112 protein-coding genes, 14 tRNA genes, 1 pseudogene, 1 riboswitch and 1 other annotated feature are annotated in these 115,343 nt (G+C 41.9%); of the genes and pseudogenes, 47 read left to right on the top strand and 80 right to left on the bottom strand.

The window, feature by feature from the left end; translation table 11 throughout:
• Positions 1–24 precede the first annotated feature (24 nt).
• From ACYP5M_RS23180 to ACYP5M_RS23170, 3 genes are read right to left on the bottom strand one after another with little or no spacing between them, the layout of a single operon-like run.
• Positions 25–819: a DUF4097 family beta strand repeat-containing protein gene (locus ACYP5M_RS23180; RefSeq protein ID WP_459735572.1), complete on the bottom strand. Its 795-nt coding sequence runs from the start codon at positions 817–819 to the stop codon at positions 25–27.
• Complete coding sequence (locus tag ACYP5M_RS23175) at positions 812–1,366, bottom strand: HAAS signaling domain-containing protein (protein WP_101225494.1); 555 nt, start codon at positions 1,364–1,366, stop codon at positions 812–814. The genes ACYP5M_RS23180 and ACYP5M_RS23175 overlap by 8 nt, the downstream gene beginning before the upstream one ends.
• Complete coding sequence (locus tag ACYP5M_RS23170) at positions 1,363–1,683, bottom strand: PadR family transcriptional regulator (RefSeq protein WP_101225495.1); 321 nt, start codon at positions 1,681–1,683, stop codon at positions 1,363–1,365. Before ACYP5M_RS23170 ends, ACYP5M_RS23175 begins: the two co-directional genes overlap by 4 nt.
• Positions 1,684–1,916: 233 nt before the next feature.
• Between ACYP5M_RS23170 and ACYP5M_RS23165 the strand changes: the two genes are divergently transcribed.
• Positions 1,917–2,975: a DUF2157 domain-containing protein gene (locus ACYP5M_RS23165; protein WP_459735571.1), complete on the top strand. Its 1,059-nt coding sequence runs from the start codon at positions 1,917–1,919 to the stop codon at positions 2,973–2,975.
• Entirely contained in the window at positions 2,968–3,504 is a 537-nt protein-coding gene (locus ACYP5M_RS23160; protein ID WP_459735570.1) for a GDYXXLXY domain-containing protein, read from the top strand. The genes ACYP5M_RS23165 and ACYP5M_RS23160 overlap by 8 nt, the downstream gene beginning before the upstream one ends.
• An 86-nt stretch (positions 3,505–3,590) precedes the next feature.
• Here ACYP5M_RS23160 and ACYP5M_RS23155 read toward each other — a convergent pair whose 3' ends face one another.
• The 4 genes from ACYP5M_RS23155 to ACYP5M_RS23140 all read right to left on the bottom strand — a co-directional run bounded on the left by ACYP5M_RS23155 (position 3,591) and on the right by ACYP5M_RS23140 (position 7,100).
• Entirely contained in the window at positions 3,591–4,070 is a 480-nt protein-coding gene (locus ACYP5M_RS23155) for a C40 family peptidase (protein ID WP_101225498.1), read from the bottom strand.
• 196 nt (positions 4,071–4,266) lie between these two features.
• On the bottom strand, positions 4,267–4,539 hold the full coding sequence (locus ACYP5M_RS23150) for a phage holin (protein ID WP_101225499.1): 273 nt from the start codon (positions 4,537–4,539) through the stop codon (positions 4,267–4,269).
• Between the two features lie 430 nt (positions 4,540–4,969).
• On the bottom strand, positions 4,970–6,148 hold the full coding sequence (locus ACYP5M_RS23145; protein WP_459735569.1) for an LL-diaminopimelate aminotransferase: 1,179 nt from the start codon (positions 6,146–6,148) through the stop codon (positions 4,970–4,972).
• 61 nt (positions 6,149–6,209) lie between these two features.
• Positions 6,210–7,100, bottom strand: coding sequence for a TIGR01777 family oxidoreductase (locus ACYP5M_RS23140; RefSeq protein ID WP_434167917.1), 891 nt, complete (start codon positions 7,098–7,100; stop codon positions 6,210–6,212).
• Between the two features lie 219 nt (positions 7,101–7,319).
• Between ACYP5M_RS23140 and ACYP5M_RS23135 the strand changes: the two genes are divergently transcribed.
• From ACYP5M_RS23135 to ACYP5M_RS23100, 8 genes are all read left to right on the top strand, one after another.
• The gene (locus tag ACYP5M_RS23135) at positions 7,320–7,520 is read left to right on the top strand and encodes a hypothetical protein (RefSeq protein ID WP_434167918.1); all 201 of its coding nucleotides are present in this window, start codon (positions 7,320–7,322) and stop codon (positions 7,518–7,520) included.
• 120 nt (positions 7,521–7,640) lie between these two features.
• Positions 7,641–8,051 carry an N-acetyltransferase family protein gene (locus ACYP5M_RS23130; protein WP_459735568.1) on the top strand — a complete coding sequence of 137 codons (411 nt, stop codon included), beginning with the start codon at positions 7,641–7,643 and terminating at the stop codon, positions 8,049–8,051.
• A gap of 280 nt (positions 8,052–8,331) precedes the next feature.
• On the top strand, positions 8,332–8,802 hold the full coding sequence (locus ACYP5M_RS23125) for a DinB family protein (protein ID WP_434167921.1): 471 nt from the start codon (positions 8,332–8,334) through the stop codon (positions 8,800–8,802).
• A 396-nt stretch (positions 8,803–9,198) separates the two neighbouring features.
• The gene (locus ACYP5M_RS23120) at positions 9,199–9,783 is read left to right on the top strand and encodes a YjgB family protein (protein ID WP_459735567.1); all 585 of its coding nucleotides are present in this window, start codon (positions 9,199–9,201) and stop codon (positions 9,781–9,783) included.
• A 231-nt stretch (positions 9,784–10,014) separates the two neighbouring features.
• Positions 10,015–11,604 carry an S-layer protein gene (locus tag ACYP5M_RS23115; protein WP_434167923.1) on the top strand — a complete coding sequence of 530 codons (1,590 nt, stop codon included), beginning with the start codon at positions 10,015–10,017 and terminating at the stop codon, positions 11,602–11,604.
• Between the two features lie 299 nt (positions 11,605–11,903).
• Positions 11,904–12,728, top strand: a complete 825-nt coding sequence (locus tag ACYP5M_RS23110) for an amino acid ABC transporter substrate-binding protein (RefSeq protein ID WP_101225506.1) — start codon at positions 11,904–11,906, stop codon at positions 12,726–12,728.
• A complete protein-coding gene (locus ACYP5M_RS23105) occupies positions 12,712–13,416 on the top strand; it encodes an amino acid ABC transporter permease (RefSeq protein ID WP_101225507.1) in 705 nt (234 codons plus the stop codon). The genes ACYP5M_RS23110 and ACYP5M_RS23105 overlap by 17 nt, the downstream gene beginning before the upstream one ends.
• Positions 13,417–13,445: 29 nt before the next feature.
• Positions 13,446–14,183, top strand: coding sequence for an amino acid ABC transporter ATP-binding protein (locus ACYP5M_RS23100; RefSeq protein ID WP_434167924.1), 738 nt, complete (start codon positions 13,446–13,448; stop codon positions 14,181–14,183).
• A 74-nt stretch (positions 14,184–14,257) separates the two neighbouring features.
• On the opposite strand, the gene ACYP5M_RS23095 is transcribed toward ACYP5M_RS23100, so the two are convergent.
• The gene (locus tag ACYP5M_RS23095; RefSeq protein WP_434167925.1) at positions 14,258–15,433 is read right to left on the bottom strand and encodes an MFS transporter; all 1,176 of its coding nucleotides are present in this window, start codon (positions 15,431–15,433) and stop codon (positions 14,258–14,260) included.
• 329 nt (positions 15,434–15,762) lie between these two features.
• Here ACYP5M_RS23095 and ACYP5M_RS23090 point away from each other — a divergent pair, with 329 nt between their 5' ends.
• Positions 15,763–16,473, top strand: coding sequence for a response regulator transcription factor (locus ACYP5M_RS23090; RefSeq protein ID WP_434167926.1), 711 nt, complete (start codon positions 15,763–15,765; stop codon positions 16,471–16,473).
• The gene (locus ACYP5M_RS23085) at positions 16,470–17,858 is read left to right on the top strand and encodes a sensor histidine kinase (RefSeq protein WP_459735566.1); all 1,389 of its coding nucleotides are present in this window, start codon (positions 16,470–16,472) and stop codon (positions 17,856–17,858) included. The genes ACYP5M_RS23090 and ACYP5M_RS23085 overlap by 4 nt, the downstream gene beginning before the upstream one ends.
• A 45-nt stretch (positions 17,859–17,903) precedes the next feature.
• Here the strand turns inward: ACYP5M_RS23085 and ACYP5M_RS23080 are convergent, their stop codons facing one another.
• From ACYP5M_RS23080 to ACYP5M_RS23060, 5 genes are all read right to left on the bottom strand, one after another.
• Entirely contained in the window at positions 17,904–18,257 is a 354-nt protein-coding gene (locus ACYP5M_RS23080; protein ID WP_101225513.1) for a YxeA family protein, read from the bottom strand.
• Positions 18,258–18,262: 5 nt separating this feature from the next.
• Complete coding sequence (locus ACYP5M_RS23075) at positions 18,263–20,182, bottom strand: FtsX-like permease family protein (RefSeq protein WP_434167928.1); 1,920 nt, start codon at positions 20,180–20,182, stop codon at positions 18,263–18,265.
• Positions 20,169–20,936: an ABC transporter ATP-binding protein gene (locus ACYP5M_RS23070; RefSeq protein ID WP_260359104.1), complete on the bottom strand. Its 768-nt coding sequence runs from the start codon at positions 20,934–20,936 to the stop codon at positions 20,169–20,171. The genes ACYP5M_RS23075 and ACYP5M_RS23070 overlap by 14 nt, the downstream gene beginning before the upstream one ends.
• A 158-nt stretch (positions 20,937–21,094) precedes the next feature.
• Positions 21,095–21,385, bottom strand: coding sequence for a DUF3817 domain-containing protein (locus ACYP5M_RS23065; protein ID WP_034305497.1), 291 nt, complete (start codon positions 21,383–21,385; stop codon positions 21,095–21,097).
• Positions 21,386–21,590: 205 nt separating this feature from the next.
• Complete coding sequence (locus tag ACYP5M_RS23060) at positions 21,591–22,655, bottom strand: C45 family autoproteolytic acyltransferase/hydolase (RefSeq protein WP_434167929.1); 1,065 nt, start codon at positions 22,653–22,655, stop codon at positions 21,591–21,593.
• 157 nt (positions 22,656–22,812) lie between these two features.
• On the opposite strand from ACYP5M_RS23060, the gene ACYP5M_RS23055 reads away from it, so the two are divergent.
• Positions 22,813–24,204 (top strand): hypothetical protein, encoded by a 1,392-nt coding sequence (locus ACYP5M_RS23055; protein WP_101225517.1) that lies wholly within the window; start codon positions 22,813–22,815, stop codon positions 24,202–24,204.
• A gap of 167 nt (positions 24,205–24,371) precedes the next feature.
• Here the strand turns inward: ACYP5M_RS23055 and ACYP5M_RS23050 are convergent, their stop codons facing one another.
• Genes ACYP5M_RS23050 through ACYP5M_RS23040 form a run of 3 tightly spaced genes read right to left on the bottom strand, consistent with a single transcriptional unit; the run spans position 24,372 to position 26,298 of the window.
• Positions 24,372–25,160, bottom strand: a complete 789-nt coding sequence (locus tag ACYP5M_RS23050) for an ABC transporter permease (protein ID WP_434167931.1) — start codon at positions 25,158–25,160, stop codon at positions 24,372–24,374.
• Positions 25,157–26,062, bottom strand: coding sequence for an ABC transporter ATP-binding protein (locus ACYP5M_RS23045; RefSeq protein WP_434167932.1), 906 nt, complete (start codon positions 26,060–26,062; stop codon positions 25,157–25,159). The genes ACYP5M_RS23050 and ACYP5M_RS23045 overlap by 4 nt, the downstream gene beginning before the upstream one ends.
• A complete protein-coding gene (locus tag ACYP5M_RS23040; protein WP_434167933.1) occupies positions 26,059–26,298 on the bottom strand; it encodes a PLDc N-terminal domain-containing protein in 240 nt (79 codons plus the stop codon). Before ACYP5M_RS23040 ends, ACYP5M_RS23045 begins: the two co-directional genes overlap by 4 nt.
• Before the next feature lie 222 nt (positions 26,299–26,520).
• Between ACYP5M_RS23040 and ACYP5M_RS23035 the strand changes: the two genes are divergently transcribed.
• Positions 26,521–27,066, top strand: coding sequence for a helix-turn-helix domain-containing protein (locus ACYP5M_RS23035; RefSeq protein ID WP_459735565.1), 546 nt, complete (start codon positions 26,521–26,523; stop codon positions 27,064–27,066).
• A gap of 144 nt (positions 27,067–27,210) precedes the next feature.
• Here the strand turns inward: ACYP5M_RS23035 and ACYP5M_RS23030 are convergent, their stop codons facing one another.
• The gene (locus ACYP5M_RS23030) at positions 27,211–27,771 is read right to left on the bottom strand and encodes a thioredoxin family protein (protein WP_434167935.1); all 561 of its coding nucleotides are present in this window, start codon (positions 27,769–27,771) and stop codon (positions 27,211–27,213) included.
• A gap of 212 nt (positions 27,772–27,983) precedes the next feature.
• Here ACYP5M_RS23030 and ACYP5M_RS23025 point away from each other — a divergent pair, with 212 nt between their 5' ends.
• Positions 27,984–28,835: a GRP family sugar transporter gene (locus ACYP5M_RS23025; protein WP_459735564.1), complete on the top strand. Its 852-nt coding sequence runs from the start codon at positions 27,984–27,986 to the stop codon at positions 28,833–28,835.
• Positions 28,836–28,853: 18 nt separating this feature from the next.
• Positions 28,854–29,639, top strand: a complete 786-nt coding sequence (locus ACYP5M_RS23020) for a glucose-1-dehydrogenase (RefSeq protein ID WP_459735563.1) — start codon at positions 28,854–28,856, stop codon at positions 29,637–29,639.
• Positions 29,640–30,034: 395 nt separating this feature from the next.
• On the opposite strand, the gene ACYP5M_RS23015 is transcribed toward ACYP5M_RS23020, so the two are convergent.
• Positions 30,035–31,528, bottom strand: coding sequence for a peptide MFS transporter (locus ACYP5M_RS23015; protein WP_434167937.1), 1,494 nt, complete (start codon positions 31,526–31,528; stop codon positions 30,035–30,037).
• 324 nt (positions 31,529–31,852) lie between these two features.
• Between ACYP5M_RS23015 and ACYP5M_RS23010 the strand changes: the two genes are divergently transcribed.
• Positions 31,853–32,077: a hypothetical protein gene (locus tag ACYP5M_RS23010; RefSeq protein WP_101225526.1), complete on the top strand. Its 225-nt coding sequence runs from the start codon at positions 31,853–31,855 to the stop codon at positions 32,075–32,077.
• Between the two features lie 87 nt (positions 32,078–32,164).
• Here the strand turns inward: ACYP5M_RS23010 and rsiV are convergent, their stop codons facing one another.
• Positions 32,165–33,034, bottom strand: coding sequence for an anti-sigma-V factor RsiV (gene rsiV / locus ACYP5M_RS23005; RefSeq protein WP_459735562.1), 870 nt, complete (start codon positions 33,032–33,034; stop codon positions 32,165–32,167).
• Positions 33,019–33,534, bottom strand: coding sequence for an RNA polymerase sigma factor (locus ACYP5M_RS23000; protein WP_101225528.1), 516 nt, complete (start codon positions 33,532–33,534; stop codon positions 33,019–33,021). Before ACYP5M_RS23000 ends, rsiV begins: the two co-directional genes overlap by 16 nt.
• 185 nt (positions 33,535–33,719) lie before the next feature.
• Here ACYP5M_RS23000 and ACYP5M_RS22995 point away from each other — a divergent pair, with 185 nt between their 5' ends.
• Entirely contained in the window at positions 33,720–35,126 is a 1,407-nt protein-coding gene (locus tag ACYP5M_RS22995; RefSeq protein ID WP_101225529.1) for a polysaccharide deacetylase family protein, read from the top strand.
• Between the two features lie 100 nt (positions 35,127–35,226).
• On the opposite strand, the gene ACYP5M_RS22990 is transcribed toward ACYP5M_RS22995, so the two are convergent.
• Entirely contained in the window at positions 35,227–35,946 is a 720-nt protein-coding gene (locus tag ACYP5M_RS22990) for a YebC/PmpR family DNA-binding transcriptional regulator (RefSeq protein ID WP_434167940.1), read from the bottom strand.
• A 262-nt stretch (positions 35,947–36,208) separates the two neighbouring features.
• Here ACYP5M_RS22990 and ACYP5M_RS22985 point away from each other — a divergent pair, with 262 nt between their 5' ends.
• Positions 36,209–36,934: a DUF4261 domain-containing protein gene (locus ACYP5M_RS22985; protein WP_101225531.1), complete on the top strand. Its 726-nt coding sequence runs from the start codon at positions 36,209–36,211 to the stop codon at positions 36,932–36,934.
• Positions 36,935–36,997: 63 nt separating this feature from the next.
• Here ACYP5M_RS22985 and ACYP5M_RS22980 read toward each other — a convergent pair whose 3' ends face one another.
• From ACYP5M_RS22980 to ACYP5M_RS22950, 7 genes and pseudogenes are all read right to left on the bottom strand, one after another.
• Positions 36,998–37,135, bottom strand: coding sequence for a hypothetical protein (locus tag ACYP5M_RS22980; RefSeq protein ID WP_434167941.1), 138 nt, complete (start codon positions 37,133–37,135; stop codon positions 36,998–37,000).
• Positions 37,136–37,437: 302 nt separating this feature from the next.
• Positions 37,438–38,163, bottom strand: a pseudogene (gene eutC / locus ACYP5M_RS22975) (ethanolamine ammonia-lyase subunit EutC); the annotation flags it as partial.
• 32 nt (positions 38,164–38,195) lie between these two features.
• Complete coding sequence (locus ACYP5M_RS22970; RefSeq protein WP_101225534.1) at positions 38,196–39,560, bottom strand: ethanolamine ammonia-lyase subunit EutB; 1,365 nt, start codon at positions 39,558–39,560, stop codon at positions 38,196–38,198.
• A gap of 18 nt (positions 39,561–39,578) precedes the next feature.
• Positions 39,579–40,985: an ethanolamine ammonia-lyase reactivating factor EutA gene (locus ACYP5M_RS22965; RefSeq protein ID WP_434167943.1), complete on the bottom strand. Its 1,407-nt coding sequence runs from the start codon at positions 40,983–40,985 to the stop codon at positions 39,579–39,581.
• An 18-nt stretch (positions 40,986–41,003) separates the two neighbouring features.
• Entirely contained in the window at positions 41,004–42,275 is a 1,272-nt protein-coding gene (eutH, locus tag ACYP5M_RS22960; protein WP_427575111.1) for an ethanolamine utilization protein EutH, read from the bottom strand.
• Between the two features lie 146 nt (positions 42,276–42,421).
• Positions 42,422–43,006: an ANTAR domain-containing response regulator gene (locus ACYP5M_RS22955; protein ID WP_230178460.1), complete on the bottom strand. Its 585-nt coding sequence runs from the start codon at positions 43,004–43,006 to the stop codon at positions 42,422–42,424.
• A gap of 9 nt (positions 43,007–43,015) precedes the next feature.
• On the bottom strand, positions 43,016–44,389 hold the full coding sequence (locus tag ACYP5M_RS22950; RefSeq protein WP_459735561.1) for a sensor histidine kinase: 1,374 nt from the start codon (positions 44,387–44,389) through the stop codon (positions 43,016–43,018).
• A 286-nt stretch (positions 44,390–44,675) separates the two neighbouring features.
• On the opposite strand from ACYP5M_RS22950, the gene ACYP5M_RS22945 reads away from it, so the two are divergent.
• The gene (locus ACYP5M_RS22945; protein ID WP_048686276.1) at positions 44,676–44,795 is read left to right on the top strand and encodes a DUF4023 family protein; all 120 of its coding nucleotides are present in this window, start codon (positions 44,676–44,678) and stop codon (positions 44,793–44,795) included.
• A 52-nt stretch (positions 44,796–44,847) separates the two neighbouring features.
• On the opposite strand, the gene ACYP5M_RS22940 is transcribed toward ACYP5M_RS22945, so the two are convergent.
• From ACYP5M_RS22940 to brnQ, 4 genes are all read right to left on the bottom strand, one after another.
• Complete coding sequence (locus ACYP5M_RS22940; protein WP_232783026.1) at positions 44,848–45,549, bottom strand: hypothetical protein; 702 nt, start codon at positions 45,547–45,549, stop codon at positions 44,848–44,850.
• Positions 45,550–45,763: 214 nt separating this feature from the next.
• Entirely contained in the window at positions 45,764–47,680 is a 1,917-nt protein-coding gene (locus ACYP5M_RS22935; RefSeq protein ID WP_434167945.1) for a vWA domain-containing protein, read from the bottom strand.
• Between the two features lie 15 nt (positions 47,681–47,695).
• On the bottom strand, positions 47,696–48,562 hold the full coding sequence (locus ACYP5M_RS22930; RefSeq protein WP_230178466.1) for an ATP-binding protein: 867 nt from the start codon (positions 48,560–48,562) through the stop codon (positions 47,696–47,698).
• 427 nt (positions 48,563–48,989) lie between these two features.
• A complete protein-coding gene (gene brnQ / locus ACYP5M_RS22925) occupies positions 48,990–50,321 on the bottom strand; it encodes a branched-chain amino acid transport system II carrier protein (protein ID WP_434167946.1) in 1,332 nt (443 codons plus the stop codon).
• Between the two features lie 348 nt (positions 50,322–50,669).
• On the opposite strand from brnQ, the gene ACYP5M_RS22920 reads away from it, so the two are divergent.
• Positions 50,670–51,236 (top strand): sugar O-acetyltransferase, encoded by a 567-nt coding sequence (locus ACYP5M_RS22920; RefSeq protein WP_434167947.1) that lies wholly within the window; start codon positions 50,670–50,672, stop codon positions 51,234–51,236.
• Between the two features lie 43 nt (positions 51,237–51,279).
• On the opposite strand, the gene ACYP5M_RS22915 is transcribed toward ACYP5M_RS22920, so the two are convergent.
• On the bottom strand, positions 51,280–51,924 hold the full coding sequence (locus ACYP5M_RS22915) for an SDR family oxidoreductase (protein WP_101225542.1): 645 nt from the start codon (positions 51,922–51,924) through the stop codon (positions 51,280–51,282).
• Positions 51,925–52,283: 359 nt separating this feature from the next.
• On the opposite strand from ACYP5M_RS22915, the gene ACYP5M_RS22910 reads away from it, so the two are divergent.
• The 3 genes from ACYP5M_RS22910 to ACYP5M_RS22900 all read left to right on the top strand — a co-directional run bounded on the left by ACYP5M_RS22910 (position 52,284) and on the right by ACYP5M_RS22900 (position 54,021).
• Complete coding sequence (locus ACYP5M_RS22910) at positions 52,284–52,547, top strand: CD3324 family protein (protein WP_101225543.1); 264 nt, start codon at positions 52,284–52,286, stop codon at positions 52,545–52,547.
• Between the two features lie 145 nt (positions 52,548–52,692).
• The gene (locus ACYP5M_RS22905; protein WP_230178470.1) at positions 52,693–53,328 is read left to right on the top strand and encodes a FusB/FusC family EF-G-binding protein; all 636 of its coding nucleotides are present in this window, start codon (positions 52,693–52,695) and stop codon (positions 53,326–53,328) included.
• Positions 53,329–53,451: 123 nt separating this feature from the next.
• Positions 53,452–54,021: an MEDS domain-containing protein gene (locus tag ACYP5M_RS22900; RefSeq protein WP_434167950.1), complete on the top strand. Its 570-nt coding sequence runs from the start codon at positions 53,452–53,454 to the stop codon at positions 54,019–54,021.
• Between the two features lie 181 nt (positions 54,022–54,202).
• Here the strand turns inward: ACYP5M_RS22900 and gltD are convergent, their stop codons facing one another.
• A complete protein-coding gene (gene gltD, locus ACYP5M_RS22895) occupies positions 54,203–55,684 on the bottom strand; it encodes a glutamate synthase small subunit (RefSeq protein WP_459735560.1) in 1,482 nt (493 codons plus the stop codon).
• Positions 55,685–55,700: 16 nt separating this feature from the next.
• A complete protein-coding gene (gltB, locus tag ACYP5M_RS22890; protein ID WP_434167952.1) occupies positions 55,701–60,251 on the bottom strand; it encodes a glutamate synthase large subunit in 4,551 nt (1,516 codons plus the stop codon).
• A gap of 133 nt (positions 60,252–60,384) precedes the next feature.
• On the opposite strand from gltB, the gene ACYP5M_RS22885 reads away from it, so the two are divergent.
• The 3 genes from ACYP5M_RS22885 to ACYP5M_RS22875 all read left to right on the top strand — a co-directional run bounded on the left by ACYP5M_RS22885 (position 60,385) and on the right by ACYP5M_RS22875 (position 62,641).
• On the top strand, positions 60,385–61,287 hold the full coding sequence (locus tag ACYP5M_RS22885) for a LysR family transcriptional regulator (RefSeq protein ID WP_076370054.1): 903 nt from the start codon (positions 60,385–60,387) through the stop codon (positions 61,285–61,287).
• A gap of 131 nt (positions 61,288–61,418) precedes the next feature.
• A complete protein-coding gene (locus ACYP5M_RS22880) occupies positions 61,419–61,913 on the top strand; it encodes a spore coat protein (protein ID WP_434167953.1) in 495 nt (164 codons plus the stop codon).
• 128 nt (positions 61,914–62,041) lie between these two features.
• A complete protein-coding gene (locus tag ACYP5M_RS22875; protein ID WP_434167954.1) occupies positions 62,042–62,641 on the top strand; it encodes a hypothetical protein in 600 nt (199 codons plus the stop codon).
• A 652-nt stretch (positions 62,642–63,293) separates the two neighbouring features.
• On the opposite strand, the gene ACYP5M_RS22870 is transcribed toward ACYP5M_RS22875, so the two are convergent.
• The 10 genes from ACYP5M_RS22870 to ACYP5M_RS22825 form a co-directional block, all read right to left on the bottom strand.
• Positions 63,294–63,941, bottom strand: a complete 648-nt coding sequence (locus ACYP5M_RS22870; protein ID WP_434167955.1) for a hypothetical protein — start codon at positions 63,939–63,941, stop codon at positions 63,294–63,296.
• Entirely contained in the window at positions 63,928–64,566 is a 639-nt protein-coding gene (locus ACYP5M_RS22865) for an ATP-binding cassette domain-containing protein (protein WP_459735559.1), read from the bottom strand. The genes ACYP5M_RS22870 and ACYP5M_RS22865 overlap by 14 nt, the downstream gene beginning before the upstream one ends.
• An 11-nt stretch (positions 64,567–64,577) precedes the next feature.
• Positions 64,578–65,300, bottom strand: coding sequence for a DUF2705 family protein (locus ACYP5M_RS22860; RefSeq protein WP_434167957.1), 723 nt, complete (start codon positions 65,298–65,300; stop codon positions 64,578–64,580).
• Positions 65,293–66,024, bottom strand: coding sequence for a WxPxxD family membrane protein (locus tag ACYP5M_RS22855; RefSeq protein WP_452445105.1), 732 nt, complete (start codon positions 66,022–66,024; stop codon positions 65,293–65,295). Before ACYP5M_RS22855 ends, ACYP5M_RS22860 begins: the two co-directional genes overlap by 8 nt.
• Positions 66,014–66,778 carry a DUF2705 family protein gene (locus tag ACYP5M_RS22850; RefSeq protein ID WP_459735558.1) on the bottom strand — a complete coding sequence of 255 codons (765 nt, stop codon included), beginning with the start codon at positions 66,776–66,778 and terminating at the stop codon, positions 66,014–66,016. Before ACYP5M_RS22850 ends, ACYP5M_RS22855 begins: the two co-directional genes overlap by 11 nt.
• Positions 66,779–66,848: 70 nt before the next feature.
• On the bottom strand, positions 66,849–67,340 hold the full coding sequence (locus ACYP5M_RS22845) for a DUF2712 domain-containing protein (protein WP_434167960.1): 492 nt from the start codon (positions 67,338–67,340) through the stop codon (positions 66,849–66,851).
• A 256-nt stretch (positions 67,341–67,596) separates the two neighbouring features.
• Positions 67,597–70,515: a S8 family serine peptidase gene (locus ACYP5M_RS22840; protein ID WP_459735557.1), complete on the bottom strand. Its 2,919-nt coding sequence runs from the start codon at positions 70,513–70,515 to the stop codon at positions 67,597–67,599.
• Between the two features lie 334 nt (positions 70,516–70,849).
• Positions 70,850–73,264, bottom strand: coding sequence for a leucine--tRNA ligase (leuS, locus tag ACYP5M_RS22835; RefSeq protein WP_101225555.1), 2,415 nt, complete (start codon positions 73,262–73,264; stop codon positions 70,850–70,852).
• Positions 73,265–73,317: 53 nt separating this feature from the next.
• Positions 73,318–73,548 (bottom strand) — a binding site (T-box leader).
• 153 nt (positions 73,549–73,701) lie between these two features.
• The gene (locus ACYP5M_RS22830) at positions 73,702–73,965 is read right to left on the bottom strand and encodes a DUF2524 family protein (protein WP_101225556.1); all 264 of its coding nucleotides are present in this window, start codon (positions 73,963–73,965) and stop codon (positions 73,702–73,704) included.
• A 95-nt stretch (positions 73,966–74,060) separates the two neighbouring features.
• A complete protein-coding gene (locus tag ACYP5M_RS22825) occupies positions 74,061–74,567 on the bottom strand; it encodes an SMI1/KNR4 family protein (protein WP_063234889.1) in 507 nt (168 codons plus the stop codon).
• Between the two features lie 168 nt (positions 74,568–74,735).
• On the opposite strand from ACYP5M_RS22825, the gene ACYP5M_RS22820 reads away from it, so the two are divergent.
• The 3 genes from ACYP5M_RS22820 (at position 74,736) to ACYP5M_RS22810 (ending at position 76,795) form a co-directional block, all read left to right on the top strand.
• The gene (locus ACYP5M_RS22820; RefSeq protein WP_459735556.1) at positions 74,736–75,692 is read left to right on the top strand and encodes a TIGR01212 family radical SAM protein; all 957 of its coding nucleotides are present in this window, start codon (positions 74,736–74,738) and stop codon (positions 75,690–75,692) included.
• Positions 75,692–76,264, top strand: a complete 573-nt coding sequence (locus ACYP5M_RS22815) for a tRNA 5-(aminomethyl)-2-thiouridylate-methyltransferase MnmM (protein WP_260359137.1) — start codon at positions 75,692–75,694, stop codon at positions 76,262–76,264. The genes ACYP5M_RS22820 and ACYP5M_RS22815 overlap by 1 nt, the downstream gene beginning before the upstream one ends.
• 135 nt (positions 76,265–76,399) lie before the next feature.
• Complete coding sequence (locus ACYP5M_RS22810) at positions 76,400–76,795, top strand: hypothetical protein (RefSeq protein WP_434167966.1); 396 nt, start codon at positions 76,400–76,402, stop codon at positions 76,793–76,795.
• A 68-nt stretch (positions 76,796–76,863) separates the two neighbouring features.
• Here the strand turns inward: ACYP5M_RS22810 and ACYP5M_RS22805 are convergent, their stop codons facing one another.
• Entirely contained in the window at positions 76,864–77,667 is an 804-nt protein-coding gene (locus ACYP5M_RS22805) for an alpha/beta hydrolase (protein ID WP_101225561.1), read from the bottom strand.
• A 210-nt stretch (positions 77,668–77,877) separates the two neighbouring features.
• Between ACYP5M_RS22805 and ACYP5M_RS22800 the strand changes: the two genes are divergently transcribed.
• Positions 77,878–78,396, top strand: coding sequence for a gamma carbonic anhydrase (locus ACYP5M_RS22800; RefSeq protein ID WP_063234974.1), 519 nt, complete (start codon positions 77,878–77,880; stop codon positions 78,394–78,396).
• Between the two features lie 405 nt (positions 78,397–78,801).
• Here the strand turns inward: ACYP5M_RS22800 and metK are convergent, their stop codons facing one another.
• A complete protein-coding gene (gene metK / locus ACYP5M_RS22795) occupies positions 78,802–79,995 on the bottom strand; it encodes a methionine adenosyltransferase (RefSeq protein WP_241594195.1) in 1,194 nt (397 codons plus the stop codon).
• Between the two features lie 163 nt (positions 79,996–80,158).
• A riboswitch (SAM riboswitch) is annotated at positions 80,159–80,320 on the bottom strand.
• Between the two features lie 417 nt (positions 80,321–80,737).
• Between metK and pckA the strand changes: the two genes are divergently transcribed.
• The gene (pckA, locus tag ACYP5M_RS22790) at positions 80,738–82,324 is read left to right on the top strand and encodes a phosphoenolpyruvate carboxykinase (ATP) (protein ID WP_101225563.1); all 1,587 of its coding nucleotides are present in this window, start codon (positions 80,738–80,740) and stop codon (positions 82,322–82,324) included.
• A gap of 1,121 nt (positions 82,325–83,445) precedes the next feature.
• Here pckA and ACYP5M_RS22785 read toward each other — a convergent pair.
• Genes ACYP5M_RS22785 through ACYP5M_RS22775 form a run of 3 tightly spaced genes read right to left on the bottom strand, consistent with a single transcriptional unit; the run spans position 83,446 to position 87,334 of the window.
• A complete protein-coding gene (locus ACYP5M_RS22785; protein WP_101225564.1) occupies positions 83,446–84,747 on the bottom strand; it encodes a nucleotide sugar dehydrogenase in 1,302 nt (433 codons plus the stop codon).
• Between the two features lie 41 nt (positions 84,748–84,788).
• On the bottom strand, positions 84,789–86,105 hold the full coding sequence (locus ACYP5M_RS22780; RefSeq protein WP_101225565.1) for a glycosyltransferase: 1,317 nt from the start codon (positions 86,103–86,105) through the stop codon (positions 84,789–84,791).
• 23 nt (positions 86,106–86,128) lie between these two features.
• Entirely contained in the window at positions 86,129–87,334 is a 1,206-nt protein-coding gene (locus tag ACYP5M_RS22775; protein ID WP_363320614.1) for a glycosyltransferase family 4 protein, read from the bottom strand.
• Between the two features lie 195 nt (positions 87,335–87,529).
• Here ACYP5M_RS22775 and wecB point away from each other — a divergent pair, with 195 nt between their 5' ends.
• A complete protein-coding gene (gene wecB / locus ACYP5M_RS22770; RefSeq protein ID WP_459735555.1) occupies positions 87,530–88,666 on the top strand; it encodes a non-hydrolyzing UDP-N-acetylglucosamine 2-epimerase in 1,137 nt (378 codons plus the stop codon).
• 273 nt (positions 88,667–88,939) lie between these two features.
• Positions 88,940–89,347 (top strand): VOC family protein, encoded by a 408-nt coding sequence (locus tag ACYP5M_RS22765; protein ID WP_101225568.1) that lies wholly within the window; start codon positions 88,940–88,942, stop codon positions 89,345–89,347.
• Between the two features lie 73 nt (positions 89,348–89,420).
• On the opposite strand, the gene ACYP5M_RS22760 is transcribed toward ACYP5M_RS22765, so the two are convergent.
• Together ACYP5M_RS22760 and ACYP5M_RS22755 are read right to left on the bottom strand one after the other, a co-directional pair.
• The gene (locus tag ACYP5M_RS22760; RefSeq protein WP_459735554.1) at positions 89,421–90,191 is read right to left on the bottom strand and encodes a sulfite exporter TauE/SafE family protein; all 771 of its coding nucleotides are present in this window, start codon (positions 90,189–90,191) and stop codon (positions 89,421–89,423) included.
• Between the two features lie 38 nt (positions 90,192–90,229).
• The gene (locus ACYP5M_RS22755) at positions 90,230–90,685 is read right to left on the bottom strand and encodes a 2-thiouracil desulfurase family protein (protein WP_434169736.1); all 456 of its coding nucleotides are present in this window, start codon (positions 90,683–90,685) and stop codon (positions 90,230–90,232) included.
• 279 nt (positions 90,686–90,964) lie between these two features.
• Between ACYP5M_RS22755 and ACYP5M_RS22750 the strand changes: the two genes are divergently transcribed.
• Positions 90,965–91,135 (top strand): hypothetical protein, encoded by a 171-nt coding sequence (locus ACYP5M_RS22750; RefSeq protein ID WP_459735553.1) that lies wholly within the window; start codon positions 90,965–90,967, stop codon positions 91,133–91,135.
• Positions 91,136–91,255: 120 nt separating this feature from the next.
• Here ACYP5M_RS22750 and ACYP5M_RS22745 read toward each other — a convergent pair whose 3' ends face one another.
• Together ACYP5M_RS22745 and ACYP5M_RS22740 are read right to left on the bottom strand one after the other, a co-directional pair.
• Positions 91,256–91,498, bottom strand: coding sequence for a DUF2584 domain-containing protein (locus tag ACYP5M_RS22745; protein WP_101225571.1), 243 nt, complete (start codon positions 91,496–91,498; stop codon positions 91,256–91,258).
• 50 nt (positions 91,499–91,548) lie between these two features.
• A complete protein-coding gene (locus tag ACYP5M_RS22740) occupies positions 91,549–92,337 on the bottom strand; it encodes an alpha/beta hydrolase family protein (RefSeq protein ID WP_434167970.1) in 789 nt (262 codons plus the stop codon).
• Between the two features lie 135 nt (positions 92,338–92,472).
• Between ACYP5M_RS22740 and ACYP5M_RS22735 the strand changes: the two genes are divergently transcribed.
• Genes ACYP5M_RS22735 through ACYP5M_RS22725 form a run of 3 tightly spaced genes read left to right on the top strand, consistent with a single transcriptional unit; the run spans position 92,473 to position 95,053 of the window.
• Positions 92,473–93,474: an ABC transporter substrate-binding protein gene (locus ACYP5M_RS22735; protein ID WP_459735552.1), complete on the top strand. Its 1,002-nt coding sequence runs from the start codon at positions 92,473–92,475 to the stop codon at positions 93,472–93,474.
• 27 nt (positions 93,475–93,501) lie between these two features.
• Positions 93,502–94,272: an ABC transporter ATP-binding protein gene (locus ACYP5M_RS22730; RefSeq protein WP_459735551.1), complete on the top strand. Its 771-nt coding sequence runs from the start codon at positions 93,502–93,504 to the stop codon at positions 94,270–94,272.
• Positions 94,262–95,053, top strand: coding sequence for an ABC transporter permease (locus tag ACYP5M_RS22725; protein WP_230178500.1), 792 nt, complete (start codon positions 94,262–94,264; stop codon positions 95,051–95,053). The genes ACYP5M_RS22730 and ACYP5M_RS22725 overlap by 11 nt, the downstream gene beginning before the upstream one ends.
• Positions 95,054–95,250: 197 nt before the next feature.
• Here ACYP5M_RS22725 and ytkD read toward each other — a convergent pair whose 3' ends face one another.
• Positions 95,251–95,721, bottom strand: coding sequence for an RNA deprotection pyrophosphohydrolase (gene ytkD, locus ACYP5M_RS22720; RefSeq protein WP_434167973.1), 471 nt, complete (start codon positions 95,719–95,721; stop codon positions 95,251–95,253).
• Positions 95,722–95,826: 105 nt separating this feature from the next.
• Entirely contained in the window at positions 95,827–96,177 is a 351-nt protein-coding gene (locus ACYP5M_RS22715; RefSeq protein ID WP_397315920.1) for a hydrolase, read from the bottom strand.
• 229 nt (positions 96,178–96,406) lie between these two features.
• On the opposite strand from ACYP5M_RS22715, the gene ACYP5M_RS22710 reads away from it, so the two are divergent.
• Positions 96,407–96,673 carry a DUF6154 family protein gene (locus tag ACYP5M_RS22710; protein WP_370020242.1) on the top strand — a complete coding sequence of 89 codons (267 nt, stop codon included), beginning with the start codon at positions 96,407–96,409 and terminating at the stop codon, positions 96,671–96,673.
• Positions 96,674–96,769: 96 nt separating this feature from the next.
• On the opposite strand, the gene ACYP5M_RS22705 is transcribed toward ACYP5M_RS22710, so the two are convergent.
• The gene (locus tag ACYP5M_RS22705; protein WP_137023247.1) at positions 96,770–97,210 is read right to left on the bottom strand and encodes a Dps family protein; all 441 of its coding nucleotides are present in this window, start codon (positions 97,208–97,210) and stop codon (positions 96,770–96,772) included.
• A gap of 124 nt (positions 97,211–97,334) precedes the next feature.
• On the opposite strand from ACYP5M_RS22705, the gene ytzI reads away from it, so the two are divergent.
• Positions 97,335–97,490, top strand: coding sequence for a YtzI protein (ytzI, locus tag ACYP5M_RS22700; protein ID WP_101225577.1), 156 nt, complete (start codon positions 97,335–97,337; stop codon positions 97,488–97,490).
• A 36-nt stretch (positions 97,491–97,526) separates the two neighbouring features.
• Here the strand turns inward: ytzI and ACYP5M_RS22695 are convergent, their stop codons facing one another.
• Positions 97,527–98,000 (bottom strand): S-ribosylhomocysteine lyase, encoded by a 474-nt coding sequence (locus ACYP5M_RS22695; RefSeq protein WP_034310515.1) that lies wholly within the window; start codon positions 97,998–98,000, stop codon positions 97,527–97,529.
• Positions 98,001–98,191: 191 nt separating this feature from the next.
• Between ACYP5M_RS22695 and yidD the strand changes: the two genes are divergently transcribed.
• From yidD to ACYP5M_RS22680, 3 genes are all read left to right on the top strand, one after another.
• A complete protein-coding gene (yidD, locus tag ACYP5M_RS22690; RefSeq protein WP_101225578.1) occupies positions 98,192–98,431 on the top strand; it encodes a membrane protein insertion efficiency factor YidD in 240 nt (79 codons plus the stop codon).
• A 121-nt stretch (positions 98,432–98,552) separates the two neighbouring features.
• A complete protein-coding gene (locus ACYP5M_RS22685; protein WP_434167974.1) occupies positions 98,553–99,503 on the top strand; it encodes a metal ABC transporter solute-binding protein, Zn/Mn family in 951 nt (316 codons plus the stop codon).
• Between the two features lie 206 nt (positions 99,504–99,709).
• On the top strand, positions 99,710–100,066 hold the full coding sequence (locus ACYP5M_RS22680; RefSeq protein ID WP_434167975.1) for a hypothetical protein: 357 nt from the start codon (positions 99,710–99,712) through the stop codon (positions 100,064–100,066).
• 58 nt (positions 100,067–100,124) lie between these two features.
• On the opposite strand, the gene ACYP5M_RS22675 is transcribed toward ACYP5M_RS22680, so the two are convergent.
• Positions 100,125–101,189, bottom strand: a complete 1,065-nt coding sequence (locus ACYP5M_RS22675) for a DctP family TRAP transporter solute-binding subunit (RefSeq protein ID WP_434167976.1) — start codon at positions 101,187–101,189, stop codon at positions 100,125–100,127.
• A 140-nt stretch (positions 101,190–101,329) separates the two neighbouring features.
• On the opposite strand from ACYP5M_RS22675, the gene ACYP5M_RS22670 reads away from it, so the two are divergent.
• Complete coding sequence (locus ACYP5M_RS22670) at positions 101,330–102,940, top strand: ATP-binding protein (protein WP_434167977.1); 1,611 nt, start codon at positions 101,330–101,332, stop codon at positions 102,938–102,940.
• Positions 102,933–103,628, top strand: a complete 696-nt coding sequence (locus ACYP5M_RS22665) for a response regulator (protein ID WP_459735550.1) — start codon at positions 102,933–102,935, stop codon at positions 103,626–103,628. Before ACYP5M_RS22670 ends, ACYP5M_RS22665 begins: the two co-directional genes overlap by 8 nt.
• Positions 103,629–103,676: 48 nt before the next feature.
• On the opposite strand, the gene ACYP5M_RS22660 is transcribed toward ACYP5M_RS22665, so the two are convergent.
• The 7 genes from ACYP5M_RS22660 to ACYP5M_RS22630 form a co-directional block, all read right to left on the bottom strand.
• The gene (locus ACYP5M_RS22660) at positions 103,677–103,826 is read right to left on the bottom strand and encodes a hypothetical protein (RefSeq protein WP_230178513.1); all 150 of its coding nucleotides are present in this window, start codon (positions 103,824–103,826) and stop codon (positions 103,677–103,679) included.
• A 476-nt stretch (positions 103,827–104,302) separates the two neighbouring features.
• The gene (menC, locus tag ACYP5M_RS22655) at positions 104,303–105,406 is read right to left on the bottom strand and encodes an o-succinylbenzoate synthase (protein ID WP_434167978.1); all 1,104 of its coding nucleotides are present in this window, start codon (positions 105,404–105,406) and stop codon (positions 104,303–104,305) included.
• On the bottom strand, positions 105,403–106,884 hold the full coding sequence (locus ACYP5M_RS22650; protein ID WP_452445109.1) for an o-succinylbenzoate--CoA ligase: 1,482 nt from the start codon (positions 106,882–106,884) through the stop codon (positions 105,403–105,405). Before ACYP5M_RS22650 ends, menC begins: the two co-directional genes overlap by 4 nt.
• A gap of 86 nt (positions 106,885–106,970) precedes the next feature.
• Complete coding sequence (menB, locus tag ACYP5M_RS22645) at positions 106,971–107,789, bottom strand: 1,4-dihydroxy-2-naphthoyl-CoA synthase (protein ID WP_053347924.1); 819 nt, start codon at positions 107,787–107,789, stop codon at positions 106,971–106,973.
• A 1-nt stretch (position 107,790) separates the two neighbouring features.
• Positions 107,791–108,612 carry a 2-succinyl-6-hydroxy-2,4-cyclohexadiene-1-carboxylate synthase gene (gene menH, locus ACYP5M_RS22640; protein ID WP_459735549.1) on the bottom strand — a complete coding sequence of 274 codons (822 nt, stop codon included), beginning with the start codon at positions 108,610–108,612 and terminating at the stop codon, positions 107,791–107,793.
• Positions 108,609–110,360, bottom strand: a complete 1,752-nt coding sequence (menD, locus tag ACYP5M_RS22635; RefSeq protein ID WP_101225585.1) for a 2-succinyl-5-enolpyruvyl-6-hydroxy-3-cyclohexene-1-carboxylic-acid synthase — start codon at positions 110,358–110,360, stop codon at positions 108,609–108,611. Before menD ends, menH begins: the two co-directional genes overlap by 4 nt.
• On the bottom strand, positions 110,353–111,762 hold the full coding sequence (locus ACYP5M_RS22630) for an isochorismate synthase (RefSeq protein ID WP_459735548.1): 1,410 nt from the start codon (positions 111,760–111,762) through the stop codon (positions 110,353–110,355). Before ACYP5M_RS22630 ends, menD begins: the two co-directional genes overlap by 8 nt.
• Positions 111,763–112,061: 299 nt before the next feature.
• On the opposite strand from ACYP5M_RS22630, the gene ACYP5M_RS22625 reads away from it, so the two are divergent.
• The gene (locus tag ACYP5M_RS22625) at positions 112,062–112,982 is read left to right on the top strand and encodes a 1,4-dihydroxy-2-naphthoate polyprenyltransferase (RefSeq protein WP_230178518.1); all 921 of its coding nucleotides are present in this window, start codon (positions 112,062–112,064) and stop codon (positions 112,980–112,982) included.
• Positions 112,983–113,128: 146 nt separating this feature from the next.
• Complete coding sequence (locus ACYP5M_RS22620) at positions 113,129–113,878, top strand: TraR/DksA C4-type zinc finger protein (RefSeq protein WP_459735547.1); 750 nt, start codon at positions 113,129–113,131, stop codon at positions 113,876–113,878.
• A 41-nt stretch (positions 113,879–113,919) separates the two neighbouring features.
• Here the strand turns inward: ACYP5M_RS22620 and ACYP5M_RS22615 are convergent.
• From ACYP5M_RS22615 to ACYP5M_RS22550, 14 genes are all read right to left on the bottom strand, one after another.
• Positions 113,920–113,991: transfer RNA gene (locus ACYP5M_RS22615), tRNA-Glu, on the bottom strand.
• A gap of 3 nt (positions 113,992–113,994) precedes the next feature.
• Positions 113,995–114,085, bottom strand: a tRNA-Ser gene (locus ACYP5M_RS22610).
• A gap of 1 nt (position 114,086) precedes the next feature.
• Positions 114,087–114,161: transfer RNA gene (locus ACYP5M_RS22605), tRNA-Asn, on the bottom strand.
• Positions 114,162–114,173: 12 nt separating this feature from the next.
• Positions 114,174–114,250: transfer RNA gene (locus ACYP5M_RS22600), tRNA-Ile, on the bottom strand.
• A 5-nt stretch (positions 114,251–114,255) separates the two neighbouring features.
• Positions 114,256–114,329 (bottom strand) — tRNA-Gly (locus tag ACYP5M_RS22595).
• A 4-nt stretch (positions 114,330–114,333) separates the two neighbouring features.
• Positions 114,334–114,409 (bottom strand) — tRNA-His (locus ACYP5M_RS22590).
• 16 nt (positions 114,410–114,425) lie between these two features.
• A tRNA-Phe gene (locus ACYP5M_RS22585) sits at positions 114,426–114,501 on the bottom strand.
• A 23-nt stretch (positions 114,502–114,524) separates the two neighbouring features.
• A tRNA-Asp gene (locus ACYP5M_RS22580) sits at positions 114,525–114,600 on the bottom strand.
• 6 nt (positions 114,601–114,606) lie between these two features.
• A tRNA-Met gene (locus ACYP5M_RS22575) sits at positions 114,607–114,680 on the bottom strand.
• Between the two features lie 103 nt (positions 114,681–114,783).
• Positions 114,784–114,876 (bottom strand) — tRNA-Ser (locus ACYP5M_RS22570).
• A 20-nt stretch (positions 114,877–114,896) separates the two neighbouring features.
• Positions 114,897–114,973: transfer RNA gene (locus ACYP5M_RS22565), tRNA-Ile, on the bottom strand.
• Between the two features lie 10 nt (positions 114,974–114,983).
• Positions 114,984–115,060: transfer RNA gene (locus ACYP5M_RS22560), tRNA-Met, on the bottom strand.
• 28 nt (positions 115,061–115,088) lie between these two features.
• Positions 115,089–115,164, bottom strand: a tRNA-Ala gene (locus ACYP5M_RS22555).
• A gap of 17 nt (positions 115,165–115,181) precedes the next feature.
• A tRNA-Pro gene (locus tag ACYP5M_RS22550) sits at positions 115,182–115,258 on the bottom strand.
• Positions 115,259–115,343 lie beyond the last annotated feature (85 nt).

Genomic DNA, 115,343 nt, shown 5'->3' with positions numbered 1-115,343 from the left:
GATCGGCTTTTTCATGCTTCATGACTATTTCGTTATCTCGATTTTCCCATTATTCGTTTCCAATTTCACTAAGTTTTCACCTTTGCCAATGACAGTATCTCCCTCATACTTACCAAGGATATCCACTCTCCCATTGTCAACATGAACATCGAAAGTTGTATTTGTCGGTTCATTCTCCGTTTGGATCATGATTTTACCATTATTACTTTCGAAATCGATCTCCCTATCCAAGTCTTTCGTGACCAATGTGATTTTACCGTTATTCGATGACCCAACCAGTTTTCCCTCCACATTATTAAGCTCTACTTTTCCATTAGCAGATTTCACTTCAACTTTTTCGGTTATTATATCATTTAATTCTACCCGGCCATTTTGAGACCTCACATTTAGATCTTCACTTTTCAATCCTGATATTTGCAATTTTCCATTATCGGATTCGACGACAAAGGATTTATAAGATTCATCAGGCACATACACCTTTAAATGTAAGGATTGAATATGAAAACCAAAGCTAAAGGTACGTCGATCTTTTAATTGTACCGAAAGCTTCTTCCCTTCCACATCTGCGGTGAAATCCAACTTGGAAACATCCATCCCTTTTGAAACCAACTCTATCCTTGTCTCCTTATCCTTGGTTGGAACGACCTCTACAGCTGCATTGTCAGTGTCGATCTGAATGTCCGTTACGATTTCCGAAATCGTTTTTTCCTCTGTAGTCGTTTCCTTATCCGTCACTTGGGAAAACGTAAACAGACTTCCTATTACTCCGATCAATAACAATACAAGTGCAATGATCGATAATTTTTTTACATTAATCATTTTTCAAACCGCCTTTCACAAGAGAAGCGTTAAATTTTAAATAGCGAATGAATCCTTTAGTTAAAGCACTCGTAGCGACAAACATTCCCATGGCAATGAAAATTCCAATCCCGCATAATCCCAATGCGAAGAAAAGATCGAATAATTGAAAATTACCTATCGCAAGGTTAAAAAGAACGCCAAACGGAGCTAGAATGAACGCTATCGCCGAAGCCCATCCTGCAATGACAACTCCGATCAATGCTATAAATGGTCCCAAAACGATCACTAAATTAAAGAATCCCAAACCAATGACTGCCCAAACTGCCCGCATTACATTACCTGCTGAAGTAGTTTGCTCGACCTGACCAAGACGATAGGATGCCATCAGTTCCTTGGAAATCTGTTTAGGATTCCCAAGAGATTTGGAGATTTCCTGCTCTGACTTCCCTTCTTCCATTCCAATTTCGAAATACTCTTCGTAATCTTGAAGGATATCTTCCCGTTCCTCTAAGGAAAGTCTGGTTAAAGAGGCATTCAATTGTTTTAAAAATTGTTCTTTATTCATTGGTTCACACCTTCCTTGATTAATTGATTGACCCCATTGGAAAATTCATTCCATTCCGTCAACAGCTCTTGAAGGTATCTCCGGCCTTTGTCGGTTAAAGTATAATACTTGCGCGGAGGCCCTTCTGTTGATTCTTGTAAATATGTCGTAAAATACTCTTCCTTCGTCAATCGTCGTAAAAGTGGATATACCGACCCTTCCGATATTTCAATTTGATCTGAAATCTTCTGTACAAGTTCATACCCATAGCGATCCTGCTTATCCAATAAGACCAGGACACACAGCTCCAGGACACCTTTCTTAAATTGCACATTCATAGCACCATCACTCCTTCCAAGAGTTCTTCAGTATAGTTCAATAAACAGTACTGAACACCGAACAATACATCTTATGTAAATAATTTACCACACGGTACTGTTCATTGCAAGGTACTATAAATATTTTTTTGGTACTACATGCGTTCCATTAAGGGTAGAAGAAAATTAGCATTATATTCAAAGCGGCAAGAGAATACGATGTATAATAGTAAAATGTGGAAGGAGGAGTTACTTTGGCCAACAAAGAAATAACGAAAAAGCAATTCGAGTTTCTTGAACATGAATTTAATTACCTTGAAAAGGAAGGAGTCATCTCCCAGCAAGAGAAAGTGAGGATGTTAGATTCCTATGACGTAAAAGGTAATTTGAGCTTCATCACTATTCTATTATCCATTGGGGCACTTCTTTTAGGTTTAGGCGTATTGACCTTCGTAGCCAGCAACTGGATTTATTTAAGTAAAGCGGTTAAATTCCTGCTTATCATTGCATGCCTAATCGGAGTGAACTTTGCTGGCGTGAAGGTGCAGGTACGCTTTCCCAAAACGTCACGAAGTCTGCATTATGCAGGTATTCTGATCTTTGGTTCAGGGATTTTTCTAATTGAGCAGATGTTTAATATCAGCATCAACTTCAACAGTTCCTTTTTATTATGGGCGATCGGTACGGTATTCATTGGATACTATTTGAAGGATGTCTTCGTTCTCCTTTTTACATCTTTCCTGCTTTTCGTTTATATTAACGGAAGTATATTCGTTGATGAAACAGCTTATCCGCTTGCCATTCTTGTATTTCTGCCGGCTTTATACATTCTGTTAAAGAAATTCGATTACCCTAAATATCTGACCTTTTTCATTAACGCTTTAGCCATCAATACAATTGCCTTATTTCTTATGGAATTCGTGCCTAAGCTGGAGTTTGAAAATTCGAATACGATTGTCCTTTCCATTCTGTTTGTTCTGGGAATCGTGCTTGCCTATATTCCGGTAAGAGCCAAATTACAAAACACCACCCACATACAAGGGCATATCTTACATGGTATTACTGCACTCTTCCTTACCTTTGATTTTTCAATCTGGTTCCCTTTAGCTTATTTCGTTTTTCTGCTTTATCTCATTCTAAAAGGCAGTTTGACCAGCATCGTGATAATATGTGTACTGATCTTCAGATATTACATCTATTCTTTTGACTTCCTGCCAAAATCACTTACATTCATCATCGGCGGAATCATGCTTATCGGTTTTGGCTTCTTCTTCGAAAATCAACGAAAAAAAGGAGGGGAGCTCAATGAATAATCCATTATTCCGGCCACTTATCGTATTTTCCATTCCAGTCTTGATTCTGTTAGTCTTGGCGTTTCCTCCGGTCTGGACAACAATGACAGGAGATGTAATCAAGATCAAAACAGCCCCGGTCGACCCGACTGACTTGTTTAGGGGAAGCTATGTGGCTTTGAAATACGAAATTGAATCCGTTAAGCCATCACAGGTCGATGACTCGATTAAAACCGAGTTCCATACAAGAAATATGGGGGATTTTAAAAAGGTATATGTACGTTTAAAACAAAATAAGGATGGACTTTACGTTGTCGATTACGTAACGAAAGAAAAACCCGGCAAAGGCGTTTACCTTAAAGGGAAATTGGAAATCCCATATGACCTGCACAATGCTGAAACCATTCAGATCAGATACGGCCTGGACAATTATTTCGCATCCGAGGAAAAGGCAAAGGAATTGGAGAAGGAAGCATTGGCCAATCCTTCAGTCGCCGTCGTAAAGGTTCGTAATGGGAATGTTGTTTTAACGGATATCATCATTGAATGAATGAACCCGGAAATGACTAGCAAAAAGAGCATCGGTTTTACGATGCTCTTTTTATTGCTGGACTTTTTTCATATGAACATCAGATGTTACTTAATGACTCGCTTTGCCCCTATATATTTTTCTTTCCAATACTTATCACTCATTTTGACGACCTTGACCCCTTTGGTGGTGGTCCCGATAAATGTACCATTTCCATAATAGATTCCTACAAAAGAAACCTGCCCTTTCTTACCTGTCGCATAGAAGACCAAATCTCCCGCTTTTAAATCTTTTTGCTTAACGGCCTTTCCGATTTTATACTGTTCCGCACTCGTTCTTGGAATCTTCATTTCTGTCGCGGCATTTTTATATACATACTGGGTTAGACCGCTAGCATCAAACCCTTTTGGGGTCGTCCCCCCATATTTATAATTGCTTCCCACCTGCTTCTTTGCCAAAGCGGCAACTTCATCGCCATAATTGATAGAGGCTGAAGCATTAGCCGGATTGAATATGAATGCCATCAATAATGCTCCGATCAAAACTATGGCTGCAAGCCATTTTGAAACTGGTAAACTATAACTCATCCTTTTTCCTCCCCAAACTGAAAATGAACCACAATTTTAAATGTATGCTGCATTTCGGTTTTCAGACCAAAATCATTTTAATTGGTGCCATCATCATTTCTGCAAAAAAACAAATAACCAGATAACGCCGTTGTGTAGCAAGTTACGGTGTTATCTGGTATATTCTACTCTTCAATAGATGAAAGAATAGTGCCCATTACTTAGGCTCATCGTATTGTCGTGCATTCTCACTATCGCTTAGACCTTTAGTAGTATGATCGACCACACCGCCGACCCCAAAGAATGTAAGCGCTATGAAGTTAATGATGCCTAAAGCCCCGTTCAATGCATCATCAGTAATGGTAAAGCCTATAGGGGTAATGAAATTGTTTATGAACGCGGCAACCATCTGCGCCAATAATAAAAGCCCAGGAAGGAGTACCGTGAATATAAACGTCGGATTCTTAAAACGCACTTTCCAGTTGATCATTGCTTTTCCCCCTCTCTATCATATTAAGTCCGAAATAGTTGCAGACTTACTATATATTATGCGGCTTGTCCTTTTTACGTTCGGAAATTCCATAAATAATCTATCTCTCTAGTTTCCCATTAACATGAAAAAGCCCATCAGTGGATGGACCTTCTCTTAAACTATCAAATAGTTTTAAAAAACGATAGAGCGCCTCACTTTAACAAGTAAGTAACAACTTTCTCAAGCTCTATATACTCCTTTGCGTGCCAGTTGATTCCTTCCTTTACTTAAATAAGCTTCTGCCTCTATAGGTAATTTGGAAATCACCGTCCGCTTACCTTTTCTCTCAATCTCCCCCGGAAATGATACTGGCGGCAAGTCCTCTGCCAGCCAAAACGGTTTATACTGCTGAGGCAATTTATAACCTGATTATATTGAACGCTTGATCTCAAACTCCATTTTTTTCCTCCCAAAACAATCCGATCCGTTCGGCAGCTTCTGTCAATCTTTCGGCCGGCTGGACCAAGGCCATCCGAACATACCCTTCACCCTGCTTCCCAAAAGCATCGCCTGGAACGACCGTGACCCCTGCTTTTTCAATCAATGCATAGGAAAAATCACGTGATTTCCAGCCAGCAGGAATTCTGGCCCAAATAAACATGGTAGCTGAGGTTTTCGGCACATGCCACCCCCCTCTAGCAAGACCTGATATCAATGCATTACGTCGGGACTCATATTCCTTAACCTGTTCGGACAGCAGCGAAAGATTGGAAGTCAGTGCCATCTCGGCAGCTTTTTGGATAGGATAAAAAACTCCATAATCGATGTGTGATTTCAACGTTCCCAGGATGTTCAGCACCTCTTGATTACCCACCGCATACCCAATGCGGCAGCCGGCCATGTTAAAAGTTTTGGAAAGTGAGTTAAACTCGATCCCCACTTCCTTGGCACCAGGAATGGACATAAAACTAATTTGCGGATGATCATCAAAAATCAATTCGGAATAAGCAAAATCGTGAACCACCATGATCTCGTTCTTTTTCGCAAACGATATGACTTCCGCAAAGAAAGCTTCATCAGCAAGGGCGGTGACAGGATTTCCTGGATAACTGATGATCATCATTTTGGTCTTTTTCAATATTTCTTCCGGAACTCCGTTGAGCTGCGGAAGGAATCCATTTTCGGCAGTAAGCGGCATCGGATAAATGATTCCGCCGGCAAGCTCTACACTCGCTTCATAAATTGGATATCCCGGATCTGGCACCAACACATAATCTCCAGGGTTTATCATCGCCGTTGCCAAGTGTGCAAGGCCATCCTGCGATCCCATCAGTTGTAGGACTTCCCTTTCTGCATCCAGCTCCACTCCATAACGCTTCCGATAAAAATAACCGACTGCCTCATGGAATTCAGGCGTACCTTTTAACGTATACCCATAGGAACTCGGATCCTGCGCATACTTCACAAGCGTATCCACTACGAAATCAGGCGGTGGTAAATCCGGACTTCCTACACTCAAATCGATAACATCCAGTCCACGTTTCATTGCATCCTGCTTGCGTTCCGCCAACTCTGAAAATATCCCTGTTGTGAATCTTCCGACTTTTTTAGATGGAGTCATATTCATTCTACAATTCCCCTCCATTAATGATTTATATCTATCATTATAGCAATCAATCTCGAGTACTTTAAGAATTCATCAGTATCTGTTCCAGAGCCTCATCAAGATGAGGGAATTTAAATGCATACCCCGCCTTTTCCAATCTCTCAGGTATGACCCACCGGCTTTTTAATATCAATTCTGTTTCGGTACCCATAAAGAAAGCCCCCATTTCAAGCATGGGTGTTGGACAGGGCAGTCCAATCCTAATATTCATGAGCTTTCTCAAATGAGCCATCAATTCACGATTTGTAACTGGATTCGGAGATGAACAATTAAACACCCCGCTCAAATCCTGATTCTTTCTCAGAAAAAGGACAATGTTAAATAAATCTTCTAAATGTATCCAACTGAATTTCTGTTTTCCTGATCCTTGATGGCCTCCCAGACCAAATTTAACCAAATTCCTATATGGGGTCATCACTCCCCCATCTCCCAATACAATGGCGATCCGTAAAGCAATTTGTCTCGTCTTGGGTAATCGGAAATCGAAAAATGAGCGCTCCCACGCTTTCGCCACATCTACGGAAAAGCCTGAACCGATTACACCATCCCCCTCTGTCATTGGTTTATCCTCAGCATGCCTGTATATCGTTGCAGTACTTGAGTTTATCCATAATGAAGGCGGATTTTCACATTGTTCAATCGCCTTACCTAGCACTTCAGTCGTATCGGTTCGTGAATCCAATATTTCTTTCTTATTCTTGGCATTGTAGCGGCAATTGACCGTTTTTCCTGCTAGGTTTATTAACATATCCGAATTATCGATCGTTTCCCTTATTCCTTCTATATCTTCCCAGCCAGTATGCGGGGTTTGCCTGGAGATGATCCTTACCTCATATCCCAAATTCCTGAAATGCTTTTCAAAGTATTGACCGACAAAACCAGTCCCGCCAGCTAAAACCACTTTCTTTAGCATATATCCAACCCGCTTTCTTTTATGAGTGAATAGGTCCAATGATAACCAGTTCAGCCCTTATTGTGAATTACTTCACAATTATACCATATTATTACATCGACTGGTATCACCACTACATAACGTAAACGTGTTCAACAAATGGTGAACTTGTCCAAGCACAAAGGAATAATACACATAAATTAGTAATGTGAAAATTTATAAAACAAAGGGATGATTGCAGTGTCAAACAAAAAACTAAGAAGAACTGGTGAATCCGATAATGCTGGTTCCACAACTGGCGGTTCAGGTATTGGCAATTCAGAAAATGGAAATAGCAGTGTTAGGACTGCCTTGAGAAGAATCTTAAAAGATTTATTAAACAATAATGGAGGTACTTCAATCAAGGAACCTATTTCAATCAAGAAATTCAGAAGAGATTAAGAGATTTCTTTTTTGAGATTAACATGGAAACCCTTTGGAATAATCTAAAGGGTTTCTATATTAATAAACAATAATATGATCTCCGCTTTTTGGTTTAATAGAGAAAAAGGAGAAGTAATGATGTATTTTCGAGACTGGAAGCCTAAAAAAGATATCAAGACTTTAACGGATATTACAATAAGTAATTTTCGGGTTTCGTCTGATACAGTGCATGAAATTTTGCAAAAGTCACATAAGGTACTTGTAATTTGTAATGATAAAGGTAAAGTAGTGGGATTTCTTTGTTATAATCTTTATTTATATAAATTCGCTCATGTTAATTATGTAGTCCTTGACAAGAAATATAGAGGAAAGGGAATTCTGCAATCCCTTTTACCGAAATTAGTGGCTCATGCGAGAGAAAAAGGAATCCTTGCAGTGTCCGGTTTGGTAAACAGAAATAACCCTGAAGCATTGCAGAAATTTAAAGACTTTGGCTTTAAACCAATTTTAACTTATCAAGATGACATTCTAATTCAATCCTTTATATAACAAGGGCCTCCTGCCCCCAACTTTGCGTAATTAAGAAGATAGATTGTGAAAACATGGATTAAATATGAAGCATGTGTTCCTCCATACAAAACTAGGGATTGAAACCGCCTGTAAATTCTGCACGAATTCATGGGCATTTTCCCTGTACTCTCATAAATAATAGTAAAAAATTCACTACCTCAAGTAGTTCATTGAATTTTCTATTTTTTCAAATGAATCCCATTATTTTCACCATCCATTCGTGTATAGTGAATGTATACCTGCAAAAAGGGGGATCTTTATGAAATCGATAGAACTTATCATCTTGAATCTGGAAGAGGTTAGAAGAAGAAACATTAAACTATGGACTTCAATACCTAAAGGCACACTACATTGGAAGCCAGACGACAAGGCAATGAGCTGTTTAGAAATGGTTAGACATGTCCTTGATAGTGAGCATTACTACCATTTATCCATTAAAAATCAAGGCAGCTTACCCGTTTATGAATCACCATTTGAAAAACAGCCGCTTATCTCTGTCGAAGCCGAATTAAACTATGCGGAACCTTACAGGCGTGACTTTTTGGAAACAATCCTATCCTTCAGCGAGGACGACTTATCCACTATTAAAATTGACCGCTCCGATATTGGGTATATCAGGGATTTAGGAGATATGTTGCTAAGGATCGCTTATCATGAGTCTGTACATACTGGTCAATTATTGGACTACTTAAGAACTGCTGGAGTTCCTAGAATTAGCGTTTGGGATTAACTGCATTTTCATAGGGTAATTCATCACGGTGAAGCACCCAGACTTTAGGCAAACTCGATGAAAATCGTGTTTGCCTAAAGTTTTTTTATTGCTTGTACAATTTGGACGTTGATTTCCACTCCAGGCACTTGCTCCAATTAACTTAGTTTAAAATTCCCTGTAGTCTTTATTGTTTTAAAATAGACTGGATAGTTTGATTATCATGGAGCATCAGGGAACATATAAGTTGCATCTGCGGCAAAGGATTCGGTTTTCCAACTTTCTCAATCAATTGTTCAACAAGTGGCTCTAAGTTTGACTGTCATGTGTATTTCCAGGTGTTACAATCATTGATCATCAAGAAAATGTTTCATGTAAGAAAATTGTGGAAAAGTAATGGTATAGGAGGGATAAGAAATGTTATCTAAAAAACCAGCGGCTAGAATGGTTAGCGCCGTTATTCTAACCGGTTCCCTTTTAGGGGCAGGTACATCGTTTCCAACAGAACCGGTTGGGGCTGCATCCACAATGGATTCCGCTTCTGGGATAGCTAAGGAACACGCTCTTACCACCTTACACGAAATCTACAACAAAGCTTTTTCAGGGGAAATGCCTTATACTGCCTCGGGTTTGAAAATTGATGAAAACACCCAAAAAGAAGTATATGACACATTTGGTCCTCCCCCTGAGCCAGGTAACACAGATGAAACTTTTGACTATTACCATGCAGAAATGGGGCATCCAGGATTTGCATTTGCCTATAACGATGACAAAACCATCTCACAAATCCGATATTTTGGGACAAATGTAGAACGGGACCATAATTTAGGAAGCATCACTCCTAAAGTTTTAGGAAAACAACTCGGCAGTGCTGACGAAATACGCCATATTTCCAGTACGAATGAAGACAACTACATTTACAAGACAGGGAATTATGAACTGCAATTCATTGTCGGTGAAAATCAAACTGTAGATCATATCAATCTACTCAAAGCTAAATAATATAGTTGTCGCAGGCTGTAGAGAAAGAAAATTTTCTCTACAGCTTTTTTTTCATGCCCTCCCCTTCTTTCTTCTTCTTCCAAACCGCTGTCACCTTCCCGTAACATATTATGGAAGCAAACCGGCCATTTAATTTACAAAATCCATACTCCCCCCAAACGGGCTCTTAATATTTTCACAATAAAATTAGCTTGTTCAACATAATTTCAATATATGGAGGGTGTCCGTAAGATGATTAATAAGTTCAGGGCTTTCACAGGAACGGTTCTAAGCATAGCCATCCTATTTCAGGGTCTTCCGGTCGCGGTTGCTGCAAATGATTCAGCAGACACTCAGACAAATCCGGGAGGCAGATGGATGAAGGGGGAATATCATGCCCATACCACTCAGTCCGATGATGCCGAGGGCTCACAGAGCCTTGAGAGCTTGCTAAATAACGCATTTGATAAGTATGGTATGGATTGGATGGGAATTTCCGACCACTTGAGGATGTCTTCAAGGGATGCTGAGGGAAATTTGATTACAGGCGGGCCGATACCGCTATCTCAGGGAATCATACAATATCAAACCCCGAAAATGGAGCAATTGCAAAAAGAGGGCAAATTTAAAAGTAAAGTCATCTTTTCAGGCTTCGAATGGGATATGCCCACATACGAGCATGTCGGCATAGGAATTTTGGGAGGCAAGCCGGGCTCACCGAAAAGTCTGAAAGCTGGCAATCAGTTCGAATATCTGTTCACCAACCAGGATGAAAAGATGTTTGATCCTGATGATGTAGCCGTCTGGAAAGCACAGGATCAAAGAGCCAATAAGACATCCAAGGATGCCCGAACAGCATTGGCATGGCTCGAGAAAAATTATAAGAATACAAGTTATGCCATATTGAACCACCCATCAAGAAAAAGGGTGTACAACATATCTGATTTTCGCGACTTCAACAATATAGCCCCGGATGTCATTTTCGGGTTCGAAGGTATGCCAGGTAACCAGATGGAGCCGGATAGAGGCGGTTTAAATCTGACAACACCGGAAAACAGGACCTACGGCGGTTCCGATCACATGCTCGCTAAGGTAGGAGGTGCTTGGGATGCCCTTCTTGGGGAAGGTCGTAAGTTCTGGAACTTTTCCAATTCAGACTCCCATTTTGAAATCAGTGAAAACCGCCTTTACTCAAGCGGCTACTGGCCAGGTCAATATTCCAAGAATTATACATGGGTAAATGGTTCATCAATGCAATCCGTCCTTGATGGCATGCGATCAGGGAAATCCTTCTCCGTTTTTGGTGACTTGATCGACGCCCTTGATTTCCAAGCTAAAAACGGAAACAACAAGGCAGATATGGGCGGGGATCTTAAAGTTAAGGAAGGACAGATGTTCAAGATCACCATCCGATTTAAAAGCCCCCAAAAGAACAATAACGGGGACCAGGTCAAGGTAGATCACGTGGATCTAATTTCCGGGGAAGTAACCGGGAAAGCAGTACCTGGAACACCTGCTTATAATAAAGCCACCAATGATACGACAAAAGTGGTTAAACGCTTTACAAGTAAAGACTGGAAAACCGATCGCGATGGTTTTCATACCATCACTTACAAGGTCAGAGCAAATAAGGATCAATATTTCCGTTTGCGCGGCACGAATCTCGGGGAAAATGTCTCTGGAGAAACGATGAACGGTGAACCGCTGATCGATGCAAAGACTGAAATCGAGGATAACGAAAAACGCTTTTCAGAAATAAACAAACGTAACTATAAAGACCTTTGGTTCTATTCGAACCCTATCTTCGTTAGTGTAGAGGATAAAAATCATAAAAAACGTTAAGTTAAAAAGAATCCTGAAATAGTTCTGGACAGTCCAAAAAGCCCCTCTCCGCTTAGCTAATAGTTGACGTGGATAAGGGGCTTTTTGTCTCCTTAGAATGGATATCGGTTCAGCTCCTTCCCTGGTTGACGATACACCTTTCTTTTACTTTTATTTTCACTTCAATGCGTGAAAAACCGTATAATTCACCAAGTTTCATTAACACTAATGATATAAGTTATTTTCATTGACTTTTTTCCTTTTCTTGTATAGTATCACAGAGTATCAATCCCTATCAGATTACTAGGAGGTTTACCCAAATGAAAAAAATGGTTGCACTTTTATCGCTATTGTTAGCTTTCACGGTTGTACTTACCGCTTGTGGTACCGATACAAAAAATGAGGCAAACGATACCGACAATAAATCTTCTTCACAAGAAAGTCTATATGATAAAGTCAAAAAAGATGGCGTATTAACTGTTGGAACAGAAGGTACATATCCTCCTTTCACATTCCACGATGATTCAGATAAACTAACGGGGTTTGATGTTGAAATTGCTAAAGAAGTGGCAAAACGCCTTGGAGTGAAAGCTGAATTCAAGGAAACACAATGGGACGGCATGTTTGCAGGCTTGGATGCAAAACGTTTTGATATGATCGCAAACCAAGTGGGCATCGATGAAGACCGTCAAAAGAAATATGATTTCTCTGACCCATATATTCAATCAGGGGCCGTATTACTGGTACACAAAGATAATACGGATATTAAATCCTTCGATGATTTAAAAGGCAAGACCTCTGCACAATCTTTAACGAGTAACTACAATGACTTAGCCAAATCTCATGGTGCTGAAGTTACAGGTATTGAAGGATTTTCTCAATCCGTACAGCTTATTGGTTCTAAACGTGTAGATGCCACGATCAATGACAAATTATCGTACCTTGATTATAAAAAGCAACACCCGGATGCACCTATCAAAGTGGCTGATGAGGAAGAAAGCGGAGTTGCAAGTGGTTTAATGTTCAGAAAAGACAGTGGCAAATTAGTGGAAGAAGTAAACAAAGCACTTAAAGCAATGAAAGACGACGGCACGTACGCGAAAATCTCGGATAAATGGTTTGGTGAAGATGTTTCTCCTAAGTAATATTTTCACCGACCCCGAGCGTATGAACCAGCTTGTGTCCATCGCTCAAACCTCCCTCTATCCTATGATAGAGGGAGCTATTCAATATACGATTCCACTAACATTGATCACATTCGTTCTCGGCCTTATTCTTGCTGTACTCACAGCATTGGCAAGATTATCTTCCATAAGGATTCTTCAAATAATTGCGCGTGTATATGTGTCAATCATCCGCGGGACACCTTTACTTGTGCAATTATTTATCATTTTCTATGGACTTCCAAATTTAGGTGTAACAATCAATCCTTTCATATCGGCCATTATAGGATTCTCTTTAAATGTGGGAGCATACGCTTCAGAAATTATCCGAGCAGCCATTTTATCCATACCAAAAGGGCAATGGGAAGCAGGCTATTCAATCGGGATGACATATACCCAAGCTTTAAAGCGCATCATTTTGCCTCAAGCTGCGCGGGTATCCATTCCCCCATTATCCAATACGTTCATTAGCCTTTTAAAAGATACATCGCTTGCCTCACTCATTCTGGTAACGGAATTATTTCGTAAAGCTCAAGAAATCGCTGCAAAAAACTATGAATTTCTACTACTTTACATAGAAGCAGCTGCTTTATATTGGATTTTGTGTACCATACTATCTTTCATTCAAGGAAGTTTAGAGGACAGACTTAATCGTTATGTGGCAAAATAAGAACCGCAGTAGTTAAAGGGGATTTTAAAATGATCAACATTAAGAATCTTCATAAATCGTTTGGTGACCTTGAAGTATTAAAGGGCATCGATTTGGAAGTGGAGCAAGGTAAAGTCATTGTATTGATCGGTCCTTCGGGTTCAGGTAAAACAACCTTTCTTCGGTGTTTGAATCTCCTTGAGGTACCCACGGACGGGACGATTGAAATTGATGAAACCATAATGGACTTCAAAAAACCCGTTAGAAAAAATTCAATTACATCTTTTCGCAGTTTAACAGGGATGGTTTTCCAAAGCTATAACCTCTTCCCCCACAAAACAGCATTGGAAAATGTAATGGAAGGACCCATCATTGTAAAAAACATAGCCAAACATCAAGCAAAGGAAACGGCTGCTGCCCTGCTTACAAAAGTCGGCTTAGGTGAGAAAATCGATTTTTATCCGTTTCAATTGTCCGGCGGACAGCAGCAACGAGTCGGAATTGCAAGGGCCCTGGCCATGGAGCCAAAGGTCATGCTATTCGATGAACCCACTTCCGCTTTAGATCCCGAACTAGTTGGAGACGTGTTACAGGTCATGAAAGACCTGGCGAAAGAAGAAGGCATGACAATGATCGTGGTAACCCATGAAATGCGTTTCGCCCGTGAAGTCGCCGACGAAGTCATTTTCATGGATGAAGGAAAAATAATGGAGCGGGGAACACCCGAGCAGATCTTCACAAACCCTAAAGAAGCGCGCACACGTAAATTCCTCAATCTGATTCAATAAAAAAACGGTGCTATTAAAGCACCGTTCGCAGCCCCCCCATTTTTTGAAATGGGGGTTTTTTGCCCACCATCAAATTAATGAGATGCTGGGACCTGTCTAGTCTGTGTCCGTGCATGGTATAACTGAAAAAGAAGCAAAGCAAAAACGGAAAGGATCGCTCCCGATATAAATGGTAAATCAATCGAAATTGAAAATAACCAACCGCCGATCGGAGGACCTGCAATCCTGCCGAACGAGTCGAAGGAAGATAACAGTCCAGTGACACTGCCATGGCCCGTCATGGAACTTTTGGTCAGTAACGCCGAAATTGCCGGACGGATGAACCCATTTCCCACTCCGAAAATCGTCAGGAAGATCGCCGATGTCCAAAAACCGGAAGAAAACAGGATGAGTATGAACCCAGCTGCCGAGACGATGATTCCCATTCGGATGACCGCTCCTTCTCCATATTTCTTTGTCATCCTCCCCACTAATCCACCTTGAACGATTGCACTGCCAACCCCCATTATCATAAAGATATAGCCTAATTGGACAAGACTTATATCAGCCTTTTTGGCTGCAAAATAAGCAAAAGTCGTTTCTAGTCCTGCCATAGAAAGAGTGACGATCAATTGCAGAAAGAACATGGTTTTAAGTGGCCCTCTAAAGGCTTTCCACATAGATTCTTTATTTTTTGACTGCTGGGCCCTCTTTTCAACTGTATGTGATTCCTTCAGTATCGCAATCACTAAGAATAAAGTAATCAAAGAGGTAATTCCAGCAATGTAAAAAGGTAAATTCAAACTTGATTTGGAGAATACCCCGCCAATCGCCGGACCAAAGATGAAACCAAGCCCTGTAGCGGCCCCGATGATCCCCATCCCTTTTCCGCGATCTTCCGGCGTCGTGATGTCAGCCACATACGCCATTGCGGTTGGCATGTTTGCCGATGACAATATCCCGCCAATAATCCTTGCTACAAATAATACCCATAAGGAATCTGCCGAGGCCGTGATAAAAAACGAAAGAGCCAAGCCAGCAATCCCGATTATCATGACAGGCTTACGTCCTATCCGGTCAGATATACGTCCCCACACCGGGGCAAAAAATAATTGCATTAATGAATAAACAGCCATTAAAAGTCCAAGCTCAGTAGGACTGCCACCAACCTTTTCTGCAAGAAACGGAATGACGGGAATAATGATCCCAAATCCGACCATGACTAAAAACATCACTAAAAAAAGAACGGGTAACACTTTTTTTGTTTCCATTATTTTTTTCTCCTTTTACTCTTCCACATTCGCTGCATAAGCAATGAATTCCTGAATCACATTACTTAGCATAATCTTCCTGACAATACTTTAAACAGTTTATCATACAACCTTTACCAAATCAGTATGAAGCACGATCTTCTTACCCAAACCACCTTAACTAAATACAGAACAGATAACAGGATTCCTGATCTGAACATAAATTTTTCATGTAATCGCACTTTCGTGAAAATAATGGATGGGTTCGTTGAAAAACTTTCCCTCCCCTTATTTTTTGTTAAAGGGTACTCTATACTGTAGGGTATGATTGATGTGTAGGAGGTAAAAGAATGTCTAATGATCAGTGGATTTTAATTATTGACGATGAAGAAGATTTGGCACGTCTCATGGAGACGGTTTTACATAAAGAAGGTATCCCGAATATTGTTACGGCGGGGACGATTGCGGATGGGTGGGCAAAGTTTCAGAAGTTCAATCCATCACTAGTCTTGCTAGATATTATGCTGCCAGATGGTGAAGGCTATGATTTATGCAAGCAAATTCGGGAAGTGTCGAATGTGCCCATTCTATTTTTGTCGGCAAAGGATGAGGAAATTGATAAGCTTTTAGGTTTGGCGATTGGCGGGGATGATTATATTACCAAGCCATTCAGTCCGAAGGAAGTGGCATATCGGGTAAAGGCGCAGCTGAGGCGTGCAGGCTTTTCAGAGGAAAAAGCTGCTCCGAAAAAATTTCAAGTTGGTCCTTTTGAGCTTAGTGCAAATGAAAATGAAGTGAAAAAGGATGGCAAAACGCTAGAGCTCACAGCTAAAGAAATCGGACTGATGAGCTGTTTTATGCATCATCCAAATCAGATTTTGAGCAAAGAAACTTTATTTGAACATGTGTGGGGCGATGATTACTTTGGCTCTGATAATACAGTTATGGTTCATATTCGCCGTTTACGCGAAAAAATCGAGGCAGATCCTTCAAACCCTTCTTTTTTAATAACCGTTAAAGGACTTGGTTATAAATTACAAACCAAGGGTGAAACAAGATGAAGTGGAAATTGACACGGCGCTTTTTAGGATCCGTTGTGACAATTGTTGTAATCGTAGGGATCGTAAATACAATTTTACTTTTATGCTTACTCTTTGTTCATTTCGACACGGAAGAGGAATCTGCGGAAAACTTTAGCCGATCTTTTTCACAATATGTAGAACTGATAGATGACAAACCAATGGTTAATGAAGATGGGCTGGAAAAACTGCGGAACAATAACGCCTGGATACAATTTTTGAATGATAAGGGTGAACAAGTTTCTGCCTATTACACACCTCAAAAATTGCAAACCGTATATTCTCCTGTTGAAATCGTCCAAATGTATAAGTATAAAGAAATTGATGCAGAGACGACTGTTTTCGTCAGCGAAGCTCAAGATTTCAGCTATTTTGTAGGGGTTAAAGATCGAGGAATAGGCCGATATGTAATGTCCTATAATTATGTTCACATTTTAAAGTACATCAACATCATACTTTTACTGTTTTTAACCGTGGATATTATTATCGCCCTAGTCATTGGACTATTATTTGGTAAAAGATTAACGACACCACTTAACACTTTAATAGAAGGAATACAGCAGCTTCGCGAAAGACGTTTCAAAAAGATGAGTATACCAAAAGGCGTTTATGAAGATGTATTTCACAATATGAATGAACTATCTATAAAGTTGGATCAGTATGAAAAGGAACGTGATCAACTCGACCAAATGCGTGAGGAATGGATTAGCAATGTTTCTCATGACATGAAGACGCCACTTGCTTCCATCCATGGATATACAGAATTGATGAAAGATAATGCCACTGAATTAACACCACAGGAATTGTATGAGTTTACATCCATTATTAATAGACAGTCCGTATATATGAAAGATTTATTGGATGACCTCAATTTAACGATGCGTTTGCGCAACCAACGACTTCCTTTGCAATTTGAAGTTGTTGATATCGTTGGGTTTATAAGAGAAATGACGATCGAGCTTTTAAATGATTCACAATTTGGTGATAAACAGGTTGAGTTTGTGGCAAATGTGGATAAAACAACACGTAAAGTGGATAAAAAATTACTGAAACGGGCGATTTTTAACTTTATCTACAATGCGCTCGTACATAATGATGAAAATGTCGTCGTGAAAATACAAATTGATGATATTGGTCCACAATCGGAACTTCATACCAAAATTACCATTGCCGATAATGGCCGCGGTATTCCCGACAAAGACTTGGAACAGGTTTTTGAACGCTACTATCGAGGCACGAATACTGCCAGTACACATGGGACCGGTTTAGGAATGGCCATTGCAAGAGACATTATTCTGGCTCATAAAGGTAAACTTGATTTGACTAGCGTTGAAAATAAGGGAACCACAATTACGATACTTTTATAATTATTTAAAGGGCTGTCCATAATTTACAGACAGCCCTTCTTTCATTTATTTTGTTCGTGCTTTTTTTGGAATATCCTCAAATTTCACTTCATCATATGACGAAACCTCATCACCATTTTTCACGTACATCTTTAAGTAAGCGTCTTTTCGAAGATTTTTTTGTGCCGTGAATTCAAGTGGTATCGTTTCACCATCTGCATTTTTGGCGTCCAGTTTATAAGAATAGTAAGTCATCACTGAACCATCATCCAGTTTGGTTTCATGTTGTACCCCATCCTCTGTAATTTGCAAATAATAATTATCGGCATTCATGCGGTTAAAGTCCATTTTAGTAAGTGCGAAGACACCTGCCGCTCCCAATATAAACAAAATGCCAACTACCATAATAAATTTCTTCATCTCGATCATCCTTCTGTTTTATTATTTTGTGTGATAATACGATTATAGGAAGCTACCGTTAAGATATAATACAGACCGTAAATGACCGTATAGGCGATCATCCAGATCAACACAGGTTTTTCCAGGTCCATCATCAATAAGCCCGAGAAGGCTTTTAAAGCAACCGCACTGTGTAATAACCCCACTGCCAGTGGAACGAAAAAGATTACAAGCACTTGTGATGCAATGGATTTCCGCATTTCTTTTGCGTTAACGCCCATCTTATGGAGCATATTGTATTGTGATTTATCTTCCTCAGCTTCCGTTAGAACTTTAAAGTAAATGATACTGCCTGTTGCCGCTAAAAAAACAAGACCAAGGAAACTTCCGATAAAGAGCAATGAGCCTACACCTTCAATGCTTGTTTGAAAATCTTGAGGGGCACTGGAAAATAGCGCTTCTTCAGGCAATTGTTTTGCAATTTCCCCCGATAAATCAGTGGAAGCTTGATCAACTCCGATAACACGATAGTTTAGGGCTTCCCCTTCTTTTTGCAATGATTTAAATTGATCATTCGATACAACCACTGCAATGCCTGCTGTTTTGGCATTTAAAACTGTTTGTGTTTTAAAGCTTTGGAATGTGATTGCCGTGTTGTTTTCTGTCCTGATAGTCTTGTCCCTGTATTCAGGTGAAAATCTTTTGTCATATCCAATATCTAAAATGACTGCTTTGCCATTATTCACAAGCAATGCATCCTTACCTTGTACTTCTGCTAATTTGTTATATGTTCTTTCATCGATTATCGTGTAAATCCTTTTATCAGAGCTATCGAATGCTGATCCCTCGCTAAGTTCTTTTGTATTAAATGTGACAGATAGTGCTACGACATTTTCATCATACTTTGTATCTGGCAATATAGCGCTGACTTGCTGATCGCTTTTTGCATCCGTTTGCTGATACATGAAGGTGTTCGGATCAACGGTCATAACTTGGTCATTCGCGTTATAATAAAGGCCATAAACCGCACCGCCAGCCGTTACAGTTGTAGCACTTAACACTGCAATTACGGTCAATGTCCGTGCATTACCCCGAATACGATATAGCAGCTGTGAGATCGTCATCAGATGCAGGCCTTTCCATAGCCATTTTTCATTTTTCTTAATCACCGCTAACACATAGCCTGTCACGCTATGAAACAATAAAAACGTACCGGCAATAACAGTTGTCAAAATGATGAGTGCCGTCATCAAAAAGCCGACTTTTTCCCATACTTTAGAAGTAAATAAATCTTGCATCGCCAACCAATAACCCATGACAATCAGAAAAATTCCCAGAATGGCTACAATCATCGATGGCTTCGGAGCCGCTTCCCCTTTTTTCGTTGCATGGAAGAGATCGATTAGTTTAAATTGATAAATCAACCGATAGCCCTGAAATGATGTCACCAAGAAAATAATCAGAAATACGATTGAGGTGTTCAAAGCAGCAGATTCCGAAAATGTAAATGGTGCTATGACATCATAGCCCATTAAATAAATCAAAATCGTCATGAACCCTTTTGAACAAAGAAATCCAAGTAAAATCCCCACAACCAATGAAACCAAGCCTAGCAATAGGTTTTCAAAGAAGAGCATAAAACCGATCTGACGATTACGTACGCCAAGCAATGCATATAATGCCACTTCTTTTTTACGTTTTTTCATGAAGAATGAATTGGAATAGGCAATAAAAATGGCAACGAAGAAAATCAGGATGACAGCCGCACCACTCATTAATGAATCCAATTTCTGTGATGAAGCCGTTTGTTCTGCAACTGTGTCACTATATTTTAATGTTACAAATGTAAAATAGATGATAATGCTAAATACCATGGATGCGATATATAAAAAATATTGGGAGAGATTTCGAGCAATATTCTTTCTCGCCAGACTAAATAACGTCATCTACCTCACCTCCAATTGTTGCAAGGACATCCATAATTTCTTGGAAGAAAGCTTTACGTGATTGGCCACGACGATATATTTCTGTTGAAAGCGTACCATCCTTGATGAAAATGATCCGCCGGCAGAAGCTTGCGGCATATGCATCATGTGTCACCAACATGATGGTGGAATTATTATTTTCATTTAGTTCACTTAAGCTTTCCAGCAGACCTGTTGCTGATTTTGAATCAAGTGCACCTGTGGGCTCATCTGCCAGGATCAATGCAGGCTCTGTCACAAGCGCCCTGGCTGCAGCTGTCCTTTGCTTTTGCCCGCCGGAGATTTGGTATGGATATTTAGCTAATAAGCCTTCAATCCCAAATACTTTAGCAATACGATTCACCAAGTTAGTAATTTCTTTCGCTGGAATTTTTGCAATCGCCAGTGGTAATAATATATTTTCCTTAACAGTCAATGAGTCAAGCAAATTGTAATCCTGGAAGATGAAACCAAGATTATCACGTCTGAAATCCGTTAAGTCTGCCCCTTTCATATCGTGAATGCTCGTATCATTCATGAAAATTTTCCCTTCAGTCGGCGAATCAATGGTTGCCAACATATTGAGCAACGTCGATTTCCCCGCTCCAGAAGGTCCCATGATTCCTACAAACTCCCCTTCATGAATCTCAAAAGATATATTTTCCAACGCTGTGAAGGCAGCGCTTGATTTACCATATGTTTTTTTTATATTTTCCACTTTTAATAATGGTTCCATTTGTTTCACCTCTTCAGTATTGTTGATACTTATACTTTACATGCCCATTCTTACAGCATCTTTGTGCCAACCTTACAGCAAGCTTAAATCCATAAAAAAAACGCCTGCCATTTAAATAGGAAGACGTTTTTTTATGGATTTTTTGAAAGTAAAAGTATTTAACTTTGCTTCAGAAGCCTGCGATCGATTACAAAATTACCAAATGGAATGAATGAAACGATGAAAATCATCGCCATTTTTAAAAAGGACCATTTTGATATGATGCTCACATAAAGTAATAAAAGTCCAAATACAACAAATAAGAAACCATGGATGCTGCCTAAAATGAGTGTTGCTTCCCCAATATCCAATATGTACTTAATGGGCATACCAATGGCAAGCAATAAAACATATGAGATTCCCTCAATTATTGTAATAAACCGAAACCAACCAATAGCTGTCGAAAACATTCGCTCATCCCCTTATTCATTGTACAAGTACGGCACACAAATCCAGCTTCTTGTCCCCAATCCAAAATCTGTTACTTCATCATATTATATTACTGTGACATCCACTAATAAATAGTACCAGGTTTGCCTAAAAATAGAACAACAAAAGCCCAATCCAAGGATTGGGCCTGTTAACAACGCAAGGTTCAAATTTACTTAAAGACGTTCAATTTCGAAACCAATTCGCTCCCTCATCCATATGCACGAAGGGAATATCCGTATCAATTACACCGTTGATTCGTTTTAACTCAACATCTTCCCCTTCGAGCCATTTTGCAAAATCTATTGAAGTCGGCTCCTGGTTCCCTCCCAAGGCAATCCAAGCTTTCATCTCCTTAGGTAAATAAGCGGATGTATGAATCGTTCCTGCCCAGCTGCTATATAAATCCGAGAAGACACCTTGATTGGTATCATTAAACAACCTATAAGCATCGTAGGCAGATGAAAGTCTTCCCTCCTGATCTTGGATGATCTCCAATCGGCGTTTTGAATCGATAAGATGGTTACGGTTTTCATTTTTCATGATTTCAAAGTGATTTGTACAGGCATTTGACGTGCGCACCTCTACATTTCTCGGGGAGGTTTCAACGATATAGGTACTTCCGCTTTTATCATAGACGACGTAAGTGAAAGAATGACGATGCGGGATTTCCTTCAACATCGCGACCGCTTCCTGAACGTTCGCACAAGATTCAACAATCAGTCTGCCAATCATGCAACAGATGAAACCATCTCCAGGGTTCTTGCGATTCATGAAGTTATAGCCTATCACCAAACCTTTTTCATTCATTCCATCCATTCGACCAGTCCCTCGCTGACTCGGGCCGATGCTTGAATACCCTTGATCGGTTGGCTGGAATAAGACATAGCGTCCTTCATAGGTCTTTGGGTGGTAATCATAATTGCGAATGAGATAATCATCGCCTGTCATGATGGAACAGCCCGACCGAACATAATCCAAACGGTATCCACCAAACTCTTGCAGCACGCGGTCAATTGGCCATTTCAGCGCTTCTTGCAACCCCAGTAATTCTTCCCAAACTCCAGGGGCGAATTGTGTAATGGCTTTCTTGACCTCTTCTTCTTCAACCGTAAACCGAGGCTGCCTGATCTTCCACTGATCTTCACGATTTTTTACCGTTAGTGAATCTTTTAATTCCTCCCCTTGCATGTATCCAAACTTATAATGTGTACCCCGAAATTGTATGACATCACTATATATTTGCTTCACGGCTTATCCCTCATTTACAGTAGTTGCTATTCAAGTTAAGAATACTTGAAGTATTGTTGAAAATAAAGAAGATAAGCCTTTAAATTTATGAAACAACTCACCACCCAGTACCTCCCTCATAATCTGTAACTAGGCACATTTATGAGGGGGACGGATCATGGAGATGGAATTAACGGCACTCCATTGGATTTATGTTGTATTCATTGCATTGATAATCGGGTTTATGGTAAAACGTCGTGATACTACCCTCATCTGCATAATTGGTATTTTCCTTTTGGCTTTAGTGGCTACAGGCAGTTTAGCCTCTTCCATAAGCGGGATATTCAACAGCTTCATTTTCGCAATCACGGAATTAATGTCCACGATATTAATCATTTCAATCATAGTTGCCATGAGCACGGTTTTAACGAAGTCGGGCATTAATGATGTCATGATTGCACCGTTTGCGAAATTCATTAAAAATCCTACACTTGCCTTTTGGGTAATCGGAATCGTCATGATGATGATATCCTGGTTTTTCTGGCCATCACCTGCCGTTGCCTTACTTGGGGCTGTTCTGCTCCCTGTTGCTTTACGGGCTGGTTTACCTGCTCTTGGTGTGGCGATGGCGATGAACCTATTTGGTCACGGAATAGCATTATCAGGGGATTTCATCATTCAGGCTGCCCCTAAACTAACGGGCGATGCGGCTTCCATACCAGTCGGTGATGTCATCGCTGCGAGCATCCCACTTGTCATTACAATGGGGGTCGTCACCACCCTCTCCGCCTTTATCCTTTTAAAGCGGGATATGAAGCTGGGAAAAATCAATGCGGCGGATAATGAGGGGATCGTCCAAGATCAGACAATGAATGAAGATTTGCTTACATTGAGACAAAAGAGGTTTTTTGCCATTTTCATTCCGATTGCCTTTCTGTTGGATGTTGTGGCATTGTCGATTTTGAAGTTGCAAGGCGGAGATGCAACGGCATTGGTTGGGGGTACTGCCGTTTTCATTTTGCTGATTTTATCCCTTGTCGCACATAAACAACAAGGTCTTGAAAAATCAACGGCCTATTTGATTCAGGGTTTTCAATTTGGCTTTAAAGTATTCGGACCCGTCATTCCGATCGCCGCATTCTTCTATCTAGGTGATTCTGGATTCAATCAGATCATCGGTGACTACTTACCAAAAACATCCCTCGGCATCGTCAATGACCTTGGTGCCGCCTTGGCAGCCTCCGTTCCTTTAACGAAAGAAATAGCCGCCGTCACATTAACGGGCATCGGTGCCATCACTGGCTTGGATGGATCGGGCTTCTCAGGCATTTCTTTAGCGGGATCTGTCGCCAAACTTTTTGGCACGGCAATCGGTGGAGGAACCGCCACCTTGACTGCACTCGGGCAAATAACCGCGATTTGGGTTGGCGGAGGTACCCTGATTCCATGGGCACTGATACCAGCAGCTGCCATATGTAACGTCAGTCCCTTTGAACTTGCCCGCCGGAATCTGCTTCCGGTAACCATTGGTTTAGCAGTGACTACAATTGTCGCGATGTTTCTCATTTAATCGATTTGCGCCGATTTGTGTGGACTTTACATTGAAAAAGGACTGAGTAAAAAATCAGTCCTTTTTCATTTCAATCATCGATATAACTGTGGAAGTCCGTCGATATATTCCTATTTTCGGAGGTATAACTGTAGATTTCGTCGATATATTTTTCCTTCATACCCAACTTATTCGTTATTGAATTTCTTTTTTGAAATCCATATGTTCGTTACCAATATCGCTACTGCCGTCAACTCAAGTGCCGCTAATGCACCCCAAATCGCTTGTGAATTGACTGTGCCTAAAATCAGTACTTCCATGGCATGTTTACTCATGCTTGCCGGATTCACATTGTCTATTACCGGACTTAATCCAACTATGATTCTACAGCCAAGGAGAAATACTATCGAAATTAATGCAATAACACCCTGACTATTAAAAATGGTACTGATCATCGTCGTGAATGAAACGATAAATAGGATCCACAGCAGATAGAACAGCAAGGCCACTATTAAATCCGCAAAGTCAACGCTCGTAAACAAGAAAACTGCATACAGATATGAAACCAAATATCCCAATGCTACACTGAAGGCAACAAACAGATAATTGGAAATGATCTTCCCGCTTATGTAAGATCCAACCGTCACGGGCCTTGTAAGAATGAAAGCCAGCATACCATTTGCTTTATCGGATTGTACGACTCCCATCATGGAAACGATGATGATCATGACCCCTAGCTGATCAAATTGAGACCCTAAGGTACTGGCAAGAACTTCGCCGCCTTTTTGGGCTGCCATGCTTGGATCAATGGTGATCCCTTGGGCCCCGCCCAGTGCCTCTAATATTGAAGGTAAATAATAACTTACGACTGGTTGAGTTATTCCTAAAAATATAAATACAAGCGGCAGCCATATCACTTTATATTCACGTACCATCTGAACAAATTCCTTTTTAGCCAAAACGGTAAAATCACTCATTTTCCCACCACCAATTTTAAGAAAATCTCTTCCAATGTATCGTTATCTATTTCGAACCTTATAAGATCAACATTATGCTCCAGAGCATTCGCCAGTAACATATTCTTGTTTAATTCAATATCTTCCACTTCTATCTTCAATTTATTTCCCATTACCTCTACACCTTTGACAAAGTTCAAGCTTTTAACGTTTTCAATCCATTTTTGACTTTTAGAGGTTATGTGGACATTGATTTTATTTCCACTATCCCTGTTTAATAATTCTGATATTGTTGTGTCCTCAATTTTTTTACCGCTTTTTATAATGACAAACCTCTCACATATTTCTTCTGCATCGCTTAATATATGCGTCGATAATAAAATTGTCGTATCTTTCTTTATCTCTTTTATGATATTCAACACTTCTCTCCGGCCGATTGGATCTAATGCCGAAACCGGTTCATCCATGACAATCAAAGCTGGTTTATGTAACAATGCCTGTGCAATTCCAAGCCTTTGTTTCATTCCGCCTGAAAAAGTCCGCACCTTTGAATTCTCTTCCCCGCTCAACCCCACTTTCGACAATATCTCTGGAATGCCGCTTAATAATTCTTCCCTCTTGATACCCGAGAGCTGCCCCATGAATGTAAGGGTTTCTTTGGCAGTCATCCATTGAAAGAAGTTAGGATATTGTGGTAAGTAGCCTATTTCCTTTTTCATTTTTGAAATTCCCTTACCATCAAGCAATACTTCTCCCCTAGTTGGATCAATAATATCTGCAATGACTTTTATTAGTGTCGACTTACCAGCCCCATTGGGCCCAATCAATCCAACACATTCCCCAGATTGCAGTTTCATTGAAAAATTATTGACCGCTGTTTTTTCTTTGAATTTTTTTGTAACATTTTTAATCTCTAATTTCATATTCTGTCACTGTCCTTTCTACCAATAACGAAGTACAGAATTGGACCGATAGTATTTGCAAAAATAATGATGAGTGTCCACAATAATACATTTTTCCGCGTCTTTCGATTTCTGTATAAATCAATTAATGCAATAAGGATTAAAATCATCCCAATAGCAATTACCGGTAAAATAATCGGCAAAATAGACATGAAATCAATATCTTTCAATTCGTTCCATCCGTAATGCAATTCCATATATACCACTCCTTAATAGCAAAATATTATTATCATTATCAGTAATGATAACATTTGAATTGGGATTTTTCACCTGTTTTTTCTTGATAAAATATTGTATGAGGTTTTATTGTTATTTATAATGATAATATTATCATTATAAATAACATTTAAGCTTTGTTGCATGAAGACATTAATTATTTACAATTGAAATTATTTAATTTCCAATGTGAGGAGAATAAGATGATTAATAAAGGCGAAATTTTAATGCATCCTGTAAGAATGAAGATTACCCAAGCTTTAATGAGAAACAGGGAAAATGGTTTAACACCATTAGAAATGTTAAAAATCATTAAAGATGTACCCCAAGCAACATTATATAGACATATACAGGTTCTATTTGATTCAGGTGTCATTCGCATTGTAAAAGAGAAAAAAGTGAGATCCGTTTCCGAAAAATACTACGTTTTAAATGAAGAAGAAGCACGACTTAGCGGGGAAGAATGGAAAAAATCCTCTAATGAAAAAAAGGTGAACTATTTTTCTTATTATCAATTATCCCTTATGACCCAATATCAAAACTATCTTACTAAATTGGAAGAAAGAGACGGCGCAGAAGATGGTTCAACCTTTTCACTTTTAGAACTAAAGCTTGATGATGAAAGCTTTATTAACTTTCAAAATGAATTGAACGATTTAATGGTAAAATACTACAACTCTACAAATCAGAGTGCTAAACAAGATTCTCCTATTCGAACAATCGGCGTTACAATCATTCCGGAATCATAAGTAAATGGGAAGGCTGTTCTCAAACCAGGACTAAAAGAACCATGAATACTATAGATTCACCAACCAAAATGGTTGTAGTCTCCGTTTTGAAACAGCCCTTCATTATGGAAGTAACTCCAAGGTTAAAAAGGGATATACCCGCTGTCAGCAGCTTCCCAATGCTTCCTTGATACTGCTGTATACTTCATCCCACAGGTGTTTTTCTTCAGCAAAAGCCGCAGTTATCTTTTTGATGACTGCTTTTTGCGCTGCCTCGAAACGTTCATCATCCTTGGCCGGCAGGTCTGACCTTAACTCCATTACATACTCTTGTACCTTTGGTGCACGTGGTCCCCAAATAGCTTTTTCTTCACCATTCTTATCAATGAATATAAAAATGGGAATTGAACGCGCTGTTCCATTCGTTAAGTATTGATCCATCAGTTCAAGATTTTGATCTCGTAAAACCATCCGAGTTTCAATATTTGCCGCTTCAGCTATATTCAGCAGTATTGGAATGTTCATCATTGCATCTCCGCACCAGTCTTCGGTAATGACAATGGCCCGAAGTTCCTTCGTCATTAATTCATCGAAAAAGCCTTGGTCCTCTGCAGAAACGGAAAAACCCTCCTGAATCGATTGTAAGTTTTCTTTATGAACCTTCATCGAAGATACAAATTCTTTAGCGGGAATCCCCTTTTCAAACCATTCATTCAGTGTCGTCATTCTTTTTCTCCTATCTATTTTTAAGTTAAAAATACCATAAACCCCTTATTTTTTCATTGTTTCCACCCTGAAAAATAAAATTCCAATTTGGTAAATTAAAACCATGTTTTCTTTCCCGTGTAAAGGGAAAACTCTAAATACATTCAATAGCTTACTAACTAACTATTTTATAGTCATTAGAACATTGTTTTCTAGTTTAGGAGATGAAATTTGTGGAAGGTTTTCTCTTTGCGCTACTCCCTGCATTGACATGGGGCAGCTTAGTGCTTGTTTCCGAAAAGCTCGGAGGCAACTCTTATAATCAAACACTAGGCATTACAATCGGTTCATTACTGTTCGCCATCATGATGTCTTTCATCAATCCGCCGGAATGGAGCAGTACAGTGTGGATTGTCGGTATCATTTCCGGAATAGGCTGGGCATTCGGGCAGTTATTTCAATTCAACAGCGTCAAGGAAATCGGGGTATCGAAAACCGTTCCAATCTCAACAGGACTGCAAATTCTCGGAAATACGTTTTTTGCAGTGATCATTTTCAGGGAATGGAATGACAAGTTGACAATCATCATCGGCATTGTTGCAATAATCTGTTTGATTACAGGTGTCTTGCTGACGAGCTACGGCGATGGTGATAACAAAAAAGCAGGAAGCATGAAAAAAGGGGTTTTTTATCTTGCCATATCAACGGTGGGTTATGTTACATATGTCATTGTCGTCAGATGGAATGAAGTTGACGGATGGTCGGCGATCCTGCCGCAAGCAATTGGCATGTTCCTGGCTGCCCTGCTCCTATCCATCAAACATAAACCGTTTAATAAATATGCTAGGCGCAATATTCTAACCGGAATGATGTGGGCAGTCGGTAATATCGGCCTCCTGCTCGCCAATCCAAAAGTGGGCGTTGCCATCGCATTCTCATTTTCCCAAATGGGGATCGTCATTTCCACTTTAGGCGGCATCTTTCTTTTAGGCGAGAAAAAATCCAAAAAGCAAATGGTCTTCGTCATCACCGGGTGTGTACTCGTAATTGCTGGCGGAATCATGATCGGCTTTACAAAAGAATAGTCAAAGGAGCGATAAATGATGTATGACGATTTAGAGAAAAAAGTGGTAGTGATCACTGGGGCGGCAAAAGGGTTAGGAAAAGCCATGGCCGAAAGGTTCGGTAAAGAAAAAGCGCATGTCGTATTAAATTATCACACTGAAAATGGCGACCATAAGGAAATCATCAAAACGATTGAAGCGGCAGGCGGGAAAGCCGCAGCCATTCAAGGCGACGTTTCAAAGGAGGCGGATGTGAAGAAATTGCTTTCATTCGCCGTGGAAACCTTTGGCACAATCGACATCATGATCAACAATGCTGGCATTGAAAATGAAGTGCCCAGCGAAAAATTGACTCTAGAAGATTGGCAGAAAGTCATCGATGTAAATCTAACCGGGATGTTCCTGGCAAGCAGGGAAGCAATCAGTTATATGCTCGATCATGGCATTAGGGGGAATATCATTAACATGTCTTCCGTTCATGACCGTATCCCTTGGCCTCATTTTGTCCACTATGCAGCAAGTAAGGGCGGAGTCAAGATGATGACAGAAACCCTTGCACTTGAATATGCTCCTAAAGGGATTCGTATTAATAATATTTCACCCGGTGCGATCGACACACCCATCAATGCCGAAAAATTCAATGACCCAAAAGCTAAGCAAGAAGTCATCGACCTGATACCGATGGGGTATATCGGAAAACCGGAACAAATTGCGGCTTGTGCCGCTTGGCTAGCTTCCTCCGAATCTAGCTACGTAACGGGAATGACCTTATATGCTGATGGCGGAATGACCAAATACCCAGGATTCCAAGCTGGAAAAGGCTGAACTTAGCTAAAGAAAAGAACCCTTGCAATGACTAAAAAGAATAAAACCAATAAGAAAACCAATGGTGAAATGACGCGTTTGACCCAATAAAGGAAAAGGTTCTTACAACCGGAAAAAAGAGCAATCCTATAAAGGATGCTCTTTTTTTCATATTCGCTTATTTTTACCTGGCAACAGTATCATATTTCGTTTTATTTCATTTTAGGATATTGTATTTTCTTTATCACGGATATCGGGCCCTTCCCAAGCTTAGTTGTTCACTATGAATCATATTAAAAAGAATTTAAAGGATTGAATCATAACCGTGAAAAAAATCGATCATATTTCAAGGACGAAATAAAAAAAGATGATCCCATTTAATCTGAGATCATCTTTCCTTTACTGCTGGCTAAGTGTTAGCGAATGCCTTTCATGTAGCCTTGAATCTTTGGTGATAAGGCCATCAGGACAAGTCCAAGGACCATTGAGGCAACACCGATCACTCCAAAATAAGCCATTTCGGTTTGAGGTGTGTAGAATCTGACGATTTGTGCGTTCAGTGCTTGTGCTGCTGCACTTGCCAGGAACCACAGGCTCATCGTTTGTGCCGAGAATGCGGCCGGAGCCAATTTTGTAGTAGCTGAGAGTCCTACAGGAGATAAACAAAGTTCTCCAAGTACTACAAGGAAATAACTAAGTACAAGCCATAGCGGATTGACTAATGCGTCCGATCCACCGAAATAAACAGGAAGCAGGATCACCAGGAATGATAAACCGGCGAACAGTAAACCGATTGAGAACTTTTGAGGAATGGTCGGCTGACGCTTTCCTAGTTTAATCCATAACCATGCGAATACTGGTGCAAGGGTAATGATGAACAAAGGGTTCAAAGATTGGAACCATGCCGGGTTTATTTCTATTCCAGCAAAATTCAACTGTGTCCGTTTGTCTGCATAGCTTGCTAATATAGTTGCACCTTGCTCTTGAATCGCCCAGAACATGACGGCTGCTATAAACAAAGGAATATAGGCAATCAAGCGTGAACGTTCAACAGAAGTCGTTTTCGGGCTGCGATACATGAAAATGAAATAAAGTGTCGGAATAACGATCCCTAGGATACCTACAAGATTAATGAAGGTTTCAATCGTTAAGATGCCTGCAGAAGCCGTGACGCCGATAATGGCAGCTATGATTAGTGCAGCTATCCCCAATTTAGTGAATACTTTTTTCTTTTCATTCTGTGATAATGGGTTAGCAGGAAGAGTTCCAGCCAGGCCCAGGTTCTTTTTCTTTGTTGTAACAAAGACGATGAGTCCAATTAACATACCAATTGCCGCAAGTCCAAAACCAAGATGGAAGCTATAGTCCATTCCGACTGTACCGACAACAAACGGTGAAAGGAAGGCACCCATGTTGATACCCATATAGAATATACTGAAACCGGAATCCCTGCGTTCGTCATTTTCTGCGTAAATTTCACCGACAATGCTGGAAACATTCGGTTTTAATAAACCAGTACCCAGAACGATAAGTACCATGGAAACAAAGAACATGGAGAGACTGCCTGGTACAGCAAGGACAATATGCCCGAGCATGATCAAGATACCACCGTAAAATACGGATTTTGAAGTCCCGAAAATCCTATCGGCGAGCCATCCGCCAATTATACCTGACATATATACTAAAGATCCGTATATGGATACAAGGGCAAGGGCTGTGGGTTCATCAAGACCTAGTCCCCCTTTAGAAACTTCGTAATACATATAGTAAACAAGAATGGCCTTCATGCCATAATAGGAGAAACGCTCCCAGAACTCAGTAAAGAAAAGGGTGAATAGTCCTTTAGGGTTTCCAAAAAAACCTTTTTGAGGTACACTATCCACAATTTTCTGTTTATTTATCGTTGCCATACCTAGTCCTCCTTTTATTATTGTATAATAACATTTTATTTTCTCTATTGTAAACAAATATTTAGTATATTTAAATAATTAATTTCAAAGTAAATAGAAGTGTCCTTCCACCATACAAGCCAAAGTCCGAATTTTGTACTAAAAAACAGTCCATATAATCTAATAGAAAGCGGCCATCAATGATATATTACCCTAACTTCACTAATGGTATTACTTTGGTAGCCATGCACATATTAACGAGAATCAAAATGGCAAATTTTGAATAATCAAACCATTACCGTTATATACACCGTATAATAGATATAAAAACGAGGAGGCACCTTAATGTTCGGGATCATAACCGTCGTGATGATTTTTTCCATCCCTATACTTGGAATACTGACAACCCATTTTGAAAAACAGTCAAAAACCAAGCACAAGATGCTGCAAGTTGAATTGGAACTTGAAAAACTTAAACATGAAAACTTTCTTATGGAGACGGAAAAAATGAGGTTGGAACTGGATCAGATGAAATTCGAACAAAAAAGAGACGAGCCAAGGTTACTGTAATCAAGTAACGTTGGTTCGTCTTTTTTAATGAGTTTTGTACCGTTTTAAAAACCCACCGCCCGTCATAAAAATTACAATAGAGCCATTTTAATGGATATATTGATCGCCAACAAGAAGGTCTGACAGCACCTTTGTCGGGATGATGAACTCGACTGCCCCCATATATCCCGGCGCAGCTTCGTAGCTGTTAAAGGCAATGACTAGCTTGCCATCTTCGTTAATATAAAAGTTTTGGTTTTCATCGATTCCTTTAAATGCAGTAAGATCATCATCTTCGACCCAATATATCTTTTCCGGATCTTCAGCCATCTGCCGCTTCATCTGTTCCTTGATGTTTTCACTGATCACCCGAAGATAACGATCATCTTTAAATAAGCTATTTAACGTTAAAAGCACTTCGTTCTTCTTGTCGACTGTATCGAATTGACTTTCCGTGGAACTAGAGGCCTGAATCGTATCCGTATAACGCTGTACCGATAATATCGTTTCATTATCCGTCAATATCACATATTCGCTTTCCACCGAGATATTGCCCTTTTCCCCATCCTTCAGTTTTGACATGGAGTCCGTGAATTCCTTATATAGCTGTTTGCTTTCCGATAAGTATTTATCATTCAAGCTATCTTCGAGCTGTTTATTCTCCAGACCGGATATAGCAGGTGTTTTGATTACTGCCGAGGAATTATTCGCTTCTTCTTTCCATTCGACGAAGGTAATCACTTTGATGACCTTCTCGACTATTGGAATATCACTCATGGCTTTCGCCGCTGCCGGGCTGATGTTTACGGAAGCTGTCACGATCAGAAGGACTGCAGCCGCTGACACGAGGATATTCCTGCCAACCCTCGGCTTCTTCCTTGGCTTTTCATTCAAGGCTGCTTGAACGACATCATTCAATTCCTTTGGTATCGGTATTTTAAGATATTCTTCCCGCAGATCTTTTAATTTTTTTTCCATCTTTTCGTTTCCTCCCGTTCAGTCATGTTGATCCGCAATAGTTGCAGCGCCTTATATAATCTCGTTTTAACCGTGCTTACGTTCTCTTCCAGCACTTCCGCTATCTCGTCCAACTTCAGGTCCTCAAAGAAACGGAGGACGACTACCGTTTTGTACTTGACTGAAAGTCCTTCCAGGGCCTTTTGCAAATCCAGGTCAGGATAGTGATCTTCCTCACCGCTGCGTAAGTATTCTATTGTTTCGTCATCGGCGACGGTCAGTTTCTTTTCCTTCCGCAATACATCCAGTGCCGTTCGGACGATGATCTTATATAACCAACTATCTATAGAAGCAGCGTCTTTGATTTTGCTGCTGGAGGCTAGCGCTTTCCTGATCGATTCCTGCACGATATCAAGGGCATCATCTTGGTTTTTGACATAGTAAAAAGCAAGTCTGTACAAATTATCTTGCCGTTCGGTTATCCGGGCCGCGAGTAATTGATTCATATCTGGATTTTTCATTGCATGATAGAGCTCCTTACATTTAAATTCCGTATCCTAGGTACATAGAATAGACGTTGGTGGAGCCATAAAAGTTTGAAAATGAGCAAGGAAATATATAAATATAAAAAAATGAAATTTTTTACAAACTTTTAAGACTTTTGACGCGTCTATATAGTAGAATGATTATCGAGGTGGAGTGCATCATGAGAAAATTAAATTATAAAAAAGTCTTTATTTTTCTATTTTGTCTAACAGCTGCTGTGGGAACATTGGGGTTAGCCATCAAAAGCCTTGCTTTTGATAAGAAAAGAACCGTTTCGGCCTATACAACCGATAAGAATTACCCAGAAGCCGATATTCAAACGTATGTGAAAGATAATACGAAAGGCGGATATTCAGCCAGCAGGCCCGTTCTGAATTTAGAAAATATCGACAAGCAGCTAGAAGCCTACATAAAGAAAGAAATTAAGGATTATGAAAAGAAATGGAAAGCATCCGACGGAAAAGCTTCCGAGCTTAACCTCACCTATACGATCCTCCATTTCAGCAAACAGACCATTACGATTTCCTTCGATAAATATGAGCAAGTGGAAGGAAAGAAGCAGTCTGGAACCCAGATCTTCACTTATGATATTCCATCTCAGCAAAAGCTCTCCATAGAAGACATCTTTGCCACGGATACTGATTATTTATCCGTTTTATCCGATATTGTTTTTGAAGAGTTAACGGAGAAGGAAGAAGAAGGCATTTCAAACAGTCTCATTAAAAAGGAAAACAAACTGAAGGCAGCCAACTTCAATTCTTTTTCAGTCTTGAAAAATACGCTTGTATTCTACGTTAAGACTGATGATTCAACCAAGACCCATACAATAGCCATCAAGAAGGAACTTTTTAAAGATAGTTTGCTAGATTCATATCAAAGTCAAGATTTGAATGAGGATCGTGTAAAGGAATGGCAGCCGAAACATATCGTTGCCAAACTGCCCGTGCAAAATGAATGGATCGACCCTTCAAAAAAGGTCATTGCCTTGACGTTCGATGACGGGCCGCATCCAAGTCATACCATGTCCATTCTTGAGAACCTGAAAAAGTATGATGGTCACGCGACGTTTTTCGTGCTTGGAAGCCGCGTTCAGCACTATCCGGAAGTTCTTCAAAAAATGCTGCAGCAAGGAAATGAGATCGGCAACCATTCATGGGATCATCCGCAGCTGACGCGCTTAAGCAAGAACAAAATCGAAGATCAAATCGAAAAGACCCAAGACGCTGTAGAAAAAGCTACAGGTGCTGAGCCAAATCTCGTCCGTCCCCCATATGGAGCGATTAACAATAATGTGCGTGAATACATGGAGGATATGAAAGTCACACTTTGGGATGTCGATCCCGAAGATTGGAAAGAACGCAATGAAAAGAAAATCGTAAACAAAGTGATGAGTAAAGCCAAAGATGGCAGAATCATATTAATGCATGATATCTACCAAACTAGCGCCCAGGCTGCAGGAAAAATCATCAAACAACTGCATGACCAAGGCTATCAACTGGTAACAATCTCGGAATTGGAAAAGGTAAAGAAGGATCGTGAACTTTCCGGAATCACCATAAGTGAATAATCAAAAGAAAAGAGCCTGTTCCGTGATTCGGAACAGGCTCTTTTCTTTCAAATAAAATAAAGCAGGCCTTTGATCATATAGCAAAGGTCTGCTTATTATTTCATTCACCAAGATCTACATTATGATAAACTTGTTGAACATCTTCCAAATCTTCCAATGCATCAATCATTTTTTCGAATTGTGTTTGTGCATCTTCTGGAAGGGTTAGGTCATTTTGTGCAAGCATCGTCAGCTCTGCCACTGTAAAATCGCTGATTCCTGCATCCTTGAATGCTTGTTGTACAGCATGGAATTGTTCAGGCTCGGCATAAACGATGACACTTTCTTCTTCTTCCATGATGTCACGTACATCAACATCCGCTTCCATTAACAGTTCAAGAACATCATCAGCCGTTTTACCTTCAATCCCGATGACAGCCGTTGCATCGAACATATAAGCAACAGATCCGCTGACACCCATATTCCCGCCATTTTTCCCAAATGCGGCACGTACATCAGATGCCGTCCGGTTCACGTTGTTTGTCAATGCATCCACGATGACCATTGAACCATTTGGACCGAATCCTTCATAACGGAGTTCGTCATAGTTTTCTTCCGAACCGCCTTTTGCTTTTTCAATCGCACGGTCAATGATCGCTCTTGGGACATTGTACGTTTTCGCACGCTCAAGTACGACCCTTAATGCCTGATTGGATTCTGGATCTGGTTCACCTTGTTTTGCCACTACATATATTTCCCGTCCGAATTTAGCATAAATCCGACTAGTATTAGCATCTTTTGACGCTTTTTTTTCTTTAATGTTATTCCACTTACGACCCATTATATTCCACTCTCTTTCATCATTGATATATATGAATAGATTATTAAGATACGGCCCTAGGAGAAAACCCACAAAGGGGGAATTCCTTTGAAGATAGGCTATACGTTTACTAGATTATATTATACATCAATTGTATAATTTTGAAAAAGTCCTGCACATCCCTCACTGGCATTTATCGGTACTTTGCGCTATTTTTTATGAAATACTATGGAAAACATCAGCAGTGGTATAGTATGAAGTGATCGGAAAGGAGAGATGATCCATGAAGGACAACCAAATCATCATCGGGATACCCGGTAAATGGAAGGACCGGACAGAATTGATTCAAACGGTCGCTTCCCAAAGCGAAGGGTATCTGTTAGCCGGGAATGTTTTTCATAACAGTGATAAGAACATTACGTTTCAGGCGGAGGTCCATGATTATGAACCCACTTTAAAAGAAAGCTTTTCTTACGCCAGTAAAGACGCCTTTTCAGAGAATGCATTAGAGGAAATCAATGACCATACCTTTACCGTTTATATAATAGCCGATGTATCCGATACCGGAACTGTTATCGATTTGATCGATGCCGGGGCAGCGATCCTAAAGGCAGGCGGAATGGCAGTGAAAATAGAAACAGCTGGAATTGCCCATTCAAAGGAAGATTGGCAGCATCTTCATCATAGCCCGGATATTCTTTCGGTATATGCCCATTTTGTCACGATCATCGGAGAGGAAGACTATTATTGTTCATTCGGAATGAAAGCCTTTGGTCTTCCGGATGCCGTGACACTTAACACAATGAGTCCGAAAGAGGCGGCTGCTCTGCTTAACACATTTAATTATTACCATGTAGGTGAACGGCCTCTCTTTAAGAATGGCGAAACGTTTAGCATTCAGCAAGATGCACCAGACTTTATATTGACGGGCCTTCAGGACTTTAGATATGAAGAAGACCATCCCTTCTACAACCCGTTTGGATTATGGAATTTAGGGACAAGTAAATAGAGGAGCGATTCGCTCCCCCCAGACTGCAGGCAAATTCGAATAGATCGGGTATGCCTGCAGTTTTTATTTAAAAGACGTTCCAGTCGTTTTCAGAATCTGCTCCCTGTCTGCCAAGTCTCCTCGACGCATCTCTGCTAGCCAGTTATTCGGCAGGAGTGTCGCAAATTTCTTCAATCCAATAAGGATTACAGTAAAAAACATCAAGAATACCAGCTTGGTTCGGAATAGACCATCCTGCAGTTTTCATTTTAAAAAACGTCTCATTTGATTGGAACGGAAGGTACGAGACTCCTGCGGGAAAAGCGCGTCTAAGGGAGACCCCACAGGCGCAAAGAGCGCCGAGGAGGCTCCCGGAACGCCCGCGGAAAGCGAGTGCCTGTAGTGGAAATCAACGTTGAAAACAATAAAGTATATCCTTGTTTTAATCAAGGTTCGGGATGAAAACATTCCGAACCCTCCTTTGCCTATTAAGAGAATTGATTCGCTTCTCCATTTTTATTTTTTCAACCGAGTTTTTCACGCTTTTCTTCTTCATGTTCCTTTTTCACGAGGGACATGCCGCTCGCTTGGTATTTGAGGATCTTTTGAATGACCGTGCCAAGATGTGCCCCAGCTTCAACAGGAGGAATCCCTCCTTTATGGATGTTGGAAATGACCATCCTCTCCGCTTCAATGGTGCCCAAACGTGGTTTATAGCATATATAAGCGCTCAATGATTCAGCACTGACCAGACCAGGCCGTTCACCGATCAACAGGACAATGACTTCAGGTCCTAGGATTTCACCGATATCATCCATCACGGCAACCCGGCCCTTTTCAATATAAAAAGGTGTACCCGTATCCAGACCTGCCACTGCCAAAGATTGTTTGAAAGATAAATAGACGTCCTCCACATTTTCTTCGATCGCCTTGGCACTTAAGCCATCGGAAATGATGATTTGAACCGTTGGGGCCTTTATGCATTTGGCTTCTATCACCCGCTTTGCTTCATCCGAAAGCTTTCTGCCATAATCCGGACGCCGTAAATAGACTTCCTTATCATCGGCCTTCGTTTTCACCTTGAATAAATCCAAGCGCTTCAAAAGAATATCACTGACTTCACCATATACAGCATCAACGGCCGCCGCATGGTCAAAACGAAATTTCAGCCAAGAATCCGTTTTCGGCCGGGTGCCTGACCTGCCTACACCTATGCGTGCAGGGGTTTTCGCTATCAAGGCATCCAAATCTTCCTTATTATTCATTCCCATATCATCCACTCCTAATGGTTAAATATAGTTGGATCACCGGCACGCTTCGTTAATTTTCCATTCTCCATAATCTCCATCTTCTCCAGCCAAGCTTCATATAATGGGGCAGGCCGTTTATCCATCGTTTGCCTCAAAGTCGCTATATCGTGGTAACTCAAAGACTGATAGTTTAACATGCAGTCATCCCCCATCGGAGTTGCGATGATGAAATTCACACCAGCAGCCGTTAAAAGTACACCCAAGTCCTCGATATCATTTTGATCAGCCTTCATATGATTCGTATAGCAAATATCCACACCCATCGGCAGTCCATGCATTTTTCCCATGAAATGGTCTTCTAACCCGGCTCGGATGACCTGCTTGCTGTTATATAGATATTCAGGTCCGATGAATCCGACGACCGTATTGACAATGTACGGATCAAAATAGCGGGCAAATCCATAGTTCCTGGCTTCAAGCGTCACCTGATCGATTCCGAAATGCGCTTCAGCCGATAACTCGGAGCCTTGCCCCGTTTCAAAATAAAGATGCTGCGGGCCTGTGCCGGTCCCATAGGCCTTCGCGATCTCATTAGCTTCTTCGAGCAATTGTACGTTAATTCCAAAAGAGCGATTGGCCGTTTCCGTTCCGGCTATGCTTTGAAAGATCATATCAGCAGGCGCACCTTGCTGTACGGCCTTCATTTGCGTGGTCACATGCGCAAGTACACAATTTTGGGTCGGAATGTTCCATTTCTGGATGACATCCTGTGTCGCATGAAGCAGCCGCTTTACGCTTTCGACCGAATCATCGACAGGGTTGATTCCAATGAGTGCATCCCCGATTCCATAGGAGAGGCCTTCTTTTAAAGAAGCCAGCATGCCATCCACATTGTCAGTCGGGTGGTTAGGCTGAAGGCGCGAAGCAAGCGTTCCTTTGTATCCGATCGTGCTATTATTCTTGGTGAGCACTTCGATTTTATTGGCTGCATGGATAAGGTCGAGGTTCGACATCAATTTGGCTGCCGCAGCAATCATTTCACTATTCAATCCCCTGCTTAATCGCTTTAAATCCTCGCCGGTTGTGTCGTCACTCAAAATATATTCTCGCAGCTCGGCAACGCTCCAATTCTTCACAGATTGATAGATGGTTCCATTGATGAGACCATCTATGATCCGCGACACCTCATCCTCTTCCGGGGAGAGCAGGGGATAGTTCCTAATGTCCGCCAAAGTCAATTCGCTAAGCACCGCTTTCGCAGCAATCCGTTCTTGGACCGAATCTGCTGCAATTCCCGCAAGTCTATCTCCTGATTTCTCTTCATTCGCTTTGGCCAGGACTTCTTTCAACGATTTGAATTGATGGATTTCCCCAAAGTATTGAGTGGATAATTTCATCGTATGATCCTCCTTTTCCTAACTGTGAAAGGTTAGCGTTTTTACTACAACCGGAACGACTCCTGTCCGAAGCAGCCTTCCTATATCCAAATAATCACCATGTTCCACTTCTGTCTGATCAATGCAGATGACCGGCAGATCCGGTTGGTTCGCTAGAATGGTTTGACCAAGTGCCTTCCCATAATCACTATCCATGACAACGATCAGAGGCTGCTGCCGATTCGGTTTTTGCTTCAGTGCCTCGGTGAAAGCGACTGCGAGCCGGTGAATGTCCCGAAATGATTGATAAGGTAAATTCGTTAAATAAAAGGCAAAATTCAGCCCCTCCTGCAAGGCGTCGTATATTGTGATCGCATCCTGAACAGCTTGTGCCATTTTCGCGGTTACATCATCAAGCCCGCCATGAAAATCGACCCGATAGACTGGAATATTACGAACTGGCAGATGAGAATCATTCACCTCGATGGTTGCTCCGCTGATTTCAGTTGTATGTGCGCCTGCTCCAAGTACAGTCGCCCGAACCGTTTCAACGGGCTGTTCCCACTCCCATGCGGCCAATTCTTCACTTTCCTTGATAGAGGCCGCAAGCATCATGCCGATATCCCGGAAGCTTTTGTCCTCCCGTTCTTCATGATAAATGCAATCACTGACACCGCCCGAGAACATCAACACTTCTATTCGTTCTGTCCAAGATGGCACCTTCCCAACTAATAGAAGTTCATCTTCTTTTGTGAAGGAGCCAGCCAAAAACCTCGAAAGCACCTTCGCCATTTCATTTGCGATGATTGACCCTTCACCATTCAAAGGAGAGTGCCCTTTTGATTTCAGCCATTTTCCTATTGAAGGAGCAACCTTCACCTTCGCTCCGTCCCACTCCACCAAACGGCCTCCTATATGCAGTGTGCAAGTTCCGCAAAGCATGCCTGAATGGTATACGGCAATATTCGCGGTCCCCCCGCCAATGTCTATGTTCGCTACAGTCTTTCTTGTCTTGATGGAATGTTGATAGGCACCGGATCCCTTGGCGGCAATGATTCCCTCCAAATCCGGACCGGCTGCCGCTACAAGGAATTCCCCCGCCGCTTTAGATAACCGGTGCACCATTTCTTCTGCATTTTGTTTGGTTGCCGTTTCCCCAGTGATGATGACAGCCCCTGTTTGTATGTTTTCAATCGTGATTCCTGCTTTTTGGTATTCACTTTCCACCATTCTTTGAACAGCAGGTATGTCAATTACCGTCTCGGATAAAAGCGGGGTCCTGAAAATGGGACTTCGATACAGAATTTCCTTATCGGTAATTTCGATTTTTGGCACCTGTCCGCCACCCGCCACATTCCTAAGCGAGAGCTCGCTGATAATAAGTTTCGTCGTACTGGTGCCAATGTCAATTCCTGCACTGATGATTCGTTCCACCTGTTCATTCATTAAAATCACACCCCAGTTTTACACCACTTGGATTTCATTACTGTTTTCTTCTTCGTTTTTCGTTTTATATTCATTAATGCCGATAACTCCTGCTGCACGATCCTTTTCTTCTAATTCCAAAGCTTTCGGAACGGACAGCCAGTAAGCAAGACCGATTCCAATCGCTCCGGCAGATAGCTTACCGACAATGATCGGTAATATTAAGGAGGGCTGAAAGTTGGCTGTGAATGATAAATGATCGCCCAATAGGAAGGCCGCACACACGGCGAAGGAGATGTTTATGACCTTATCCTTCGGCGGCATATCTTTAACAAGCTTGAACATTGCTAATATATTGGCTACCGTGGCTAATATCCCTGCACTCCCAGCTTTACTCAACCCAATTTTCCCTCCCATCGCTTCCAAAGGCTTGCCTGCATATTTTTGAATCAGGTAAATCATTGGAAATGCACCTGCCAGCATTATCCCGATATACCCCGCCGTTTCCAGGGCACGGAACTGGTCTGCCTTATCGGCCATGATCGGATGGAAACCCCAAGCACCAAATACTTTGGAAAACAATCCCGTGAAAATTTCAACGATCGAAAACACGAGTACTAGTTTAATCGCGGCGTCCAATATTTTTCCAAACCACATGAAACCTTTGATCATCAAATCCGGTAGGAAATAAAGGCCTAACGCGAGCAAGACCACAAAAATAAGAAGAGGGGAAAGATTCAGGGCAATTTTCAAATAGCTCAACGCGAATTCGTATGTAGAATCCGCATTCGTGGAAATCACTTCGCGGATTTTCGAATTCGTTGCCACCACCAGCACGCTTGAGATAAAAGCGCCAATGGGAATCGTCAGGATTCCTGACATGACACCAAGTGCCATGTATTTATGATCACGCTTCTCCAGCATCGCAAGCCCCATTGGAATTGAGAATACAATCGTTGCCCCAGACATGAAGCCGACAATCATCGCCATAATCCAGCCTTCATACGATTCCTTCAGCTCGGCCGCTAATTGGTAGCCCCCCATATCCGTCGCCAAAATCGTTGTTGCGGCGAGGGCGGGATCTGCACCGATCGCAGCGAAAACCGGGCCGCATACTGTATTGATGAACCATGATAAATAAGGGATCGAGGCCATGATTCCAGCTGCCGGGATAAATATATGGCCAACGGTATGCAAACCTTCCATGAAATGTTTCCCCAAGCCTTGCTCACTGTCTTTAATCGATGCAATAGCACCGACAACGGCACACACCATAATGATATAAATAACGAATTTACCTACCATCTCCATACAGATTCCCCCTGAATTCCGATTTGATTTGGCCTATCGACTTTTAAAAAAAGGGTATAAAAAAGACGCCTCTTATAGCCCAAACTTAGGTTACCCGGCAGAAATGCCTGCCTACAACCAATTTGGTCCATCAAAGCGCCATTGCTTCATCTATTTACTTGTTTTTGATCATTTGCAATGATTCGTCGTGCCACCGTCTCCATGGAAAGCTGCTTATCCATGCTTAGCCTTCTCAGCTTATTGTAAGCGACTTCTTCCGTTACATTCTTCCTTTTCATGATGATACCTTTTGCCTTTTCAATGACTTTACGATTTGTGAGAGTTTCATCCAATTGAGCATTTCGTTCCTGATACTTCTTTGTATTGGCTGCTTGCAGCAAAGCTATCTCCACTGCCGGAATCAGATTCGCCTCCGTAATTGGCTTTACAAGATAACCTACGATATTCGCCCGCTTCGCCTCATCGATATATTCACGCTGACTGAATGCGGTTAAAAGCAGGACTGGAATCTGAAAGGTATTGGATATCACATCGCTAGCCTTGAGCCCATTCATTTTAGGCATTTTGATATCCATCAAAACCAGATCCGGCTGTAGTGCATGTGCCAATTCAATTGCCTTCTCGCCATTACGTGCATGTCCAACCACATCGAAGCCTGCATCCTTGAGCATGATCGTTATATCAAGCAGAAGTATCGATTCATCCTCCACGACCAAAATCCTCTTGACCACTTCTCCCACCTACCTCTTGTATGGAAATCTTACAGAAGCCAGGGTACCTTCTTTAATCCGATGAATCGAAAACTCCCCATCCAAATCGTTTTCCACCGTCATTCGGATGATATCCAGCCCCAAAGAAGGTTTCATAGCAGGTGTATACCCGATGCCATCATCTCTTACTTGAATTTCCAATACAGGTTCATCCTTTTGCAAGCATACGGTAATCTTCCCTTCCGACCCTTCCTTGAAAGCATGCTTCACACAATTATGGATGAGCTCATTCACTACCAGCGCGACAGATATGCCAATGTCGGAATCAATGGAATGAAGCTCACCATTATATTCAATGCTTAGGCATTGACGGGCATGACCCTCCGTATGAACAATCATATCGCCTATTTTCCTAATAAGCTCCAGCAGATCCACATGTTCGACCTCACTGCTTGCCAAAATGATTTCATAAACCGACGAGATGCTTAACACCCGGTTCAGACTGACCAATAAATGGGGCTTGATTTCTTCAGGGGCCCCTATCCTCATTTGCAGCCGAAGTAAACTGGCCACTGTCTGCAAATTATTCTTCACCCTATGATGAATTTCACGAATGGCTACTGATTTGCTAATCAGCTCTCTCTCTTTATCCCGCAGTTCAGTCAGGTCCCGGATGATGATGAACATTTCATTGGAATTCTTATTGCCCAAATGGAATTTCTTTATTTGGAAAATCTTTTTACCAATGTTCATTTCCTTCATTAAAATGTCCTCTTTTGAAGCAAGAACATCGGCAAAGCCAGGAAAATATTCGAAAATGGATTCACCTAAGACACATTCCGTCATGCATATTTCCGATACTAGATTAATGGCAGAAGGATTCGTATAGACAAGTCGATTTTGATTATTAATCAGGAAAATGGACTCCTCGATAAATTCAGGAACTAAGGAATTCTGCTGATCTTGCCTATCAAACTGATTTGAAGTTTCAGGTTCTTCATCCATCACCTTTTCCATGATCAAAACGGCGATGACCCGATTGCATTCCCCCTTGATTGGAACGACACTTTGCTGGACCATTGCTCCCTCTTGAGTCAATGCCCGATTCACGAACATGTCCTTTCCGGTACGCAATACATAAAATACGGCCGGTTCAAAAGCCTCATAGGCAAATTTTCCGACAACCGGATGATCGTAAACCGAATTCACGGAATGCCCGCATGCCTCTGCCACGACAATGGCATGCTTCCCTTCACGCACCGGACAATCAATAAACACATTCGCTTTATTCAAATTGGCTATCAACGATAAATTCGTTGATAGGTTTTCAAGAATTTGAATATCACTGTCCAGTAAAAGAGTATGCAACTCACATAAATCTCGGACAGTCATTGTCCGTTCCATAGGCAAAACTCCAATAAACGTTTATTCATGGATATTATTATTGATTATTATAGATATCGACCCTATTTTTGTCAATATTCAAAATATTCTAATGTAATGTATTCTAACATAGATAACGATATTTAAGAAGATTGATCCACATTCTTATCAACTCACTTGTGGAACATAGTTACCATCTTAAGTCCATATATTACTACATTTGCTTTTTGCAAGGTATTCAGATCCCTCATGAATTCTACCTCTTCTGGTTATAGTAAAAAAGAAAATAACGAAGGAGGTACATTCCATGAAAAGTTCAAAGGAGTTTGTTGAAAGCATTCAAGAGCAGCAAAAAAAGGAAGAAGGCAATATGCGCCGTCAAGGTAATGGGAATCCCGCTCAGAAATTACCGAATAAAAAACATTAATCAAGTCCTTCTTCAAAAGATCCCAGCCTTAAATTTCAGGCTGGGATTCCTTTCACTCCGATGCACTTTTTTTCTTCTTCATCTCTTCGATTTCTTTAGAAAATGTTTCTTCTATCTCATTTTTATTTCCATATAAAAAGAGGTTATCCCCTAATTTGATTTTATACTCATATAGCTCTTTTCTGATTTTCACTTCTCCGCTTTCAATAAATAAAATATTGATGTCGGCTCCATGTGATATGACATCATAGGCTTTGACGTCGATGAACTCCGAGTCCTCATAAATATCGATCTCCATGACCACGTCTTCATCTTCTAAAAATAGGACCTCTTCTATCGGGTGTTCCCATAATTCATAATGATTGTACATTTCACTTTTCATCTTATTCGATAATCTATTATTCAGGAATGGAACTTTCACTAAAACGGTTAAAACCAGCAGTATTCCAATAATGATGCTTAACTCCATCAAGCGTAAATCATCTGTAAGCAATGTACTGATCGATGAAATGATGACAGCAAGCGAGAATGCACCAAATAAAATTAAGAACATGCTTATTTTCCTTCGAACGGGGTGATCGATAATGGATTTTGACTCGTCAGTTGTAAAACCAGTGCCCGTCAGCATGGAAATAACCTGAAATCTTGCCACTGTGCTTTTTAATCCAGTCAATTTCATCAAGGTGACCGATATTTCAATAACAAGAACAATGATTATAAAATAAAGCAGCATAAAAAGTAAATTCATCAACATGATCACTTCCTCATCTATGGTTTACCCCAATCCCGTCAAAAGAAAGCATTCGTTGTCTCTTCAAGTCTCCACCAATATATTCACTTAATGCAAATAACTGACACGAAAAAAAAACACAGTAAGATCCCATTGAATCTTACTGTGTTTTATTCCTTTATTCTAATCGGATTCCTATTTCTGTTCTAATCTTGCTTTTCAGGGGAAACCCGATTTCTCAAATGGTCTTCAGCAGCAATTTTTTTAACAGCGGTGTAAATTGCTCTGGCAATTCAGCTACACTCGGAATCATTAGGCGTTCTTTGCCATAGATGTTTTTCATCGTCATCTCTTCACTTTCATCGATGCCTCCATCGGCTAAAAACAGGCCGATGACTTCGATGCCTTTTTTTCTGGCTTCCGAAACAGCAAGATGTGTATCGACAATGCCATTTTGATCATAATCGGCAGCTGCCGGCTCACCATCGGAAAACACGAGCAAGAAACGGTTTTTTTCGCGTCTTTTTTCCAATTCCATTGCGGCAACCCTGATACTGTATCCGTCCCGGTTATCTTCCTCAGGTTCAAGCTGCATGATTTTAGCTCCTGAGTTTAGATAAAGAGAATCAGAATGGGATTGAATCACATGGAAGTAGTTTGGCTGATATCCTTCTCTCACTTCATTTGCATCTTCCCAAAAGCCTACTATCGAGTGGGGGATCCTTAATTTCTTCAGTACTTCATGAAACAGGACCACCCCTCGTTTCGTTTCATCCATCTTGTTATGCATGGATGCCGAGCAATCGATAAGCAATGTGAATACGGCATCCATTTCATTTGAATCCTGGTTCTTTTTATAAAAAACCCGAGGATTCTCTTCAAATACAAGCGGCAGTAATTTCTTTGATAAACGGCCAAAAACCAAATCTTTTCTAGGTGCGTTCTTTTTATTTTCCAGTGTTTTTTCAATTGTACTGGAGAGTTTTCTCTTAAACGGTTCGATATCCGCAACAAACTCACGGTAGCGCTTCTCTTCCGTAAGTGTTGGTACTTTTGCTTCCTTGATTACCTGAACCACGTCTTTATTTTCTTCACCAAATGGATGTTCACCGCTTTTACCCATATTGGTTTGTTTCTTCTCCAGCGTTTCTTGCTGATTGTATTCCTTTTGTTGACTTTCACCCGATGAACCCTGGATCGAAGCCAGTGCTTGGTCGGCATCTTCCGCTTCCCGGGCACCTCCGCCCATCAGGCTTGTTTTCGTTCCCTGCTCCAATTCAAATTGGAGAAACGTCGAATTACTCTCGCCGTTCTTGTTCTCCCGATGCCAAGTCGAAAATTTTTCATCAATGAACTCACTTTTTTCTTCGTCTGCATCATCTGTATCATCGTTCAACAGTTCATCATTTCTAGTCAGTTCATCAAATAAGGTATTTGCTTTATACTTTTCCACACTTGCAATGGGGAAAATGAAATATTCATTCATCGTATCCTCGTATCCATCATTGATACGGAAAACGATTTGCTCGCAAATCCTTGTGATATCACTGGTTTTAGTAGCTTCAAAGACCGAATGGATGAACGGTTTGAGCTTCTCCAGTTCTTCCAGCTGCCTTTCATTGGCTCTTGGAAAAATCGGATCCGGCCTGTCAGATTGAAGCAGTAAATATATGAGGCAGTATAATTCATCCAGTGCAAAACTTCTTGTGACATTCGTCGCCAATTGGCTTTCGAAATATTGTTTAAGGTAAGCCCCCCTTACCGAAAACCATTTTTTCGTGCCTGGCCTTTCTTTCTTCACCAATTCTTCCAATCGCAAATCTTCCAGCAAAGCGAATAATTGGGCTGCAAACTTCGGAAGTGAACTTTCCCCGATGCTGTCCTGGTACTCCTTCATGCTCTGGATTGTCGTATGATGCAGCGTGCCTATCGTTCTAAGGAGCACGTCCGTTTTCAATCCCGCTTCCTTCACTTCCTTATTGCCATTTTCCCAAAAATGGCTAGCTGTGACCTTATTCTCGATCAGATCAATGAAGGAGCCATAATTGTATTCGAATTCCAGCTCAGGAATGCCGGATAAAACAGTCGAGAGATCCTGAAGCTGTAAAAAAAGAGCCGTATCTATTATTGAATCATTGAACCGGATATACTTCATGAGGCATTCTCCTAGTTAGAATAATGTGTCAGCCAAGTTCTTCACGAACTCACGCTCCCGTTCCTCGTCCAACTTATCCACAATGGAACGAAGAATCGCCCGTTTCGCCGGGATCAACACACTCAGATCGCAAGCATCAAGCAAAGCCCTGATCGATGCCGCATCTTCAGCCACCTTCCCTTGATTCACGGCATTTATCAAATCACTCGACAGTTTAACGAACAAATCAATACTTTTTGGGTCCTCCAGCTTTGTATTGGTTTCTATCAATTGCTTTAACTGCTCCCCTTCGATATAAGGAACTTCAATGACGACAAACCTATTTTTTAGCGCTTCATTCAGCGGCACTGTTCCGACATACCCTTCGTTGATTGCAGCAATCACATTAAAGCCTTCTTTTGCCGTTATGACTTCATTCGTGAACGGATTCGTTATCGTCCTTCTGTAATCAAGCACGCCATTGATAAGCGGCAGAGTTTCCGGTTTTGCCATGTTGATTTCATCTATATATAGGAAGTGACCGTGATTCATCGAATTGGTCACTGGTCCAGGTACGAATTCTATCACTTGTTTTTCCTCTTTGTAAGCCAGCGTCTTGAAGCCCAATAAGCTTTCTGCATCCAAGTCGACTGAGCAGTTGACGCTGAACATCGGCTGGTTGAATAAGTTCGATAATGTCTCGGCAAACTTTGTCTTTCCAGCCCCTGTCGGACCCTTCAAAAGGATATTCTTTCCCATGCTCAAGGCCGTGATGGCATCCACCATCAACTCCATCTCGGGAGGCAGATATCCGCCGCTCCTGATCAATTCCTCAAATTGAGAAGGATTCTTTTTGCTTGCTTGTAATATATTTGCTATTTCTATTGGTAGTCGATTGATCATTATGTTCCTACACCCCTTTCTGAACATTTTAAAGCTCTTTCCCATTAAAAACAAACACTAAGAAAAGGAGCTGTCATCAAGACAGCTCCCAAACTGTGGATAAACTCGGAATAAAACGAGTTTCCCCTGCAGTTTTTCATTCTGAAATCCGCTCCCTTACTCCGATACCAAGACTCATCAAAGCAAATTGCGTGTCACAGATTTCTTCAATCCAATAAGAGTTTCATAAAACAATAAAAAACCATAGAACTAGTTCGCTGCAGTTTTTTATGTAAAATACGTTCCTGCCTGATTTCTGAAATCCACTCCCTTTCCGCGGATGCCCAGCCTCATCAAAATAGGGGCGGGGTATCACTTTTGTAGACAAACTAAGGAGCTGTCAGCAAGACAGCTCCTTTCAAGAATCGATGTTAGTGAATGATATCCCTTAATAGGCTTCCTTAGGGTCACCTTTCAATAGGTATACCATGTAGCCCAATACACCGCCGATGATGGCAGGAATTATCCATCCCACCCCTACACTATATAGTGGAAGGTATTGAGTGAAAAGGTCCGAAACGGCATCCATTTTAATGCCTGATGCCACTATTCCATCCATTATGCTGATGATGGCCGTTAATAATAAGCTTCCTAAATATACCTCCGATTTCCCTTTGAATAAGGAATGGAAGAACGTTAGGACAATCAAAACGATCGCCACGGGATAAAGCGCCGTTAACACAGGCACTGTAATGGAAATGAGCTTTGTCAAACCTACATTGGCAACAGCCGCACTGAAAACGGAGAAGATGACGACATATGATTTATACGATACAGCAGGCAGTATTTTATTGAAATACGTAGCACAAGCCGTTATCAAACCGATGCTTGTCGTCAGGCAAGCAGCGATCACAATCAACCCTAACAACACGGCACCAGCCGGTCCGAAAAAATGATTCGAGGCTTGAGCCAAAACGTCTCCGCCATTACCCAGTTGACCGAGTTTTTCCACACTTGTTGCCCCGACATAAGTTATGGACGCATAAACGATCACCAACAAGGTGGCAGCAATTAAGCCGGCTTTCAAACAGAAGCCTAACACTTCTTTTCTTGATGTTATCCCTCTATCTTTGATCGCGTTGATGACGATGATCCCAAATGCAAATCCGGCCAGCGTATCCATGGTCAAATATCCTTCTTTAAACCCCTTGAAGAAAGAATTATCTGAATATTCTGCCGCTGGTGACTGGATTTCACCCATTGGGTTAATAATGGCGACCACAATGAGAATCCCGATGAAAATCAATAATAAAGGTGTTAATATTTTTCCGACGATATCGAGCATTTTTGATGGATTGATGGATAACAAACAGGCAATTCCAAAGTATATGATCGTGAATATCAGCAATGGTAAAAAACCGACATCATTAGATAGGAAAGGTTTAATCCCTATTTCGTAGGACACACTCCCCGTTCTTGGAAGCGCGAAAAGCGGTCCCAAAGATAAATAAAGAACGACTGTGAAAATGATACCGAATAACGGGTGTGCCCTGCTTGCAAGCGATTGAACATCATTTTTCCCCGAAAAACCAAATGCCAATATTGTAATGAATGGCAATCCAACACCAGTAATGATGAACCCTAAACTGGCCGACCACAAATTGGTCCCCGCGGATTGACCGAGCATGGCAGGGAAAATTAAGTTTCCTGCACCAAAAAATAAAGCAAAAAGCATTAATCCTGTTACAATGACAAAAGATAGCGGTGCTTTCTGTGACATATAGAGCCCTCCATTGATTTGATTATCTTAACGAAGAAAAGTTGTCCATCAATTTCCGGTAAAAAGTGACATGAACTTCGAACCATTCTACTTATCTGTTAAAATGGACCTTCATGAAACTATGAATCATCCATAACTCTTCTTACTATAAAATTCGGCGGAACGTTTGTCAAAGCTATTTCATTCATTATTCGGAAAAATCTTTCTTTTCTTACTTCTTTCCAAGAAAACGAGAGAGGCATTTAGATTCAACAGGAAATTTGAGTAAAAAGTACCGCAATTTATTTTGCAGGAAAAATGTTTTAATATTTAACCAAACTATAAAAAACAAGAATATAGGAGGTAAACATGAATACTGAAAAAGAAAAGATGGTGAGCGGGAAACCTTACATGGCCGCTGATCCGGAATTAATCACAGATAGGGAAAATGCCAGAAAGTTGACCCGGTTATACAATCAGACAACGGAAAGCGAAGGGGACGAACGAACTGCACTGCTGAAACAGCTTTTAGGTTCCACTGGGCTAAATGTATATATTGAACCCACTTTCCGTTGTGACTATGGATACAACATTTCTGTCGGGGAAAACTTTTATGCTAACTTTGATTGTGTCATTTTGGATGTTTGTGAAGTGAAAATTGGCAGGGACTGCATGTTGGCTCCCGGAGTGCATATCTATACAGCCACACATCCGCTGGATCCCTTTGTACGCAGTTCTGGAGTGGAATACGGAAAGCCGGTTACGATAGGGGATCATGTATGGATTGGCGGAAGGGCCATCATCAATCCCGGCGTTACAATAGGGAGTCATTCCGTCGTCGCTTCAGGGGCCGTCGTAACAAAGGATGTTCCTGAAGGCGTTGTTGTCGGTGGAAACCCAGCGAAGGTCATCAAGCATATTGAAGGAATTAAATAAGCAGAGCCCACTCCCCCTGAGTGGCTCTGCCTCCTTTTTTTCGTTAAATTTTCTTCAATGCTTCCGCGATTGCAATATCGCCAGAGATTAAATCAAAAGAACGCTTGTAGGTATTTTCTTCAGTCAATGACGCAAGAATCGTTCGAGCCACATCTTCACGGGCAATCGAACCTCTTTCCAATTCCTCGGCGGCTGTCACTTTTCCCGTTCCCGGTTCATTGACCAGACCGCCAGGCCGAATGATCGTATAATTTAAATCGCTTTGTAACAATGCCCTATCCGCATAGTGCTTTGCCACATAATACGGTTTGATCGCTTCATTCCAGTTTTCGCGATTATTGGCCTGAAAAGCACTCACCATAATGAATCGGTCGATTCCCAAGCTTTCTGCCGCTTCAATCGTTTTAACTGCACCATCCAGATCAATCAACAGCGTTTGATCAGCACCGGTGCTTCCTCCGGACCCTGCTGTAAACACGACGGCATCACAGCCTTTTGCCGCATTCGCAATCTCATCCACTGATCCAGTTAAACTGACGACCGCAGATTCAATTCCACTTCTCTCTAAGTGCTTACTTTGCTCTTCTTTGCGAACCATCGCCCGTACACTATGATCCCGGCTATCTTTTAATAAATCTACAAGCTGTTTACCGATCTGCCCGTTTGCCCCAACTACGAATACTTTCATAAAGGTCAGCTCCCATAATGGTTAGTTTGGTTTCCATTAAAATTATTTCATGGACTCAGAGCATTATCAAACAATCAGCCCGCCGATTCTGCTTTAACATTGGAAAAAGTTTGGCAACCACCCTTATATATTTTATAATAAGAACAATACGTGTTCTTCGGAAACACAAAGGGGAGGTGTAAAGATGGCAATAAGAATGTTAATGCCACCTTCTGCAGCGTCTCATGCAAAGCCTAGTATTGGAGGCGATACTTTGCATGGGGTTGAATTAAGCTAAACTTAATCGCCCGCCTTATCATTTCTAATATTCGGCTTTGCACCTTATTTCATTCTTAATAAAGAATAAGGGGCTGGCAGAAATGAAATATGTAAAAGCGACGGCCGTTTTACCTGAAAAGCTGATCGTTGAAATTCAAAAGTATGTGCAAGGTGAAACCATATATATCCCTAAACCCGAAAAGGCCCATCACAAATGGGGAACCCGTTCGGGATCAAGGGAATTGATCGATGACCGGAATGCCTCTATAAAATATGCATTCAAGGACGGGCATACCATCCATCAATTAGCAGAGGAACATTTTCTCTCCGCGGAAACCATCAAGAAAATCGTATATTCTAAATAAGGATTACACGGGTAGCACTGATAATGATATCAGTGCTATTTGTATGCAGAGTATGTTTCTTAGCCGTTTTCCCCCTTTTAAAGCAGATGCAATTTATGTAAAGTAAAGAGAAACGGTAACACTTGCAGAAACAGGAGTGAAGAAAATGGAACCTTTTATCAGGAGCGAGCAGTATAACTTCATAAAATCCCAAACACAAATTCTCATAAATGGACACGCGACTGCCAACGATAAGGATGTGATCAACACCCTGAAAACAGTCGCCAAAGAAAGAGTATTAAGCTTATTCAGTGACTTGAACGAAGAGCAAAAACAACTGCTGGACCCAGTGGATACCATCAAAGATCCCGCACAAGCCGAAGCCTTTCTCTTACAGGTGAAGCCATTTGTGATCCCATTTAAAGAAGTAACCGAAAAAACGATAAAAAAACTATTTCCTAAAGCAAAGAAATTAAAAACCCCTTTGTTGGAAAACATCGATTTGAGAGAGATCTCATACCTAGGATGGGATGATGTCGGATCCGGAAAGAAATTCATCATTGCCCCCCATCATCATAAACTCACCGGATTGCATGGAACCATTAAACCTGCCAACAAAAAAGGGATCTGTGCCATATGCAGCCGCTTTGAAGAAGTAGGGATGTTCATGTCTGAAACAAAAGGAACCGTCCAAGGTACATTCATTAAAAAAGGGAATTACATTTGCCTGGACAGTATGAAATGCAACCAGAACATAAGCAATTTGGATAAAATGACCGACCTCATCGAGCGGCTGAAATAATACTGAAAAGCAATCCTTCAATGGCGAAGGATTGCTTTTTGTCCTTGTTAAAAAATTCTCATTTTGTCCTGCCTATGGAACTCTAGTATAATGGAAGCGATACATGAAAGAAGGAATGATATATTGAAAAGCAAAATGAATCAGTTGTTCGAAGATCAAAAAAACATTCATGTGCTGTATTCCTATAATGAAATGGAAAATTACATTAAACAAGTTTTAAGTTATATCCAAGATGGCATCATGGCGGGAGATTACGTCATTCTTGTTGAAAATGACCGTATTTACCCCATTATTCAAAAAGAGCTGAGCACTCGGTTAACGGAAGATCAAATGGAGTTCCTTCATTTTGTGAACAACTTCGATTTCTATTGTTCAAGCGGCAGTTATCATCCTCCTGCAATCGAAGAATACTTTAATAAAATGGTACAGCCCTATGTGGAAAATAAAATCTCTTTCCGATCATGGGCACATGTGGAATGGGCAACCCTGGAAGAGCCGCTGCACATCATAGAGGAATTTGAGAGAACAGTAGATGAAGCTGTAAATCTACTGTCGTTTCCATTAATTTGTGCGTACAAAGGTGAAAGGATGCCAGACTACCTTAAAACCATATTGTTGGAAACACATCCTTATGTCCTAAAAGACGATGATATCATTATCTGTGAACAATACTTGCCACCTAGTTTGAAATAATAATACACAACACGCTTAGGAATCTCCTAAGCGTGTTGTTTCCGTACATTATTGAAAATTTTTGGGTTAGTTACTCTTTGGGTTTTGTGCTTTACTCGTGAATTCGGCGCTTTTACTCGTAAGCACATTTTTCCCACCACACAAAAAAAGAAGCGCCATAATGGCACTTCTTTTTTTGAAATTAAGGCAATACCGATGCGCCCATCAAGTAGCGGTCCACTTCTCGAGCTACTTCACGGCCTTCATTGATGGCCCAAACGATGAGGCTTTGCCCTCTTCTTGCATCTCCGGCAGCGAAAACCCCTTCGACATTGGTTCTGTATTCGCCATAGACGGCATCAATTTTTTGATTGACTGTTTCTACGCCAAATTGAGTTAATAGCGGCATTTCCGTTCCTTCAAATCCGATTGCGATGAAAACGAATTGTGCAGGCCATACTTTTTCAGTTCCAGGAACTTCCCTGAAAATGTACATTCCGTCATCGGCTTTGATTTTTTCCATGGAGATTGTGTGCAGTTCTTTTACGTTGCCATTTTCATCGGCGACGATTTTTTTTGTTTGGATTGAATATTGACGCGGATCTGCACCAAATTTCGCTTCCGCTTCTTCATACGCATAATCAAGGGAAAAGACATTCGGGTAGGCTGGCCACATATTATCAGATGTACGGGCCGTCGGAAGGATTGGATGCTTCCCGAATTGTACGACGCTCTTACATTCCTGGCGAAGGGCAGTCGCGACACAGTCAGCTCCTGTATCCCCGCCGCCGATGACGATGACGTCCTTCCCCTTAGTGTCTAAAAACTTGCCGTCTTCAAAATTGGAGTCCAGCAGGCTTTTAGTCGAAGTCGTCAAGTAATCCATTGCAAGGTGAATGCCTGTTGCTTCACGTCCTTCAATTTTCAGGTCACGCTGCTTTTGGGCACCTGTGCAAAGGATGACTGCATCATACTGATCTTGCAGTTCTTCGGCTGTTATATCTTTGCCTACTTCTGTATTGGTAATGAAATCGATGCCTTCCTGGGTCAATAATTTGATCCGGCGTGCAACGACATCTTTTTCAAGCTTCATGTTCGGGATGCCGTATGTCAACAGCCCGCCTGCACGGTCTGAACGCTCATAAACCGTGACCGAATGACCTGCTTGATTCAACTGGTCGGCACTCGCCAATCCTGCCGGCCCTGAACCGATGATGGCAATTTTCTTGCCGGTCCTGCTTTCAGGGATGCGAGGCGTGATCCAGCCATTTTCAAATCCTTTATCGATGATGGTCCGTTCAATGTTCTTGATGGTAACGGCAGGATCGCTTATCGCTACCGTACATGACCCTTCACAAGGGGCCGGGCAGACGCGCCCTGTGAATTCAGGGAAATTATTCGTTTTCGATAAACGGTCCAATGCTTCTTTCCATCTGCCGCGATACACCAAATCATTCCACTCCGGAATCAGATTATGAATCGGACAGCCCGTTGTGACTCGGTTCAATTCCATGCCCATATGGCAGAAAGGGGTGGCGCAGTCCATACACCGAGCTCCCTGTGTACTTAACTTTTCATCAGAGAAAGGAGCTGTATACTCTCTCCAGTCGTTTAAACGAGTGAGAGGATTCCGGTCTTTTGGTTTTTCTCGCGGATAATCCATAAATCCTGTTGCTTTTCCCATCTTTCTCTCCCCTTCCTTACTGCATCACAGCTTGTTTAGTGATTTTTTTATCTTGAACGGCATTTGCTTGAAATGCACTCATGATCGCTTCTTCATCCGTCAGCCCTGCACGCTTCTGCTCATTGATGCTTTTGATCATCCGTTTGTAATCTTTCGGAATGACTTTTACGAATTTCTTAGCGAAATCCTCCCAGTTCTCCAGTACATACGATGCTTTGGCACTTTCTGTATAATGAAGGTGGCTGTAAAGCATTTCTTTTACCTCGTTGGCATCATCCATATTATCAAGCGTCTCGAATTCTATCATTTCACCATTGCATAATGCCTTGAATTCTTCTGCATCATCAGCAAGTACATAAGCGATGCCGCCTGACATGCCTGCCGCAAAGTTTTTGCCGACGTCGCCCAGGATGACCACGCGTCCGCCTGTCATATACTCACAGCCATGGTCTCCAATTCCTTCAACGACGACATTGACTCCACTGTTCCGTACGGCAAATCGTTCCCCTGCACGGCCATTAATGTAGGCCTCCCCGCTTGTTGCACCATATAAGGCGATATTTCCGGCAATTACATTGTCCCCGGCCTCGATCTGATTGCCAGAAGGTGCCGTGACAATGATCTTTCCGCCAGATAAGCCTTTCCCAACATAGTCATTGACATCACCTGTCAAATACATCGACATCCCTTTTGGAATGAACGCACCGAAGCTCTGGCCCGCCGATCCCGTAAAACGAAGTGTGATCGTATCTTCAGGCAACCCTTCTTCACCATAGCGTTTGGATACTTCACTGCCGACAATCGTTCCGACCACACGGTTCACGTTTGTAATCGGGAAGCTGACATCCACCTGGGTTTGGTCATTTAAAGCAGGCTCCACAACAGGTAAAATCTCACGGATATCCAAGGATTCTTCTATTTTATGGTTTTGAGGAAGTTGATACGTACGAATCCCCTCCGGTTGGAAAAGAAGTGTCGTCAAGTCCAGATGCTTCGCTTTCCAATGGTTTTGCGCCCGCTCGCTCACTTGTAAAACATCAGTGCGGCCGACCATTTCTTCCAATGTTCTAAAACCAAGCTCAGCCATCGTTTCCCGGACTTCCTCAGCGATGAAGCGCATGAAATTCACGACATGATCGGGATCTCCAGTGAATTTGCTGCGAAGCTCAGGGTTTTGAGTAGCTACCCCGACAGGACATGTATCCAAATGGCAAGCACGCATCATGACACAGCCAAGGACCACAAGCGGTGCTGTAGCGAAGCCGAATTCTTCCGCTCCAAGGATAGCTGCCATGACCACATCGCGTCCCGTCATTAATTTTCCATCCGTTTCAAGGACTACACGGCTGCGCAGGCCATTCAGCATCAATGTTTGGTGTGCCTCGGCAAGGCCCAGCTCCCAAGGAAGACCAGTATGTTTGATACTCGTTTTTGGTGATGCGCCCGTACCGCCATCATACCCGCTGATAACGATGACATCTGCGGCTCCTTTGGCCACACCGGCTGCAATCGTGCCTACTCCTGCTTTTGACACAAGCTTGACGCTGATTCTGGCATCACGGTTCGCATTTTTCAAATCATGGATCAGCTGTGCCAGATCTTCAATCGAATAGATATCATGATGCGGAGGCGGTGAAATAAGGCCGACACCCGGTGTGGAACCACGGACCTCTGCGACCCAAGGGTATACTTTGTTTCCAGGCAGCTGGCCGCCTTCACCCGGCTTTGCACCTTGCGCCATTTTGATTTGAAGTTCATCGGCATTAACAAGGTAATGGCTTTTCACTCCAAAACGACCGGACGCAATTTGTTTAATTCCGCTGCGGCGGTCATCGCCGTTTTCATCCAGTTGGTAACGGCTAGGGTGCTCCCCGCCTTCACCGCTATTGCTTTTTCCGCCTAAACGGTTCATAGCAATCGCTAATGTTTCATGTGCTTCCTGACTCAATGAACCGAATGACATCGCGCCCGTTTTGAATCGGCTGACGATGGATTCCACGGATTCAACTTCATCTATAGAAATGCTTTGGCGTTTTTGGTCGAACGAGAATAAATTCCGTAAAAAACCTAGTCTCTCTTCATTTGCCAAGTTTGAATATTGCTTAAATAAATTATAATCGCCTTTCCGGCAGGCCCATTGCAGTGTATGGATCGTTTTCGGATTGAAAGCATGATGTTCCCCTGTTTTTCTCCATTGAAAATCACTTCCGCTTTCAAGTGTTTGGTCAAGGGAATCAGCTGCAGCTTTTCTATGACGAATCAACGCTTCATCTGCGATCGTTTCCAAATCGATCCCACTAAGCTGCGATGCCGTACCGCTGAAATAGCGTTCAATCACATCAGCACCGATTCCGACCGCTTCGAAAATTTGCGCTCCGCGATAACTTTGAATCGTTGAAATCCCCATTTTCGACATTACTTTTACGATGCCTTCCGTCAACGAGCGTACATATTTCCTCACCGTTTCTTCGTAGCTGATGGCCAAACTGCCTTCCAATACGGCCTGCTTATATGTTTCATAAGCAAGGTACGGGTAAATCGCATCCACTCCATACCCGATCAGGGACGCATAATGATGGACTTCCCTCGCTTCCCCGGATTCAACGATAATGCTCACTTTTGTACGGTTCCCATGACGGATCAGCTCCTGATGAAGGGCGCTCGCAGCCAGCAGGGAAGGTATCGCAGCCTTTTCCTTGCTCATATCCTTGTCAGATAAAATCAAAAGGCTTACTCCATCAGCGATTGCTTGTTCCGCTTCACGACAGATGCGATCAAGTTCACTCTCTAAATCTTCTGAAAATAAAGTGTGAATGACTTTGCTCCTGAATTCAGGATAGGCGTTTCCTTTCAACTGCTGCATTTGACCTGGCGTCAAAACAGGTGAATCCAATTGAATGCGGCGGCTGTTCGTTTCATCCGGTTTCAGCAAATCTCCTTCCGCACCGAGGAATGTCATCGTTGACGTGACGATCTGTTCACGAAGCGAATCGATTGGCGGGTTGGTTACCTGTGCAAAGGATTGCTTGAAATAGTTGAATAGCGATTGCGGGCGATCTGATAAGACCGCTAACGGAATGTCATTCCCCATGCTGCCCAGTGGATCTTTGCCTTCGTTAATGACCGGCAGTAAATATTTTTGGACATCTTCATACGTGTATCCAAACGCTTTTTGCCTGAATAACAAATCACTCAATGGCTCCCCTTCGAGCACAGGTTCTTCGTCACTTAATTGTACAAGCTGTTCGTCCAACCATTGCTGGTATGGGTTTTCCTGAGCCATTTCCGACTTGATCTCTTCATCGGAAACAATACGGCCTTCCTCTAAATCTATTAAAAGCATTCTGCCTGGGCTTAAACGATCTTTATATAATACATTCTCCGGCTCCACATCGATCACGCCGACTTCAGAGGAGAAAATGATGTAATCATCTTTTGTCACATAATACCTTGCAGGCCTTAAACCATTTCGATCCAGGATGGCACCGATTTGCTTGCCATTCGTAAAGGATATGGCCGTCGGCCCATCCCATGGCTCCATGAGCATGCTATGATATTCGTAAAATGCCTTCTTTTCCTTCGTCATATGCGGATTTTCCGTCCACGGTTCAGGGATCAGCATCATCGCCGCATGTGCCGGTTTACGCCCGGCAAGCACGAAGAATTCAAGTGCATTATCAAGAATCGAGGAATCACTGCCGTCTATATCAAGAATAGGCAGCACCTTTTGCAGGTCATCCCCGAATGCTTCCGAAACAAACTGCTGCTCACGAGCTTTCATCCAATTCACATTACCTCTAAGCGTATTGATTTCGCCATTATGGATCAGGTAACGGTTTGGATGTGCCCGTTCCCAACTAGGAAATGTATTCGTGCTGAAGCGGGAATGCACTAAAGCGAAAGCCGAAACGAAGGACTCCTGTTGAAGGTCAAGATAAAAAGCATCCACCTGCTCAGGCGTCAACAATCCTTTGTATACGATCGTAGCACTTGAAAGGCTGGCAAAATAAAAACGATTGCCGCGTTCACGAGCCCAGTTTTCAGCTTGTTTTCTGATAATGAACAATTTACGCTCAAAAGCTAAATCATCAGTCATCCCTTCGCTTGCCCCGATGAATACTTGGCGAATCGTCGGACATGTCTCCTTGCCGACCTCTCCGATTTTCGTTGCATCAACAGGAACCGTTCTCCAGCCTAATAACGTTTGGCCTTCTTGTTCGATAAATGCATTCAAACGAGCTTCGATTTCATTCCGTTCATCATCATTGTTAGAGAAAAAGAGCATGCCTACACCATAGCGTCCTTTTGCCGGCAAATTCATTTCCGGGCATGCCAGCCTGAAATATTCATCAGGAATCTGTACCATTAATCCTGCGCCATCTCCTGTAAGCGGATCGCTGCCTTGTCCGCCGCGATGATCTAATTGGCACAGCATATTCAGTCCTTGTTTGACGATGTCATGTGTAGCAAGCCCTTTTAAATGAGCATATAAACCGATCCCACATGCATCATGTTCAAATTCAGGATGGTAGAGCCCTTGTGCTTTTGGTATTTGATTGTATGTCATATTAATCGCCCCCATCGTATTCTTACACCGTTATGTCACTTACATTTATTCTAGGTTTTCAAATCGATATAAACAATATATAATTCTAGTAGAATCCATCTCAATTTGAGATGAATGGCAGGAGGATGAATAAATGGAACTACGACAATTACGTTATTTTGTTGAAGTCGCCGAGAGAGAACACGTCTCAGAAGCCGCAGAGCACCTGCATATCGCACAATCTGCAATCAGCCGGCAAATATCCAGATTGGAAGATGAACTTGGCGTTCTGTTATTCGAGAAAATCGGCCGGAATATCCAATTAACTCCAATTGGTAAAATTTTCTTAATCCATGCCAAAACGGCGATACAGGCGATTGAATATGCTAAATATCAAATTGAGGAGTTTTTGGACCCTGAACACGGAAGCATTAAAATCGGGTTCCCGACCAGCCTTTCCACCCATTTACTTCCTACCGTCATTTCCGCTTTTAAAGATGAGCAGCCAAATATCGGCTTCCACTTAAGACAGGGATCTTATTCCTCTTTAAAGGAAGCTGTCAAAAATCGCGAAATCGGATTAGCCTTTCTTGGGCCGATTCCGACAAACGATCCAGATATTGAAGGTCATATCCTGTTCACGGAAAACATATCGGCTTTACTTCCCATCACTCACCCTTTGGCTGAAAGAAAGAGTCTGCGCCTAAGTGATTTAAGAAATGATCCCTTCGTCTTGTTTCCCAAAGGATACATCTTTCACACTATTGCACTCGAGGCGTGCAAAGCAGCCGGTTTCGCACCGAATATCGCCTCGGAAGGTGAAGACATGGATTCCATAAAAGGGCTCGTTTCTGCCGGAATCGGAGTCAGTCTGCTCCCTGACAGTACTTTTTATGAAGTCATTCCAAGACTGACTGTCAAGATCCCGATCGATACACCCGAAGTCAAACGGACTGTCGGCATCATCACTCCTAAAAACAGGGACTTGGCTCCATCAGAAAAACTTTTTTACCAATTTGCCAAAAAGTTCTTCTCTGTTCTCGAGCAATATCAATAAAATATGGCCTTCTAAACGGTTAATGGTAATCGTAGATGGGACCAGTTCTTCCCATAAATATTTCTAGACAACTTGCCTATAGCCCACTGAACGAATAATGTATCAAGATTATTCGTTCAGGAGGAATTTAAATGCAACCCACCTATCCACATCTTGCTTGGCATGAAACACTCGAGCTTCATGAGTTGGTTGCCGCTCAGTCCAATGCCCTTATGAAATTTAAAAAAGCTTACCCAAAAATAAAAGACCCAATTCTAAAAACGATTTATAAGCAAACGATCGATACCCTTACCCAAAACATCATGGAACTGCTGCAATTTTACCCATTGACGCCTAAGACGGGCCAGGATGACGATGTATTAAGGGATGACGCATCGGCAGCTGCTGCCGGGGAATTGCTGGGCTTTGCCAAATCATCCATCAAAAATTACGCAATGGCGATTACGGAAACAGCCACCCCTTCCCTTCGAAAGGTATTTAAGAAACATTTAAATGGAGCCATCGATACCCATGCCAAGATATTCAACTACCTTTATGAAAGAAACCTCTATCCTGCTTACGACTTGAACCAATTGCTTCAAAGTGACGTCGATGTTGCTAATAAGGCTCTTTCCCAACCGTTCTAAATGCAAAAAAAAGGCAAGCATACGATTGCTTGCCTTTTTGCCGTGTTTCGATTCCAGTTTTCATTATAATGTTATAATATATAAGAATTGGTTTTAATTAGGTTGAAATTATTCAAGAGGTGAAAATCATGAAAAAGATCATTTTATCCATCATCATATCCCTGCTCTCACTTTCTTTAGTCGCCTGTAAGGATAATGATCCAAAATCCGAGAATAACCTTTCAGTTCCTGAGCTGACAGCAAGGGAAAAAGCCATCCTGGAGAATACAGCTGAACATTCCTTTCTTATCGATTTCAACGTTGACGATACATACAAGGAGATGTCCGTCTGGGTCGAAAAATATGAATTTGGTAAACTTGTTGAAGATGAAAAAGGCCGCATGACAACTGGGGTTGAAAAGAATGGGACAATCCTCTTCACCACCTCCAAAACGGATGAGGAACAAGATCAATCGATGTTCAATATCAGCATTCAAAACGATGGTGGAATGACTACAGCTACTTATCCTGAAACCATTGATGAAAAGGATTCGATGGTTTCGGGCAGTGCTGGCCAACTCAATATAAACAGTACAAAGAAGCTTGCATTGGCAAGTATATGCTACTCAAGCGGAAATGAAGGCATACGTTCACTTTCCACTGATTTTTATGGTGATATGGATGGCCATATGGAAGAGTTGAAGGAATACGATGTTGTCTACCTCCTGAGAAGTGAATTCACTAAATGAACTGACAAATGCAGGTGCAAGTTGAATCGAACTTGCACCTGCATTGTTTTTTTCATTCCGCCCTATTTACCGCATCAAGACCTCCCCTTTCAGTCATCTCCCTAGCCTTACAGTAATCCCAATTAGCCGCCCGACGAATTACATATATCCTGTATCAAGCTAGAGAAAAACTCATGCTTTAAGAGCAATTCAAGATCGAAGTGGTGGATTTGGCGATCCAAAAGCAAATGAGAGTCCGCTAAGAGTTGACCCCCATAAATTGACAATCTCTTATTATTCTCATCTCTATTAGTGAATTATTTAAAGTCTTTCACTTCTAAATTAATACCAGCTACTTTATCTTTGATACATTAGTTAAAAAAGGTCATTTAATGTTTGTCACAATTAATTCGACATCCATAAAAAGGGGGTTGAAAGAAGAGGCATTTGGGTGTAATCTTTAAAAATAAAAAAACGGAAAGAAGATATTTAATTGAAGAAAATCATCCTCCTCTTCGCAGCAGTAGTCATTGCGAGCTCTCTCGGACATCAAATAAACGGCGGATATATGGACCCTCGAAAATCCCGCCCTAGGTATTTACATTTAAAATAAGGAATCCGCCATTTTTGAGCTGGATTCCTAATATTTTCGGAAGTATTTAATCCCATTAAATTACTCACTATCCTCATTATTTCTCTCCAATAACAGGTCACTCTCATTTGATATATAACCATCTTTTCCCGTTTTATCGATATATACGTTATAGCCCTTTTTCAGTTCGATCACGATTGGCTTTTTCACTTTTTCGTCGATATCCCATTGAATCGTTTGCAAGCTTTCGGTTTCCGTTTCATCTTTTATATCGACAAACACTCCAATTTTATCGCTTGTTCTTGATAGTACATAATTCCCCGCTGGGATCTCTGTACCGACCACATAATGACCAGGATCTTTCATGATGATTTTTTGATTTTTTTTCACGACTTTTTCAAATTCAGAAGGCTTGAATTCAATCTTCCCTTTAATCGAGAAATTTTCATTCATATATGAAGGCTCTGCATGCAGTACAGCATTTTTGTGCATTTTATTGCCAGCAACTACAGCTTCACTATCGAGAGCTTTAATATCATAATAACCCTGATCGATATCTCTCCCGACAATGATGTTTTGTGATTCCAACACCTTATAGGAAGCAGCATTATTTTCCGTATTTCTATTAGCGGCACTCATCGCTGATGGAACAATGTACACTTTATAGATAAGGAATCCGCTTATCAATACGAGTAAAGTTAACGCGGCTATGCTTTTATTTAGAGTCAAGAACGATTCCTCCATTATCCATCTTTACATACTCATCCGCTAATTCCTCCAGGTCCTGTTTATGATGACTTGTCAAAATGATGAGTGCCCCGCGTTCTTTCTCCTCTTTCAAGATTTGATAAACTTGAGTGACTCCTTCTTCATCGATTGCATTTGTTGGTTCATCCAATAATAAAATATCCGGTTTTTCAAATATAGCTTGGGCGACACTTAAACGTTGTTTCATCCCTAACGAAAACTTTCCGACCTTCATTTTTGAATCAGGATCAAGACCGACTCTTTTTATTGCCAATTCAATATCCTCATCAGTGGCGATATTCCTGATTTTTGATAATATCTTCAGATTTGTATAAGCGTCATATTGGTGCAGTAGCGAAGTGTTTTCAATAATGACACTAATATTAGCAGGAAAGGAAATATCTTTATGAAGGATTTTTTCGTCTATGGCAATTTCTCCTGAGCTTGGCATGATTAATCCTGCAATCGCTCTAAGCAGCATCGTTTTACCGGAGCCATTCCTTCCATACAAACCATAAATTTTCCCGCTGTTAAACTCATAATTGATATCATGCAAAAGTGTCTTCTTCATCTTTTTATGTAAAGAGCTAATTCGTATTTTTGTCATTGTGCACCTCGTTAAATTAAATCGATTTTCTTTAATCGTCTATAGGTTAAAACAGTTAAAATGATCGTCATTACGGTTAAAACGATATAAGCATTTACTGTTGATATTCCGCCAGTTTCAAGTACAACACTTCTTACATACATGCCGAAATTGGGAAGCAAAAAATATAAAATCCACGTCAGCTTTTGTGTAGATAATAGAACTCCGCCTAATGTAACCGAAAAAAGCACATAAACATTTATCAGCAATAAAGATACTTCCTCCGTAAAATGAAGTTCGAGTGCCATTTGAATGAAAATCAGGACAATATTGGACATCATATAAAGACCTGCTATACAAATCAATGATTGAAAATCATCATAAAAAAAAACCTGATCCTCATTATTTATAAAAGCGAAAACGATCGAGAAAAGAAGTTGAATTAACGATAATCCAGATATAAGGATTATTAAGTTCCCGATTCTTCTAAACCCAAGTTTCACCCTGCTTTTTTCCCTGATCATGAGGTAGACCCCATAACCGGAAATATATTGCCGCAAATAACCTAACGATAAAAAACTCAATCCAGAAAAGAACATATACCATGTTCCCAATACAACAAACTTATTACTGATCGGAACTCCGCTAACGATCATATATCCCGTTAAATCGGCTTTAGAGCCATCGAAATAATCAAATAGTAAAATTTGCAACAAAATGACGATCAACATCGTTAAGAAGATTCGTTTAGTCATCAGAAACACCAAATATGAAATCTTTTTTCTCGATCGCAAATAGCCCAAGTAAAACCATCACGAGAGATAGAAATAATTCTTTTCCAATCATGATTAGCGAATAATATCCTGTAATTCCGCTGCTTAATAAAGGATCGATAACATTTGCGGAGCTGGCAGGACCCCAATCAATATTCAGCTGACTCTTCATCACATATAAAAGAAAACAGATACAAAAGGTTGCTGCCGTCGCTATGATTGAATTGGAATAATCAAAAATGAAATAATAAAGCAGGCCAATCGAGAAATATATACACGTCAATAGGGCTAAATTAAGAAGAGATAAGTTCCAATAATTTGATGATATAAAGTGAAATCTATCGAATATGAAAACAGCTGCGAAATTAATCAATAAAATGATGAACGCAAAGATAAACGAACTTATAAAAACTTGGATGGTCCGTCTCCGATACATGTCGATTCTTGATGTTAAGCGAACGATAATGTGTGGATGCTCATCTTCAATAAAAAAACGATAAAATAGTAACAAAGGAACCATATATGTGATCAGTAAATTTTTAACCGAGAGATAGCCTTCTACACTCGCACTTACATCACCGATCAATGGATACGCTGGGTCTAGCTGCTTTATTTTTAAATAATGAATATTATAGGTCATCCATAAACATCCAAATAACAGAACAAGCAGCAGTGATACATATACTTTTTTTGGATTAGACTTCATCAGTTTTCACCTTATAAATGAACCCGACCGTGATGATCGCTAAAAATAGGATGGTCGATCTAAAGAAGATAAAAACGAAAGCTTCCAAGGTCACTTCGTTAAACGGTTGGATAATCATTGCTAATGAATAATTCAGTCCTAAAATTTGTGAAAACCAAATAACAAAGCTTAACGGATACGTATACTTTATATCCGGGAAACACCAACTAAGGACAGTCGCCATCCCTGCGCATAAACTAGTGTAAAACCCAAAAATGATGATATAAACCACATTGGTGACAGCAGGCATTTTGTTGGCGAGTGTATATAAAGGATTTTCCGGGGATAAATCTGGTGTCAACCCTGTATCAAATTCACCATTCATGAATACAAAATATGCAATAATCATGTTTAATAGCAAGCAACCAACCATCACTAAAAAGGAAAATGACATATTTCCCAATAACATCGTTTTATAATAAGAGTATCGCCCTTTTTTGGTCGCTACGATATATCGATAGCCTGTTTTATAGTCTTGGATATAGCTGTCAGCACACAAGATTAATAGAAAAATAGGCAAAAACCAAATAAGTAGTATTTGCATCATATGACCTAATGAACTTCCCGCTAAAAAAGTGGCTAGATGGGGCATGATCCATGACTCTAAAACATTGCCAATCAAGATAAATATGTCAATAATAACAATCGCCACAATACATAACACGATGAACTTTGTTTTTTTATTATTTGTTAATCGATAATAATAACTATTCATTTTGTCTCCCTTTAGGACGCCACCTTGTATCAACAATCATCCAAGGTGGTTTCACTATATTCATCATTTTTTATTTATTATATTCAGTGGTGTAATAAGTCTTATATTGTCCAGGTAGTATTCTCCCTGTCTCTTCATCCCAATATCCGTCTACAGTATAGGTACTAGAGCTATAATTATTATTTTCTGCCGTTAATCTTACCTTAGCGGCATTCGCACCTGCATTGCCTTTAACATAATGGTTGCGCCCACTTTTTTCACCGCCGCTACCTGCTGTAACTTTCACTGAAGGAGATACGTTCGTGCCATCGCTTCTTTCCAACCAATAAGTCGTATAAGTATTCGTACCTTCTTGTGAATGATACATTCTCACCTTCCATGTATTCCGTTCCGTAGTCGTTTGGCGATACTTTGTACGTGTATATTCGTTGCCTTGCTCTTTCTTAATCTTAAAGGAATATTCCGAATTCTCATTCCCAGCTTCAACTGAAAGCGTTCCTAACCCGATTGAGCAAGCTAAAATAGTACCTAATGCTATTACTCTTCCCTTTCTTTTTTTCATCATATTTTCTCCTGGAATTTATTTTTGAACAGATTAATGATATATGAACGGCAAGTATGTGAAGTTTCAGAATTAAAATGGGACATCCCAAATCTGACATCATGAAGAAAATGCACATGATAAATCATTTTCTAGCATCACAGCTCGGAAAAGGCACGCTCATAGCAAAAACACCGCCGATGAGGAGCAGTGTTTTGATTCGTTTTCACACAAAAAAAGGCCGTTTAACATGTAGTTAAACGGCCTTCCCCTGTTGCTATTTAGCTTTCTTTACGGTTACTTTTGCTGCTTTTCCTGTATTGCCCGCTTTGTCTTTTGCTGAGACGTATAATGCGGAGCCTGCTTTTTTCTTGCTGATCTTGATGGAGAAGTTCCCCTTACTATCAGCTTTTGCCGTTCCGATGTTTTTATTGCTGTGCTTCACGGTAACGGTTGAACCGATTTCCGCTTTACCAGTTACTGAAGTAGCTTTATCGCTTACTTCATTCACTTTCGGTGCATCCGGGGCGGTTTTATCGAGAACCGTCACGGTTGCCGCCTTGCTTTCACGTTTCGCTAAGTCTGTAGCCGTGACTGAAAGTTTAGTGCCGGCCTTTTGCTTGCTGATTTTCACTTTGAAATTCCCTTTGCTGTCCGTGTTACCTGAACCAATCACTTTTTTGGCACTATTTTTGATCGAGATTTTCATGTCCGCTTGCGATTGACCCGTTACATACGTATCTTTGTCACTTAAAGCTTTAACAGTTGGCTTGTTAGGGGTTGCACCCTTATTCACGAATACTTTGATTGATGATACTGCTAGTTTTGAAGAGTCAGAGATATTCACAGTAAGTTGCTGCGCAGCTTTTTGAACCGGAATCGTAACGCTGAACGTTCCGTTGGATGACGCCGTTCCTTTACCGAGCGTTTTGCTTCCGCTTTTCACTTCGATTATTGAACCTTTTTTAGCTGAACCAGTCAGTTTTGTTTGCGTATCCATCACAAGATTGACTTTAGCTTGTAAATCCACTGCACTAAGAGCACTGTAAGCATTCAGCCTTCCATATCCGGAGACTAAATCTTTCCCGACAGGAAGTTCTTCTTCCGGTATGATGATTTCTCCATCTTCTGGTTCATAGCCCTCATAAGGGTCTACATTATCTTCTTCTTCAAAAGCGACATATTCCGATGTCTCATGAAGGATTTCCCTTACTTCATTCACTTTCAACCCAGGGTTTCCGGATAATAATAAGGCCGTGGCTGCCGCAACATGGGGAGCTGCCATTGATGTACCATCCATGTAAGTAACATTCCCGTTAGGCACAAGACTCGGAATGGCTGTTCCCGGAGCGACCATGTCCAACTTCGATCCATAATTGGAATAGTCGGATACTAAATCAAGGGCATTGGTTGCACCGACTGATATGGCATATTTTGATGATGCAGGATAAGAAAGACCTTCCATACCATCATTACCGCTTGCTACGACAACCATTACATTCTTGGCAGCGGCATGTTTCAAGGCATATTCAATCGTCCTGCTATATTCTCCGCCCAAGCTAAGGTTTATGACCTTTGCACCATGATCCACGGCATATTTAATGCCTAGAGCAATTTTCTCATTGTCTCCATAACCTGAAGAATCCAATACCTTCACAGGCATGATTTTAGCTACTGGATTGATTCCTTGCATAGAATAACCGTTATCTGCTTTGGCAGCGATGATTCCGGATACATGTGTACCATGACCATTGTCATCGATTGCTTTTTCTTTCTTATCGATGAAATTCTTACCGGACTCCATTTCAACGACACTCTGTAGATCCGCCAGTGAATCATCGACACCTGTGTCGATAACCGCTACCAACGTATCTTTTAAATTACGTTTCTTAATAAGGTTCTGCAGTTTTTCGTTATCAATGTCCGCTCCCTTAATGCCTTCTTCCCCGCCGGCGTTATCTAAAGACCATTGATACGGAGATTGAATGTCGGCAGAAAGTGCTTTGTACGTTTTTACCGCTTCGATATATTCCACTTCTGGAAGTTTTTCGATACCGGATAGAGCTGCTGTGCTCATTTTAGCTTGGTTCTTTAACTCTACAACATACATATCATCATACAGAACCTCTTGTTGCTTAGGCGCCGATAATGTTCCATATCCTTTTCCGCTTATCTTGGATTGGACAGCGCTTAATGACTTCCCTGGTTTAAGTTTGACGATATATTTATTCTTTACATTTTTCGAAGCAGGAAGTTCGATTCCCGCTTTGCTTGCGATATCGACGATTCTCTCACCCGCAAGTTTATCAAGATTGATTTTCTTTGCAATGGCGTCCATATCCTTTTTCAATCCGGCCGGAGCAACGTCTGCCGATTTATTGAATAAGGCCTTAATCGCCTCTTGCTGCTTGTTGCTAATGACTGCCGTACTGCTTGCTCCATTTTCATTAAGATCCTCGATAAGGGGCTTAATCTCGACTAAGTGATTATAAACGGCTTCCCTTGCCGTTTTATTACCAGCCAGATGAAGGGCCAGGAATGGCGAAGCTTTATAATATAAAGAGGAAAGGGTACGTCCCTCAGACGACTTCGTGAGAACTTCATCTCTAAACACGCGGAGTGTTTTCAACATGGATTCTCCCGTTTTCTTATCATTTACACTCACTTCAACCGGGCAAGATTCTAGCTCCTCCCCTTCGTCCCCGGCAGATGGCGGCAATGTCACTGAATGCGCATTGATGGAGTATTCAGCTACATTTTCCGCATCCGGGATGGGATTTCCCTCATCATCCGTATCGCCGAAATATTCAACTTTAACATAATATGTGCCTTCCCAAGCATATGGGAAATCGACTACGGCTTTTTCATCAGGATAAGAAGAGACAATATAATTGCTCTCATCTTTTTCTGCTTTTTCTTTATCTTGATAAACGGAGATATTCAAGATTTTGTCCGAATTGACTTCGAACTCAATATGGGAGAACTTTTGTACTTCTTCTGTTGTGGGACTGATTTGGTACCATTGAACATCCGGTTTTTCAAACTTTCCGTCCAGAGTGTCCCCATTTTTAATCGCTTTTACATTTTCAATGGGTGTTGCAGCTGCAGCTTGAGAATTCAGTGGAACCATCAAGCTGAATATCAGTGCAAAAATAAGTGCACACGCCGTAATTCGACTCACATTCTTAAATTTCACGGTTTTCCCTCCAATAATTGGTTAAAAAATAACAGTACTATACCAAACTATCACACTGTAAAATTTTATCAACCAATTTTTTCCCTTTTTTATGTCAAATGCTTAATTTATTTGGCCATAGAGCTGAAAAATGATTCGCATGAACCAATTAAGCAAGATATTTGCGTTCCGATGTTCCTCTCATGACGATAGTATGCCTAATTGGTAGATTGATCGCTATTAGATTTAAATCGGTGAGAATCCTAACATGACCTAATTCCTATGGTCAGCCAATGCCACGAAAAAAAGCTGTCCCAGCAGAAAAATATGCGGGACAGCTTCCAATCATTTTTATTTAGTTTGCGACGATATTGACTAATTTGCCTGGTACGGCAATCACTTTACGAATGGTTTTCCCATCGATTTGTTCTTTGATGGAATCATCACCCATCGCGATTTCTTCCAGTTTTTCTCTCGTAGTGTCAGTCGGCACCATTAATTTCGCTTTGACTTTTCCGTTGATTTGGATGACGATTTCGACTTCGTTATCCACTAACTTAGCTTCGTCGAACGCCGGCCATGTACCGTACGTGATGCTCTCGGAATGGCCCAGTTTAGACCAAAGCTCCTCGGCAATGTGAGGTGCAACTGGTGCAAGCAGCTTTACGAAGCCTTCGATATATACTTTAGGAAGCGAATCCGCTTTATAAGCATCATTAATGAATACCATCAATTGTGATATCGCCGTATTGAATTTCAATTCCTCATAGTTCTCGGTCACTTTTTTAACCGTTTGATGATAGACTTTTTCAAGCTTGCCCGTGTCATCCGTTTCGGTCATCTTATCTGTGATCGTACCATCATCGTTGACTAATAAACGCCAGATACGGTCAAGGAATCGGCGGGAACCGTCCAATCCGTTTGTGGACCAGGCAATCGAAGCATCCAATGGCCCCATGAACATTTCGTACATGCGAAGTGTATCGGCACCATGGCTTTCAACGATATCATCCGGGTTCACGACATTCCCTTTTGATTTACTCATTTTTTCATTATTCTCGCCAAGGATCATTCCTTGGTTAAATAGGTTTTGGAATGGCTCCTTCGTTGGCACGACACCGATATCGTACAGGAATTTATGCCAGAAACGAGCGTAAAGCAAGTGAAGCACCGCATGCTCAGCGCCGCCAATATAAATGTCGACCGGCATCCATTCTTTTAATTTTTCAGGATCTGCAAGTGCTTCCTTGTTGTCCGGATCGATATAACGAAGGAAGTACCAGCTGCTGCCTGCCCACTGTGGCATCGTGTTTGTCTCACGGCGCCCTTTTCGTCCATTTTCATCCGTTACATTCACCCATTCCGATATGTTTGCAAGTGGTGATTCGCCTGTACCTGAAGGCTTGATGTCCGTAGCTTTCGGTAAAATCAATGGAAGATCTTCTTCCTTCACTGCAGACATCGTGCCGTCTTCCCAATGGATGATCGGAATCGGTTCACCCCAGTAACGCTGACGGCTGAATAACCAGTCGCGAAGACGGTATGTTATTTTCTTCGTACCGATTTCTTTTTCTTCCAGCCATTTGATCATCGTCGAAATGCCTTCTTCTTTATTCAATCCATCAAGGAATTCCGAATTCACATGAAGTCCATCGCCTGTATATGCTTCACTTGTCACATCTCCGCCAGCTACGACTTCCTTGATCGGCAAGTCGAACTTGACTGCAAATTCATAATCACGCTCATCATGGGCAGGAACCGCCATGATCGCACCCGTTCCATAGCTGATCAACACGTAATCGGCTATCCAGATCGGCATTTTTTCGCCGTTTACCGGGTTAATGGCATAAGCCCCCGTGAACACGCCTGATTTATCCTTGGCCAAGTCTGTTCTTTCTAAGTCGCTTTTATGTTTCACTTCATCTAAGTAGGCTTCAACTGCCGCCCTTTGATCAGCCGTGGTAATTTTATCGACAAACGGATGTTCAGGTGCCAATACGGCATATGTTGCACCAAATAACGTATCCGGACGAGTCGTGAACACCGTGAATGTATCATCAAAGCCATCAATATTGAAAGTAACCTCCGCTCCCTCGGAACGGCCAATCCAGTTACGCTGCATATCCTTGATGTTTTCCGGCCAATCCACATCGTTCAGATCGTCGATCAAGCGGTCTGCATACGCAGTGATACGAAGCATCCACTGTTTCATCGGGCGACGCTCAACCGGATGGCCCCCACGCTCACTTTTCCCATCGATGACTTCTTCATTAGCCAATACCGTGCCAAGTGCCGGACACCAGTTAACTGCAACTTCATCAATATATGCAAGGCCCTTTTCATATAATTTCAAGAAAATCCATTGCGTCCATTTGTAATAGTCGGGATCTGTCGTGTTTATTTCGCGATCCCAGTCATAAGAAAAACCTAGGGCTTTGATTTGGCGGCGGAACGTGTTGATGTTGTGCTCCGTGAATTCGGCTGGATCATTTCCCGTATCGATCGCATATTGCTCTGCCGGAAGTCCAAAAGCGTCCCAGCCGATCGGATGCAATACATTATACCCCTGCGCCCGTTTCATCCGTGCCAGGATATCGCTTGCCGTATAACCTTCCGGGTGCCCCACATGAAGACCTGCCCCTGAAGGATATGGGAACATATCCAGCGCGTAGAATTTGCGTTTGCCGCTTTCTTCACCCGTTTTGAATGTCTTATTGCCTTCCCAATACTTTTGCCATTTCGTTTCTATGCTTCTATGGTCAAAACTCATATGATTTCCTCCTAATTTCCGTATAAAAAACAATAAAAAACCCCTCATCCCAAAATAGGGACGAGAGGATTATGTATATCTTCCCGCGGTACCACCCACATTGGCGATAGCTAAAATCCGCCCAGCTTAAAACATCCGTAACATGGATTAAAACGCCAGGCATTACTTATTAATTCACACCCGGGACTCCAAGGCGAGTTCGCGACCGTCCCAGGTTGACTTGCACCACCCGTCAACTCTCTTTACTGGTTTAAACCGCTACTATTCCTCATCATAGTCTTTATGAGAATATTGATTTTATTTCATTCTAGTCAATTTCACCGATAATTGCAATAGCCGTACATAAACATTATCGACAGGTTTTTCATTATATATGCGAATTCAGGAAAATTCGTGCAAAAAAGGGAGCTATTCATTCATAGCTCCCTTGCTTCCATTTAATGTCGCAGTAATGTCATTTCATTCCTCAATTGATTCAACTGCTGCTTCATCCGCGAAAGCATTTCTCGTTGCTGGTCATTCGAACTGGCATACAATCGTTCCATGTCCGTCAAAGCCTCTTCGATATACCTTTGCGAATTTTGAAATTGTTCATCATCGTAATGCTCCTGCCGTGAAGCCTCGTTAAATTCAAACTCTGCAAAATGGAGAGCACCTTCACATTGCTCTAAAAAATGATCGACGGATTGTCTGGTTGCCATTTCAAACCCTCTCCTTCGCGTCTCATTTGGATGATTCGGAATCATCTTGTCTAGTTTGAGCAAATAACGGGTGGATTATCATTTTTTTTGAGCAATCAACCTTTATCCCAAAACTTCTCACCTTGATGGGAAATGAATTGCTCAATCCATTCGGCAAAACCCATGTGGAGTTTCTCGCCTTCTTCAAAATCATCGATATGGCCTTTTACCATTAAATACTCTTTATCGCCTTTAGCAACGGCTTCCCCATCAATGACGATATTATCTTGATAAATGCAGGCCACTTTATAGCATCCCTCATAGGAATTTTCATATGTGTAATTAATAATATCATCCAGGCTGTATAAATCATTTTCCCCGCCCGATTCCACATTATCGAACAGACGGCATCCATTGGTTATTTTTAAAAACTCCTTATAATCCTCGGGCAGAAGCAGTCCGGTTTTCTTTTCAAAGGAATGAATTTGTTCATCCGAAGCAGGTGAATTGAAGGTGCAAGTGGCTTTGTATATGAATCCATCTTCATTTACTTCGATCACCTGATTATTTTCGGCTAATTTCTTTTTCATTTGATTAATCGCTTCTTCAACTTGACCGGTCATGTCCATCAGCTCCCGATTGGATATAGTCATTCAAAGATATACTGGAAATAGCAGCAAAATGTTTAGCCCTCAAGTATACAGTATACGCTTATTTTTCAAAAAAAGACCTAGCTGCGAGAATGTTGTATAATATATGTTGCGATTTAATTTATTTAGGAGGTTGCTGATTTGAATCAGGCAAACCCGTTTATATATGCAACGGATAACAAACGATATCATACATGGAATTACCACCTGAGGGAACATTTTGGACATAAGGTTTTTAAAGTTGCCCTGGATGGCGGTTTTGACTGCCCGAACCGTGATGGCACCGTCGCGCATGGCGGCTGTACCTTCTGCAGTGCCTCAGGCTCTGGTGACTTTGCGGGCAGCAGGGTTGAACCCCTCGACGTTCAGTTTCAGAAGATCAGCGAACGGATGCATCATAAATGGAAAGATGGAAAATATATGGCCTATTTCCAAGCGTTCACGAATACGCATGCCCCAGTGAAAGAACTTCGCGAAAAATATGAAAGTGTATTGACCCAGGAGGGTGTCGTCGGGCTCTCCATTGCGACACGTCCGGATTGCCTTCCAGATGATGTAGTCGAGTATTTAGCCGAATTGAACGAACGGACCTACCTTTGGGTGGAGTTGGGTCTCCAGACGGTCCATGAAAAGACCGCGACGATGATTAACCGTGCCCATGATTTCGATTGCTACAAAGAAGGCGTCGATAAACTGCGGAAACACGGCATCCGCATATGCTCCCATATCATCAATGGCCTTCCTCAGGAAGATTACGGCATGATGCTGGAAACAGCCCGGGAAGTTGCCAAACTCGATGTGCAGGGGATAAAGATCCATTTACTTCATTTATTAAAAGGGACACCGATGGTCAAACAATACGAAAAAGGCCTGCTCGAGTTTCTTGACCGTGACGATTATGTCAGCCTGGTATGCGACCAGCTGGAAATAATCCCTCCAGAAATGATCGTTCACCGCATTACGGGTGACGGTCCGATCGATTTGATGATCGGTCCAATGTGGAGCGTCAATAAATGGGATGTCTTGAATGCCATTGATGCCGAATTGAAACGCCGTAACAGCTGGCAGGGAAAAAATCATCATACGGAGGTACAATAATGAAGCTTGACCGAATTTTGCCATTCGCCAGGATTCTGCTGGAAAAAGCGGTCCATCCCGGGGATATAACCATTGATTGCACGATGGGCAACGGTTTTGATACGGTCTTTCTTGCAGGACTTACAGGTGAAAACGGGCATGTCTATAGTTTTGATATTCAAAAAGAAGCAATTCAAACCACAGCGGCGAAACTAAAGGCCGAGAATTTACAAGAGTGCTGCACCCTCATTCACGATGGGCATCAACATTTGAGCAAATACATCAGGAAAGAGCATTCCGGAAAGGTCACGGGTGCCATATTCAACCTGGGCTACCTTCCTGGCGGTGACAAATCAATCATCACCCAAGCCGATACGACGATATCAGCCATTGAACAGCTATTCGAATTGCTGGCACCTGAAGGCATCATCATCCTCGTCATTTACCATGGTCATCCAGGGGGATCGGCAGAACGGGATGCATTGATGGATTATGTACAGAACTTCCCTCAACAGAAAGCCCATATCCTGAAATACGGGTTCATCAACCAATCAAACAATCCGCCATTCATTGTCGCGATTGAAAAAAGATGATGACTTTTGACACCGTTCGAACGAACGGTGTTTTTTCAATCCCAACTCGCAGAAGCAGAATTACCAATCACAACATTTTGAATTTTGCGTCTATAATGATTATAATGATAGAAAATAGATAAGAGGGTGCAGAAAATGGAACATTTGCCTACTTCATTACTGACGGATATATTAACTGAAAAAATCAAAAGGGATTCAAGTGAACAATACGGGGAGTTTGTCAGCTCGCTTAACTCGTTGACAGAAAACCAAAAAACCATGGAGGACCTCAAACAATTCGATCACCATTTTGATAGGTTCCTGCCACAGCTCGATTTAATGATTTCCACTCAAAACCATGAAGCGATCATGAATATGAAAGCGACGCTTTTGGACCTATTCGCCAATGACTTAACCTTCAAATCCATCTATCTTCTATCCACCGCATTATCGAATAAAAAAGAACTTACACACTTGAACCAATTTATGTACCCGGTTACTTACTGGGCCCCGGTGATCAAGTCAAACGAATTGCTTAAAAGCGCAGGCTGATTCAAATAAAAAAAACTGCCAAAGGTCTAACCTCGGCAGTTTTTTATTTATCCTGAAGTATGTACTGATCAAACGACATACCCTAATATTTTTAAACGGTTCTCAACAAAACTCAGCGCATATTGAAATACATCATCACGTTCTGGTTCATTGAAGATTTCATGATATAGCTTAGGCCATTCCTTATATTGCTTTTCACTGGCCAAGTTATAATTAAACCACTCACGAACCGCCTTCTTGTTCACGACTCGGTCATCTCCGCCCTGCATGACCAAAAGCGGCACATCCTGGAAATCAGGAATTTCTTCAAAAGCATCCTTCATAGCCTGTGCAAGCTCGCGATACCAGCGAACCGAAACCTTTGTGATATATAATGTATCATTTCTATCGGATTCACGAATTTCCGCACTTCTCGTCGCCATTTCAGGTGTCAATCCGGATTCAACCCTGAACTTAGGCATCACGATATTCAAACCATGCGAGATAGTTGTCAGGAACTTCGGCGGCTTCGTCACGAGGCCCAAGCATGGAGAAGAAAGAATCACCCCTGCAATGTCCCATTCCTCTTCCTGAAGAAGGCGTATCGAAATCAAACCGCCCATGCTGTGTCCAAGTAAAAAGACCGGCAACGAATATTCGTAAGCCTCTTCTATCCAGCTTTTCACTTCGTCCAAATACTCATCAAAGGAATCGATATGTCCCCGGTAGGCGCGAGTTGTCATACCCTGCCCAGGAAGGTCGCCCATGACGACATGGTATCCAGCCGAAAGCCACATTTGTGTTACCCACTTATAACGTCCGTGATGTTCCATTGCCCCATGAATGATGACAATGACGCCCTTTGCGTCTCCTTCTGTCTCCCATTTCCACATTCGAAATCCCCCTTTCACTTTTAACTTGTTGTGTACGATCCATGATAGTTAAAATAATATATATAAATTATAACCATATTCGTGATTTTCGACAAAAAAGAAATCTAACAAGTTGTACATTGCTATTATAAATAGCCAAGTGTATTTGCATACGGTATATTAAAATAATACATAAAAACATTCACTTCGGAAAGGAAATGATTAAAAATGATTATTTATCCGTATAAAGGCAAAGAACCTGAAATCGCCGAAAGCGCTTATATTGCTGAGAATGCTGTCGTGACAGGTGATGTCAAAATTGGCGACGAAACATCAATTTGGTTCAATTCCGTCATTCGCGGTGATGTATCCCCAACCATCATCGGGAAAAAAGTCAGTATACAGGATAACAGCGTCCTGCACCAAAGCCCAAATAATCCATTAATCATCGAGGATGAAGTAACCATTGGCCATCAGGTCATTTTACATAGCTGTAAAATCCGTAAAGGAGCTCTGATCGGCATGGGATCGATTGTACTTGATGAAGCTGAAATCGGCGAAGGAGCCTTCATCGGTGCCGGCAGCCTCGTTCCACAAGGTAAAGTCATTCCACCGAACATGCTGGCATTCGGACGCCCAGCTAAAGTCATTCGCGAAATCAACGAAGAAGATCGCCAGGATATGGAACGCATCGTTCGCGAATATGCCGAAAAAGGACAATACTATAAAACCGCGGAACGCATAAAGTGAATTGACTGAAAGTTACGAGTATTGTACTCAAACTCACGAGTATTTGCTACAAACTCACGAGTATTTGCTACAAATTCACGAGTATTTACTCCAAACTCACGAGTATACGCTCTAAATTCATGAGTATATGCTCTAAACTCATGAGTATACGCTCTAAACTCACGAGTATACGCTCTAAAATCTCGAGTATACGCTCTAAAATCTCGAGTACTTGCTACAAACTCTCGAGTAACGCTTCAACCTCACGATTTGATGACCCAAACAAACTTGTAAACGACTTTAACTCACGAGTTTTGCACGTATTTTATATTTCTTTGGGATTTCTTGAATTATTCCCGCTGACGGCAAAATTAATCCACAAAAAAAAGGTGTCCCGCAAATTGCGGGACACCTTTTTTATATGATTTACGCTTGTGCTTTTAATGTTTCTGCTTTGTCCGTGCGTTCCCATGGAAGATCGACATCTGTACGGCCAAAGTGTCCGTAAGCAGCTGTTTGTTTGTAGATCGGGCGACGAAGGTCAAGCATTTTGATGATGCCAGCTGGACGAAGGTCGAAGTTAGCACGAACTAGGTCAACAAGGACTTCTTCGCTAACTGTACCAGTTCCGAACGTATCAATTGAAATCGATACAGGCTCTGCCACACCGATTGCGTATGCCAATTGAACTTCCGCTTTGTCGGCAAGGCCGGCTGCCACGATGTTTTTCGCAACATAACGAGCAGCGTATGCAGCAGAACGGTCAACTTTAGTAGCATCCTTACCAGAGAATGCACCGCCGCCGTGACGAGCGTATCCACCGTAAGTATCAACGATGATTTTACGTCCAGTAAGACCAGCATCCCCTTGAGGTCCGCCAATTACGAAACGGCCAGTCGGGTTGATGAAGTATTTAGTTTGAGCATCGATCAATTCAGCTGGAACGACCGCTTTGATCACATGTTCTTTTAGATCGGCTTGAATTTGTTCAAGCGTAATTTCAGCATCATGCTGTGTAGAGATAACGATTGTATCTACACGTACAGGACGGTTATTCTCATCATATTCCACAGTTACCTGTGTTTTACCATCAGGGCGTAAGTAAGCAAGAGTTTCATCTTTACGAACTTGAGCCAGGCGGAATGAAAGTTTATGCGCCAATGAAATCGGAAGCGGCATAAGCTCTTCTGTTTCATTACAAGCAAATCCGAACATAAGACCTTGGTCCCCTGCACCGATTGCATCGATTTCTTCCTCTGACATGTTTCCTTCACGAGCTTCCAATGCTTTATCGACTCCAGCTGCGATATCGGCAGACTGCTCATCAATGGAACTCAACACTGCACAAGTTTCAGCATCGAAACCGTATTTCGCACGTGTGTAGCCAATTCCTTTAATCGTATCACGAACGATACGCGGAATATCCACGTAAGCGGACGTTGTAATTTCACCAGCAACAAGTACAAGGCCTGTTGTTACACTAGTTTCACACGCAACACGTGCATTTGCATCCTTAGCTAGGATAGCATCTAAAATGGAATCTGAAATCTGATCACAAATTTTGTCCGGATGGCCCTCTGTAACAGATTCAGAAGTAAATAGACGTTTCTTTGACATCATATTTCCTCCTTGGAAGTTAGTATGTTGTAGGCATAAGCCTGATTTTTACGGAACTCGTTTCCCTCATTAGTTTCAACTATAGACACAGAATTACTTATGAAAAACACAAAAACCTTCCCTGGCAAATGAGGAAAGGTTTAAAATTCTGTCTTCTATCCTTTCACTCTTATCGTTCAAGGGTTTTTACCTTGCTCAGGTTAGCACCATCACCACTATTCCTTGAAGATCTTCGCTTTATTTTCGGCGATCGATCTTGGAGTCAAGTTCAATATGGCAGGTTGCTGGGTTTCAAAGGGCCTGTCCCTCCACCAACTCGGGATAAGAGAATCCGTACAATTTAAGATATTATCGTATCTGGTTGGAATTTGTCAATGCTTTTCTAAAAAGAACATTTCCGCCCAGTATGGCTTTCTTTTGAAAAAAGTGTTGATACAGCGTTTTTGAAGGGTTTACAATGCAAAATACGAATAGAAATGTTGGAAATTGCCATTAATAATAAGTATTAAGCATACGAAAAACGACTTCACCATTGGAAATATATTGCTTACTTACTTCCTATTAAAATAAAATTGACTTCATTAAAGTATATGTGATAATCCTGACTCGGTTCCTGCCGGAATAAAATGATTAACGTGTCCAGCTGAAAATAATCACAAATTAGAAGAAATAGTATAGACTATTTAAATGAATGTGTTATACTAATTGTAATCTAAAAACTTAAACAAAGGAAGGTACCTCATATATGAATTCTGTAGATGTTTCTAATGAGTTACACCAGTTATTAACAGGAAACAATGTGCAAACTCAACTTTCAGTTCCTCAATTGGTCGAAAAAGTATTAAGCAGAAATGAAGGCGTTTTAACATCAACCGGCGCAGTAAAAGCTGAAACCGGCAAATATACTGGTCGTTCACCTAAAGATAAATTTATCGTGGAAGAAGCATCCGTTAAAGATAAAATCGATTGGGGTTCAGTGAACCAGCCAATTTCCGAAGATGTGTTCAATAAACTATATAATAAAGTAGTTGACTACCTAAAAGCAAAAGAAGAGATTTTTGTTTTTAAAGGTTTCGCTGGTGCAGACGAATCATCTCGTCTTCCAATCCGTGTTGTTAATGAATATGCTTGGCATAACCTTTTCGCCCATACTTTGTTCATCCGTCCAAATGAAGAGGAACTAAGAGGTCACGAAGCTGAATTCACAATCCTTTCTGCACCTAACTTCAAAGCAGACCCAGAAGTGGACGGAACCACTTCCGAAACTTTCATCATCGTTTCATTTGAACGACGTACCATCCTGATCGGCGGAACGGAATATGCAGGAGAAATGAAAAAATCGATCTTCTCGATCATGAACTACTTACTTCCAGAGGCTGGAATCCTTCCAATGCATTGCTCTGCTAACGTAGGACGTGAAGGGGACGTCGCTTTATTCTTCGGTCTGTCCGGTACAGGCAAAACAACTTTATCAGCAGACACTAGCCGTAAACTGATTGGCGATGACGAGCACGGCTGGTCTTCTAATGGCGTATTCAACATCGAAGGCGGCTGCTATGCGAAAACGATCAATCTTTCACGTGAAAAAGAACCACAAATTTTCGATGCAATCCGTTTCGGTGCCGTATTGGAAAATGTTGTTGTTGATCCGGATACACGTGAAGCGAACTATGATGACAGTTCATTGACTGAAAACACTCGTGCTGCTTACCAAATGCAAGCGATCGATAACATCGTGAACCCAAGTATTGCAGGACATCCAAATACAATCATTTTCTTAACAGCTGATGCTTCAGGCGTTCTGCCTCCAATCAGCAAGCTTTCCAAAGAACAGGCAATGTTCCACTTCCTAAGCGGATACACTAGTAAATTGGCTGGTACTGAAAGAGGCGTAACTTCACCGGAGGCTACATTCTCCACTTGCTTCGGATCTCCATTCTTACCTCTTCCAGCTCAACGCTATGCTGAGATGCTTGGTGATAAAATTGACGAGCACAATGCAAAGGTATACCTTGTCAACACTGGATGGACTGGCGGAGCATACGGAACTGGAAGCCGTATGAAACTTGCTTACACTCGTGCAATGGTACAAGCGGCACTTGAAGGTGAATTAGCGAACATCGAAACGATCAAAGATGATATCTTCGGCTTGGATATCCCGCTTCATGTTCCTGGTGTTCCTGATGAAGTGCTTCAGCCAATCAAGACTTGGGCAGATCCTGCCGCTTATAAAGAAGCAGCAACGGACCTTGCCGCACAATTCCGTGCTAACTTCAAGAAATTCGGCAGCGTTCCAAGTGAAATCGAAGAACTTGGCGGACCGACAGCTTAATAAATTGTACACAAAAGGACCAAGCTCTTGCTTGGTCCTTTCAGTTTGTCGACAAGAAATGTCTCATCCCGAACCATGATTTCAAAACATTTCTTCGTTATCCTTCATTCATTGTTTACTTTTTGAATGGAATCCTCAGAAATTTGCTACACTCCTGCCACTCGCTCTCCAAAACCCCGCTAGATACATCTGCGAGGAGTCTTGGCAGACAGTCGGCGGAAATGAAGCGGATATAATTCGTGGACCTTAAAAAATAAATGCTTCGGAGTCTGAATAGTTAGGTGTAGATCGAATAAATTCGTGGACGGTCGAATTTAGTGCCGTGTACGTCGATTTACTGCGACAACGGTCGAATTTAGTGCCCTGTAGGTCGATTTACTGCGGTGAACGGTCGAATTTAGTGCCCTGTAGGTCGATTTTCTGCGACAACGGTCGAATTTAGTGCCGTGTACGTCGATTTTCTGCGACAACGGTCGAATATAGTACCGTGTAGGTCGATTTTCTGCGACAACGGTCGAATTTAGTACCCTGTAGGTCGATTTTCTGCGACAACGGTCGAATTTAGTGCCCTGTAGGTCGATTTTCTGCGACAACGGTCGAATTTAGTGCCCTGTAGGTCGATTTTCTGCGACAACGGTTGAATTTAGTGCCGTGTAGGTCGATTTTCTGCGGTGAACGGTCGAATTTAGTGCCGTGTAGGTCGATTTTCTGCGACAACGGTCGAATTTAGTACCGTGTAGGTCGATTTTCTGCGACAACGGTCGATTTTAGTGCCCTGTAGGTCGATTTTATGCGGTGAACGGCCGCATAATGTGCCCTGTACGTCCAATAACGGCGTCTTAGGTCAATAAGTACGGTTTAGGCCGAATAATGGCGGCAACGGCCTAATATATGGCTAGCCAAGCCCCCTCCAGATTGTTTGGCGGGGGCTTGGCGGAAATGGAGCGGATTTAAACTGAAACGTTTCCACAGTTTCTGAAAGGACCAAGCTCTCGCTTGGTCCTTTTCTTCATTGATTTTCTGCCTTCCGTTCTTCCTGCCAGATGATGCTATTCAAAAAGGGCACTGTCATAGTCAGCGCCCCTTAATCCTTATTACAATATCGATATTTGTCCAAGTTTTTAGATGATCGCTTTATTCCTGGCTTTTTTCATGGACATCGTTTTGTATTGATATATATTGCCCAGATTGGCCACCGGGACATCTGTTTTAGTTGCATCAATACAATTGCGTGTATCCAAAATCAATTTATTTCTCATGAGATTTGATAGATTATCATAATCCATTTGTTTAAATTCATCATGGTCGGTCAGGACAAGTATCAAGTCGGCATCGTTTACAGCGTCTTCCACTGATACGACTGGCATCTTTCCAGATTGGACATGAGGGTCATGCAAGGATACATCCATGTTTTCCATCCCCATCAAGATATTGACGACATCAATGGCGGGACTTTCACGAATATCATCTACATTTCCTTTGTATGCAAGACCGAAAACAGCTACTTTTGGCTTCCGGATCCCCTCTAGCATCATCCTTACGGAATTAACGATATAATAAGGCATCGATACGTTGGTATCGCGGGCCAATTTAATGATTCTCGCTTGCTCTGGTGCCTTTGCAACGACGAAATACGGATCGACCGCTAAACAATGGCCGCCAACTCCTGGTCCTGGTTGGTGAATATTTACACGAGGGTGTTTGTTTGCCATCGATATGACATCCAAAACATTGATATCCAGCTCGAAACAGATTTTCGTCAGCTCATTCGCAAGGGCGATATTGACATCCCTGAAGGTGTTTTCCATCAGTTTGGACATTTCAGCCGTTTTCGCATCCGTCTGAATGATTTCTCCTTGAACGAAGGTTTTATAAACAAGACTTCCTTTATACGAGCATGTTTCCGTGATGCCCCCGACGATACGGTTATTATGAACCAACTCTTCAAGGATCCTTCCAGGTAAAACACGCTCCGGACAATGAACTAGGAAAATGTCTTTTCCGATTGTAAGGCCCGACCTCTCGATCATCGGTCTAATATGATCATCCATGCTTCTTGGCGCAATCGTCGATTCAATAATGATGACATTCCCTTTTTTGATAAAAGGAAGAATGTTTGAGGTTGCATCCATGACATGAGTTAAATCACATGATTGATGCATGTCCTTTTTATTTGGAGTAGGAACTGCGATAATGAAAACATCCGCTTGTTCCGGGCTTAACGCAGCTCGGAACTTATTGGAATTAAGCACTTCTTGCAATACCTCCTCCAATCCAGGTTCTTCGATATGGAGCCTGCCGCTATTCAAATTGGAAATAATCTCAGGATGGATATCCACGCCGACAACATCGACACCGTGTTTCGCAAACATTAAAGAAGTCGGAAGTCCTATATAACCAAGTCCTATTGTACAAAGTTTCATATAAACCACTCCTATCTATTTTTCTGCTACACTCAAATTTGTTAGGCTGTTTGATAGATTTCGATAAAGATTTCCTTCTCTTGTTTCCAATTGTATTTCTGCCGCGCCTTCAGGCAGTTATTGCTCATTTCCGCCCTTTTTTCAGGATGTTTCAATAAGTAATTGACGCCTTCGGCAATTGATTTTGGATCATGTGAATCGACACATACACCGATTTTTTCCGTATCGACAACCTTTTGAATTTCAGGAAAGCTGCAGGCAACCACAGGCACACCGCTCATCATGTATTCAAACAATTTATTTGAAGAAGCGGAGTAGTGATTAAAGCAGACATTATTCAATATCTGAAAACCTAAATACGCATTTTTTGTATAATGGAGCAGCTCGTCGACCGGAACCTTCGGTAAGAACTTCACACGATGCTCCAGATTCATGTCGCTTACTTTTTTCATTAAATCATCCTTGATTCTTCCATCTCCGATAAAAACTACCGTCCCGCCCTCAATCATCGGTACAGCATCAACCAATTGCTCTAACCCTCTTCCCATTTGAACGCCGCCTTGGTATAACAAAATCGGTTCATTCTCTGGCAAATCGAGCAGCTCATGCAAATTCACGGCCGTACTTTCCTCCGGATTGGTTGGAATCGGGTAGTTATGGACCACCTTGGGATACAGACCATATAAGTCTTCGTTATACTTAGCTCTCGTATGGTTTTCGGCAATCATTTCATCCACGAACATTAATAGGAATTTCTCCATCATCCCGTAAATTCGGCTATTATATCCCGTTCTGCTCGTTTGTACTTCATGCGAGTCATAAATCAGCTTTTTCCTTCTCAACCATTTACTGCTGATCGCTCCCTGCATGAGCGTATTCAAGTCATTTGAATGATAAAAATCATATTTCCTTTTCCGGCCATGATAGATCATTTGACCAAAAATGTAGCTCCTCGTTAATAGTGTCGGCAGCTTCGTTTTAGTGATCATCAGGGTGCCCATCGCAAGGAGTGCAAATGAGCCGAACAGTATTGCCGATCCCAACCAGCCGTTGATCAAGTTCAAGTTCCACAACGTATTCCAGACCAATAAGGCCAATAGAACGATTTCAAACTTCTTTTTCTTCAATTTGCCTACGATCCTGAGAATCCTATGAAGCGCATCCCAGCGATTATTCACCCTAGTGACAGTGAAACCATTTTCGTGTTTCTCCTTTTTGGGCAAACCCTCGATTTTCCAGTTATGAATGGCAATTAAATCGACTTCATAACCCGCTTCAGTAAGTGCTGTGCATTCTCTTAGAACCCTTGCATCGTTTGTAAAGTGATTCCACACGAACATACATACATTCTTCGCCATGTTGTCCTCCACTTCCGAATTTTTCAGCCTGACGCTTCCATCACATTGATGAGACCTTTAATATTTTTAGACCATTGAAAATGTTGTTTAGCATACCGATGACCGTTTTCCCCCAGTTCTTCACGAAGGGCTGGATCTGAGGCCATGGTCAAGATATGCTGACAGATTTCATCAACATTTCTGCTCTCTGCCACCAACCCGCATTTCGCCTCTGATAGCATCTTCTTGGCTCTGCCGTCCACATCACCGACAATGGGTATTCCGACACACATATAATCGATGATTTTACCAGGCAGCACCTTATTGAAGACTTCTTTTTCAACCAAGCTCACATAGGCAATATGGGACGTTGAAACTTCATGAAGAGTCACTCTTCGATTCATCGCATTAATCATCTTAATATTTGTCAGCCCTCTAGAGCTTATCTCCTTCTCCACTTCGGATATCCGATATCCATATCCAATCATCGAGAACTCGATTTGTTTATGTTCCCTTAGCTTTTCAGCTACGGCTATCAGCTTTTTCAAGTCCTGGGCCAGTCCGATATTCCCCGCATAAACGACCTTGATTACCTTTTCCGATACAGGTGTAAGCAAGTTCTTTAACGTCAGCTCATCCGCAGTAAGCGAATTGGGGATGTATTGGATGGCCTCTTCCTTGACTCCCTTTGCAACGATATAATCCCTGAAACCAGGACTATTGATGATAATGAAATCTGAAAGCCGATATAGCTTCCTTTCCAGGAAGAAAGCGATTTTCAAAACCCACTTATTATTAAATACTCCTACTCCTATCAACGATTCCGGCCATAAATCCCTGACATCGGTAATGAGTTTCGCCTTCATCTTTTTCTTGGCGATCAACGCCGCCAGTGTCGGGAAGATTGGCGGAGTCGTGGCAAACACGTAATCATATTTTTTTTCGAGACGGATGATTGTATAAATGAAAAGCCACATCGCTTCAAGATAATGAAGCAACCGCTTCCCCATATTGCTTGTATACCTCTTCACTTTGTCCGGTTTAATCCTGATGACATCTTCTTCAATGCTTTCTTCATCCCAAAACTTTGTATCTTGATATAAACTTTGATTAGGATAACTCGGCTTCAATGTGATGACCGTTACCTCAAATCCGTTTCTTTTCAAATGGAGATATATATTTTTCATTCTATTTCCCGCACTTCCGATTTCCGGATAAAAGTTTTGCACGATCATCAGGACGCTTTTCATATTCGCCTATCACCTCTATTCTGCTTTGCTTACTTCCTGCTTTATATTGTAAATGCCAGATATTAACTGGAGGTTAAAGAAATATAAAGTCCCTATTAATATTGTAAAAATTCTGTTAATTATTGTTTCATTTTTATATTTCCCATGAACTTCCCGTTATAATGGGGGAGACATTCAGAAGGGGAGGAAATGAGCATGCCTAAACAACGTATTAAGGTCATGACCGTATTTGGTACAAGACCAGAGGCTATCAAAATGGCACCAGTCGTTTTGGAACTGAAAAAGCATCCAGAAGAAATAGAAACCATCGTGGTGGTCACCGCCCAGCATAGGGAAATGCTCGACCAAGTCTTGCAATGTTTTAAAATAAAGCCAGATCACGATTTGGATATGATGAAGGATAGACAAACATTAGAAGAGATTACAACTCGAGGGCTTGAAAAATTGAGTTCTCTCATGAAAGATATAAAACCGGATATCGTCCTCGTACATGGGGATACAACAACAACTTTCATTGCAAGCTTGGCCGCTTTCTATAATAAGATACAGATTGGTCACGTTGAAGCTGGTCTCCGGACTGGTAATAAGTATTCTCCATATCCTGAAGAAATGAATAGGCAGCTGACAGGTGTCCTGGCTGATTTGCACTTTGCGCCAACAAATCAGGCGGCAGAGAATCTAATTTTGGAAAATAAAAAGAGTGATTGTATTCATATTACTGGAAATACGGCAATCGATGCGTTGAAAACAACAGTACGGAAAGATTATGAACATCCGATTCTATCTGGTTTGAATGGGGATCGCATGTTATTGATGACAGCGCACAGACGAGAAAATATCGGAAAACCAATGGAAGAAATATTCCGTTCCGTCAAACGGCTGCTTGAAGATCACAAGGATATCCAAGTTGTTTTCCCGCTTCATAAAAACCCAGTAGTCCGTGAAATTGCTTACCGGATTTTTGGTGAAACACAAAGACTTCACTTAATAGAGCCGCTTGAGGTGCTTGATTTTCATAATTTTGCGGCGCATGCCCATCTAATATTGACAGATTCCGGAGGTGTGCAAGAAGAAGCTCCCTCACTTGGTGTTCCTGTCCTTGTGTTACGCGATACAACAGAACGTCCGGAAGGAATCGATGCTGGTACCCTTTTATTGGCTGGAATTGAGGAAGAACGAATTTATGAATTAGCCACAAACTTACTTACAAATGAAGAAACCTATAAAAAAATGGCGACAGCCTCCAACCCATATGGAGATGGATTCGCTTCACGACGCATAGTTGAAATCCTATTGAAACATTGCGGAATGAAGTCCCCCCTTCCATTATGAAAGAAAAATATAGTAATGAAAAAATCCTGTCACGTAAGCGGCAGGATTTTTTCATTACAAGGTGGATTCGCTCCAGATTAAAAAGCATATTAAAAAAATGAAGGAAGTTACATCTGCGAAGCTTGTTTTGACAAGAAAATTTGATTTTAATTTTTTGGATGAGGAAATGAACATGACTCACAATCGAAAATGCAGCTAAGCCCCCGTGAATATAAAGGAGGATAATATCTCCCTGTCGAATTGATAGTCATGACATGAAACAGGAGGATTAGTATGAAAAATCAAGTTACCCCCTATTTAATCTTCGATGGACAAGCAAAAGACGCATTAGCCTTTTATGCAGAAGTATTTCAAGCAGAGATTACCGATATGCAAACCTACGGTGAAGCTGATTTCCCAACACCTGAAGAAGCGAATGAACTTGTTCTGCATGCAAAAATCAAAAAAGGCGATATGTTGATCATGGTATCCGATACTTTTCCAGGCAATCCCTTTGATGCCGGGAATAATGTAGCATTGGTCCTCGAATGTGAAAGCGACTCGGAAATCCAGCATTTATATGAGGTTATGTGTGAACAAGGATTATCCTTAATGGAACTGCAAGATACCTTTTGGGGAGCTAAGTATGGTAAGGTCAAGGATAAATTCGGCATTCACTGGGACTTGAATTTCACAAAATGAATGTAAAAATGGTCGAAAATACGCCTTGTATCCCCGGCCATTTTTAATAGGAATTCATTCGCTGAACACTCCATCAAAAGATATGAAAATAATTAAGGACATTTTTTCCAATCAATAAAATCGTGACGCAAATAAATAATATACGGACATAGGAAGCACCTTTCTTAATTGCGAAGTTCGTTCCTACCAATGCTCCCGCGACCATTGCAAGACCCATCGGGATTCCATAGGCAAAATTGACGGTCCCCATAGATAAAAAAATGATAAGTGCGGCAATATTGCTGCCAAAATTCAATATTCTTGCATTCCCGGCAGCCTGGACAAAATCAAACCCAATGATCAGAAATGAAAATAATAAAAAGGAACCTGTGCCTGGTCCAAGAAAACCATCATAAAAACCAATTGCAAATATTATGACTATCAAAAGAATCATTTTCTTCCTTGTCAGCCCTTTATACTTTGCATCTTTACCCCAATCCTTTTTTACCAACGTATAAATCGCGACAATGACCAGCAAGATCAAAATGAGGGGCTTCAATATCTCTGCGGAAACGAAGTGTACAATGTATGCTCCTAACGCCGCTCCAATCACGGTGATCGGAAACAACTTGATGACGAATTTGAAATCCACTTTTCCAGCCCGAATGAATGAAATCGTACTCGTTAAAGAACCCATGGTACCCGCCAGCTTGTTAGTGGCAAGTGCCGCTGAAGGCGAAATCCCCGTGAACAATAAAGCAGGAATGGAAATTAGCCCGCCCCCGCCCACTACGGAATCGATGAATGCGGCAATAAAACCCGCAAGTACTAAAAATAGCAAAGTATAGAGATTGATATCCTCCATGTATTCCCCTTCTTTCAAAAGCACTATCTAAAATGTCATTACTCTTTTTCATTTAACCCTTCCTCTGAAATGACAGTGAATCCATGCCGTCTAAGCAAAGCCGCGGTCACTCCATTCCCGACCTTCTTCTCCCCCTTGAATTCCCCATTATAAATCGTGGCACTCCCACAGGATGGACTATTTTCTTTTAAAATGACTAACGTTGCCCCTACCTCCTGGGCTTTCAATAACGTAAGATTCGCTCCCTTTATGTACAATTCCGTTACATCCCGGCCCGACTTTTCGATGATCTTCGCTTTTCCATCAAGGACATCGCCACCTTCACCGCCGACTATCTCAGCAGGCTCCCTCGGTGTCGAAAAACCGCCAAGCAACTCAGGACAAACCGCTATAGCCTTTTTCTCCCTCATTAATTCCATAATTCCATCATCCAGGCTATGTGTACCATTGTATCTTACCTCAAGCCCCGCCAAACAAGCACTCACCAAAATCATCAAATCACCCCACCTCATGCGCTTTCCACCATTTTACCACGTAGGTTGGATTATTGGTGCAGAGGTCGAATGATGAGCGGTTACGGTCAATTTGTTGATGCGTGGGTCGATTTATGGGCGGTTACGGGCGAATCTATTGGTGCGTGGGGTGAATTTTAAGCGATTACGGTCGATTTTGTTGATGCGTGAATCGATTTATAGGCGTGTATGGTCGAATTGTTGGTGCGTGGGTCGATTTATGGGCGTGTACGGTCGAATTGTTGGTGCGTGGGTCGATTTATGAGTGTGTACGTCGAATCTATTGGTGTGTGGGTCGAATTATATGCGGTTACAGTCGAATCTATTGGTGCGTGGGTCGATTTATATGCGGTTACGGTCGAATCTATTGGTGCGTGGGTCGATTTATATGCGGTTACGGTCGATTTTGTTGGTGCGTGGGTCGATTTATGAGTGTATATGGTCGAATTGTTGGTTTACAGCCTGAATTTTTCGCACATCTGGTCGAATTCTGCCACACAATCAAAAAAAAGCGCTTGCAGCGAAGGCGATTCCCGGCAAGCGCTTGTCTATTTAGTTAGTTGAGTTCAGTGATAGTAGTTGGTACGTAATGATGGTCTTTTCACTGGTCCATTCAATTTTTTGGATAACGGCTGTTCCGCTTGAATCAGATTGAATCGTTTTGCGGACATCGATTGGAATATCGATAGGGTATAACCTGTAACCAGCTTTCGACAGCCGAAAAATGTTTTCTTCTTCACGGGTTTCGTTCCCTTTTGTAACGATCATGGTATTTAGCTCCATAGGCATGCCCATGTGTATCTCCTCCTCTTGCCAATATACTTAGTATATCCTTCATTCTATCATTATTCGGTTTTACTTTTCATCCAAGATGTTAAATCTTCGACTACTTTTCTGTTCACGGCAGGCGGGAAGTAATGCGTGAATTGAGGGAAATACCAGCTTTCGACCTCTTTGTCATGCATTTTCAACCTTTTTTCCAGCCGGTACGCGTGGTCTATGGCGACATTGTCATCTTTTTCACCATGAATGATCAGTACGGGTACATTCAAATCTTCAATCACAAACAATGGCGTACGGTATTCATATTGATCGGGGCATTTTTTAGGTGTTCCGCCGATGACACGCTTCATCATCCGACGCATATCGACCCGTTCGACATATGTTAAAAACATATCCGACACACCTCCCCATGTGACGATCGACGCAGCATTCCTGCAGTATATCCCAGTCCAAAGGGCCATGATGCCTCCACGGGAAAATCCGAGGATATGAATGTGATCCTTGTTCACTCGGGGGTGCTGTTCAAGAAGATTGAATCCTGATATCGCATCGAATCGATCTTCGCCACCAAAATCCTCATCTCCCTCCCCGCCTTGATTTCCACGGTAAAAAGGAGCAAAAACGATGAAACCTTCTACAGCATACTGCACGATCCTTGCAGGCCTCACCTTGCCGACATTTTTAATCCCGCCGCGTAAATATAAGAAGGCGTCATGTATTTCGCCATCAACCGGTTCAGCCAGCAACCCTTTTACCTTCAGGCCTTGTGATATGTACGTAACTGAATAAAGATGGATTCGTGGATGCGGTGATGGAAACCGCTGCTTTGAAATAATCGTTCCGTTCTCCAATTTCCACTCTCCTTTCTCTTTATTCTTATTGTAAAACATCCGCTTGTTTTTATCCCCTGAGAGGCATTCACATTTTTTTCTTCCGTTCATACGATAATGTAGGCAAAATACCTATATATCAAGGAGGAAGGAATTTTGAAAAAATGGTGTAAAGCAGGTGTCGTATTTTTACTTCTGTGCGTGCTGGTGATCCCTCTTGGCGCATGCGGCAACAAAGAACAGGAAACAACGAAGGTCAGGGTTGCCGAAGTAACCCGCTCCCTTTTCTATACACCGCAATATGTAGCGATTGAAAAAGGTTTTTTTAAAGATGAGGGCCTCAGCATTGATTTGAAAACGACGGCAGGCGGCGACAAGACGATGACCACGCTTCTGTCCGATGGGGCGGATATTGCTCTCGTTGGCTCCGAAACATCGATTTACGTTCAGGCACAAGGCTCGAACGACCCCGTCATCAACTTCGCTCAATTAACACAGACGGATGGAACGTTTCTTGTTTCACGTGAAAAAATTGACAACTTCAATTGGGATATGCTGAAAAACTCTACATTCCTCGGCCAGCGCAAAGGCGGGATGCCGCAAATGGCCGGCGAGTTCGTATTGAAAAAACATAACATAGACCCGAAAAAAGATTTGAACCTCATCCAGAATATTGATTTTGCGAATGTCGCAACTGCTTTCGCTTCCGGGACCGGCGATTTCGTTCAACTGTTCGAACCAACGGCCAGTGTGTTTGAAAAAGAAGGAAAAGGCTATATCGTCGCTTCTTTCGGTACCGAGTCCGGGCATCTTCCCTATACAGTTTATATGGCTAAGGAAAGCTATTTGAAAGAAGACAAAGAGACTGTCGAAAAATTCACGCGGGCGTTGAAGAAAGCACAAGATTGGGTTCAGGAAAACGATGCTGCCGAAATTGCCGAAGTCATTCAGCCGTATTTTGAAGATACCAATCCCGAGACGATGGAAACAGTTATCAACCGCTACAAAGAACAAGGATCCTTTGCCACCGATCCCATTCTTGATGAAGAAGAATGGAACAATCTGCAAAACATCATGGATGAAGCAGGCGAGCTTCCATCACGTATAAGCCATGAAGAGCTGGTCAATACCGACTTTGCTGAAGAAGTCACTAAATAACATAGCAAAAGGTAAGGAGGATGTCCGATGAGCTTTTTAAAAATCCAAGACATTCACCATACTTATTTTTCAAATCAGACGGCAGCGACCGCACTTGCGGACATTTCCCTCGACATTGAAAAAGGTGAATTCGTCTCTTTTCTAGGTCCGAGCGGCTGCGGAAAAACCACCCTGCTTTCCATCATCGCCGGGCTCTTTCCGCCCACTTCAGGAAAGATCCTGCTCGAAAACAAACCGCTGAAAGCCAACAGCGACCTTTCAATCGGCTATATGCTGCAGCAGGATTATCTATTTCCATGGAAGACGATAGAAGAAAATATATTATTAGGATTGAAACTGATTAAAAAAGATGAAGGACTTGAGAGAATAAAAACGCTTAAACTTTTAAGTGACGTTGGATTGGGAGGCACCGGAAAATTATATCCGCGCGAACTATCGGGAGGAATGAGGCAAAGGGCTGCACTGGCACGGACACTTGCGGTCGACCCAAAAATCCTTTTGCTTGATGAACCGTTTTCGGCTCTTGATTACCAAACCAAGTTGAAGCTGGAAGACCTTGTTTTTGAAACTCTTAAATCCTTCGGAAAGACAGCTGTGCTCGTCACCCATGATATCGGTGAAGCCATTGCAATGAGTGACCGCATCTATCTGTTTTCCGCGAACCCGGGAAGCGTGCACAAAACCTTCAAGGTGCCCGATGAACTGCGGGAACTCTCACCTTTCCATGCACGCAACCATCCACAGTATCCGACGCTATTCCAAACGATCTGGAAGGAGCTTGAGAGCCTTGAATATTGAACAGCTTCATAACCAATATAAAACCTCATTAAAAAAAGAAAACAGGCTCATTCGCTTTTATCAGATCCTGATTTTCATCGTTTTTTTCAGCAGTTGGGAACTTTTATCCAGAATGGAAGTGATCGACCCGCTCATCTTCAGCTCCCCAACTAAAGTGTGGCATCTTTTCATACAGAAATTGGGTGATGGAACACTTCTATCCCATTCCGGAGTGACCCTATTCGAGACAGTTCTCGGCTTTATCATAGGGACACTGCTTGGAACGATCCTGGCATCCCTGCTATGGTGGTCGCCAAGATTATCCAAAACTCTTGACCCCTATCTCGTCATTTTAAATGCCATGCCGAAAGTGGCACTCGGCCCCATCATCATCGTAGCATTCGGCCCTGGCTTTCCATCCATCATCTCGATGGGGGCGATCATCTCCATCATCATCACCACCATCGTCGTCTACACCGCATTTCGCGAAGTGGACCCGAACTACCTGAAGGTGCTCCAAACTTTTGGCGCCACAAGAACACAAGCTTTTCGGGAAGCCATATTACCCGCCTCCTTCCCAACGATCATCTCAACATTGAAAGTGAATGTCGGCCTCTCCTGGGTCGGCGTCATCGTAGGGGAATTCCTTGTTTCAGCCAAAGGACTCGGCTACCTAATCATTTATGGCTTTCAAGTCTTCAACTTCACCCTCGTAATGCTTTCCTTAATGATCATTGCCGTATTTGCCACAATCATGTATCAACTAGTAGAACTGCTCGAGAGAAAATTAATCAAAGACTAACCAAACTGCCGATAAACCTCGGCAGTTTTTCATTCATGCTTGAGGTGAAAAATGAATTTAGTTGAGTTTCGGATGTTTTACTCGTGATAAGGCTTTACTCGTGAGTTTCGGTCATTTACTCGTATGTTTCCGCGATTTACTCGTGAATAAGGCTTTTACTCTTGAATTTCGGCGTTTTACTCGTGAATTCCGGCGATTCAATCGTTTCTCAGCAAATTGCCTTCACCCAATCTTGATAGGCTCAACGGTACAATTTCATCTTTCATGATGAAGCTAAACTCCTCACCGAGTACATCCGGCAATGCTTCCAAAAAGACCGGGCCGTCCGTTTCGAGGTAATTTTGTTTCTTTTCTAACCCACGCAATGCAGCAAAGTATATCGATTTAACAAATGGCTTGACTGGATGATGTACCTTATATTGTCCCAAAAATTGCAGCTGGCCCACCAAGCCTCCTGTTTCTTCATACACTTCACGTATGGCTGTTTCTTCAATCGATTCCCCTGCTTCCCGTTTACCTCCAGGGAACTCCAATCCCCGTTCTCTGTGTTTGGTCAATACCCACCTGCCCTTATATCTGCTGAGTACAAAAACATGCCAAGATTCTCCAAAGACAGGATTCTCGGAGAATTCGACTTTATATCCGTTCTTATCAAGAAAACGTTTCATTTTTCCCCTTCTCTCCGTATAAGAAATAATGCTATGCCCCTTCATTCATTATATGGGTAAAAAAAACTACTATCCAGCAAGAACCCATCAAAAAACGATGGCCCCTCAATATTCGAGGCCATCGTCTGTTGGTTTTGCCTGTAAAATCCCCATGCTTTCTATATGCCTTCTTCCTTCTTCAGTACCCAGGGCATAAATCATCTCATAAATTTTTTGGAGTGTTATATCCTGTTTATCATTTTCACGGTCAAAATGATATTGAAGGTATGGGACATGTGCCCGGTAAAAATTTTCTTCCCCTACTGAATAGTTATAATCAAATAATTCACGTAATTTTATGATTTCATTATCTGTCGCCTCGATCTCGAAATTCCATGGAGAACTTTCCTTATCTTGTGTTATCTGCCCATTTGGAAGCCAAATGTAATATTTTTTCCTGTTTTCAGACACATCCATCCACCCTTTCCATATATCCTACTACGCTTATTTTTCACGTATTTCCCCACTTCATACAATGGAAAATTTTGTTTACAGAAGAACAAAGATGTTAAATAATAGATTAAAGTATCTTTCAAAGGGTAAAACATATAATAAGCCCAAGCATCCCTTAAGATTTTTATATGCACCCAGAGTTTTTTTTGATAACCTACATATAAAGAGATAACGGATTTCTAATAAATGTGAGGTGAAAGTTTTGAAGTTAATTGAAGAATTATACAATATGTACCGTGATAAGATGACTGGTGATGAAGAAGATATTGATATGCTTACTTTTGCGGTTCTGGAACAGCTTGACCGCAAGGAAATTTTCGAATTGCTTCAAGAGATGGATGATCAAGAACTGACCAATTTGATGGGCCTTTACATTATTGAAACGTTAAAAGGGAAGTTCGCTCAAAATAGTATGAGCGACACGAAACCTACACATTTTCCGCCTAGGAATATTCATTAAATACATACCATGTCAGGTGTCCCTCTTTTGATGGATGCCTTTTTTATTGTTTTAACCAAAAAAAAAGCCCTACCGAAGCAGGGCTTTTCCTAAATCTTATTGTCCTAAATACGCACGCAGCATCCAAGCATGTTTGTTTAAGCTTTTCTTCATGCCTGTCAGCATATCAGCCGTAACCGGATCTTCTTGTTCGGCAACTTCGATGATTTCCAAGAACTCTTCGGAGAGCTTCTCAAAATCACTGATGACGCTTTGAACCATATCTTCTGTATTTTCATTTCCTGTCGCTTCTTCGATCGTCGTTAATTCCATGTACTCTTTAAGGGTAGCAACCGGCTTTTCACCAATGGCCAATAGTCTTTCGGCCAATTCGTCATAGTTGGATGTCACTTCTTTGTATAATTCTTCCAGTTTTTGGTGAAGTTCAAAGAAGTGCGGTCCATTCACGAACCAGTGGTAATTATGAATTTTCGTATAAAGAACACTGAAGTTTGCAATTTCCTTATTCACTAAAGTTCCTAATTTTTTCTGAGCCATAAATATCTACCTCCGTAAGTTGGTTATACCTTTATAATTCCCTCTATTCTAAAATTGAAACATTATCTAACTCGGTTCTTATGCTAAAATGAATCTAAATTGTGAACGTTAGGAGCTGTAAAGTATGATTACGGTTTTAGTTATCTCCATTATTGTGATTCTGATTGTATTGGCATTATCGGTCTTAACAATCGGAAAAGGTTATAGCTACAAGCATACAGTGGATCCGGTCGAACCTTTGCCAGAGGATGAGGGAAAAAAAGAAGAACCCGAAAAATGAAAAAAGTTCCTGTCACAAAGGACAGGAACTTTTTTATTAACCGAAAACTTTATGAAGATCTTCTTTATCTTGTGCAAGCCAGAAATTCATTAATTTCTTAGCTCCTTCAAGATCATGCAATTTTGCTTGGCCGCATTGTTTTTCGTTTGCAGCAGGAATTTCAGTAATTGTAACAGCATCCTTGAAAGTATCTTCAAGAACATCGATGATTTCCGTCACTGTCGGCTCGCCGCTGACCACAAGGTAATATCCTGTTTGACATCCCATTGGCGAAATGTCGATGATATCAAAGTGATCGAAGCGCTCGGAATGCTTACGGATATTGAATGCAAGCAAGTGTTCCAGAGTATGGATCGTATCCGGCTTCATCGCTTGTTTATTTGGCTGACAAAAACGGATATCAAATTTATTAACAACACCGTCTGTTCCTACCTTATGGACACCGCAATGTCTAACATATGGGGCTTTAACAGCGTTATGATCTAATTCAAAGCTTTCAACTGAAGGCATTTAATTCACTCCTTAATTGTATGTCATCTCTATTTTACCTTGAATAACAATATATTTCATCCTTTAAAATTAATTCTCATTATATCAATCGGATTACCAATATGCTTATTCCTTTTTTACCCTTATTGGAAATTTAGAAAATATGCTATAATTGAGGGTAGTCAATTTACTCGAAAAGAGATGAAAGCATCGTGTTGAAAAAAATATTAATGGGAATCATCCGTTTTTACCAAGTTGCTCTTTCTCCATTAAAACCGCCCACCTGTCGTTTTTATCCAACTTGTTCCCATTATGGTTTGGAAGCGATCAATCGTTTCGGACCTATAAAAGGAAGCTGGTTATCACTCATCCGGATTCTTAAATGTCATCCGTTTCATCCAGGCGGCATTGACCTTGTTCCCGAAAAAAAAGAAAAAAGTGAGGACCAATAGAAAAAACCCTTGCTTTCTTTTGCAATCTTTTGTATCATACAGAAGTCAAATCGTAATCATTTCGTTTTTACCACATAAAATTCAAATCGTAATCAATACGAATTATAAAGGAGCATTTCATATGAAAATTCGAGCATTGCTCTCGCTTTTCCTTGTTACTGCGGTATTTCTTTCAGCCTGCGGCAACTCAAAGGGAGAATCGAGTAAAGAGGAAAACAAGGATGCCTTGGATATATATACGACGGTTTACCCTTTACAATACTTCACTGAGGCCATTGGCGGGGAATACGTGAATGTCGAGACGGTTTATCCTCCAGGAACGGATGAACACTCATTCGAACCCTCTCAAAAAGATATTGTAAAGATGGCTGAATCAGACCTGTTTTTCTATATTGGCTATAATCTTGAAGGCTTTGTAACCAAGGCTGAACCAATTCTAAGCAAAGAAGGCGTCAGCACAATTGCGGTAGGCGAAACGGTTCATCTTGATGAAGAGGAGCATGAACATGAAGAGGAACATGCTCATGAAGAAGACGGCCATGACCACGGGGGCGTTAATCCTCATTTGTGGTTAGATCCCGTCTATTCCATTGACATGGCTAAAACCATCAAGGACGAATTAACGAAAAAAATGCCGGAACAGGAAGAATATTTCAACAGCCATTTCAATGAGCTTTCCGAAAAGCTTGAGGCACTTGATGAAAAATTCGCGACGACGATCGAGTCGGGCCGTACCAATAAGATCATCGTTTCCCATTCTGCATATGGTTATTGGGAGGAGCGCTACGGGTTGGAACAAATTGGCGTCACAGGACTAACGACTTCAAACGAACCTTCTCAAAAGGAACTGGGGAAAATCGTAACCATGGCTGAAGAAGAAGACTTGAACTACGTCATCTTTGAGCAGAATATCAGTTCTAAACTTACCGAAATCATCCAAAAGGAAATGGGAGCGAAATCACTCGAGCTCCATAACCTTTCCGTGTTGACGGATAAAGATATCGAAGCTGGCGAAGATTACTTCAGTTTAATGGAAAAAAACATCAAGACACTGCAAACTGCCTTGCAATAGACGAGAAAGAAGCGGATCCCTTTGGATCCGCTTCTTTTTTGTACCTCGGTACTCTAAACAGTTCTTTTTCATTTTGTCAGCTTATTTGTGTTGAAGTTTCGGTTCCTGGCAAAGCATGATAGCTTCCTGTTCTTAACCAACCTATGATAAGCTATAATTATTACAATTTATGGAATATTTTAATGCGAGCTTAGAGAGGAGAAAATATGAAAAAGATCATAAATGGAAGTTTAACGTTTCTACTCCTATCGATGCTAGTTGCTTGCACGGATGAAAAAGATGATTACGCTAGAATTCATCCGAATCTTTTGCCAAGTGAGGGTCATACGTATTCGCTCCAAGCCGTTGGGAAAGAAATTACATTTGATTTACTAGAAGAGAGTAATATAACCAATGTGGGCCCAATTACAAATGAAGCATCTTACAAGTCATTGAATGAGCAATATCCAAAACTTGAATTAAAGAAAGAACCCGCATTCATCGTGTTTGATGAAAATGGTTTGGTATTAAAAACATATGATTATGAAGAGATGATTGAGTTTTTACAAAATCCAGATGAGTAATTCTATCGGAAACGATAAAAAAGAAGGGAACCCCTTCAATGGGATTCCCTTACGTTAGTTATTCCTTTAAATACTTCTCACGGATCTTTTCCATTTTCGTCATCAATTCGGTTCCAATCGTGGATTCGAATTCCGGATAGATGACGGTCATCTCATCCATCCATTCTTTCTTTTCTTCATCTGACAGTGTATAGATGTCGATATTCGATTTTTGCTGGATTTCCCTTAGCTGTTCCTGATTCAATTCATTTGATTTGATCCATAGCCATTTCGTTGTATCATCCATCGCCCGTTGGATTTGCTGCTGAATATCCAACGGGAGTTTGTTCCAAAACTGCTCGTTTATCATGACTACATACCCTAAATAGCCATGATCACTGATCGTTAAATATTTTTGCACCTCATATAATTTCTTGGAATAGATATTCGAAATCGTATTTTCCTGGCTGTCCGTTTCTTTGATTTCAAGGCTTTTGAACGTTTCATTAAACTCCAGGACAGAAGTTGTCGCCCCAAAATGCTTGAATTGGCTTTCCAGGACTGCACTTGGCATGATTCTGAAATTCTTTCCTGCAAAATCACTTGGATGCCGTATCGGTTTACTGCTTGTAATCTGTTTATAGTTATTCGACCAAAATGCGAGTCCTTCGATATCGATGATATTCAGCTGCTCAAGCAGCTCTTCCCCCACTTCCCCATTCAACGCTTCCTGCAAGGCCGCATCCGTTGGAAAGACGTAAGGGAGGTCCAATAGCATCCATTTCTTTGATATGCTCGTAATTTTAGATGCAGTCGGTGCAATCATCTGCACCTTGTTTTCTTGTAATGCTTCGATTTCTTCCTCATCACTATATAATGACTGATTAGGATAAACTTCTATTTTGACACGATGGTCTGTATATTCATCGACAAGTTGGGCAAATCGGTTCGCAGCTAGCCCTTTAGGTGTATTTTCGGCAACGACATGACTGAACTTAATCACGATTTGATCCTTCATCCCGACCTGCTCCTCATCCTTCGGCAAATTGAACCCGAAGCTTGTAAAGAACGATTGAAATGATATATACACGGCTATCAACAGCCCCAAGCCAATTAATAAGAAGTACCCCCATAATGCACGCATACCGACAACTCCTCACCGCTCACTTCACATTATCACTATTCTATCACAGCTTTTTGCTGTCGTAATACACTGCGCGAAAAATAGCGAAAAGTGATAGAAATTCTGTTACTATTAAGTATAGAAGTAATGGAGGAAAACCAATGGATAAATCCTTTCATATGCCCATTCAAATTAAAATCACCCTGCTATCATTCGTAATCGTCGCTTTTTCGATACTAATAGGCGGGATTTTTATATTCGGAAATATCGTTTCGGTCAGGGAAGATGAAATCGGCAAACGATCCATGATCACAGCCCATACCATTGCCGAACTCCCTGAAGTACAGAAATTGGTCCGTGAGCCTGAAGGATGGACGCAGCTTAATCCGATTATTGAAAACTTAAGGAAAATCCATCAAGCGGATTATATAGTTGTACTCAACAATCAGCATATACGCTATTCCCACCCGGTGTTCAGTCAATTGGGGACCCCATCTAACAGCAGTGATGAAAGCGCTGCGTTCGCTGAACATGAATACCTTTCAAAGGCTGCTGGCGAACTTGGCATTACCGTCCGCGCCTTTGTCCCGATCCTCGATGGAGATAGAGAACAAATCGGCGTCGTGCTGGTCGGGAATATCTTGCCTACCATACCGGAATTAATCAAGGACCTGAAAGGCGAAATCGCGATTATCCTGGTTCTTACCCTTCTATTCGGTGTTTGCGGCTCATGGCTCATGGCAAAAAGGATAAAAAAAGAGACCTTCCAACTTGAACCCCATGAAATTTCAAGGATGTTGGTTGAAAGGACAGCCGCTTTCAATGCCATGCATGAAGGGGTCATCGCCATAGATAATAATCAGGCCATCACGATTTTCAATGAAAAGGCTAAGCAGATATTCAAGATCGACGGTGCGGTCATAGGCAAGAATATCAATGATATCATACACGATACCCGTCTCCCGGAAGTGCTCGATCGGACATCTCCCATCTTCAATCAGGAAATCTCCGTTCAAAACAGGAATATTGTAAGCAACCGGGTACCGATAAAGATTGCGGATAAAACGATTGGTGCCGTGGCCATTTTCCAGGATCGCACCGATGTGACGAAGCTAGCTGAAGAGTTGACTAGTGTCAAAGCATTCGTTGAAGCCCTGCGCGTTCAAAACCATGAACATATGAACAAACTTCATACGATAGCAGGGTTGATCCAGCTAGGTAATCTTGACGAAGCGCTGCATTACATTTTTCAAATCACGGAAGAACAAGAGGAATTGACCAGGTTTTTAACGAAGCACATTCACGATGATAATTTAGTGGGGCTGATATTAAGTAAGATCTCCTTGGGACGGGAACTCGGGATCGAGCTCATCATGGACAAACACACAAAATTGGACCGCTTCCCCGCTGGTTTGGATCATCACGATTTTGTTTTGATAATCGGAAACCTGATCGAAAACTCATTCGCAGCGCTAAAGCATTGTTCAGAGGAAATAAAACAGGTTTATCTATCCATCTACCAGGATGAACGTCATTGTCAAATCGTGCTTGAGGATAATGGACCCGGCATTCCCGAGGACATTCATAAAGATATATTCGAGTATGGTTTTACAACAAAAGGTGCAGAAGGATCAGGAATTGGTCTTTATCTAATAGACCAAATTGTAAAAAAAGCGAACGGCGAAATGAAATTCACGACACGCCCTAATGAGGGAACAAGCTTTTTTCTTTCTTTTCCGATGCATGATATAGAGGAGAACCGAAATGACTAACGAAATTCGTGTACTTTTAATTGAAGATGACCCAATGGTCCAAGAGGTCAACAAACAGTTCATCGAGCGCCTGCCTGCCTTTAAAGTCGTTGATACAGCTTCAAATGGGCTTGAAGGTCTGGAAAAAATCAGGCAGTCTAAACCCGACCTTGTCATTTTGGACATCTTCATGCCATCTTTAAACGGGGTTGATACACTTTATCAAATTAGAAAAGAGCAAATGGATGTGGATGTCATCATCATTTCAGCGGCAAATGATCAGAAAACGATTCGAAAAATGATACAGAACGGGGCTTTTGACTATTTAATCAAGCCATTTAAATTCGATAGGCTAAAACATACGCTGGAACAATACTATGCTTTTCGGATGGAGGTTGAACCTGATCATCAAATTTCCCAAAATCAGCTCGACCGAATCCTCTTTCAAAATAAGACACATTCTGAAGCGAGTCCGAAATATGATGTTCCGAAAGGATTGAATGGCGCGACTCTTGAGCAAGTGACGAAGTTCATAAAAAACCAGCCTGGGTCACTATCTGCAGAAGAAGTGGCTGATGGAATTGGAATCGCCAGAGTTACAGCTAGGCGCTATCTTGAATACTTGCATGGCGAAGAAGTCCTTCAGCTTGACGTACAATATGGCAGCATAGGCCGTCCAGTCAATAGGTACCGGCTTCAAAAACCTTAAAAACGCATGGGGACCGGCTTGAAATGGTTCCCTTTTTACTTTTATTCTTTACGCACCTGTCTTCCGGTCATATAGGCCCCACTTTCTCTTCAAAAGAAACAGCTCGCACTCTTCCAAAGATGTCACTTCTTTTATGACATAGTCAGGCATGCCCCTTCTTAGAAGAATCTCCGCAATAAGGTACGGTTTTTTCTTCATACACTCTCCCCTCCCTTACCCTTGGTTGCTATTCTTTTAATTTCATTATACAAAATAATCCAGTAAAGAAAAAATAGACAAAGCCCCATTTTCCAAAAAAATTATGATCTATCCGGCCAGTTTATCTGATTTTTCTAAAATCTGGACAATAAAAAAAGTTCCTGGTTGATTTCAGTCATTCGTTCCCTTTCCGCCGACTGTCTGCCAAGCCTCATCGAATCAAGCATCCAGCGTAATCTTGGCTAGCCAGTTATCCGGCAGAAGTGTCGCAAATTTCTTCAATTTAGTAAGAGTTTTAACAGGAAAAACAATGAATTGATTTGTTAGTATCCTATTAAAATCATTTTCCAAAAGGGTGGGGTTTCCGTCCAAGGAAATTTTATTTGGGTGAGTTATATAGACAGGGGGAGTGAGAGGAGTTAAAGGATTATCAATATTTGGTCAAAAGAGGTGGCAATGCACCTCCTTTGATGTTTTCACTTGTACAACTTACTATATGTAGTCAATTCCTTTAGCCGCTTTTCATTGATGGCAAAACCGATTCCAGCTTTATCGGGAACTTGGATCATGCCATTTTCGACAAGTACTTCAGGATATATTATATCTTCATCCCAATAACGGGATGAAGATGATATATCCCCGGGAATCGTGAATCCTTTTAATGTGGCAAGTGCAATATTATGTGCACGTGAAATGCCAAATTCAATCATACCGCCGCACCAAACTGGCACATCATTTCCCAGGCATAAATCATGGATTCTTACAGCTTCCATCCAGCCGCCGACTTTAGCCATCTTAATGTTGATCACTCCACAGCTCTGGAGCGTCAGCGCACTTTTGGCATCATGAAATGAATTTATGCTTTCATCAAGGCAAATGGGTGTCTGCAGCTGTTTCTGCAAAAATGAATGTTCGACAATGTCGTCATGTCCCAGCGGCTGTTCAATCATCATCAGCTTAAACGCATCAAGCTTCTGAAGGTGTGTGATGTCATCAAGAGTGTACGCTGAATTGGCATCTGCCATGAGCGGGATATGAGGATAGGCCCGACGGATTTCCGCTAAAAACTCCAGATCATTTTGAGGATTGATTTTTATTTTATAACGCTGGTAACCAGATCCGGAAAAATCCTCGATCTGGCGCATCGCATCTTCAATATCATTGGATGCAACGACTACACCAGCGGCCACTTCACTTCGTTCGCCGCCAAACAGCCGTCCGAGGTAGACTCCTTTCTGCTTCGCATATAAATCGAGGATTGCCTGCTCTAAAGCTGACTTCGCCATCGCATTCCGCCGGATTCCGCTCCATAAGTTCGGCAGCTCATCAGGATGCTTGATCTGATTGGCCAATGTCAACGGAATTAAGAAGCCATCCAATATATGAAAGCATGTTTTGATCGTTTCCTCGGTATACCAAGGACTTGTAAAAGGGACAGCTTCACCGTATCCAATCAACCCATCCTTATCCATGGCTTCTACAATTATCACTTCCCGATCGCTTACCGTTTCGAGATGCGTCTTGAATGGCCGTTTTAAAGGGGCCTTAATGAGCTTTAGGGAAATGGAGGATAACTTCATTTCCCTTCCCCCATTTCCTTCTTCAGTTCCCGTCTCAGAAGCTTGCTTGCGCCATTACGGGGAAGCTCCTTACAAAAAATCACGTTCCTGGGAATCTTATAGGATGCTAAATATCCCCTGCAATATTCCAGCAGTTCGCTCTCATCAAGCTCTGCTCCTTTATGCAAGACGACAAAAGCAAGCGGGACCTGCCCCCACTTTTCATCGTCAGTCCCCGTCACTCCCGCTTCGAAAACATTAGGATGCATACTGAGGACGTTTTCAATCTCGGCCGGATAGACATTTTCACCGCCGGAGATGATTAAATCCGAACGTCGGTCAAGCACATATAAAAAGCCTTCCTCATCAAGATAACCAAGATCCCCGGTATAAAGCCATCCATCGGTAATCGCTTGCTGTGTAGCGTCCATTCGATTAAAATAACCTTTCGTGACATTCGGACCTGAAACCACGATTTCACCCACTACACCCGGTTCACACATAGTGCCGTCTTTCTCTATCCGTAACTGCGAAGGAAACAAAGGCTTCCCAGCTGATCCGATTTTTGACATGCTATACTCCGGTGCCAGCGTCACAATCTGTGAAGACGTTTCGGTCATCCCATATGATTGATAGACGGGAATCCCTTTCTCCTTACAGGCTTCAAGTAAATGGACGGGTGCAGGGCCGCCGCCCAACAGGAAACAACGAAAGGTTTTTGGATAGCTTGTTCCATTCAAATCCTGAACCATCCTATTCAGCATCGCCGTCACGACCGATACGATCGTCACGCCATTTTCCTTAATGCTCCGGTTCGCCTCCCGTTCATCGAATCGTTCCGCCAAAACGACTTTCATGCCATAAATCACATTTTTCATCAGAATGGATAAACCGCTAATATGAAAGATCGGAACCGCACAATACCAAGAATCCTCCTCATGCAATCCAAGGTTCAGAACCGACCCTACTGCACTCCACCAATGGTTACCGAATGTTTGGATCACACCCTTTGGATTTCCTGTAGTACCTGATGTATACATGATCGTAGCGGTATCCTCAAGGTAAAACTCTTGAAGTATTTCCGCCGTGCCTTCATTCGGCAATTCCTCCATTAAATGAAGGTTCAATTCCGGGAGAATCTCACCAATATCAGAAAGTTTGTCGGAGAAGGCACCTTCTGAAACCAAATAGGCAGTCCCACTATCCTCGATCTGCCAAGACAGCTCTTTTGCCGTTAACTTATTATTCAGCATCACAATCTTCACACCGAGATAAAATAGTGCATGGATAACGACAACACCATCAATATGGTTACGGAGCAAAACCGCGCATGAATCACCGGAGCCCAGACCAATGCTTGCCAGCTTACCAGCCATCTTCTCCGATAATGTATGCAGTTCAAGAAAGCTATACGTATGACCTTCAAACTCAATTGCCGGGCGCCCAGGTGAAAGATGCGCCCGATTTTTCAGCCAGTTCGGCAACTTTTCTTCTGCCATTGCTGCTTACCCTCTTCCATTTTGATATAGAAAACAGCCCGGCGATTTTCCGCCAAGCTGTCAGTCTCATCGATTCACGCGTTTCATTAAGGGAAACGAGGGAATTGTCCAAAGTCCGGATTGCGTTTTTCTTTGAATGCATCGCGGCCTTCTTTTGCTTCTTCTGTTGTATAGTATAAAAGTGTAGCGTCACCAGCCAATTGTTGAAGACCTGCAAGGCCATCAGTATCAGCGTTCATTGCCGCTTTCAAGAAACGAAGTGCCGTTGGGCTCTTCTCAAGCATTTCCTCACACCATTTAACCGTTTCCGCTTCTAATTGGTCTAAAGGTACGACCGTGTTGACCAATCCCATATCCAATGCTTCCTGTGCATTGTATTGACGGCATAGGTACCAGATTTCACGTGCCTTTTTATGACCGACGATACGTGCAAGGTAGCCAGAACCATAACCAGCATCAAAGCTTCCAACATTCGGTCCAGTTTGTCCGAAGACTGCATTGTCAGCAGCAATCGTTAAGTCACAAACCACATTCAAAACATTACCGCCGCCAATTGCATAACCTGCGACCATGGCTACAACTGGTTTTGGAATAACGCGGATCAAGCGTTGTAAATCAAGAACGTTTAGACGTGGAATATTATCTTCACCAACATATCCGCCATTCCCACGTACTTTTTGGTCTCCGCCTGAACAGAATGCTTTGCCGCCTACACCCGTTAAAATAATGACACCGATGCTGGAATCATCACGCGCCCTTGCGAATGCATCAATCATTTCAGCAGTCGTTTTTGGTGTAAATGCATTATGTACATGTGGTCGATTGATGGACACTTTCGCAATCCCGTTATATTTTTCATACAAAATCTCATCATACTCACGTATCGTTTCCCATTGAATCGTCATCTTAATTCCTCCTTTTATTTCGCTTTAAAAACTCACTTATTATTTTACCAAACTTTTCTCCAACTTCCACATGAATCGCATGTCCCGCATCATTTATTATTTTCCATTCGGCGCGCTTCAGCTTTTTTTTCATCGAGTCCGCTATTCGACAAAACTTATGGTCGAGTTCACCGGTTATAAGGAGCACCGGGAAATCAAGGGTTTGCAGTTGTTCCCAGTATGAAGCCTGATTGCCGGTCCCCATACCAAGAAGGCTATTGGAAAGGCCGGCAGGGTCATTTGCCAACCGCTGCTCCCGAATGGCTGACCTGGTTTTGGCCGACAACCGTTTTTGACTTTCAAACAGAGGGATGTTCTCCCATTGATTCACAAACGCTTCCATGCCATTTTCAAGAATCCTTTCGGCAAGCTTCAGATCATTTTTCCTACGGATTTCACGTTCCCCTTCAGTTAAAAGGCCCGGTGAAGCGCTCTCCAATATCAATGTATCAACATACTCAGGAAACAAACAGGCAAAACCCAACCCGAGCCTTCCGCCCATCGAGTAACCAAGGATATGGGCTTTCGGGAAATGCAACACATCCAAAATATACTTAATATCCTCAGCGACACGCTCCATTTCATACCTACGATGATCGGCTGGTGACGCAGACATACCATGACCGATGATATCGACCATGATTAACGTATACCTGTCACTCAGTAGCGGAATGAGGAATTTCCATGTATCCCGATTTCCTGTAAATCCATGTAAAAGTACAAGAGGATCTCCATTTCCCGTTATTTCAACAGCATAATTGACATCCTTACTGACAATATTCATGATATTTCCTTGTCTAACACCATTTTTATTTCCTGGGAAACAAAGCTCCACAAATTTCGATGCTTTTGTAGATTGGACTCTCTTTCTGTCGGAACTTCAATGATTTTGAGTCCTTGGATTTCGAATGACTCTGTAAATACATTCTCTAACTCATCCCAATTTTGGACCTTGTTGTATTTACCGCCATAAAGCTCGGCAGTATGGGAAAAATCAAGCCCATGAGGCGTGCCGAATAGCGTTTCGAAATGTTCCCTCTCATTCGCCTGCGGCAAGAAGGAGAAAATGCCGCCACCATCATTATTAACCAGCAATATCGTGATATTTTGTTTTTGAAGTTTTGCCGCAAGCAAGCCATTCATATCATGGAAAAAGCTTAAATCCCCGATTGCCAGCACTGTATTTTTTGATACCGTGCTTACGCCAAGCGCAGTGGAAACGACACCATCGATACCATTCGCCCCACGATTTGCAATGGTTTTGATTCCTTTTCCATTATTCAAAAAGAAAGTATCCAAATCGCGTATGGGCATACTATTCCCGACAAATAACGTCGATTCCAACGGCATCATATCAGCAAGCAGGGCGAAAAGCTTGCCTTCGCTTAACTCCGCTTCATCTCTGACGGAGGCTAAGGCCTCCTTTGTCGCTCCGTTGACGGTTTGCCATAACCGAAGCCATTCATCATCAGGAGAGGGAGTAATGCTTTCAGCAATTCGCAAACAAAAATCTTTCTCTTCGCTGTAAATCATATTCGTTGCCAATCCGGCTGGTTCGCGCCAGCCTGCTCCGCCATCGACGACCAAAGTGATTGCCTGTTTTTGTTTTTTCATGAATAACAATAACGGTTTAGAAACAGGCATTGCCCCGAATCGCAAGATCACTTCCGGCCTGAAAGCCGCTTTTGCCGTTTCATCGCGTAGAAACGTATCATAAGAATCAATAATTACGGCTTTGTCATGACTTCCGCTCCTTAACTGTGAAAGGGGATCAGCCAGTACCGGAAAAGCAAGTTTTTCCGCTAATGCGACGATGGCTTCCTTCATCTCTGGATGAGGTAATTCGCCACATACAATCATACCTTGCTTAGCTTGTGACAATGTAGTTGCAACCGCTTCTATTTGTGATGATGACAGTGACAGTTCTCCACTTTCAATCAACACTGCAGGCGTCATTTTATTTTGCCTGCACTCCTTTGCTTGCTCCAAATCAGGAATCAATGGTTCGCGAAGTGGGAAATTCAAATGCACAGGCCCTGCAGGTTCAGCTGCAGCTGTTGCCACTGCCCTTGCACCGACCGTTCTGGCATACCGCATCATCCCATCCGTGCTTTCAGGAAGTGCCATTTCGACAAACCATTTTACATGTCTCCCGTAAAGGTGTATCTGATCGATCGCCTGCGGGGCTCCGACATCACGCAATTCATGCGGGCGGTCAGCGGTAAGTACAATAAGCGGCACTCTTGAATAGAAAGCCTCAATGACGGCTGGGTAATAGTTTGCAGCGGCTGTACCTGACGTACAAAGAAGTCCGACTGGTTCTTTTAGGGCCTTAGCCAAACCAAGGGCAAAAAAAGCAGCCGAACGCTCATCCACATTAATATGAATTTCAATATCAGGATGTTCCACCAGCAACAAAGCCAGGGGTGTGGATCGTGAACCAGGGCTCACCACCACATGCTTCACCTTATTTTGTGCCAGCTCATCGACGAATGAAGCAGCATAAGCTGTCAATGCATCTCGGTCATTCATTAAGATTTCCTCCTAAAGCACTTAACATCGGATTGAATTTAATCCCCGTTTCCCGGTATTCACTTTCGGGAGTCGAATCTTCCACTACTCCGCAACCGGCAAAGAGCGATGCCTCATTATTCTGTATTAGTGCAGAACGTATCCCAACAGCGAATTCCCCGTTTCCATACGTATCCACCCAGCCTAAGGGACCCGCATAAAAGCCACGTTCCAGACCTTCCATTTCCCGAATTCGGACAACGGCCTTTTCTTTGGGAAGTCCTCCCATAGCAGGTGTTGGGTGGAGATTCTCGACAAATTCAAAAATCGTGACACCTTCCTTTGATATACCCCGGACCGGTGTGTACAAATGCTGGATATGACGGTTTTTCATAAGTGTCGGTCGGGCCGGGACCACCACCTTTTCGCATACTGAATCAAAGGCATTGGATATCATCGAAACGACATATTGATGTTCTTGTAAATTCTTTTCGTCATGAAGCAATTCTTCACCAAGACAAACATCTTCCTGCTCATCTTTTCCTCGTCCCATCGATCCAGCAAGACAGGTAGAAAAAACTTCATTTCCCTGTTTCTTAATCAAACGTTCAGGGGTGGCACCCACAAAACAGTCACCACCAGCCTCCAAACTGAAAATATAACTCAATGGCTGCTCAGCAATCAATTGTTCAAGCACTTTCCCTGAATCGATGGAACGTTCAAAACCAAGTCGAAGCTCCCTTGCCAAAACGATTTTGTCGAGATCTGTCGTCTTGATTTCCTGAACAGCCTCTGCGACCGTCCGCTTCCATTCCTCAGGTTCGACTTCCCTCTGCATAACCAGGGAATTTGCTCCCAATCCATAGCCATCCAAGCTTTCGAAAAGGAAAGCTTCCCGTTCATTTATCATATCTATGAAGAGTTTTTCTGAATCATCAGGCGAACAAAGTAAGTTTGTCGTTAAGTAAGCTTGTTTCCCCACTATTGACAGCATGAAGGCAGGTATATAAAAAAGGTTGTCCCCGAACTGATTCCAAAGGAGCGTACTGTCAGTTTCATAATCAAAAGAAAAGCCCCCAAACAGTAAAGGACCTGTCGCTTCTACATCGGTCACCCCTGTTTTGACAGCATTATTCTGCAGTTTGATCCAGCTCTTTTCGACTTCTCTATAACGTTCGGCATTCGATGCCGCTTTGAGTTTCTTAACATTGCCTAAACCGGTGATGGTTATTTCCTTTGCAGGGTCCTCCCAGAAAAAGCGTTCACCCGCGTACCGTTCTCTTCCAGCTTGATAAAATGAAAGGGGGTTGTTGCATTTAATCTTCTTAATATGACTGAATAGAACTTGATCATTCAAGTCCTTCGCCTTTTGTATAGCTGAAGCCAGTCCCTGAAACTGTTCAGTTTCCTCTGAGATAGCCAAAAAAATCCCCCCAAATGTACATTTTAAAAGCTTTTTAACCTATTTAAAGATACACCTCACTAGAACCCCATGTCAATAAAACGCCCCTTTACCGAACGATTCTTTCCTGCTTTTTTCCTTATTATATGAATCTTAGCGAATGTAGAGAAATACCCTGGATTTTGGAAATGGATCATCCAGGAATTCCAGTTATCGCCCTTACCCACTTTTCCTGCATTTATTAGGATAACCTTTTGTGCAACATTTCAATATTTGTTATAATTTCGAGAGAACCAATAATGATTTTGAGGAGAGAAATAATGCAAACAGAATACGATGGACTTCCCCTTAAACGGACCTGGAAGATTTGGTGGGAGTTAATACGTCCACATACACTAACCGCAGCTTTTGTCCCAGTCTTACTTGGAACTGTGATTGCACTTTTGGAAGATGGAGTGAATTGGTTACTCTTCGCTGCCATGATGATTGCCAGTATCCTGATTCAAGCTGCAACCAATTTATTCAATGAATACTACGATTTCAAGAGAGGCTTGGATACGGAGGAATCCGTAGGCATCGGCGGCGGGATCGTCCGTCATGGGATGACCCCCAAACTAATCATGAGCTTGGCCCTATGCATGTATGCCATAGCCTTGATAATTGGAATCTATATCTGTGCCGCATCATCTTGGTGGCTTGCTGCAGTAGGACTGGTTTGCATGCTTGTCGGCTATCTTTATACAGGCGGTCCCCTGCCCATTTCATATACACCATTCGGGGAACTTTTTTCTGGATTGTTCATGGGCTTTTTGATAATCTTGATCGCCTTTTTCATTCAAACCGGTGATGTTTCTTCAACAGCCATCTTAATTGCCATTCCAAGTGGGATTTTGGTTGGGCTGATCAACTTATCCAATAACCTACGTGACCATGATGGAGATAAGGCTCATGGGCGCAAAACGATGCCTGTAGTGATGGGCAGGAAAAACGCCCTGACATTCATGGCAATCATGTTCGCCTTCTCTTATCTATGGCTTGTTGGGCTAGTCCTTACCGGAAGCGTAACGGCGTGGATTCTCCTTGCCTTCCTTAGCATACCGAAGGCCATGGCCGCAATCAAAGGCTTCGTAGGCAAAACGCAGCCGATCACGATGGTCCCGGCAATGAAAGCCACGGCCCAAACGAACACCTTCTTTGGCTTACTCATGGCCATTGGATTATTCATCAGCTATCTTATATAATCTCCGAGGACTGAGCTCATCCGCTCAGTCCTTTTTTCTATCTTCCGTTGCATATTGTTTTCCTATACTCCAATTCGGGTAATAGATAATACAACCATCTTACCAATATAAAATGAGATTTGGACTTTAGAAGGAGTGAATCGGATATGGCAACGAAACAACAAACGCAAAAATTAAAAAAGGAACTGCTTCAAGAAAAAATTGAGTTAAGTAGTAGAATTCAAAATGATGAACAATCCGTTCTGGATAAAAGCCAGACGGAATCCGTAGGGGAATTATCATCTTATGATAATCATCCTGCTGACCTAGGAACCGAATTATTCGAGATGGAACGGAATCAAGCACTCGATGAGCATGCACAATCAGAAATGGAGAAAATCGAGGAAGCATTAAAAGCATTGGAAGAAGGCTCGTATGGCCAGTGTAAAACCTGCAATAGGGAAATCCCCATCGAGAGGCTTGAAGCGATCCCAAGCACCCTCTACTGTGTCGAGCATGCCCCGGAAGGTCCTAATACACAAGAGCGACCAGTGGAAGAGGATATATTGATTCCATCCAAGGGTGATCATTTTGAAAACCGTCATGGAAATGAAATAGTGGATAAAGAGGATAGCTTTGGTGAAGTCGCCAAATTCGGTACATCCGAAACGCCATCTGATTACACCGGCGATCATGACAATTATAATGACCTTTATAAAACCGAAGATGAAACGGATGGATTTCCAGAAGACTATGAAGGATTTGCAGCAAATGATATCGAAGGAAAAAATAGGGTGGATATACCGAACAAAAAGCAAAAGGAATATGAAGATACATTAGAAGAAGAAAATATCGATTCCCAGCTTGGGGACATCCCTTATAAACAAAAAGATAGTTATATCAATGAAAAGAAATGAAAAAAAGAAGCATACATGAATGTATGCTTCCTTTTTTGTTATGACCCGTACGGGATTCGAACCCGTGTTACCGCCGTGAAAGGGCGGTGTCTTAACCGCTTGACCAACGGGCCAAATGGCGGAGAAGGAGGGATTTGAACCCTCGCGCCGCTCGCGCGACCTACACCCTTAGCAGGGGCGCCTCTTCAGCCTCTTGAGTACTTCCCCATGGCTCCGCAGGTAGGACTCGAACCTACGACCGTTCGGTTAACAGCCGAATGCTCTACCACTGAGCTACTGCGGAACAATATGAATATGGTGGGCCTAAATGGACTCGAACCATCGACCTCACGCTTATCAGGCGTGCGCTCTAACCAGCTGAGCTATAGGCCCATATTTGGAGCGGGTGAAGGGAATCGAACCCTCATCATCAGCTTGGAAGGCTGAGGTTTTACCACTAAACTACACCCGCGAAATGGGGCGACTGATGGGAATCGAACCCACGAATGCCTGAACCACAATCAGGTGCGTTAACCACTTCGCCACAACCGCCGTAATATGAAAGATATGGTGGCTCAGGACGGAATCGAACCGCCGACACAAGGATTTTCAGTCCTTTGCTCTACCGACTGAGCTACTGAGCCACATTTGTATTAAATTTAAAAAATGGCGGTCCCGACGGGAATCGAACCCGCGATCTCCTGCGTGACAGGCAGGCATGTTAACCGCTACACCACGGGACCTAATAATTGCGGGGACAGGATTTGAACCTGCGACCTTCGGGTTATGAGCCCGACGAGCTACCGGACTGCTCCACCCCGCGACGGTAATAATGAAACGATTTGCATCAAGTTTTCGTGTATATCGTTTTTTCGCTTCCTCTATGTAAGGTTGTTTAAAAACAACTTGCTGCTTTTTTTAAAAAATGGAGGAGGTAGAGGGATTCGAACCCCCGCGGGATTTGACTCCCCTGTCGGTTTTCAAGACCGATCCCTTCAGCCGAACTTGGGTATACCTCCACGGCATTAAAAAATGAATATGGTGGACCTTGTAGGACTCGAACCTACGACCGGACGGTTATGAGCCGTCTGCTCTAACCAGCTGAGCTAAAGGTCCTTATATTTATTGGTAGCGGCGGAGGGGATCGAACCCCCGACCTCACGGGTATGAACCGTACGCTCTAGCCAGCTGAGCTACACCGCCAATATAATATAAGTATCTGATTGAAAAATGGTGGAGCCTAGCGGGATCGAACCGCTGACCTCCTGCGTGCAAGGCAGGCGCTCTCCCAGCTGAGCTAAGGCCCCATTCATTAAAAATCACGTGGTCGGGAAGACAGGATTCGAACCTGCGACCCCTTGGTCCCAAACCAAGTGCTCTACCAAGCTGAGCTACTTCCCGCAATAAACATGGTGCGCCCGGCGGGAGTCGAACCTACAACCTTCTGATTCGTAGTCAGATGCTCTATCCAATTGAGCTACGGGCG

It is taken from the genome of Peribacillus sp. N1, assembly GCF_054600815.1.
This window is presented reverse-complemented; position numbering and strand designations above follow the sequence as displayed.

Bases quoted from the DNA above. Each gene is read 5' to 3' on its own strand.
- ACYP5M_RS22670 (WP_434167977.1), top strand. From the start codon at position 101,330: ATGGATAAATCCTTTCATATGCCCATTCAAATTAAAATCACCCTGCTA.
- ACYP5M_RS22875 (WP_434167954.1), top strand. From the start codon at position 62,042: ATGAAAAAGATCATTTTATCCATCATCATATCCCTGCTCTCACTTTCT.
- ACYP5M_RS22865 (WP_459735559.1), bottom strand. From the start codon at position 64,566: ATGACAAAAATACGAATTAGCTCTTTACATAAAAAGATGAAGAAGACA.
- menB (WP_053347924.1), bottom strand. From the start codon at position 107,789: ATGACGATTCAATGGGAAACGATACGTGAGTATGATGAGATTTTGTAT.
- ACYP5M_RS23010 (WP_101225526.1), top strand. From the start codon at position 31,853: ATGTTCGGGATCATAACCGTCGTGATGATTTTTTCCATCCCTATACTT.
- ACYP5M_RS22730 (WP_459735551.1), top strand. From the start codon at position 93,502: ATGAGCTTTTTAAAAATCCAAGACATTCACCATACTTATTTTTCAAAT.
- ACYP5M_RS22910 (WP_101225543.1), top strand. From the start codon at position 52,284: ATGAAATATGTAAAAGCGACGGCCGTTTTACCTGAAAAGCTGATCGTT.
- ytkD (WP_434167973.1), bottom strand. From the start codon at position 95,721: ATGAAACGTTTTCTTGATAAGAACGGATATAAAGTCGAATTCTCCGAG.
- ACYP5M_RS22860 (WP_434167957.1), bottom strand. From the start codon at position 65,300: ATGACTAAACGAATCTTCTTAACGATGTTGATCGTCATTTTGTTGCAA.
- ACYP5M_RS22815 (WP_260359137.1), top strand. From the start codon at position 75,692: ATGAAGCTTGACCGAATTTTGCCATTCGCCAGGATTCTGCTGGAAAAA.
- ACYP5M_RS22830 (WP_101225556.1), bottom strand. From the start codon at position 73,965: ATGGCAACCAGACAATCCGTCGATCATTTTTTAGAGCAATGTGAAGGT.
- ACYP5M_RS23115 (WP_434167923.1), top strand. From the start codon at position 10,015: ATGATTAATAAGTTCAGGGCTTTCACAGGAACGGTTCTAAGCATAGCC.
- wecB (WP_459735555.1), top strand. From the start codon at position 87,530: ATGCCTAAACAACGTATTAAGGTCATGACCGTATTTGGTACAAGACCA.
- menC (WP_434167978.1), bottom strand. From the start codon at position 105,406: ATGAAGTTATCCTCCATTTCCCTAAAGCTCATTAAGGCCCCTTTAAAA.
- ACYP5M_RS22855 (WP_452445105.1), bottom strand. From the start codon at position 66,024: ATGAAGTCTAATCCAAAAAAAGTATATGTATCACTGCTGCTTGTTCTG.
- ACYP5M_RS23155 (WP_101225498.1), bottom strand. From the start codon at position 4,070: ATGAGTTATAGTTTACCAGTTTCAAAATGGCTTGCAGCCATAGTTTTG.
- ACYP5M_RS22760 (WP_459735554.1), bottom strand. From the start codon at position 90,191: ATGGAGGATATCAATCTCTATACTTTGCTATTTTTAGTACTTGCGGGT.
- ACYP5M_RS23040 (WP_434167933.1), bottom strand. From the start codon at position 26,298: ATGGAATTGCATTACGGATGGAACGAATTGAAAGATATTGATTTCATG.
- ACYP5M_RS23175 (WP_101225494.1), bottom strand. From the start codon at position 1,366: ATGAATAAAGAACAATTTTTAAAACAATTGAATGCCTCTTTAACCAGA.
- ACYP5M_RS22970 (WP_101225534.1), bottom strand. From the start codon at position 39,560: ATGAAATTATCCACTCAATACTTTGGGGAAATCCATCAATTCAAATCG.
- ACYP5M_RS22880 (WP_434167953.1), top strand. From the start codon at position 61,419: ATGCAACCCACCTATCCACATCTTGCTTGGCATGAAACACTCGAGCTT.
- ACYP5M_RS22750 (WP_459735553.1), top strand. From the start codon at position 90,965: ATGAGTGTGTACGTCGAATCTATTGGTGTGTGGGTCGAATTATATGCG.
- ACYP5M_RS23100 (WP_434167924.1), top strand. From the start codon at position 13,446: ATGATCAACATTAAGAATCTTCATAAATCGTTTGGTGACCTTGAAGTA.
- ACYP5M_RS22650 (WP_452445109.1), bottom strand. From the start codon at position 106,884: ATGGCAGAAGAAAAGTTGCCGAACTGGCTGAAAAATCGGGCGCATCTT.
- ACYP5M_RS22930 (WP_230178466.1), bottom strand. From the start codon at position 48,562: ATGATCAATCGACTACCAATAGAAATAGCAAATATATTACAAGCAAGC.
- ACYP5M_RS23035 (WP_459735565.1), top strand. From the start codon at position 26,521: ATGATTAATAAAGGCGAAATTTTAATGCATCCTGTAAGAATGAAGATT.
- ACYP5M_RS22780 (WP_101225565.1), bottom strand. From the start codon at position 86,105: ATGGCGAAGAATGTATGTATGTTCGTGTGGAATCACTTTACAAACGAT.
- ACYP5M_RS23085 (WP_459735566.1), top strand. From the start codon at position 16,470: ATGAAGTGGAAATTGACACGGCGCTTTTTAGGATCCGTTGTGACAATT.
- ACYP5M_RS22965 (WP_434167943.1), bottom strand. From the start codon at position 40,985: ATGAATGAACAGGTGGAACGAATCATCAGTGCAGGAATTGACATTGGC.
- metK (WP_241594195.1), bottom strand. From the start codon at position 79,995: ATGATGTCAAAGAAACGTCTATTTACTTCTGAATCTGTTACAGAGGGC.
- ACYP5M_RS23055 (WP_101225517.1), top strand. From the start codon at position 22,813: ATGGAGATGGAATTAACGGCACTCCATTGGATTTATGTTGTATTCATT.
- ACYP5M_RS22885 (WP_076370054.1), top strand. From the start codon at position 60,385: ATGGAACTACGACAATTACGTTATTTTGTTGAAGTCGCCGAGAGAGAA.
- ACYP5M_RS22940 (WP_232783026.1), bottom strand. From the start codon at position 45,549: ATGTTGATGAATTTACTTTTTATGCTGCTTTATTTTATAATCATTGTT.
- ACYP5M_RS22935 (WP_434167945.1), bottom strand. From the start codon at position 47,680: ATGAAGTATATCCGGTTCAATGATTCAATAATAGATACGGCTCTTTTT.
- ACYP5M_RS22805 (WP_101225561.1), bottom strand. From the start codon at position 77,667: ATGTGGAAATGGGAGACAGAAGGAGACGCAAAGGGCGTCATTGTCATC.
- ACYP5M_RS22905 (WP_230178470.1), top strand. From the start codon at position 52,693: ATGGAACCTTTTATCAGGAGCGAGCAGTATAACTTCATAAAATCCCAA.
- ACYP5M_RS23105 (WP_101225507.1), top strand. From the start codon at position 12,712: ATGTTTCTCCTAAGTAATATTTTCACCGACCCCGAGCGTATGAACCAG.
- ACYP5M_RS23125 (WP_434167921.1), top strand. From the start codon at position 8,332: ATGAAATCGATAGAACTTATCATCTTGAATCTGGAAGAGGTTAGAAGA.
- ACYP5M_RS22685 (WP_434167974.1), top strand. From the start codon at position 98,553: ATGAAAATTCGAGCATTGCTCTCGCTTTTCCTTGTTACTGCGGTATTT.
- ACYP5M_RS22850 (WP_459735558.1), bottom strand. From the start codon at position 66,778: ATGAATAGTTATTATTATCGATTAACAAATAATAAAAAAACAAAGTTC.
- ACYP5M_RS23095 (WP_434167925.1), bottom strand. From the start codon at position 15,433: ATGGAAACAAAAAAAGTGTTACCCGTTCTTTTTTTAGTGATGTTTTTA.
- ACYP5M_RS22620 (WP_459735547.1), top strand. From the start codon at position 113,129: ATGGCAACGAAACAACAAACGCAAAAATTAAAAAAGGAACTGCTTCAA.
- ACYP5M_RS22745 (WP_101225571.1), bottom strand. From the start codon at position 91,498: ATGGGCATGCCTATGGAGCTAAATACCATGATCGTTACAAAAGGGAAC.
- brnQ (WP_434167946.1), bottom strand. From the start codon at position 50,321: ATGTCACAGAAAGCACCGCTATCTTTTGTCATTGTAACAGGATTAATG.
- ACYP5M_RS22775 (WP_363320614.1), bottom strand. From the start codon at position 87,334: ATGAAAAGCGTCCTGATGATCGTGCAAAACTTTTATCCGGAAATCGGA.
- eutH (WP_427575111.1), bottom strand. From the start codon at position 42,275: ATGGAGATGGTAGGTAAATTCGTTATTTATATCATTATGGTGTGTGCC.
- leuS (WP_101225555.1), bottom strand. From the start codon at position 73,264: ATGAGTTTTGACCATAGAAGCATAGAAACGAAATGGCAAAAGTATTGG.
- ACYP5M_RS23045 (WP_434167932.1), bottom strand. From the start codon at position 26,062: ATGAAATTAGAGATTAAAAATGTTACAAAAAAATTCAAAGAAAAAACA.
- menD (WP_101225585.1), bottom strand. From the start codon at position 110,360: ATGAATGACCGAGATGCATTGACAGCTTATGCTGCTTCATTCGTCGAT.
- ACYP5M_RS22915 (WP_101225542.1), bottom strand. From the start codon at position 51,924: ATGAAAGTATTCGTAGTTGGGGCAAACGGGCAGATCGGTAAACAGCTT.
- ACYP5M_RS22625 (WP_230178518.1), top strand. From the start codon at position 112,062: ATGCAAACAGAATACGATGGACTTCCCCTTAAACGGACCTGGAAGATT.
- ACYP5M_RS23075 (WP_434167928.1), bottom strand. From the start codon at position 20,182: ATGACGTTATTTAGTCTGGCGAGAAAGAATATTGCTCGAAATCTCTCC.
- ACYP5M_RS22945 (WP_048686276.1), top strand. From the start codon at position 44,676: ATGAAAAGTTCAAAGGAGTTTGTTGAAAGCATTCAAGAGCAGCAAAAA.
- ACYP5M_RS23170 (WP_101225495.1), bottom strand. From the start codon at position 1,683: ATGAATGTGCAATTTAAGAAAGGTGTCCTGGAGCTGTGTGTCCTGGTC.
- rsiV (WP_459735562.1), bottom strand. From the start codon at position 33,034: ATGGAAAAAAAATTAAAAGATCTGCGGGAAGAATATCTTAAAATACCG.
- ACYP5M_RS22995 (WP_101225529.1), top strand. From the start codon at position 33,720: ATGAGAAAATTAAATTATAAAAAAGTCTTTATTTTTCTATTTTGTCTA.
- ACYP5M_RS23160 (WP_459735570.1), top strand. From the start codon at position 2,968: ATGAATAATCCATTATTCCGGCCACTTATCGTATTTTCCATTCCAGTC.
- gltD (WP_459735560.1), bottom strand. From the start codon at position 55,684: ATGGGAAAAGCAACAGGATTTATGGATTATCCGCGAGAAAAACCAAAA.
- ACYP5M_RS23130 (WP_459735568.1), top strand. From the start codon at position 7,641: ATGTATTTTCGAGACTGGAAGCCTAAAAAAGATATCAAGACTTTAACG.
- ACYP5M_RS23090 (WP_434167926.1), top strand. From the start codon at position 15,763: ATGTCTAATGATCAGTGGATTTTAATTATTGACGATGAAGAAGATTTG.
- ACYP5M_RS22980 (WP_434167941.1), bottom strand. From the start codon at position 37,135: ATGTTTTTTACTGTAATCCTTATTGGATTGAAGAAATTTGCGACACTC.
- ACYP5M_RS23080 (WP_101225513.1), bottom strand. From the start codon at position 18,257: ATGAAGAAATTTATTATGGTAGTTGGCATTTTGTTTATATTGGGAGCG.
- gltB (WP_434167952.1), bottom strand. From the start codon at position 60,251: ATGACATACAATCAAATACCAAAAGCACAAGGGCTCTACCATCCTGAA.
- ACYP5M_RS23070 (WP_260359104.1), bottom strand. From the start codon at position 20,936: ATGGAACCATTATTAAAAGTGGAAAATATAAAAAAAACATATGGTAAA.
- ACYP5M_RS23120 (WP_459735567.1), top strand. From the start codon at position 9,199: ATGTTATCTAAAAAACCAGCGGCTAGAATGGTTAGCGCCGTTATTCTA.
- pckA (WP_101225563.1), top strand. From the start codon at position 80,738: ATGAATTCTGTAGATGTTTCTAATGAGTTACACCAGTTATTAACAGGA.
- ACYP5M_RS22675 (WP_434167976.1), bottom strand. From the start codon at position 101,189: ATGCGTGCATTATGGGGGTACTTCTTATTAATTGGCTTGGGGCTGTTG.
- ACYP5M_RS23140 (WP_434167917.1), bottom strand. From the start codon at position 7,100: ATGCTAAAGAAAGTGGTTTTAGCTGGCGGGACTGGTTTTGTCGGTCAA.
- ACYP5M_RS23065 (WP_034305497.1), bottom strand. From the start codon at position 21,385: ATGTTTTCGACAGCTATTGGTTGGTTTCGGTTTATTACAATAATTGAG.
- ACYP5M_RS22920 (WP_434167947.1), top strand. From the start codon at position 50,670: ATGAATACTGAAAAAGAAAAGATGGTGAGCGGGAAACCTTACATGGCC.
- ACYP5M_RS23020 (WP_459735563.1), top strand. From the start codon at position 28,854: ATGTATGACGATTTAGAGAAAAAAGTGGTAGTGATCACTGGGGCGGCA.
- ACYP5M_RS22665 (WP_459735550.1), top strand. From the start codon at position 102,933: ATGACTAACGAAATTCGTGTACTTTTAATTGAAGATGACCCAATGGTC.
- ACYP5M_RS22785 (WP_101225564.1), bottom strand. From the start codon at position 84,747: ATGAAACTTTGTACAATAGGACTTGGTTATATAGGACTTCCGACTTCT.
- menH (WP_459735549.1), bottom strand. From the start codon at position 108,612: ATGAATATTGTCAGTAAGGATGTCAATTATGCTGTTGAAATAACGGGA.
- ACYP5M_RS23050 (WP_434167931.1), bottom strand. From the start codon at position 25,160: ATGAGTGATTTTACCGTTTTGGCTAAAAAGGAATTTGTTCAGATGGTA.
- ACYP5M_RS23110 (WP_101225506.1), top strand. From the start codon at position 11,904: ATGAAAAAAATGGTTGCACTTTTATCGCTATTGTTAGCTTTCACGGTT.
- ACYP5M_RS22985 (WP_101225531.1), top strand. From the start codon at position 36,209: ATGAAGGACAACCAAATCATCATCGGGATACCCGGTAAATGGAAGGAC.
- ACYP5M_RS22950 (WP_459735561.1), bottom strand. From the start codon at position 44,389: ATGGAACGGACAATGACTGTCCGAGATTTATGTGAGTTGCATACTCTT.
- ACYP5M_RS23145 (WP_459735569.1), bottom strand. From the start codon at position 6,148: ATGAATATGACTCCATCTAAAAAAGTCGGAAGATTCACAACAGGGATA.
- ACYP5M_RS22825 (WP_063234889.1), bottom strand. From the start codon at position 74,567: ATGACCGGTCAAGTTGAAGAAGCGATTAATCAAATGAAAAAGAAATTA.
- ACYP5M_RS22810 (WP_434167966.1), top strand. From the start codon at position 76,400: ATGGAACATTTGCCTACTTCATTACTGACGGATATATTAACTGAAAAA.
- ACYP5M_RS22990 (WP_434167940.1), bottom strand. From the start codon at position 35,946: ATGGGTCGTAAGTGGAATAACATTAAAGAAAAAAAAGCGTCAAAAGAT.
- ACYP5M_RS22705 (WP_137023247.1), bottom strand. From the start codon at position 97,210: ATGGCTCAGAAAAAATTAGGAACTTTAGTGAATAAGGAAATTGCAAAC.
- ACYP5M_RS23000 (WP_101225528.1), bottom strand. From the start codon at position 33,534: ATGAAAAATCCAGATATGAATCAATTACTCGCGGCCCGGATAACCGAA.
- ACYP5M_RS22695 (WP_034310515.1), bottom strand. From the start codon at position 98,000: ATGCCTTCAGTTGAAAGCTTTGAATTAGATCATAACGCTGTTAAAGCC.
- ACYP5M_RS23180 (WP_459735572.1), bottom strand. From the start codon at position 819: ATGATTAATGTAAAAAAATTATCGATCATTGCACTTGTATTGTTATTG.
- ACYP5M_RS22715 (WP_397315920.1), bottom strand. From the start codon at position 96,177: ATGGATGTGTCTGAAAACAGGAAAAAATATTACATTTGGCTTCCAAAT.
- ACYP5M_RS22755 (WP_434169736.1), bottom strand. From the start codon at position 90,685: ATGATTTTGGTGAGTGCTTGTTTGGCGGGGCTTGAGGTAAGATACAAT.
- ACYP5M_RS23030 (WP_434167935.1), bottom strand. From the start codon at position 27,771: ATGACGACACTGAATGAATGGTTTGAAAAGGGGATTCCCGCTAAAGAA.
- ACYP5M_RS22845 (WP_434167960.1), bottom strand. From the start codon at position 67,340: ATGAAAAAAAGAAAGGGAAGAGTAATAGCATTAGGTACTATTTTAGCT.
- ACYP5M_RS23015 (WP_434167937.1), bottom strand. From the start codon at position 31,528: ATGGCAACGATAAATAAACAGAAAATTGTGGATAGTGTACCTCAAAAA.
- ACYP5M_RS23150 (WP_101225499.1), bottom strand. From the start codon at position 4,539: ATGATCAACTGGAAAGTGCGTTTTAAGAATCCGACGTTTATATTCACG.
- ACYP5M_RS22660 (WP_230178513.1), bottom strand. From the start codon at position 103,826: ATGAAGAAAAAACCGTACCTTATTGCGGAGATTCTTCTAAGAAGGGGC.
- ytzI (WP_101225577.1), top strand. From the start codon at position 97,335: ATGATTACGGTTTTAGTTATCTCCATTATTGTGATTCTGATTGTATTG.
- ACYP5M_RS22680 (WP_434167975.1), top strand. From the start codon at position 99,710: ATGAAAAAGATCATAAATGGAAGTTTAACGTTTCTACTCCTATCGATG.
- ACYP5M_RS22765 (WP_101225568.1), top strand. From the start codon at position 88,940: ATGAAAAATCAAGTTACCCCCTATTTAATCTTCGATGGACAAGCAAAA.